The sequence below is a fragment of the Cupriavidus sp. PET2-C1 genome, assembly GCF_054515855.1.
In genome coordinates this window covers 2,612,209-2,727,551 of record NZ_CM137260.1, presented here as the reverse complement: position 1 = coordinate 2,727,551, position 115,343 = coordinate 2,612,209, and the positions used below count along the sequence as shown (strand labels likewise).

The window sequence follows — 115,343 nt, the reverse complement described above, 5'->3', positions numbered from 1 at the left end:
TTTCCGATGTCCCTCCTTAGGTGGCGGCAGCCGCCGGCAATACTGGCACGAACCAGACTTAGCTTCGTTCCTTGCCGTTGCCGGCCCGACCAGTGCGATTGCGCAGTTGATCAAGCTTGAGCAGCGCATCTGCAAGCATACTCTTGAGGCGGGTGTTTTCCTCCTGCAGGTCTCGCAACTTGCGGCTGTCGCGCGCTTCGCTGCCAGCGCCCTGGCCGTACTTGATGCGCCAGCCATAGAAGGAAGCATCGCTAAAACCATAGCGCGCGCATAGCTCGCGGACCGGCACGCCGGTGGCGGCTTCCGCCAGGTAGCCGCGGATCTGCTCCTCCGAAAAACGTCTGTTCACTGACTGCCTCCGCTTGCAAAGGCCGCTCGTGCCAATGCCAGAGCGTGACCACTTCCACCCCTGCCGCAAAGCTACCATCCGCACCGCAAAAGGCAATTCAGTGTGTTCAAGCCACGAGTTAAGCAAATTGGAGGGGCAACCCGCCGCGAGACGACCCCCGCCTGACCAGCGACTTACAGCGGTTCAAGCCAACCTTATAGCATATCACCCATGGCCGAAAAAGCAATTCAACATTTCAACTTTGTGAATTAGAGAATTTTTAAATCTAGTACCATCACATGCCAACCTGGAAAACCAGCATCAAAAAATCAGAACGAATTGCCAATATTTGACATTCCACCCTCTTTATTTACTGATTCGTTTTTTTACGCTCATTCAACCGAAGAAATCCGGTTAAGCGAAAAAAACACACAATTTTTCGGTGCATGACACACACAATCGAGCCAATTCATGAGCCGAATGACAAAAATACTTTCAATGTCTTTATGTACGAACAAAGAGTATTTTTTGAACGAGCTTTATGAAATGGATTTCATAAGAGCACTGGCTAGTTTCAAAGTTCTGTATTAATCTTGTCCGGCATTAACTAAATTTCGATCTCCAGCAACCGGGCCTCGCGTCCCGGCGCAGACTGGCGACGATAAGCGCAACGCGTAGCCGGTCGTCTGGTCATTTTTTCAGCGTTGCTTCTTTCTCCATACCGGTGCGGCATGGGCTTCGGGGTCTTGGCGCAGAGACAGAGAAGAAAACAAAAACAAGTTTCGAATCGGGAGAAGCCACCATGCGGCATGTCAGCACCAAGCTCTTGCACGTTTTCGTTTTGTTGATGGAATATCGTGACCTCAGCGCCGTCGCCGCCTGCACGCAAGGCCGGGTTCCGACCATTGCCTACAGCCTCGCACGTCTGCGCGAAATCACCGGTGACCCACTTTTCATCAAGCGCAATGGCACGCTGGAACCTACCGCGCATGCCTTGCGGCTGGAGCAGACCGCGCGCCAGATCTTGTCAAAATGGGAGCAACTGGTACGCCCGCTCGCCCCCGTCGCCGAGGCGGCAAGCCCGCACCGCCGTATCTCGATCGGGTTTTCGCCGTCGATCGGCGATCCGGTCATCACCGAGATCCTCACGGCCTTGTGCGAGCAGTTTCCCGATGACCGCTTCATGACGCGGCCGGTCTTTGCCGACGCCGCGCTGGCCACCCAGCTTGGCAGCGGCGAACTGGACTGCGCCTTCGTGGTCGATAGCCATTTTGTGCCAGAAGACATAGCGCTGCACAACATCATGGCCACGCCGCGCCGCCTCGTCAGCGTGGTGCGGCCAGGTGGCGTTGAGGATGCGGATGGCCGGCACGAGTGGATACTGCTGCAGGAAGACACCGAGCCCGGCAGCCCGCTGCAGGGTTTCCTGAACCGGCTCGCGCACGATCCCGCCTACCGGGAAACCATCGTGCCGTCCTGGCACACGCAAGTTGCGCTGCTGCTTGCCGCGGGCGGCATCTGTCCGCTGCTGGACTTCAACGTGCCTCTAGTGGCACGCACACACAAAACGCGCCTGTTGGCGCCGCCCGGCAGCTTCCCGGAATGGGCAGCCCTGCATTTCTGGGCGCCTGTGCGCGCCGGCAACGCACTGCGCGGCATCATGGAGATCGGGAGCACCGTGCTGCGTGATCCCGTCACCGCCATCGACCGCCGTCACCAGTCACACGAGACGCGCACCTCTGCCTACGCAGCCTGACCCTGCTGCCCCCTGCTGCCCCCTGCTGTCACTGAAGCACGCCGCGCCGCGCTGCGGCGTGTCGGCCTGCGGCTAGCCACGCCCGCCGGCCCGTGAGAGTTTCCGCGTCCTCCTCTCAAAATTGAGAATAGTCTCAGTCCTGACGCCGAAGCCAACGCTTATGCTTCATGGGCACCTCCTGCTTCCTGTTCGTCCGAGCAAAGCATGCGCCTGGAGGTGCTTTGTTCCTGTGCTGTTCGCGCCGCCGGCGAAAAGCCGTGCGGCGCTTTTTTTTTTCGAGGGCGCGATCCCCTTGCGGCAAGCGCCGCCCAACGCGAATCGAAGCACTCGCTTTTCATGTTCGCGGCATCCGTGCCGCAAGCCCTTCCAGCTCGCGCCAGGCATGTGCGGCCCGGACACCGTGCATGCCTGCGCTTGCGCAGGAGCATTGCCATGCCTTTGAAAATCTTGATTGCCGATGACCATCCCGCCATTACGCTCGCAGTCAGGAGCCAGTTGCGCAACCAGACCGGCTGGGAGGTCTGCGCGGATGTTCACAGCTCCGCAGAGCTGCTGCAGGCCGTGCGCGCATTCCGGCCGGATATCGTCGTCACCGATTACCACATGCCCTGCAGCAACGCGAGCGATGGCATCCGCCTGCTAGCCAGCCTGCGGCGGCACTTTCCGGCGCTAGCCGTGGTGGTGCTCACCATGATCACCAACCCGCTGGTCCTGCGCGCCATCCTGAACGCAGGCGCCCATGGCCTCCTGCTCAAGGACTCGCAGCTGGACGAACTGGTCACCGCCATCATCCGCGTCGAACGCGGGCTGCGCTTTATCGGCGACTCTGCCGCGCGCGTGCTGGAGCAGTCCGGCGCCCACTACGCGCCCGGCAGCGCCGGCGCCCTGTGCCTGTCGGTACGCGAGTCCGAAGTCATGCGGCTCTACCTCAGTGGCAACTCGATCACCGGGATTGCCGGGCAGCTGAGCCGCAGCGTCAAGACCATCAGCCGCCAGAAAAACAGCGCCATGCGTAAGCTGGGGGCCAGCAATGAGCGCGAGCTGTTCGACTTCGCGGCGCAACAGGGCCTGGTGCTGCCGAACCCGGATCGTCCTCACGAGAGCCAGCCGGCCAGCCAGTCCGACTGGCTATAATCGCAGCGCCGCACAGGCAGCCGTTTCTGCCAGCCTCGCTACTTAGCCAGCCAACGTCATCGCCATGTCCAACCTTGCCGCAACCACCGCACCCGCCGTTCCGGGCACCCCATCCGATGCGGCAAGGCCCCTGCGCGTGCCCGCCATGCTGGTGGCGGCGCCGGCCTCGGGCCAGGGCAAGACCACCGTGACGGCCGCGCTGGCATGGCTGCACCGCCGCGCCGGCCGCACCGTCCGCGTCTTCAAAAGCGGCCCCGACTACCTCGACCCCTCCATTCTCGCGGCTGCCAGTGGCGCGCCGGTCCACTCGCTCGACTTGTGGATGACCGGCGCCGAAGACGCCGCGGCACGCCTTGCCCAGGCAGCAGCCGAAGCCGACCTGATCCTGGTGGAGGGCGTCATGGGCCTGCACGACGGCACCCCCAGCAGCGCCGACCTGGCGCGCCATTTCGGCCTGCCGGTGCTTAGCGTGATCCAGGCCGGCGCGATGGCGCAGACGTTCGGCGCGCTGGCCTTGGGCCTGGCTGGCTACGGCCAGCCGCTGGCTTCCATGCAAGTGCTTGCCAACGGGGTGGCCTCCCCGCGGCACGCCGACATGCTGAAAGAGAGCCTGCCGGCGCATATCGCCTGGGCCGGCGCGCTGGCGCACGACAACGCGGCATCGCTGCCCGAGCGGCACCTGGGCCTGCTGGCGGCCGATGAACTGCCCGACCTCAACACGCGGCTGGACCGCCTCGCGGATGCGCTCGCCGGGCAACCCATCGGCGCCCTGCCCGCGGCCGTGGAGATCGCCGCAGCGCCGCCGCTGCCCGTGCCGCCGCCGCTGCTGGCCGGCAAGACCATCGCCATCGCCCGCGACGCCGCGTTCCGCTTTATCTACCCTGCCAACCTGGATACGCTCCAGGCGCTCGGCGCCCGGCTGGCCTTCTTCTCCCCGCTCGACGACGCTGCCTTGCCCGCCTGCGATGCGCTCTGGCTGCCCGGCGGCTACCCCGAGCTGCACGCCGCGCGCCTGTCGGCCAACACAGGCATGCTGGCCGCCCTGCGCCAAGCCCATGCCAATGGCCTGCCGATCCTGGCCGAATGCGGCGGCATGATGGCGTTGTTCGAGACGCTGGTCGACAAGGCCGGGCATAGCCACGCCGTGGCGGGCCTGCTGCCTGGCACGGTGATCATGCAACGCCGCCTTGCCGCGCTCGGCCATCAACAACTGGCGCTGCCCGAAGGCACCTTGCGCGGCCACACCTTCCATTACTCCAGCGCGCAAACCCCGCTGGCGCCCTACTGCCACGCCACCGTGCCGCGCGACGGGTCGCGGGGCGAGGCGGTGTTCCGGCAGGGCGCGCTGACGGCGTCCTACACGCATCTGTATTTCCCGTCCAACCCGTTGTCCATTGCGGCGCTGTTCGGCGGCGCGCGGTAAGCGCAAGCATCACGCAATGCCACAAAACTCGCGCCGGTACTGCTCCGGCGTGACGCCAGCCTCGCGCTGGAACATCGCGATAAACGCGGATGCCGTGCTGTAGCCGAGTGCGAACGCGATCTCCTGCACGCTGCGGCCCGCCTCCAGGGCATCGATGGCACGCAGGAAGCGCAGACGCTGGCGCCAGTCGCCGAAGGACATGGCCAGCTCGTGCTGGCAACGGCGCGCAAGGGTGCGTTCGGTCATGTGCACGCTGGCGGCCCATTCGGCCAGCGTGCGATGGTCGCCGGGATCGGCCTGCAGCGCCTCCAGCACCGCGGCCAGGGCGGGCGTGGTTGCCGCCGGGAGGTAACAGCGCTGCACCGGCGCCACGGCAAGCTGGTCAACCACCACATGCGCCAGCCGAAGATCGGCCGGCGTGCGCGGCACATGCAGGTCGCGCGCGGCAAAATCCGCCAGCACGCTCTTGATGATCGGGCTGATGCGCACCGTGCAGGGCTCGGCCGGCAGTTGCGCGCATAGGCCGGGCTCGATGTAGATCGAGCGGTAAACGATCGCGTGGCGCAACGTGCAGCTGTGCACCACCTTTGGCGGAATCCATATCGCGTACTGCGGCGGGGAAAGCAGCCGCATGCCCACGGTTTCCATCTGCATCGAGCCGTGCGCGGCGTAGTTCAGGTGACCCCAGCTGTGACTGTGCGCCTCCGCCAGGGTATCGGCGCCGAACTCGTCGTAGCGCAGGTAGAAGGGGCCTTCCATCCCTTCGACATCCAGGATCGGCAGGAAACGCCACTTGTCGGCCATGGCCATGCTTTTTGGGTCCGTTGCTACACAGAGTCCGGAATTCCGGTCGATATGTCCTAATTGAGCTATATAGATCAACCCAGACGCGCTCATGATAGCGTTCCAAACACATCAGAGAAAGCGCTCATGTGGCAATACGCCTTTCCGCTCCTGGCCGTCGTGACCTGGTCAGGCAACACCGTCGTCAGCAAAATGGCCGCCGGCACCATCGCGCCGGCCGAGATCAGCTTCTACCGCTGGTTGCTGGCAGCCGTGCTCTTCACGCCGCTGGCACTGCGTCCCGTGCTGCGCAACTGGGCCGCGATCCGGCCCGGATTGGGGCGGATCGCCGTGCTGGGCTTGCTCGGCATGGTGGCCTATCAGTGCCTGGCCTACTATGCCGCCTACCTGACCACGGCGACCCACATGGGCATCATCGGCTCGCTCACGCCGATGATGGTGCTGGCATTGTCGATCTTGCTACTGGGACAGGGCCTGACCGCTGGCGCCGTGGCGGGGTCCGTGCTGTCGATTACCGGCGTGCTGGTGGTCGTATCGTCCGGAAACCTGGGCAGCCTGCTGACCAGCGGCGCCAACCTCGGGGACGCACTGATGCTGCTGGCCATGCTGGCCTACGCGGTCTATGTGATCTTGCTCAAGCGCTGGAAGATGAAGGACGTGCCGGCGCTGCAACTGCTTTACCTGCAGATCGTCGCCGCCGTCATCGCGTTGCTGCCGCTATACCTGCTCACGCCAAAGATGGGCCTCTCGGCCGCCAATCTCCCTCTGGTCGGGTTCGCCGGGCTCATGGCATCGATGGTTGCACCGCTGGTGTGGATGCACGCCGTCGCCCGCATCGGGCCGAGCCGTGCGAGCATGTTCTTCAACCTGATCCCCCTGCTCACCGCGCTGATCGCGGCGGGCTTGCTTGGCGAATCGCTCGCGCCATATCACGCGGTCGGCGGGGTGCTCACGGTGTTGGGCGTGCTGCTGGCCGAGATATGGACGGCGCCGTTGCGGCTGCAACTGGCCCGGCCGTAGGGCCAGCTGGAGTAGTCAGGACGGTTGGGGCAAGGTCATCGTGGATGCCGCGCTCACACGGCGTCCGCCTTGTCCTGCTGCGTGCGCAGCACCGCTTCGGCAATGCCGCCCTCAAGCTCTTCCAGTCCCTTGGACAGATTGCGCATGGTGGTCTCGGAGACGTTTTCCAGCACATCCTGCAGAAACGCCGAGCGCAGCGGCAATGCCTGCTCCACAACGCCATGGCCGAGCGCCGACAGGGTGACGTTGGTCACGCGGTTGTCGCGCTCGCTGGTGTTGCGCTCGACCCAGCCGAGCTCCTGCAGCGCCTTGAGCTGGCGCGTGAGCGCGCCCGGGTCCATGCCGACGCGGTCGGCAAGGGGCTTCTGCGCGATGGGCCCGGCGTGGGTGTACAACGCGGACAGAATACGCCAGCGCGGCAAGGGATGGCCGATGCGCTGCTCGAAAGCCGCGGCATAGGCCCGGTAAGTTCGCCCGAACTGCTGTAGCACAGCCAGGCTTTGACGCTCCAATTCCACTCCAATCTCCTGCTTGGGGCACCGTCACGCGACGGGCAACCTCCCCACATTATCGGCTAGCCCCGCGCCCTACTCCGTCGCCATGACCGGCTTGACGGCGCGCTCCAGCTTGATCGGCGGCACCCGCCGTGAACGCCACAGGCCCAGCACCGCAATCACCGCGGCCAGCGCCAGCCCCATATGAATGGCTCCAACCAGCGACAGCCGGGCCTGCTCCAGCAACAAGGCGCCATTGTGCCCGGCTGCCTCCAGCTGCGACAGCAGGCTAGCCTGCGCCGCGCGGTCGATCAGGATCTGCGGATCCGCCATGCGCGCCTGCCACTGCCCGGCGCCAGCGCTCTGCAGCGCGTCGTGCACGCCACTGAGGTAGCTGCGCGTGACCAGCGTGCCCACCACGGCAGTACCGATCATGCCGCCGACCATGCGCAGCGACTGCAGCATCGCCGTGGCAATGCCCAGATGCTCGCGGCCCGCGGTCTGCTGCGCGAACACCGTCAGGTTGGGCATGATGAAGCCTAGCCCGAAGCCACATAGCAGCATCATGCCCAGCAACAACTGGTGCGACATCCCGCGCGTCGCCTGGGACAGCCCAAGGCAGGCCAGCGCCAGCATGCCGAATCCCGCATACAGCATATTGTTAGGCTGGCGGATGCGGGTGATGATGCGCCCATTGATGATACTGCCCACCGTGATGCACACCACCAGCGGGGTCACCAGCACGCCCGCCTCCTTCGGCGAATAGCCAAAGCCCCCCTGGAACAGCAGCGGCGCGTACAGCAGCAACGAGAACATCGCGAAGCCGACAAACACGGCCAGCAGGAACAACGGCGCCAGCCCGGGATTGCGGAACATCTCCAGCGGCAGGATCGGGTTCGGCGTGCGGCGCTCCCATTGCCATAACCCAACCAGCGCACACACCGACATCACCAGCAAGCCGCCGGTGAGCAGCCCGAACCCACGCTCGGGCATCAGCTCCACGCACAGCTGCAAGCCGCCCAGCCCCACGCCGATCAACGCCGCGCCGAGCCAATCCACCTTGATCGCGCCGGTATTGGTCTGCTGGCGCAAGTGCGGCAGGTAGCGCCAGGCAAACCACAACCCCAGCAAGCCCACGGGCAAGTTCACGTAGAACACCGAGCGCCAGCCATAGGCCTCGGTCAGCACGCCACCAAGCGACGGACCCACCGCGTTGGCAATGCCGAACGCCGCGCTCATCATCACCTGCCAGCGCAAGCGCACATGCGAATCGGGGAACAGGTCAGGGATACAAGCAAAGGCAGTGCCCACCAACATGCCGCCGCCAATGCCCTGCAGGCCGCGCGCAAGCACCAGGAACGGCATGCTCGTTGCCATGCCGCACAACGCGGAAGCCAGCGTGAACACAACGATGGACACCATCACGAAGGGCTTTCGCCCGTAGTAATCGCCCAGCCGCCCGAAGATCGGCACGGTGATCACCGACATCAGCAGATAGGCCGTCGCCACCCAGGCGTAGTACTCGAACCCCTGCAGTTCCGCCACCACGGTCGGCAGCGCGGTGCCAACCACGGTCTGGTCAAGTGCGACCAACATCACCACGAACGCGATACCCAGCATGGCCAGCAGGGACTCGCGGAATGGCAGCACCTGCCCGCTGCTATGCGCCTCGTGAGGCTGCGAAATCATTTTATTGTTCCATCAATGATTGTGTAGTCAACCATTATAGGACAGGGTTTGGGGGGGCAGTGATAGAGATTGCGATCGTCGGCGGCATGGACCGGCAAAACCCATCAAGCCAGAGCCACCCCATACTGCGCAAGAAACATCGCAACCGCTGAATCCACCACCTGCCGCTGCATCGCCGCATCCAGCGGCGGCTGTCCCATGGTGATCTGCGGCCAGAAGGCAAAGGCCTTGATCAGCGCCTGCAGCTGACAGGCGGCAAAGGCGGGATCCGCCGCTTTCAGCTTGCCGTCGGCCTGCGCCGCGCGTATCCAGACATTGATGCCCTCCTCCCGCTCGCCCAGCCTGGCGACCATTTCCCTCGCCCGCTCTGGCGAGTGGATGGTCTCGGCGATGGCAACGCGTGCCAGGTCGATGAAGCTGGCGTTGTTGAGCATGTTCATCTTCAGGCGCACCAGCTCGCGCAACTGCGCATCCACCGGCTGGTCGCTCGCGTAAGCCATGTCAAGGTCGCCTTGGCTGCTCTCCCATAACTGGGAAAGTATCTCGGCAAACAGCTCGTCCTTGCTGGCGAAGTGGTTGTACACCGTGCGCTTGGAAACCGCTGCCCGGGCGGCGACCTTGTCCATGCTGGTGACTTCGAAGCCGTTGTCGCGGAACTCGGCGATGGCGGCCTGAATGATGGCTTCGCGTTTGCGATCCGTCAGGCGTTGGGCTGGGGGCATGGCGTTCCTGGGGGGCCTTGGCGTCGGGGAAAGGGGTAATTTTACACCGACAAGTTTACTTTCCAGAAAATGGAAACTACACTGTGCAGTACAGTTTTGCAAATCGAAGCTGGATGGAACGGCCCCCGCCGCTTGCCCTGCCCCCCACTTTGGATCCTGATTGCCATCATGACCAATCATTCGCCCCGCCCCGTCAACCGCCAGAGCTACACCCAGTCGCCGGAATCGCGTGCGAGCCAGGCACGCGCCCTGGCCGGGCCGCCAAAGGGCGGCTTGCTCAAGACCCTCGGCATCGCCTGGCGCTTTCTCTTCGACAAACCCGCGGACACCCAGCCCGCCGGCCCGGTTCCGGTGCAAACGCTGACACAGGCTGACCTGCTCGCCGCGCCGGACAACACGGTGTTCCGGCTTGGGCATTCCACCGTGCTGCTGAAACTGCGTAACGCTTTCTGGATCACGGATCCGGTCTTTAGCGAGCGCGCTTCGCCGGTGCAATGGGCTGGCCCGCAGCGCTTCCATCAACCGCCGATCGGCATCGACGATTTGCCGCCCATCAAGGCGGTGATCCTCTCGCACGATCACTACGATCACCTGGACCGCGCGGCCATCATGGCACTGGCGGACAAGACCGAGCACTTCCTGACGCCGCTGGGCGTAGGGGATCGCCTGATCGACTGGGGGATCCACGCGGGCAAGGTGAGACAGCTCGACTGGTGGCAAACCACCGAGGTGGAGGGCGTGCGTTTTGTCGCTACACCGGCACAGCATTTTTCCGGGCGAACGCCGTTTGACGGCAACCGTACGCTGTGGGCGTCGTGGGTGATTCTGCACGCCGATCTGCGCGTGTTCTTCAGTGGCGACACGGGCTACTTCGACGGCTTCAAGCGCATTGGCGAGCGCTATGGCCCATTTGATCTCACACTGATGGAAACCGGCGCCTACGACGTGAACTGGCCCGCCGTGCACATGCAGCCTGAGCAGACCCTGCAGGCGCATATCGACCTGAAGGGCAATTGCCTGCTGCCGATTCACAACGGCACCTTCGACCTGGCCATGCACGCCTGGCACGAGCCCTTCGACCGCATCATCGCGCTGGCCGCTGCGCGCGGCGTTCCCGTCAGCACCCCGCGCATGGGCGAGGCCGTCAGCATCCTGCAAGCGCACAACGGGGATCGCTGGTGGCTGGACGTAAAGACGCGCCGCAACCGCAAATCGATGCCGCCCGCAAGCCCACGCATCGTCAACGAACAGCCTTGAGAAAAACAATGACCGCCCGGGCCGCCGAGGAGATTCCCGCGCTGGCGGCCAGACGGCTGGCCTGAGCCACGTCAAACTCACAATCGCATCACGGTGTATCATGGCTGCGTTGCAGGCTTCGCGCCTGCATCAGCGTTCTCAGGGCGGGGTGAAAGTCCCCACCGGCGGTGATGGCGATTTTTTCGCATAAGCCCGCGAGCGCCCGGTTCTCCTCGAAGTCTCCGAGAGCCGGGGTCAGCAGATTCGGTGTCACTCCGAAGCCGACGGTCATAGTCCGGATGAAAGAGAGCGCGATGTTTCTGTTCCCCGCGCCGTCTCCCGGCGCCGGGGGACTAAACTCGTGCGCCCTGATTCTGGTAACCCACTCTTCTGAAGAAGACCATGAATCAGTTAGTTTCTCCTGTCCAGCGCGACCACCGCGACCTCCAGGACACCACTCCCGTCAATCCGGCCTGGCGCTTTGCGTTTATCCATGCGCAATGGCATGCGGATATCGTGCATCAGGCCCGCGACGCCTTCCTCGCTGAAATGGCCGCGCGCGGCGTAGCGCGCGAGGCGGTGGACGTGATTGAAGTGCCTGGCGCGTTCGAGATCCCGCTGCATGCACGCAAGCTGGCGGACACCGGGCGCTATGCGGCGATCATAGCGTCGGGCTTTGTCGTCGATGGCGGCATCTACCGCCACGAGTTTGTCGCGGATGCCGTCATCAGCGGCCTGATGCGCGTGCAGCTCGATACGCAGGTGCCCGTGCTTTCCGCCGTGCTGACGCCGAAAAGCTTCCACGATCATGAAGACCACCGCAAATTCTTCAGCGAGCACTTCGTCGTGAAGGGCCGCGAGGCGGCACAGGCCTGCATCAAGACGGTGGAAAGCCTGAGCAAGCTGGTGGCTTGACCGGATCTGGCCCGCGCTAGGGCTCGGGGGCGCGGCGCGCATCTTCAGGGAATCAGTACGTTTCCAGATGCAGCCGCCCATCCTTCTTGAGCGCGGCGCCCACCGTGTCCCACGACAAACCCGCCTGCTGCGCCACGTCCCGCAAGGCCAGCACCACGCCCTCCTCCATGCTCTTGAGCCCGCAAACGTAGAAGCAGGTGTTCGGGTCCGCCAGCAACGGCCCCAGGTCGGCTGCGCGCTCGCGCATCACGTCCTGCACATAGCGCTTGGGCTGCCCCGGGGTGCGCGAGAACGCGAAGTTGATATCGATGAAGTCCTTGGGCAGGCTTTGCAGCGGGCCGAAGTAAGGCAGCTCCTCCTGCGTGCGCGCGCCGAAAAACAGCATCAGCTTGCCGCCCTCGAACTTGCCGGACTTGCGCAGCCGCCGGCGCCATTCCGTCATCGCGCGCATCGGCGCGCTGCCGGTGCCCGTGCAGATCATCACGATATGGGAGCGCGGATGGTTGGGCATCAGGAAGCTCGCGCCAAACGGCCCGATCACTTCCACCTTGTCACCCACCTGCAGGTCGCACATATAGTTCGAGGCGACGCCGCGCACCGGGTTGCCCTGGTGGTCTTCCAGCACGCGCTTGATGGTGAGCGAGATGTTGTTGTAGCCCGGCCGCTCGCCATTGCGCGGGCTGGCCAGTGAATACTGGCGCGCATGGTGCTGGCGGCCGCTGGCGTCCACGCCCGGCGGCACGATGCCGATCGATTGGCCTTCCAGCACCGGAAACGGCGCGGTGCCGAAGTCCAGCACGATATGGTGCGTATCGTAGTCGCGCCCGACCTCGGTGACGCGCGCATTGCCAACCACGGTGGCCGTGACGGAGCGGGCGGCGGCCTTGGCGCCATAGAGGTTGGTATAGGCGTGGGCGGCCGACCACGGCGGCACGGTGGCGCCGTACTGGGCACTGTTGAAGCCGCCTTCGCCGGTGACGGCCGCCAGCGATGACGCCGGGGCGGATTCGAGAACCGGCTCGGCATCCGCCGCCACGCCTTGCGCGGCAAGCTGCTCGGAGGAGAGTTCGTCAGGCAACGTGTCCCAGCCAAACTGCTCCACGATGCTGTAGGCCTTGGCGCGCGGCATGGTGCGCCAGTTGTCGATCGAGCCGGTCGGGCATGGCGAGATGCAGGCCATGCAGCCGTTGCACTTGTCCGCGTCGACCACGTAGTTGCGCGCATCGTGGGTGATGGCCGCGACCGGGCAGGTGGCCTCGCAGGTATTGCAGCGGATGCAGATCTCGGGGTCGATCAGGTGCTGCCTGATGACCTGGATGTCGGACATGTCCATGGCGAACTCCGGGGGTGATGCGACCCCTGTGGCCGGGGCCTTTTGCCGCAGGAGCCCACCGGGCCCCTGCCTTCTTGCGATTTTCGATTTCGGTTTTCGGTTTCGGCTTTCGACTCGCGGCGCTCAGTTGAAGCGCACGTACTCGAAATCCACCGGCTGGCGGTTGATGCCCATCACCGGCGGCGCGATCCAGCCGGCAAACTTGCCGGGCTCGACCACGCGGCCCATCAGGCTGGCCACATAGGCGCGGTCGGTCTCGCTAGGCAGCCACTGGTCGACATTGGCTTTCCACTCCGCGTCCGAAATCACCCGGCCATCCGGCGAGATCTTCACGCCGGAGAGCGCGCCGATATTGCGGTGGAAGGCTTTGTGCGGGACCTTCAGGCGCAAAGGGATGCCGGCCTTGTCGATCACGCGGTTCCAGCGCTCCACGCCGGCCACGCTGTCCTTGATGTAGTCGTCTCGCAGCACTTCGTTGAGCGCGTTGAGCATCGGCACTTCCTTTTCGATCAGCTGGCCGCCGCTGGCCTGCAGGACCTTGTAGGTCTGGCCCTTGAGCACGTGGTCGTCGGTGCGCTTGCCTTCTTCGTAGCGGCCCTTGAGGCCGGTGCTGTAGAAGGTCGCGGCGTTGCTCGACTCATCCGCGCCGAACAGGTCGATGGTCACGCTGTAGTGGAAGTTCAGGTAGCGCTGGATGGTCGGCAGGTCGATCACGCCGGCGGCGCGCAAGCGGGCCGGGTCGTCGGTCTTGAGCTCGTTCATCACCTGGCAGGTGCGCTGGATCACACGCGAGACGCCGCTCTCGCCCACGAACATGTGGTGCGCTTCCTCCGTCAGCATGAACTTGGTGGTGCGGGCGAGCGGATCGAACGAGCTCTCGGCCAGTGCGCACAACTGGAACTTGCCGTCGCGGTCGGTGAAATAGGTGAACATGAAGAACGACAGCCAGTCCGGCGTCTGCTCGTTGAACGCCTGCAGGATGCGTGGGTTGTCTTGCTGGCCGCTGCGGCGCTCCAGCAGCGCTTCGCCTTCTTCGCGGCCATCGCGGCCGAAATACTTGTGCAGCAGGTAGACCATGGCCCACAGGTGGCGGCCTTCTTCCACGTTGACCTGGAACAGGTTGCGCAGGTCGTACATGCTCGGCGCGGTCAGGCCGAGGTGGCGCTGCTGCTCCACCGATGCGGGTTCGGTATCGCCCTGCGTGACGATGATGCGGCGCAGGTTGGCGCGGTATTCGCCGGGCACGTCCTGCCAGGCGTCTTCACCCTTGTGGTCGCCAAAGTGGATCTTGCGGTTGGCCTCGGCGGGGTTGAGGAAAATGCCCCAGCGATAGTCCGGCATCTTCACGTGGCCAAAGTGCGCCCAGCCTTGCGGGTCGACGCTGATGGCGGTGCGCAGGTAGATATCGAAATCCTGCGAGCCGTCCGGCCCCATGTCGTTCCACCAGCTCAGGTAGTTGGGCTGCCATTGCTCGAGCGCGCGCTGCAGCGTGCGGTCTTCACTGAGGTTGACGTTGTTGGGGATCTTGTCGCTGTAGTTGATGCTGGACATCATGGTCTCCGGGCTGGCTATGCGTTGGATGCGGCGGATTCGGGTTCGGATTCGGCTACTGGTTCGGCTTCAGGTGCGATATCAGAGATCTCAGCAATATCGGCGATGTCAGGTCAGACGCGGTTCCAGTCGAACGCGGCCTTGTCGCCCTTGCCGTAGACCTTGAGCGCACCCTTCTCGCCCACTGCGTTGGGGCGCTGGAAAATCCAGTTCTGCCAGGCGGTGAGCCGCCCGAAGATGCGGGTGAACATGTTCTCCTGGCCGTTGAAGCGCAGGTTGGCCTCCATGCCGGTGAGCGCATCCGGCGACATGGCCGCGCGCTCTTCCAGCGCGATGCGCACTTCATCGGTCCAGTCGATGTCGTCGGGGTTGGCGGTAACCAGGCCCACCGCGAATGCGGCGTCGGCGTCCAGCGGCTGGCCCGCCTTGGCGCGCACCGCGTCCAGCGCCGGTTGCTCGTCGTAGAAGCGCCGTCCCAGACGGCTCTGCCCGGTCGCCATCGGGTACAGCCCGAAGTTGGTCTCGGCCACGGTGATCTTGGGCGCGCGCGCCTCGTCGTCCGGCAGCGCCAGGTGGTAGCTGCGGTCGCACGCCAGCGCCAGCTCCAGGAAGGTGCCGGCAAAGCAGGAACCCGGCTCGATCAGCGCGAACAGGCTGCGCGAGGACACATCCAGGCGGGAGAACGTGCGGCGCAGCAGGCCGATGGTTTCGCGCACCAGCCAGTGATCCTGGTTGGCCAGCAGCGTGGCGTCCATGGCCAGCACGTTGGCGGCGTCGCCGTCGGTCTTGATCAGCCAGGTGCCGATATCCAGCTCGTTGGTGCGCATCGACAGGATGGCGTCTTCGAGTTCGCGCGCCAGCTGCAGCGGGTACCAGGCGGCGCCGGCCTCGGCAATGGCGGCAACGCTGGTCGGCTGCGTGGCGGATGGGCCCTGCACGGTGAAGGTAGCCTTGCGGCCCGCGCGGTCGATCTCTACGGTGACGTGGGTGTAGCGCAGCGCGTCGGCTTCGAGCGTGCGCGCGAGCGGGGTCAGCGCCACGCCGCTGGCGTCGGCCGGGCGGTCGCTCTGCGCGGCCAGGGCCTGGGCGCGCTCCTGCACTTTTTGCGCAAAGACGGCGGGCTTGGCAATGTCGTCCACCAGGCGCCAGTCCTTGGCGCGCTGGCCGCGCACCCCTTCGGTGGTGGTGCAGAAGATATCCGCGAGATCGTGGCGCACGTGGCGCTTGTCGGTCACGCGGGTCAGGCCGCCGGTGCCGGGCAGCACGCCCAGCAGCGGCACTTCGGGCAGGCTCACGGCGGAGGAGCGGTCGTCGACGAGGATGATCTCGTCGCAGGCGAGCGCCAGCTCGTAGCCGCCGCCGGCGCAGGCGCCATTGACCGCGGCAAGGAACTTCAGGCCGCTGTGCTTCGACGAATCCTCCAGCCCGTTGCGCGTCTCGTTGGTGAACTTGCAGAAATTCACTTTCCAGGAATGGCTGGAGACACCCAGCATGAAGATATTGGCGCCGGAGCAGAACACCTTGTCCTTGCCGCTGGTGACCACCACGGTGCGCACCTCGGGATGCTCGAAGCGGATGCGGTTGACCGCATCGTTGAGCTCGATGTCGACGCCGAGGTCGTAGCTGTTGAGCTTGAGCTTGTAGCCGGGACGCAGGCCGGCGTTTTCATCGATGTCTACCGCCAGCGTGGCAATGGGGCCGTCGAAGGTCAGCTTGAGATGCTTGTACTGGGACGGATCAGTCTGGTATTCGACGCGGGGGGCGGTAGTCATGGCTGTGTCTCCTCAGCGATGAAGCACAATAGTGCATGGATTGGGTGTTGGTTAACGAACTATAGTTCATATAACAAAACCCAGTCAAGCAATATTGTGCACCTATACGTCAAGGAGTCAGAGCGGCAGTTGCAGTGCGTAGCGCACGCGCTCCCGCAGCGTCAGGAAGGTGGGTTCGAGCGGCTCGGCGCTGGTGTCGACGCTGAACTCCGCCTTGGAATAGAAGGCCGCGCGGCCGGCCAGGATGTGGCGCAGGTCTTCCATGGCCTCCTTGCTGGCGGCCATCGGGCGGAAGTCGCCCTGGGCGCGCACGCGGTTCATGTGATCTTCCGGGCTTGCCTGCAGCCACACCGTGGTGCAATGGGCCAGCAGCAGGTTGAAGGTGGCAGGGTCGGACACAAGGCCGCCGGGCGTGGCGATCACCGCTTCAGGATAGATCTGGATGGCTTCCTCCAGCGCGCGCCGCTCATAACGGCGGTAGGCGTTCATGCCATACAGGCCTTGGATTTCCGAGATGCTGCAACCGGCGAACTTCTCGATCTCGCGGCTGAGTTCCACAAAGGGAAAGCCCAGGTCCTCGGCCAGCATGCCGCCCAGCGTGGACTTGCCGGCACCGCGCAGCCCGATCAGCGCCACGCGCGGGCTGCGCGCGGCGTTGCCGCCGCCGGTGCCGAGCATCTCGCCCACGGCAATGCGCACGCGGCGCAGCGTGCCTTCGTCGCGGTGTTCCAGCAGTTCCCGGATCAGCAGCCATTCCGGCGACGAGGTGGACACATCGCCAAGCAATTCGGCCAGCGAACAGTGCAGCGCCGAGGCGATCTGCAGCAGCACCAGGATGGAAGCGTTGCCGCTGCCGTATTCCAGGTTGGCCAGGTGCCGCTCCGAAACGCCGGCAGCCTGCGCCGTGGCCTTGCGGGTCAGGCCCCGGCGCGAGCGGAGCTCGCGCACGCGCTCGCCCAGTGCGACGAGAAAGGCGTTTTTCTCCACTCCGGCGGCTTCCGCTGCGCTGCCGTTGCCTTGCGCGGTGTCGGCGTCCTGCTCATCAGGCGCCTCCCGCGTTAACCCGGTAACATGCAATATAGTGCTTGACATGGTTTCTCGGTGGCTCTATGTTTCACACATGCACAATAATGCATGAAGCGCGGGTATGCAACCCGGCTGAGTCCAACGGAGCCCCTTCCATGTCCCCCACCGAACTCCGCGAGCAGATCGCGCGGCTCACGGCCCGCATTGCCGGGCGCCCACTCGATGCCGCCCTGGATACCTGGCTGAATGCCGAGCATGGCGTAGGCAGCACGACCTACAGCGAACTCAAGGCAGCCTGCCTGGCCGGCGTGGCCGAGGGCTGGCTGTGCGACCGCGAAGGCGGCGGCATCCGCTATGGCCGCATCTTCAAGCCGGCCGAGGACCTGCACGGGTTCTCCGTCGACGTGGTCGACATGCAAGACATCGCCGGGCCGCATCACACACACCCCAATGGCGAGATCGACCTGATCGTGCCGATCGACGCCACCGCCGAGTTCGACGGCCGCCCCGCCGGCTGGCTGGTCTGCCCGCCGGGCAGCGCGCACCGGCCCACTGTCAGCCACGGCCGCGCGCTTGTGCTCTACCTGCTGCCCGACGGCCGCATCGACTTTACCCGCTGAGATTCCCTTCATGACCGAACTGCTCCCCAACTATCTTGGCGGCCGCTGGCAAGCCGGCTCCGGTGCCGGCGCGACGCTATCCGACCCTGTACTGGGCGAGGCGCTGGTGCGCGTGGACGCCACCGGGCTCGACCTTGCCGCCGGCTTCGCCTTTGCGCGCGAACAAGGCGGCGCCGCGTTGCGCGCCATGACCTACCGCGAGCGCGCCGCCATGCTGGCCACCATCGTCAAGATCCTGCAGGCCAACCGCGATGCCTATTACGAGATCGCCACCGCCAACAGCGGCACCGTGCACAACGATTCCGCCGTGGATATCGATGGCGGCATCTTCACGCTCGGCACCTACGCCAAGCTCGGCGACGCGCTGGGAGAGCGGCGCTACCTGATCGACGGCGATGCCGCGCGGCTCGGCAAGGATCCGCTATTCCAGTCGCAGCACGTGCTGGTGCCCACGCGCGGCGTGGCGCTATTGATCAACGCCTTCAACTTCCCGAGCTGGGGCTTGTGGGAAAAGGCCGCGCCGGCACTGCTGGCGGGCGTGCCCGTGATCGTGAAGCCCGCGACGGCCACCGCCTGGCTGACCCAGCGCATGGTCAGGGACGTGGTGGACGCTGGCGTGTTGCCGCCCGGCGCGCTGTCGGTGGTGTGCGGCAGCGCGGCCGGACTGCTGGACCAGTTGCAGCCGTTCGATGCGGTCTCCTTCACCGGATCGGCACAGACCGCCGCGCTGATCCGCTCCCATGCGGCGGTGACGCAGCGCTCGGTGCGCGTCAATATCGAGGCCGACAGCGTCAACTCGGCCCTGCTGCTGCCCGGCGAAGCCGCCGGCAGCGAAGCGTTCGATCTGCTGGCCAGGGAAGCCGCGCGGGAGATGACGGTCAAGTCCGGGCAGAAATGCACGGCCATCCGCCGCATCTTTGTGCCCGAGGCGCTGTATGGCGCTGCCGCCGATGCCATCGGCGCGCGGCTGGCCAAGATCACCGTGGGCAATCCCCGCCATGAAACGGTGCGCATGGGCGCGCTGGTCAGCCGGGCGCAACTCGAATCGGTGCGCGAAGGGCTGGGTTACTTGCAAGCGCAGGCCGAGGTATTGCACGACGGCGCGCTGCACGCGCTGGTCGATGCCGATCCGGCCGTGGCCTGCTGCGTCGGGCCCACGCTGCTGGGTACGCGCGATGCGGACGCTGCCGATCGTGTGCACGACACCGAGGTGTTCGGTCCCGTGGCCACGCTGGTGCCCTACCGCGATAGCGCCCACGCACTGGCGCTCGTGCGCCGGGGCCAGGGCTCGCTGGTGGCATCGCTCTACGGCAGCGATGCCGATGCGCTGGCCAAAGCCGCGGTGGAACTGGCCGACAGCCATGGCCGCGTCCACGTGATCTCACCCGAGGTTGCCCAGCAGCATACCGGCCACGGCAACGTCATGCCGCAATCGCTGCACGGCGGCCCGGGCCGCGCGGGCGGTGGCGAAGAGCTGGGCGGCTTGCGCGCGCTGAATTTCTATCACCGGCGCAGTGCCGTGCAGGCAAGCACCAGCGTGCTGGCACAGCTCTAACGCACCGCCAGCTCCGCCAGCACCGCCACGGCAAACCCACCAGAACACCGATCCATCGATCCATCGATCCATCGGTCCATCGATCCATAGAGACGGGGAGACAAGCATGACAGCCGAACCACAAGTCCAGCCACCCGGCACGCCGTTCAACTTCGCCCAGCACCTGATCGCGTGCAACGCGCAGCGCCCTGGCAAGACCGCCTACATCGACGACCACGGCGCGATGCGCTACGGCGAGCTGGCCGAGCGCATCCGCCGTGTTGCCGCCGCGCTGCAGGCCAGCGGCATCCATCGCGAAGAACGCGTGCTGCTGCTGATGCACGATGGCAACGACTGGCCGGTGTGCTTCCTCGGCGCGATGTATGCCGGCATCGTGCCGGTGGCGGTCAACACGCTGCTCACCGCCGACGACTACGCCTATATGCTGCAGCACAGCCGCGCGCAGGCCGTGCTGGTATCGGGCGCGCTGCTGCCCGTGCTGCAGCAGGCCATGGCCCAGGGCGGCCATGAAGCCGGGACCGTGATCGTCTCGCAGCCCGCCGGCCCGCTGCCCGATGGCATGATCGCCCTCGAAGGGTGGATCGGGCGCAACGCGCCGCTAGCCGCGCCGGCCAGCACCGGCCCCGATGATCCCGGCTTCTGGCTCTATTCGTCAGGCTCCACCGGGCGCCCCAAGGGCGTGCTGCACAGCCAGGGCAACCCATACTGGACCGCCGAGCTCTATGCCAAGCCGGTGCTCTCGCTGGGCGAGGCCGACATCTGCTTCTCGGCCGCCAAGCTCTACTTCGCCTATGGGCTCGGCAATGCCCTGACCTTCCCGCTGAGCGTGGGCGCCACAGTCGTGCTGATGGCCGAGCGGCCAACCCCCGAGGCCACGTTCAAGCGCTGGCTGGACCATCAGCCGACCGTGTTCTTCGGCGCACCGACCGGCTATGCGGGCATGCTCGCCGCGCCCGGGCTGCCCGCGCGCGAGCAGGTCTCGCTGCGCTTGTGCTCCTCCGCTGGCGAGGCCTTGCCCGCCGACCTGGGTGAACGTTTCACCGCGCATTTCGGCTGCGAAATCATCGATGGCATCGGGTCCACGGAGATGCTGCATATCTTCCTGTCCAACCGCCCCGGGCAGGTTCGCTACGGCACCACGGGCTGGCCGGTGCCGGGCTATGCGGTGGAACTGCGCGACGAAGACGGCCACGCCGTGCCCGACGGCGATGTGGGCGACCTCTATATCCAGGGGCCGAGCGCAGCGCTGATGTACTGGGGCAACCGGGAAAAATCGCGCGAGACCTTTCGCGGCGGCTGGACCAAGAGCGGCGACAAATACGCGCGCAACGCCGACGGCAGCTACAGCTATGCCGGGCGCAGCGACGACATGCTCAAGGTCAGCGGCATCTATGTCTCCCCGTTCGAGGTGGAGGCCACGCTGGCCCAGCACCCCGCGGTGCTCGAAGCCGCCGTGATCGGCGTGCCAGACCTGGCTGGCCTCACCAAGACCAAGGCGTTCGTGGTCCGCAAGGCCGGCGCGCAGGTCAGCGAAGCGGAGCTGAAAGCCTTCGTCAAGGAACGGCTCGCGCCCTACAAATACCCGCGCGTCATCGAGTTCGTTGCCGCGCTGCCCAAGACGGCCACGGGCAAGATCCAGCGCTTCAGGCTGCGGGAGATGGAAGGCGCACCGGCCTGACAAGCAAAGCAGCAGCACGCCAGCGCCCGACGGTGTAACAAGCGCCCGCCCTCTCCCACAAGCGGGAGAGGGGAGCCAACCATCGGCAAGATCAACCAACTGGTGTAGCCGTGATTCCCGCCCAAGGGCGGGAATCACCCAAACGCGATGCGAAGCGAGCCGTCAAGGTTTACCTAGGCCGTATGGGGCGCCTCGGGATTCGGCGAAAAGAGCGGAAAAGAGGGACCCATGTCTGAGTATCGCCTTAAGGCGATGCGAGTTTGGGTCCCGGCCGCTCTTTTCGTCGAAGCCCGAGGAGGTAGTCGCCCCATCCGGCGCGCCTTCTTTGCCTACTTTCTTGGCAAGACAAGAAAGTAGGTCGCCGCCCCGCAGGGGTGGTGAAACTGCCTTTGACTTTGACGTTCAGCAGTTGCAACCCCACCAAACGAAAACAAAACACCCAAATCCCAAAAGGGCCAAAAGGACCAAAAGGAGACACCCCATGCCCCATATCGACATCCACAAACTAGCCGACGAAGCCCGCTTCAACCGCTTCCACGCCCAAATCCTCCTCTGGTGCGCCCTCATCATCATCTTCGACGGCTATGACCTGGCCGTGGTCGGCATCGCGCTGCCATCGATCATGAAGGGCATGGGCGTGGACGCCACCAGCGCCGGCTTCATGGTCAGCGCCGCGCTGTTCGGCATGATGTTCGGCGCGATCTTCATGGGCACCGTGGCCGACCGTATCGGGCGGCGCCGCGCCATCGCCATCTGCATCCTGTTGTTCAGCGTCTTCACCGCGGCGGCCGGCTTCACCAGCGATCCCGTGACGTTCAGCGTGACGCGTTTCCTGGCTGGCCTGGGCATCGGTGGCGTCATGCCGAACGTGGTGGCGCAGATGACCGAGTACTCGCCGCGCAAGATTCGCGGGACCATGGTCACGCTGATGTTCAGCGGCTACTCGGTGGGCGGCATGCTGGCCGCGCTGCTGGGCAAAGGCCTGATTGAAAGCTACGGCTGGCAATCGGTCTTCCTTGCCGCCGGCCTGCCGGCGCTGCTGATCCCGGTCATCCTGAAGTCCTTGCCGGAGTCCATGCCCTTCCTGATCAAATCGGGCCAGGTCGATGCACTCAAGCACATCGCCTCCCGCCTGGAACCAGGCTACCGGCCCCAGCCCGGCGACCAGTTCGCGCTGCCCGCCGGCGACAAGGCGGGCGACGCGCCCATTGGCAAGCTGTTCCAGGACGGGCGCGGCTTTTCCACGGTGATGTTCTGGGTGGCGTTCTTCATGTGCCTGTTCATGGTCTACGCGCTCAGCTCCTGGCTGGCCAAGATGATGGCCGGCGCAGGCTATAGCCTGGGCTCGGCGCTCACCTTCGTGCTGGTGCTGAACTTTGGCGCCATGATCGGCGCCATCGGCGGCGGCTGGCTGGCGGACCGCTTCAATATCAAGTACGTGCTGGTGGGCATGTACGCCCTGGCCGCGGTATCGATCACGCTGCTGGGCTACCCGGTGCCCACCGCGCTGCTGTTCGTGCTGGTGGCACTGGCCGGCGCATCGACCATCGGCACGCAGATCGTCACCTACGCCTATGCCGGGCAGTTCTATCCGATGGCGGTCCGCGCGACCGGCATTGGCTGGGCGTCGGGCATCGGACGCAGCGGCGCCATCCTGGCGCCGATCGTGATCGGTGCGCTGGTGGGCATGTCGCTGCCGCTGCAGCAAAATTTCGTGGCCATCGCCATTCCGGCGGTGATCGCGATGATGGCGGTCTTGCTGATCGATCATCGGCGTTCGGCTTCGGCGCAGCATGGCGAGGGCAAGACGGAGCATGTAGCTCCCATCGCGCTGGTGGCAGGGTCGCACACTACATCGTAAGGGAACGCGCGGCGCAAGCGCCGTCGCGAATGCACTTACGGGTAAGATCGCGATTCGCTCCGACCTGCCCGGTCGCGGGGCGCATCCCGAAAGTTCATTCAAATCCACAAACAATGACCCCTTTTCGCGGAAAGCTTCGGACGCGCCATCTGGAGATCATTCTCTCCGTCGCGGAACTTGGAAACCTGTCCAAGGCCGCCGAGCAATTGCACATGACGCAGTCCGGGCTCTCGCGGGCGGTTGCCGAGGTCGAGGAGATCGTTGCCGGGAAGCTGTTCGAACGATCCGCGAAGGGCATGATGGCCACCGCGCTCGGGGCCGCGATGTGCCGCCATGCGGCCCTGCTCCTGAGCGACTTCCACAAGGCCGAGGCGGATCTGGGTGCCATCGCCCGGGGCGATCTCGGCAACATGATCCTGGGCTGCTTCTCGATGTTCAGCCGGTGGCCGCTGGCGGAGGCCATTCTCCTGTTCCGGCAGGCGAATCCGCGCGTGGAGATCACGGTGGAAGTCGGATCGCACGAGGCCCTGATCGAGAAACTGGATGCAGGCGCGATCGACCTGCTCATCAGCCGCGCTCCGAGAAGCCAGAGCGCGGAAACCTACCGGACCGCCGCGCTGGTGCATGACGGCATCGTGCTTGCGTGCGCACCGGATCATCCGCTGACCAGACTGACCAGGCAGGATGTCGATATCGCGACGTGCATCCGGTACCCCTGGATCTCCGCGCCACCAGGCAGCATCCTTCGGGAAATGCTGGTGCATGAAATCCGGGAAGCCGGTCTCCCGGCGCCGGAAATCGTGGGCGCGCTCTCGCTGGAACTGGGGCGCGAACTGATGTCGCACGGCCACTTCCTGTGGCAACTCCCGGAAAGCGCTGCACGCTTCATGGCCGCGCGCGGCGAGATCAGCATCCTCCCGCTGTCGTTCAACCTCAGTCTTGGCCCGCTGTCGGCCATCTGGCGGCGCGACCGGACCAGCACGCGGCAGACACGCAGCTTTATCCTCAGTCTGCGGCGCGTCGTCGAATCCTCCTGGGACGCCGGCAGCCACTGAGCCTCCGGCTTGCCCCATGCGCGGGCAATCGGACGCCCCTTGGAAATCATCCGCATCGCACGGGTGCCACGGCGTTTTCCCGTGCCGTGGCCCGCGTCCGCCACGCTTTTTCACCTGCCTCGAAGCGCCGGCACGGGCCATGCGACCTACGCATGATGCTTCTCAAATTCGTCATGCCTTGCCGCTCCACCTTCGCTCTACCATCGGTATCGGTCACAGGCTAAAGACATCGCCCACGCGGCAAGTCCTCGCCGGATATCAGAGAGATCGCCACCTTGTTCTGCTGAGCGCTCCAACCGAAACCACGAAAAGAGGAAGCAATGAGGAAGAACGGCTGCAGGTCTGCCATCACGGGAAGTGCATTTCCACGAGTTCATCTGCGCCAGCTTTTCCTGGCAAGCCTGGCAGCAACCGCGCTGGGCTGCGCGGCCAGTGCATCGGCCGCGCAGCCCGACGGTGTCTCACTCAGCGGCCTGGTAACGGCGGGCCCCACGGTGACGTCGAATGTCGGAGGGGCTTCCCGCTATGGCGTCGACTCCGGCCCATACCGGCCCAACTACATTGCCATGAACGGATCCGAGACGTTGTCGCCGGACATGGCGGCGTACTTCAGGCTGGCCGGCCGGTTCTTTGCGGATAACGGCCAGACGGTCGGGCAGCTCTTCAACACCAATGCGATCGTTGGCCTGCGCGGCTCGCTGGGCGACCTCGCCCTGGGATACACGCGGGACTTCATGTTCGATTTCCTGACGATCCCCGGCTTCAGCGGCTCATGGTTCGGCGGCATCTGGGGCAGCCCGCAGGGGCCGTTCCTGAATTTTGGCGGCATCTATAGCCCGGCTCGCGCGGGTTCGTTCGACGCCGACCGGACCAACGGCGAAGCACTGGCCAACGCGGCCAAGTACACCAGGCAATTCGGGCCGCTCAAGCTCGGCGCGATGTACGCCCTCGGCGAGCGCACCAGTTCGATCAACGACGGAAGCACCTATAGCCTCGGCGCACTCTACGAAACCCCGCGCTATGGCGCCGCCGTCGCCTATACGGATTTCAGGGATAGCAGCACGCCCACCAGCCGCGCGCACTTCCAGACGATGGGGCTGGGGGCGAAGTGGAACATCGGCGAGTCGACGATTGCCGGGTCTTACACCCGCGTGAGAAACGCGCTCACCAATGGCGCGATCGACACGTTCGGCGCCGGCTCGACCGTGCCTGTGGGCGATAGCTACACGATCAACCTCCACTACCAGTACATGAAGGGCAACGCGGCGCTGCAGGGCCGCTACGCGCATCAGGTCCTGCTGAAACTGGACAAAGCGCTGTCGCTGAGAACCCACGTCTACCTGCAAGCCGCGTTCCAGAAGGCGGGGGGCACCGCGGACGCCAAGGCCTTTATCAACGGCGCTGCCGGCCCGTCGGACAGCAACAAGCAAGTCCTGTCCGGGCTCTTTGTCGAACACGCATTCTGAGCGGGACACGCGCCTACCATGAAGAACCCCCCATTGCATGTCGATCCCCTGGACATCTCCCAGGTGATCGACAACATCCCGCCCAATCGACACCGCCGCCGCATCATCGCCATCTGCTTTGCCGTGGTTGCGCTCGAGGGCTTCGATGCAGCCATCATTGGATTCATTGCGCCGCAGATCGCCACGCACTTCGGCGCGCAGCCGGCCGAAATCTCCGCAGCCATCGCAGCGGGCATGTTCGGGCTGCTGTTCGGCTATATCACTGCGGGAAGCGTTGCCGATATGCGCGGCCGAAGGCCTGTGCTCGTGGCCGGCACGCTCGCGTTTGCGCTAGCCACCCTCGCCTCTGCGTTCAGCGCGTCGCTATTCCAGCTGGTGGCATGGCGATGCATGACCGGCGTGGGCGTCGGCGTGGCGATGCCTGCCGTTGCCGCGCTGCTGGCGGAATTGCTGCCCGCCCGCCGGCGCGCATCCGCGCTCTCCGGCGTGTTCTGCGGGTTCCTGTTCGGTTCTGCCGCGGCCGGCTTCCTGACCGGGCATCTGATCGACAGCATCGGCTGGCAGGGGCTGTTTCTCCTCGGGGGCATCGGGCCGCTGCTGCTCGTTCCCGCCATCCTTGCCCTGTTGCCCGAGTCGCCAGCATTCCTGGTCCAGACCGGGGCCGGTTCGGGCCGGGTATGCGCCGCCCTGGCCAAGCTGGGCGCGCCCCAGCCTGGCGCAGCGATGTTCAAGGCCCCCGCGCTGCCGAGCGAGATCACGAAGGGCAGCGTGGCGCAGCTCTTCAGCACGCAGTACCGGTCAACCACGGTGCTGCTCTGGCTGCTGATGTTCCTGATACTGGGCAGCTTCTATGTCATCGCAAGCTGGCTCCCGACCTTGATAAGGAGTACCGGGGAAAGCGTTGCCATGGCCTCCAGGACGGCGTCCCTGTTCCAGTTTGGCGGCCTGGCCGGCGCAATGGTGGGCGCCTTCGCCATCCGGCGCATCGCGCCGCTGCATTTTGTCGGGATCGCCTTGCTGACCGGTGCCGCCAGCCCGCTTCTGATCGCCTCGCCTGATGCCACGGCAGGGTACGCCATCGCCGTGTTCTGCTCGGGCTTCCTGATCAGCGGGCCCATCGTCGTGCTCAACGCCGTCGCGGTTGCGGCCTACCCCACGCAGATACGTTCCGTGGGCGCGGGCTGGGCCAGCGCGCTCGGCCGCGTGGGATCGCTGGCGGGCGCGGGCTCTGTCGGGCTGTTGATCAAGTCCGGCGTGGCACTGCCCGAGATCATCGCCGCTGTCGGCGGCACGGTGCTGGTGTGCGCCGTGATCGTACCGTTCCTTATCCGCAAGTTGCGTGAACCTGGAGTCTGATCCAATGCCTGTCAAAGAGAAATCCGTTGTGGTGTCCTTGTCGATCGGCGCCATCCGTGGCGAGGCGTCCGATGGCATCTTTGCATTTCGCGGAGTGCCTTATGGCGAGCGAGCCCATCCCGGGAGCCGGTTATCCGAGGTGACGCCGCCGTCCGCATGGACTGGCGAACGCGATGCCACCGCGCTCGGCGCGGTCTTCCCGCAAGCGCCTTCGCGCCTGGCTACGGTCATGGGCAACGGCATCGACCGCAACCCGCAATCCGAAGACGCGTTCCTCCTCAATGTGTGGGCGCCGCACGATGCGGAGCGCCGGCCAGTGTTCGTGTTCATTCATGGCGGCGGCTTTCTCACCGGCGGTGGCACCGCTGCCTGGTATGACGGCGAGCGCATAGCCAGGGAAAGCGGCATGGTCGTGGTCACGGTCAACTACCGGCTTGGCGCGCTGGGCCATTTCACCGATGCCAGCGATGCGCGCGGCGCCAATCGCGCCGTTCGCGACCTGATTCGCGCCCTGGAGTGGGTGCAGGAGCATATCAGCCGGTTTGGCGGCGATCCGGCGCGCGTCACGGTTGGCGGCCAGTCGGCCGGGGCCTACTACGCCTGGTTGCTTGGCGTCAGCCCCGCGTCGAAGGGGCTGCTCCATCGGAACGCCATGTTCAGCCTGCCGGCCTTGCCGCCGCTGTCGCCGCACGACGCGTATCGCACGAGCCTCGCGTTGCTCGACGCCGCAGGCGCGCAAGACATCGGCGCGTTGCCGGTCAATGACATCCTTGCCGCGCAAAGCCAGTTGATGCGGGCGCGCGCCGGTTTCGGTGAAATCTCGGTCGGCTTCCGGCCGGTGGCAGAAGAAGGCCTTGTCCCCGACTGGCTCCTCGACCTGCCGCGTGCGGCCAGGCAAGCGCACGTGTCAGCGTCCCTGCTAGGCTTTACGGCTGACGAGAGTACCGCCTTCATGGCGGCCGCGCCCGAGGTGGTGAACGCCTCGGAGCAGCAGGTCATGGCTTGGTTCGAGACCAGGTTCGGGGGGGCCGCGATGAAGCACTACGCGGCCTTTGCCGCCGCGCGTCCTGCCCACACGCCATACACCCAACTGGTCGATGCAAGCGGATACGGCCTGTTCGGCGCCGCGGCGCGCGAGATCTCCAGCGCGCTCGCCAGCGCGGCCAAGCCTGTCTATCCATACCGGTTCAGCGTGCAGAGCCGCGTGCCAAACCTCATGAGCCCACACTGCCTGGAACTGCCCTTCCTGTTCGGGAACCGCGGCGACTGGCTTGATGCGCCCATGATTGCAAATATCCCTGAAGAGACATTCGAGAACGTGGGCGCCGCATTCCGCCTGGCCATATCCAGCTTTGTCACGGCGGGCAAGCCAGCCACGCTGTCTGGCGCTGCGTGGCAGCCCTTCGATGTCGCCGCGCCGGGCATCGCGGACATCGAGGATGCCGGCATCTCCTGGAAGCCGTGGCATCCCTTGCTTGCCACTTAGTGCCAGCCATGCGCCGGCTCGGGCATTGAGAAGGCCTGAAATCAGCGGGCCAGCCGTGCACCCGGCCACATCCGCACCGCCAGCGCCCCGATAGCCGTCGCGGTCGACAACAGCGTCACCGCCATCCAGCCCCAGCGCGCCAGCAGCACGCTGCCCAGCGCGGCGCCGGCCGCCATCCCCACGAACATGCCGACAAACAGCACCGCATTGAGGCGGCTGCGGGCGCCAGGCTCGATGCCGTAGACGATGGTCTGGTGCGCGACCAGCGTAATCTGCACACCGAGGTCAAAGCCCAGCGCGCTGGCGCCAATCAACCACAGCCGTGCGTGCGGTGCGAGCAGCGGCGAGAGCAGCATCCCGGCGAACGAGATCGCGGTCAGCGCAATGCCCAGGCGGGTGACGAGCTCCGGGCCCTTGCGGTCTGCCAGGCGGCCCGCCAGCGGTGCGGCGAGCGCGCCGGCGGCACCGGCCAGGCCGAATGCGCCAGCCGCCGCGCTGCCCAGGTGGAACGGCGCGCCGTGCAGCATCACGGCAAGGGTCGACCAGAATGCGCTGAAGCCAACCGACAGCAGCCCCTGCGACAGCGTCGCCCGGCGCAGCGCGCCGTGCTTCTGCCACAGCTTGCCGAGCGAGCCCAGCAGCGCGCTGTACGCAAGATGGGTGGTGGGCTTGAAGCGCGGCAGGCCGCGCGCGGCCACCACGCCGATCAGCGCAATGCTGGCCGCTGCGATCACGAACATGATGCGCCAGCCGAAGTGCTCGGCCACAAACCCGCTGAGCACGCGCGAGAGCAGGATGCCGAGCAGCAGCCCGGTCATCACGGTGCCGACGACCTTGCCCCGGTGCGACTCGGGCGCCAGCGTGGCGGCGGCCGGCACGATGTCTTGCGCCATCGTCGCGGCCAGCCCGATCGCCAGGCTGGTGGCCAGCAGCAGCCCGATGCCGGAGGCGGCGCCGCTGGCCAGCAGCGCGACGCTGAGCACGGCGGCCTTGGCCAGGATGATGCGCCGGCGGTCGTAGCGGTCGCCCAGCGGGGCCAGCAGCAGGATGCCCAGCGCATAGCCGAGCTGCGTGAGCGTGGGCACCAGGCCGACCGCCGCATCGGAGGCGCCGATGTCCGGGCCCAGCACGCCGAGCATGGGCTGGCTGTAGTACAGCGACGCCACCGCCAGGCCGGCGCCCGCGGCAAGCAGCAGGACCAGCCGAGCGGGCAGGCCGGTGGCAGGGGAATCCGCCGTGTGCGCGGTGCGCGCGGCAGCGGTGGTATGCGCAGCTTGAATGGAAGACATTGCGTTAGCTCTCAGGTGGAAAACATGGCTGGAGTTTGCCGGTGGCCCTCGGCACGTGGTAGTACTACACTTCGCACAATGGCTATACGCCAGACGCATGACCAATGGCCGCCATGCCGGAAACCATGAAAACCCAGCCCTCCGCCCCTGCCGCTCCAGCCCCAGTCGCTCCAGTCACCCCCTCCACGCCTTCCGCCGACCGCGTCGAGCTGATGCAGACCTTCGTGCGGATCGTCGAGGCCGGCAGCCTGTCGGCGGCCGCCGCGCAACTGGGCACCACCCAGCCCACCATCAGCCGCCGCCTGCAAAGCCTGGAGCGCTCGCTTGGCCTGCGCCTGCTGCAGCGCTCGACCCATGCGATGAAGCTCACCGAGGATGGCGAGCGCTGCTTCGGGCGCGCCAAGGAGCTGGTAGCGGGATGGGAGGCTTTCGAAGCAGACCTGCGCGGCGCCGGTGACGAGCCCGAAGGCACGCTGCGGGTCGTGGTGCCGCATGCCTTCGGGCAGCAGCAGCTGGTGGGGCCGCTGGCGGAGTTCCTGCGCCGTCACTCGCGGGTGACGGTGGAGTGGCTGTTGTATGACCGGACACCGGAGTTCATTGCCGACGGCATCGACTGCGCCATCCACGTTGGCGAGGTGAGCGACCCGTCGGTGGTGGCGATCCGGCTTGCCGAGGTGCCCCGCATCGTCGTTGCCGCCCCTGCCGTGCTGCAAGGCTCGGCGATGCCCTCGCACCCGAACGAGCTGGCCATGCTGCCCTGGCTCTCCCTGCGCACCTTCTATCGCAACGAGGTGACGCTGACCCATGCGGTCACGGGCGAGAGCCAGCGGCTGACGTTCCGCCCGCGCATGGGCACCGACAGCCTGTATGCGTTGCGCAGCGCGGCGGCGCTGGGACTGGGCGTGGCCGTGGCGTCGGCCTGGCTGATGGCCGAGGATATTGCGCAGGGCCGGCTGCTGCACCTGGTGCCGCAGTGGCAGGCATCCTCGCTGCCGATGTACCTGATCTATCCCTATGCGAGCTTTTATCCGGCCAAGCTGCGCCGCTTTGTGGAGACGATGCGGCAATGCGTGCCGGCGACCATGGCAGGCTGATTGCGCCACCCGGAACAAGCATTCCCCGTCGGGTGTCGAACCCAGTAGGTTCGTCCCGGAACGGGAGGTTGCAATGCGTAAAAACCTGTGCCTTGCCGCCGTGGCACTGTTTAGCATCCACGCGCTTGCCACGCCGCCCGGCGCTCGCCTCTCCGTCTCCTTCCTCAACCCGGAAAGCTACACCGACGCCGCATACAGCCACGCGTACGCCAGCGAGAAGGATCTCGCCACCGTGGAGCACGATATCAGCCAGCACCTGGAGCGCCTGGCCGGGCGCAAGCTGCCGTCGGGCGACACGCTCAGGATCGAGGTGCTCGACATCGACCTGGCGGGCCGCTTCGAGCCACTGCGTTTCCACGGCCAGGACGTGCGCGTGGTGCGGGACATCACCTGGCCGCGCATGACGCTGCGCTACACCCTGAGCCAGGGCGACCAGGTGCTGGCCAGCGGCGAAGACCGGCTCGTCGACATGAATTTCTTGATGTCGGTCAACACCTACAGCAGCAGCGACCCGCTACGCTACGAGAAGGCCATGCTGGATGACTGGTTCGACAAGCGCATCGTCCAGCGCGTCGTCGAGCATGCCAACTAGCACACCAACGCGCACGTCATCGAGCACGTCATCGAGCACGTCATCGAGCGATAGCCAAAGTCCGGAGCCACCCCGGCGCCATCAAATCTCGTCGGGCACCCGGTCCAGGTCCTTCATCCACACCACGGACTCTGAATCGCTCGGTGCCCGCCAGTCTCCGCGCGGCGACAGCGAGCCGCCCGACCCCACCTTGGGCCCGTTCGGCACGCACGAGCGCTTGAACTGGCTGGTCCGGAAAAAACGGTCGAGGAAGATGCGCAGATTGCGCTTGATGTCGGCCAGCTTGTACACGTTGCGCACCACGTCCAGCCCGTCAGGCCAGTTGCCCTTGTCGCGCTCGCCCCATGCGCTCAGGGCAAGAAAGGCGATCTTGGTCGGCGTAAAGCCGAACCGCAGCGTGTAGTACAGGTTGAAATCCTGCAGCTCATACGGACCGATGAAGTTCTCGGTCTTTTGCTGGGGCGCGTCGGCGGAGTCGCCCGGCACCAGTTCCGGGCTGATCTCCGTGCCAAGCACGTCGAGCAGCACGTCCGAGCCGGCATTGCCGATCTGCCCGGTCTCCGCCACCCAGCGGACCAGGTGCGAGATCAGCGTCTTGGGCACGCTGCCGTTCACGTTGTAATGCGACATGTGGTCGCCCACGCCATACGTGCACCAGCCCAGGGCCAGCTCGCTCAGGTCTCCGGTGCCGATCACGATGGCGTGGCTGTGATTGGCGAAGCGGAACAGATGGTTGGTACGCTCGCCGGCCTGTACGTTCTCGAACGTGACGTCGTACACCGGCTTGCCGGACGCGTAGGGATGGTCGAGGTCCTTGAGCATCTCGACGCAGCTTGGCCGGATGTCGATCTCCTTGGCCACGCAACCCACCACCTCCATCAGCTTGCGCGCCTGGAGCAGCGTGCGGTCACTGGTGGCAAAGCCCGGCATGGTGATGCCGATGATGTTGGTGCGCGGCAGCTTCAGCCGGTCCATGGCCTTGGCGCACACCAGCAGCGCGTGCGTGGAATCCAGCCCGCCGGAGACGCCGATCACCACCTTGGAGATGCCGCTGGACGACAGCCGCTGGACCAGCGCCTGCACCTGGATGTTGTAGACCTCGCTGCAGCGCTCGTCGCGCCGCCGCGCGTCGGACGGCACGTAGGGGAACCGCTCCACCGTCCTGCGCAGCGGCAATGGCTTGTCCAGCGCCAGGTTCATGGCGAAGGGGATCACCTTGAACTTCGCCACCTCCGCGCTATGGCGCCGCACCGAGTGGCCGAACGTGGTCTGGTGCATGCGCTCGCGCGACAGGCGCTCAAGGTCGACATCCGCAAAGGTCAGGTGCGAGCTGTCCGCAAAGCGCTCGGACTCCGCCAGCAGCTCGCCGTTCTCGTAGATCAGCGCCTGCCCGTCCCACGCCAGGTCGGTGGACGACTCGCCCTTGCCCGCCGAGCTGTACAGGTACGCCGCCAGGCAGCGCGCCGACTGCTGGCTGACCAGCTGATGCCGGTAGCCGGACTTGCCGATCACGATGTTGGAAGCCGACAGGTTCACCAGCACGGTCGCGCCCGCCAGCGCCGCGAACGACGACGGCGGAATCGGCACCCACACGTCCTCGCAGATCTCCACATGGAAGCGCAGGAACGGCACGTCTTGCGCCTCGAACAGCAGGCCGGCGCCAAAAGGCACCTTGCTGCCGCATAGCAGCACCTCGGTGGCTACCGCGCTATCGGCGGAACTGAACTGGCGCGCCTCGTAGAACTCCCAGTAGTTTGGCAGGTAAGTCTTGGGAACCACGCCAAGGATGCGCCCGCCGGCTACCACCGCCGCGCAGTTGAACAACTGATGCTCGACCCGCAGCGGCAGCCCCACCACCAGCGTCGCGGCAATCGACTTCGACGCAGCCACGATCGCGGCAAGGGCCGCCTCGCAGGCGTCGAGCAAGGCGCGCTGATGGAACAGGTCGTCGCAGGTATAGGCGGACAAGCCCAGCTCCGGAAAGGCCACCAGCGCCGCGCCCTGGCTGGCGGCATCCCTGGCCAGCGCGATCGTTTCGGCGGCATTGAAGGCCGGATCGGCCACGCGGCACACCGGCACGCCCACGGCCACGCGGGCAAAGCCATGGGCGTAGATATTGAGGAACGGGTTCTTCGTGTCAGACATGTCAAATCATCCTTGCACTGCGCGGTGCAGCGCTTGCGGCGCAAGCCGGGCGGGGAAGTAGGTTGTGCGGTATATGGCGCAATTCTACGACGCGCGCGGCTGGCGGTGCTGGAGTGTGTTCGGATGAGCCGGGCACAGCGATGCAGCGCGCTCGCTAAAGCGGAGACACGAAATGCCGGACCCTGGGCGCCGCCGGCCCCAGGTGCAGCGCATGGACGCGGGCCTGGATTGCCTTGTCGTTCACACTGAAGCGCTCATGCTGGCGCAGATGCTCCAGCCACGACTCGATGACGAACGTCTCCACATAGCGCCCCGGCTCGTCCATGTCCTCGAACAGATTCCATGACAGCGCCCCGCCCCGCCGGCGCACGCGCCGCAACTCGCGGGCGGCGGCATGGAACGCAGCGGCATTGGCCTTGTCGACGTAGTACTCGACGCTGATCATCACGGGGCCGCGGTCGCCCGCGGTCTCGTCAAGCACCGGCGCGCCCGCAAGATGCGGCGACGGGGTGAGATCGAGGTCGGGAGAATCGGCCAGCCGCCAGCGCATGGCCAGCGCGGCGGCAAGCAACATGCCCGCGCCTGCCACCTGCAGGGCCGGCGCCGTGCCTTGTAGCGAGGCAACCTGTCCCCATACCGCGCTGCCGGCCGCCATCGAACCAAAGAAGACAAGCAGGTAGACCGCCAGCGCCCGCGCCTTGACCCACCCGGCGGCGCTGCGCTGCGCACCGCCATTGAGCACGGACAGCACCACAATCCACGCCAGGCCTGCGAACAGCAGCACGATGGCGATCAGGGCGAAGCGCTTGATGCCCGACATGGCGAACAAGGCCAGCGCAAAGATCACACTGGCGCCCAGCACCAGCCAGTCGGGCGAGAGCATCTTGCGCAAGCGCGGCAGCATCAGCGCGCCGCCGATCGCGCCGGCGCCCACGCACGCCAGCAGCAGCCCATACCCGCCGGGGCCCACCGCCAGTTCCTTGCGCGCTACCAGCGGCAACAGCGCCCAACCGGCGCTGCCGAAAGCAAAGAACGCCACCGCGCGAACCAGCACCACCTGCAGCACTGGCGCCGCCTGCACGTAGCGCAGGCCCGCCCGCACGGCCTGGAAGAAATGCTCGGGCGGCAGGCGCCGCGTGGCCTGCGCGGGCTGCCATTGGTAGATCACCCACAGCACGCCCACCACCGATACCGCATTCAGGAGGAACACGGCAGGTGGGCCATACAGGGTCAGCACGACGCCGCCCAGGGCGGGCCCGATCGCCCGGCTGATATTCACCCCGAGCGAGTTGAGCGCCACCGCCGATTGCAGCTCCGGCTTGGGCACCAGGTCCGGCACGATGGCCTGGAATGGCGGCGCGCTCATCGCCGCGCCGGTGCCAAGCAAGAAGGTGGCGACCAGCAAGACCGCCGGCGTTACCAGCCCGGCCAGCGCCAGCAGGCCCAGCACCGTCGCCACCACCAGCATCCAGGCCTGGGCAAACAGCAGGTATTTGCGCCGGTCCACGATATCGGCCAGCACGCCGGACGGCAGCGCAAACAGGAACATCGGCAGCGTGGTGGCGGCCTGCACCAGCGCCACCATCAGCGGCGACGGGCTGACCGACGTCATCATCCAGCCGGCGCCCACATCATGCATCCAGGTGCCGATATTGGAGACCAGCGTGGCTAGCCAGACGGCCCGGAACACCTTGTTGCGCAAGGGGCTCCACGGCCCGCCCGCAGGCTCCCCCAGCGCGGTGCCGGAGAGTTCCTGACTCATTTCAGCTCCAGGTCCGGTGACGCCGGCGGCCCGCCGCGGCGACGCGCCCGGCTAGCCACGATGGCGCCGGTGACGCAGGTCGTACCAGGCCACCAGCACAAAGCCGCCAACCAGGCCGAGGTGTTCGAAGAAGGCATTGGCCGCCATGAAACGCTCCGGCGGCGCCATCAGCCAGAACCGGTTGGCGATAAAGGTGGCAAAGGCGGTGAACACCGCCAGCGCCAGCGCGCCGGCCCAGCGATAGAAGCCGAGCAGGATCATCAGCGAAGCCCCCAGTTCGAGCGCGATGGTGGCCGCCGCCAGGGGCGCCGCTGGCGCCAGGCCGAAGTGCGCCAGTTCCGCCACGGCGCCGGGGAAATCCAGCGCCTTGTTGATGCCGCCCTGCAGATAGGCCGCGCAGAGCCCCAGCAAGCCTATCCACGCAATGACGGACCCGGTGCGCGACAGGCCATTGCCGCTGGAGATCCCGGGGTACGAGCTTCTCGATTCCATCGATGCATCCCCTTGATAGGTGAGTTGCCAACCCGCTTGCCAAACCGCTTGCCAACTCACTTGCCAACTCACTTGCCAAACCGCATAGGCGTGAAACCGGAACAGGCCGCGCCGCCAACCGTCCTGCCGGCCACGAGCCGCGACGGCGTCACACCATGTGATTGTAGGATGCGGCCGGGCCAGGACGAAGGGAACCGAAGCCGCGCGGCGCCCACGGCTGCGGCAATCACCCTGCCGCCATGTGTGCGCGCACGCCGCTCTATCATGTCGGTCATCCGAAGATGGCTTCACTTGACGTCCTCCCCGGCCTAAAGGCAGGGGATTCCCACACCTGGCGATGCACGTCCGCATCGGAGAATGTTCAGCGCAGCATTGGTATCACGGTCATGCACGACACCACAGCGACTACAGGTCCACTCTCTTATTCGCAGTCCTGCGATACCTTTCGGCCGCGTCGTGCTGTCTTTCGAACCGCACGCCGAACAGGACTGGGTAGAACCACTTTCGTTCACTTCCTCAAACGTGGCCCCGTGCGCAATCGCTTTGTAGCGGAGCTTGTCCCGGAAGGACGACCAGGATGCGTCGTAGACGCTCTTCGCCATCTTGGTTTTGGCGAGTTTCGAAGCCGACACGTTGCCAACTGCGATGTAATCGAAGCGCCGGACGAGATCGAGCGCGAGCTTGTGCTGGAAGTCGGCGCGGGCATTCGCCACCTTGGCATGCAGCTTGGCGATATGCCGCTTGTGCTTTCGCGCACGCTGCGCCTTGGCCAGTCTTTCGGCGGCATGCCGGCCAAACCGGTTATTGGAAAGCTTCTCGCCGGTCGAGAGCGTGGCGAAGTCCTTCAGGCCAAGGTCGATGCCGACGCCAGCTTGAATCGGGCGTGCCGGCACATCAGCAACCTCTATCACGATGTTGAGAAACCAGTTCCCGCGCGAATCCTGCGCAAAGTTTGTGCCGTCCTTGATCTTGCCTTCGGGCAACAGGCGGCTGTTGAACACGCGAAAGGTATTTCCGGCAAAGCGAAACGCCTCGCCCTCTCGTTTCACATCGCGGCCTTTCAGGGGCACCCATCCGAGCCACTTCCTGCCGCGGTATCGCAGGTAAGGACGGCGATGCTGGCTGCGCGATTTCGCGTACTGCTCGCACGTCGCGTTGACCGTGCCGGAATGGATGCCGAGCGCCTTGCTGCTGCCGGTGGTCAGCACGTTCAGATCGAACCCGCTCGGCCACTTCTTACCCCATTTGAGCGCGTGCTTCTGCGTGTCATTGCAGAAGTTCCAGACGTAGTTCACCACTCGGCTCTGCTTGTTGAGCAGGCCGTTGAGCGACTTCACCCGGTAGCGGTAGACAAGAATCATGCCGCACATTCTAACGTGGGAATGCCGCCTGGCGGCGGCGCTCCTTTCACTCCTCGCCATGAATGGCGAGGTTTCTCGGAGCTAGTCTGATGAAATTCTCATCCGTCGTACGCTGCCTCGCGGCGATCTCGTTGCTTGGCGCGGCGCTGGCAGGCATGCCGGCCCGGGCCAACGCCAATGCCAACGCCAGCCCCGCCAGTGACTTCCCGCAGCGGCCAATCCGCCTGGTAGTGACCTTTCCGCCGGGCGGCGGCACCGATACCCTGGCGCGGGTGATCGGCACGGAACTTGGGCGCAGCCTCGGGCAGGCCGTGGTGGTGGACAACCGGCCCGGCGCCAGCGGCAATATCGGCGCGGAGCTGGTGGCAAGGAGCCCGGCGGATGGCTATACCCTGCTGGTGGTCAACAGCAGCTTCGCCATCAATCCCGGCGTGTTCCGCAAGCTGCCCTTCGAGCCGGGCAAGGACTTCAGCGCGGTCATCGCGTTTGCGTCGGTGCCGTCCGTGATCGCCGTGCCGGAACATTCCCCGATCCATAGCTTCAAGGACCTGATCGCGGCCGGCCGCTCGGGCAAGCCGCCCAGCTATGCGTCGTGCGGCAACGGCACGCCGCAGCACCTGGCGGGCGAGTTGCTGAAGATCTCGGCAAGGACCGATCTGCTGCACATTCCCTACAAGGGATGTGCCCCGGCCATGACCGACGTGCTGGGCGGCCAGGCGGACGTCAGCATCAACACGCTCACCAACACCCTGCCTTACCTCAAGACCGGCAAGCTGCGCGCGCTGGCGGTAACGTCCCGTGGCCGCTCGCCGTTCCTGCCCGAGGTGCCGGCGGTTAGCGAACTGGGCCTGCCGGGCTACGACGTTGACCAGTGGTTCGGCATCCTGGCGCCAGCGGGCACGTCGCCCGAGGTCGTGCAAAAGCTCAACCTGGAGATCACCAAGGTCATTGCCAAACCAGAAGTCAGGGCCAACCTGGCGAACCTGGGCTTTGCCACCACCCACAGCACGCCGGCGGAGTTCCAGCGGGTGGTGAACGCCGATATCGCGCGATGGACCAAGCTGGCCCTGCGGATCGGCCTCAAGGCGGACTGATGCAAATCGATGCAAGGAAAGGACGACGTCAGCGCATGGGCTCGGCCTGCAGGTAAGCCGCGGCCTGCGGCCACGGACTAAAGCCCACGGCCTTGCGGCCGGTCTGCACAACGCCGAAGTCGCTCGCGTCCAGGCTGGCGGCAAGCAGCTTGCCGAAGGCGTTCAGCAAGACATCGGAAGTCAGCCCGGAGGGGCCGGCCAGCGCCGGGCAGATGATCCAGGTGGTGTCGTCGCGGGTGAACACCCGCAGTGATTTCACCAGGTCGGCGGGCTGCAGTTTCTCGTCCCGCACCGCCGCGTAGTCCAGCGCGAACGCGTTGACGAAATCCTCGGTATGCCGGTGGCCCAGGCACACCACCACCTTGGGCCGCCAGCGCGCGCACATCTCGGCCAGGAAGCGGAAGCGTCCGCCGTGCCGGCACAGATCCAGGTAGCGCTCCTTGGGCACCAGGGCCGGCTGGCCGCGGAACACCGTGGACCACGGGGTCAGGCCATCGAGCTGCATGGGCAGGGGAAACAGGTTGAGCTTGAACTCGGCCCCGCAGGCGGCGTACAGGTGGTGCTCGTAATAGGGCTTCCAGTCGGCATCGGCATCGTCGTCGCGCAAGCCCAGCACCTCAGCGCGGGCGGCGGCCATGATGCGGGCAATGCGCTGGTGGCTGAGCCATTTGCCCATGCTGGCGCGGTGCGCGGCGCGAAACGCCGCGTCCCAGGCCAGCGGCGCCAGGCGCGGCTTGAGTGGCGCGCGCAGGTGCTCGGACCACGGATGCGGGCTCCTGTCGCAAAACCAGACCGAGGCCCGCGGATTGCCCCCCTCCATCCCCACATATGAAGCAAAGTAAGTGTCTAGTTCCTGCCTTGTGAACACCGTGGTGTTGTCCATGCTGCCCCCCTGATTGCCTGGTGGGTCCCCTCTTCAGCTCTTGCCGCAGCGTGCCGGCGCCCCGGGGGGCCGCGCGTGCCGTTGCGATCGTTCGCCGGATATCCCGCGCCGGCCAGGGCTGGCGCCGAATTGTTCCGGGCGTTTGTGGTGCGGGTGCGCCGCGTCTGCTGCATGCTGGATAGCCTGCGCGATCCTAGTGGTCCGCCTTCCCGGTCTTGAGCATCTCGGCAATCTCGGTCGCGGAGGCCGGTGCGAATTGCGCTACGCAGGAGCGCGTCAGCGCCAGCGTGTACGAGAACGCCATGGCGCGGTCCTCGAACGTGCGGTTGAGCATGAAGTGCGCGGCGGGGACCTGGCCGTCGGCCAGCTTTGACAGGCGGACCAGCGCTCCCCAACTGCCTTGCGCCACCTCCAGGATATCCACCTCGATGGCATATCCGGCTTCGATATACGTCCTGGCTGGCCCTGCCAGCCGGCGTTCCGGTTTGTCGAGCACCATCTCGTTCCTCCACGATTCAGGTCGATTTGTGACAACCACGGCCACGCACGGCGTGCCAGGTTCCATCCGTCCATGGCTGCGGGCTTCCACCGCGGCCATGGGCTTGTCATGCGTGCCTCACGCCTTGCATTGGTGCGCTCGCGCCGGCCAGCCGGTTGGCGGCAGGCGGCTTCGCGGTGGACTGGCGCACCACCAGCCCGCTGGGAAAGCACAGGCGGATCGGTGCTTCGTCCGGTTGCGCCAGCCGCAGCATGACCCGCCGCACCATGGCTTGCGCCATCTCGCCAAATGGCATGGCCACCGAGGTCAGCGCGGGATTGGTGTACGAGCACATGCCGATGTCGTCCATGCCGATCACCGAGACATCGCCCGGCACCGACAGGCCCGCCTGGTGCAGGCCGGACATCAGCCCGATCGCCATCATGTCGTTGACCGCGATGAGCCCGGTGGGGCGTGTGCTGGCCTGCGCCAGCTGCCCCGCCAGGACCTGGCCCAGTTCCGCCAGTTCGGCATCGCCGTAATGCGCTGTGGGCGGGCACTCTATCACCGCCGCGTCCCCCAGCCCGGCCTCTTTCACCGCCGCCTGGAAACCGGCGATCTTGCTCGCGCGGCTCACCGTGCGCCCGGCGGGCATGACAAAGGCGATGCGCCGGTGGCCCAGCTCGATCAGGTGCGACGCGGCCAGGTGGCCCGCCTGGAAGTTGTCGGGCGCCACATGATCGATGCACGCCGGCATGTTCGCGTCGGCGCCGCCGTCGTAGCTGACCATGGCCAGCCCCTGCCGGGTCGCCGCCAGGAAATGGTGCTCGTCGGTGAGCGACGACACGATGATCACGCCGTGCACGCCGAACGAGAGCAGGTCGTCGAGCATGCGCGACTCCTGCTCCCGGTCCCGGTTGGTATTGCCCAGAAGCACGCGGTAGCCGATCTGGCGCTGCGCCTCGGCTTCGATCTTCAGTGCGAGCTGGCCGTACATGGGGTTGGCGGTGGACGGCACCAGCAGCCCCAGCATCGGCGTGCGGCCGGTCTTGAGCTGGCGCGCGACCTGGCTGGGCCGGAACCCGAGCGCGCGGATGGCCTCCTGCACCCGCTCGAAGGTGGCGGGATTGAGCCGCTCGGTGCGTCCGTTGAGCACATTGGAAACGGAACTCACGGATACGTTCGCCAATCTGGCGACATCTTGTATGGTTGCCATTATCGGGATCTCATGCCAGCTTCATCGGGCGGGGTAGCCATGGCGTCAGCGATGGCAACAGGATCAACAACAGCAAAAATCAGCAGCAAGGCGAGGAAGTGTAGCGGATGCACGCCGGCCTGCTGCCTAATGGGCATAAGCGGCGGGCATGAGCGGCGGGCATAAGCAGCGGACCGAACAGGATCAACGCCGGCGCGACTTCCAGGCTCGCCCCGGACAGGATGGTGAGCGCTGGCGGCAAGAATCAGGGAGAACGGCACCAGCCTGGGGCGAGACGTGTCGCGCTGCACTTCGTCTGACGCCATGATTGCCGCGGCTCCACACTGGGTACCGGGTACCGGATATTAAGCGCTTATGTAAAACGATTTACTAAACCGATTTACAAATCATAGGCGGTCGCGAGACAAATGCAAGGACGACGGGTTGCCGGGCGTCGCCACCTTCGCGGCGGTGCCCGGCTACGCATTCTGCGGGAAGTGGTTCAGGCCGTGACCGCCTTGGCGCAGGCAACTTTCATGGCGCCAGGGGAACTGGGAAGACGCGCCGGCGATGCCGGCCGCGTTCAGGCAAGCGTTGCGCGCGATCTGTCAGGGCGCGCTGATCTACGCGGGCAACTACAGCAAATTCAGCAACCCACCCACCGCCCTCAATCCCAGGCAGGCGCCAACCCCTCCGGGCTGGTCAAGCGTCCGCCCCGATCCAGCGCACCGTTGGCGGCCACGGCCAGCAGCGGCCGGGGCCTGAATGAATCCGCGCTTCAGGTGCGCGTCAGGCGAGCGGCATCTCGTTCTCGATCCACGCCGTCACCGAAGCATGCCGGGGCTGCCAGCCCAGTTCCGAGCGCGCGCGCCGGGCGCGCACGCGGCTGTTGGAGCCGAAGGAATAGCGCGACTGGCCCTCGCCCCAGATGGGCGTGGCCGCTTCGACTGACCAGGACTGCACGGCCCCGAGACCGAGCCGCCGGGCAATGGCAGCGCCGATCTCCGCGTACGAAGCCTCGCCGTTCTCGACGAAATAAAAGGCGCCCGCGGGCGCGCTGTCGAGCACGCGCGCATAGAGGTCCACCACATCGGCGATATGCACGTTGGACCAGCGGTTCACGCCCGCGCCGACGATGCGCACCACGCCGCTTTGCCTGGCCTGCGCCACCAGCGGCGGAATCTGCACGCTGTCGGCATGCAGCCCGGCGCCAACGCCGTAGATCATGCTGTTGCACAGCACGGCGCTGCGCACGCCTTGCGCAGCAGCCGCCAGCACCATCTGGTCGATGGCATGGCGCGCCGCTTTTCCCGGTTCCACCACGAACGGCGTCTGTTCGTCGAAGATGCGCGGCGACAAGGCATTGCCGCCGGCGTCGTCGCCGATCACGCTCGAGCCGCTGGTATGCAGCAACGGCTTGCCCGAGCCGCGCAATCCGGCCAGCAGCGCTTCTACCGCGGCGCGGTGGTCGCTGCTGGCGGCGTTGATCACGCCATCGGCCTGTGCGGCTTCGCGCGTCAGCAGGGCGGCGTCGTCGAGCGTGCCCTGCACGGGCACGACGCCGCGCATGGCCAACTGTGCGGCCTGCGCCGGGTTGCGGACCAGGCCGCGCACGCTATGCCCGGCGGCGATCAGGTGCGCCGCGACCGAGCCGCCGATAAAGCCGGCCGCGCCGGTGATGAAGATTTGCATGGGATGCTCCTGGAAGCGGGCTTGCGAAGCGCGCCGGATTGGGGCGGGGCCGTGGCCGGATGAACATGACCCGAGTATCCGCGCAACCCATGCAGAGAAAAACCGTGCGGCGTGCAGAACATATTTGATTCCCGCGCAAGAATGGGCGGCGCGCACGCGAGTGTGGTGCGCGCCGCCTGCGCCGCCGTGCTTAGCCCCAGGCCGGGAACGGATCGTCGTAGGTGGCCCAGGCCGCGGGCCCTTGCGCCATCTCCGCATCGCTCAGCAGGCAGTGGTCGAGCCGCGCGCGCAATGCGGATTCGTCCATGCCGATGCCGATCAGGACCAGTTCCTGCCGGGCGTCGCCGGTATCCTCGTGCCAGTGCGAGCGGATCGTCGCCACCGATTCGGGGTCCTCGGGCCAGAGCTCGCGCGGCACGGCGGCCCACCAATGGCCGGCGGGGCCATGGCGGCAAATGGCGCCGGCCTGCGACCACGAGCCCGCGCGGGTGGGACGCGCGGCCAGCCAGAAGAAGCCCTTGGAGCGCACCACGCCGGGCCACTCGCTCTGCACCAGGTCAAAGAAGCGCCGCGGGTGGAATGGCCTGCGCGCGCGGTAGACAAAGCTGGCGATGCCGTACTCGGCCGTCTCCGGCGTATGCTCGCCACGCAGCTCCCTGAGCCAGCCCGGCGCGTTGGCCGCCTGCTCGAAATCGAAGAGGCCGGTGCCAAGCACCTTCTCCAGCGCGATCTTGCCGAACATCGCCGGCTCGATCCGCGCTCGCGGATTGAGCCCGCGCAGGATCGCCATGAGCTGCTCGCGCTCGGCGCCGCTCACCAGGTCGAGCTTGTTGACCAGCAGCACATCGCAAAACTCGACCTGCTCCACCAGCAGGTCCACCACCGTGCGGCCATCTTCCTCGCCCATCGATTCGCCGCGCTGCCGCAGGCTGTCGCGCGAGCTGTAGTCGCGCAGGAAGTTGCAGGCGTCGACCACGGTGACCATGGTGTCCAGCCGTGCCACATCCGACAGGCTCTGGCCGTCTTCGTCCGTGAAGGTAAAGGTCTCGGCCACGGGCAAGGGCTCGGAGATCCCGGTGGATTCGATCACCAGCTGGTCGAACCGGCCCTCCCCGGCCAGCCGGCGCACCTCCACCAGCAAGTCCTCGCGCAGCGTGCAGCAGATGCAGCCGTTGCTCATCTCCACCAGCCGCTCGTCCGTGCGCGACAGCCCGGCGCCGCCATCGCGCACCAGCGCCACGTCGATGTTCACCTCCGACAGATCGTTGACGATGACCGCGACGCGGCGGCCTTCGCGGTTATGGAGGATATGGTTGAGCAAGGTGGTCTTGCCCGCGCCCAGGAAACCTGAGAGGACGGTAACGGGCAGCAGCGTTGGTGATGGCATGGCGGCGAGGAATCGGTCGGGGTCAGTGGAGGCGCCCGTGGCTCGCGGCCGGCATGGGCAACCCAGCTCTTTTGCAACTGGATTGCATTATAGCCACATTTGCAACTTAGTTGCATTAGTGGCGCGGCGACGCTAGATAGGGCTGCACGCTCGCCGCCGGCATGGCGTAGCCGGCATAGCCCATCATGGTGTCCGCCCGCTCCACCCGCATCGCGCCGCTGATCCACACCGTGTCCATGCTGCGCAGCCCCGCCAGCGGCTTGTCCGTGCGCACGTGGATAACCTGGTTGGCGGGCGGCGGCGGCACGTGGATGCACGCGCCAAAGTACGGCACCAGCAGGAACTCGCGGATCGCCTCGCCCTCGCCATCGAGCGAGACGACAAAGCCGGCTATGCGCACCGCCGCGCCATCGAGCGAGGGCTCCACCGGTGCGTGCTTCCAGTACTGACGGGCCTTGTACAGGGCGATCTGCGCGCGCGGATCGGCGTCCTCCAGTTCATCGAGCCGCAGGCCCTTGAATGGCGCCAGCGGATCCCAGCCTTTGGGCAGCAAGGCCTGCCAGCCGATCTCGCGCAAGGCGGGGTCGGGTGCGGCGCCGGGCGCGGGTTGCAGCGCCTCGCCTATCGCATAGGCGGGCGGCTCGGCGGTGGCTGCATCCGCCTTGGCTTGCGGGGGCGGCGGCCGGAAGAAATACGCCGCGCCCGCCACCGCCACCGCCACCGCCACGCCGATGATGGCGAGCGCAAACAAGGCGCGCCGCACACGTGGGGTCATGCCGGGCGTCCGGGGCATCATGTGGTCGGCATCAGCCCGTCGGCCAGGCTGAGGCGGTAAGCGCGCCACCCGGGCAGCAGGCTCACGCAGAAGCCGGCGGCCACCGCGGCGCCAAGCAGCGGCCACTCGCCCGGCGTGGGCCAGGCCGCTTGCAAGGCCACGCCGTACGTGGCTTCCAGATAGGGCCCAAGCCCCGCTGCCAGCGCGCTCAGCAACAGGAGCCCGAGCAGGGCACCGGCGGCCATCACCACCAGCCCCTCCAGCGCCAGCATCGCCAGCAGGTCGCGCGGGCGGGCGCCGACGGCGCGCAAGATGGCCAGCTCGCGCCGCCGCTCGCCCAGCGCGGCAAGGATGGAGGACGCCAGCCCCGCCAGCCCGACCACCACCACCAGCGCCGACACCAGCAGCATGGCGCGCTCGGCCACGCCGATGACGCGCCACAGCTCGTCCAGCGCCACGCCCGGCAGCACCGCCATCAGCGGCTCGTGCGGGTCTTCGGCAATCTCGCGCTGCACGGCAAATACCTGCGACCTCAGCTTCAGGCCGACCAGCACGCCCGTCACGCCTTGGGGCGTCAGGTCGAACTTGCGCACCTGCTCCGGCAAGATCGCCAGGCCCGGCAGCGGTACGCCGCCCTCCCAGCCGAGGTGGATGGCTTGCATGGCTTCCAGGCAAATATGCACGGTGCGGTCCACCGGCGTGCCGGTGCGCGCAAGGATGCCGCTGACCACGAAGGGCTTGTCGGCATGTTCATGATGGCTGGCATGATCGGCTTGTGGGCCATCGTCACCGCTGTCGCCGTGGCTAAGCACGATGCGATCGCCCACGCGGTAGCCCAGCCGGCTCGCCACCTCGGCGCCAAGCACCGCATCGAACAGCGACGGGAAGATCCTGCCCTGCGCCAGTTCCAGCACACGGCGATCCCCGTAGCGGTAGTGGGTGAAGTAGCTGGCCGTGGTCGCCAGCACCGGGAAGCCGCGGTGCGAGTCGCCCAGCGAGAGCGGAATGGTCCACGCCACCGCCGGATGCCGCGCCAGCCGCTCGGCGCTGTCCCAGCGCATGTTGTTGCTGGCCCCGCCAAGGTGGAACACGGTGTAGAGCATCAGCTGGATCGGGCTGGTGCGCGCGCCGACCACCAGGTCGGTGCCGGACACCGACTGCGCAAAACCCTCCCGCACCGCATGCCGGATACGCTCCACGCCCAGCAGCATGGCAACGGACAGGGCAATCGCCAGCAGCATCAGCAGCAAGTTGAAGCGGCGGTTCCACGCGCTGCGCGCCGCCATCGATAGCATCAGCATCATGCCGGCTCCATCGCGTCGATCGCGTCGATGGCGTCCATGGCGTCCATGGCGTCCATCGTGTCGATCACCGGCAGCGACAACCTCTGCGCGAAGCCCGCCGACAAGCGCTCGTCATGGCTGACAAACACCAGGCTGGCGCCGGCGATGCCGCATTCGCGCCGCAGCAACGCCATGAAGGCCTGCTGGCGCGGCGCGTCCAGCGCGGAGGTGGGCTCATCGGCCAGCACCACCTGCGGGCAGCCGATCAGCGCGCGCGCCGCTGCCACGCGCTGCTGCTGGCCAACCGAGAGCTGGGTGACAGGGCGCTGCCACAGGGCCGGCGACAGGTCGAGCTGCTTGAGCAGCGCGTGCGCGGCGGCTTCCGGTGTCGCGCCCTGTGCCGCCGTACGCTCACGCCGGGCGGGCGAGAAGCGGCAGGGCAGCAACACGTTGTCCACGACCGACAGGTACGGCAGCAGGTTGAACTGCTGGAAGACCAGGCCAACATGATCGGCGCGGAAGCGGTCGCGCTGCGAGGCCGACAACGCGCCGAGCGCGGTGCCCAGCACGCGCACCGTGCCTTGCTGTGGCAGCAGCACGCCGGCCAGCATCGACAGCAAGGTGCTCTTGCCGCTGCCGCTGGGCCCGCACACGAACACCTGCTCGCCCGCGCCCAGCCGGAGCCGGTCAAGCCGCAGGCCAGGCGCGGTCTGCGCGGGCCAGGTGAATGCGATGTCCTGCAGATCGATGACGGCGTCGCCGCTCGCCTTGCCGCCCTCGCCACGTTCGCCGATACCAGTCACCATTCAGTCCTCGCCAAGCATAATGCAACAGTGTTGCATTATGCTGTGACCTGGCAAAGGATGGCAAGCGGCCCGGGCCGCATCCACACCGCGACGGGCCTGGCGTCTACCTGGCCGGGCGCGCCGGCACGCGGCTCGCGGTGACCGTGACCTCGACCAGCCATCCCGGCGGCACCAGCCGCAACACTTCGGCGCGCGTGCGCACTGGCACGTTGGGCTGCTTGCCGGTTCCGAAGTACTGGTTATAGACGCCCGAGAAACCGGCGAAATCCGGCTTGCCCGTGGCCGGGTCCGCCACGATCAGCGCCTGCATGGAGACGATGTCGCCCATCTGGTAGCCGCGGTCCTTGAGGATATGCTCGATCTGGCCGAGCACGTTGCGGGTCTGGGTTGCGGTGTCGCCATAGGAGGCCGCGGTATCGGGCGGCGCGGAGGCATTCGCCACCGTGGGCCCCACGCCGCTGAGCACGAGTTGCTCCGCGCTGGCGGGAATCTCGATCGCCTCGGCGAACTCGCGCGCCCAGGGTTCGGTCATATGCGCCGGGTTGCGATGCCGGACGATCTGCTCGGCAGCGTTGGCCGTGGCGATGCAAAGTGCCGGAGCGACGAGGGTGGCAATGGAAATACACGAGAGCAAGCGTGTTGCGCGCATGGGGGGCCTGTCGGTAGATGCAAGCAAGGAGGATCCGGGCAACGCGGCGTTGCCTTGCCGGACCGTGCAAACGCGGGACGCGGGACGCAGAACACGGAACACTGAACACCAAAGACCGAACGCGCTCGCGATTGTCACGACACCATGCTAGTAGCCGCCCCTGTGCGCGGACAAATGACTCCTTGCGCCGCATGCATGCCCTGAGGTCATGCGTGGGTCCAACGACAGCGCCATCGACAGCGCCAACACAGCTCAGATCGACGGCATCGCCGCCACCTCGGCGTGCAGCCAGGTGCGAAACGCCGCGATGGCGTAGTCGTCGGCCCGCTCCTTGCGGTACAGCAAGCAGTAGTCGCCGCCGCTGGTGATGCGCTCGCGCACCGGCACGGCCAGCCTGCCGGAGGCGATCTCCTCGGCCACCAGCACATCGGGCACCAGCGCGATGCCGCGGCCTTCGATGGCAGCCCGCACCGACATGAAGAAATGCCCGAAATGCAGGGCCTGCGCGCCGGCCGCGTAGGGCACGTCCAGCGCGGCAAACCAGTCGGGCCACGCATGCGCGCGGGAGTCGGTGTGAATCAGCGGCAGCCGCGCCAGCGCGGCCGGGCTGGCGGGCAGCCGGCCTTTCACCAGCCCAGGCTTGCATACGGGCACCAGGCTGTCGGGAAACAGCGGCTCCGTGGCCACGCCCTTCCACTCGTCCGTCATCACCAGGTCGATGCGCGGCGCACCCTTGCGTGCCCGCTTGCCAGGCGGCTTGCCCACACGGATTGCCACGTCCACTTTGTCGCGATCGAATGAAACCGGATCGATCGACGTGATCAGCCGGATCTCGATGGCCTGGTGCGCCTGCGTGAAGTTGACCAGCCTCGGCATCAGCCAGGTGGACGCCAGCGTGGGCAGGATGCTGACCAGCAGGCTGCGCGAGTTCCTGGCCCCGGTGAGCTCGCGGGCAACGGTCTCGATCTGGTCGAGCGAGCGCGTCACCACGTCGAACAAGCGCGCGCCCTGCGGGGTAAGTTCGATGGCGCGCGTCAGGCGGTTGAACAGCTTGAGCCCGTAGTGCGTTTCCAGGTTCTTGATGTGCCGGCTGATTGCGCTCTGGGTCACGCACAGCTCGTCCGCGGCCAGCGTAAAACTCATGTGTCGCGCGGCGGCCTCGAAAGCGCGCAGCGAAACCAGCGGAGGAAGCGAACGTTTCATGCGGCACCTGGGGGCGAGGGCGATGGACGCATAAGTATAAGTCATGCGTATGTGCAATCAAGTCGTTTGCTGAAAAGATCCGCGACGCCGAGTATTCCTCTCAGGCAAGAAAAAAAGCATCTGCAAAAAAACAAAGACCCAGACAAAGACAACGCCAAAAAAGGAGCCCGCATGACAACCACGCCCGGCGAGGAGCGCCCCCTGCTCTCGGTATCCGGTCTTTCCAAGCGATTTGGAGCGACCTGCGCATTGCGCGGCGCCGATCTCACCGTGCGCCCCGGCGAGGTGCATGCGTTGATGGGCGAAAATGGTGCAGGCAAGAGCACGCTGGTGAAGATGCTCGTCGGCGCGCTGCGCCCGGATACGGGCACCATCCTGCTGCGCGGCCAGCCGGTTGCCTTTGGCTCGGTGCGCGACGCCATCGCGGCCGGCGTGATTCCCGTGTACCAGCATGCCACCGTGTTCCCGGACCTGACGGTGGAACAAAACCTGCATGCGTTCGACGTGGCCCGGGCCGGCGCGCTGCACGCTGGTGCCCGCCTGCCGCTGCAATGCTATCTGGACACGGCGCGGCGCATCGGGCTGGCGCTCAACCCGCGCCAGCTGGTGTCCGGCCTGTCGATGGCCGAGCGGCAGTTGCTGGAAATCGCGCGCGGCGTGGCGCGCAAGTGCGAAGTGCTGATCCTCGACGAGCCGACCGCCGCGCTTAACGCGCATGAAGCCGACCGTCTGTTCGCCGCTGTCGCGCGCCTCAAGGACGAAGGCAAGGGCATCGTCTTCATCAGCCACAAGCTCGGCGAGATCAAGCAGGTCTGCGACACCATCACCGTGCTGCGCGATGGCGTTACCGTGGTGGACGCGGCGCCGGTGGCCGCCATGACGCCGCACGAGATCGTCGAGGCCATGGTGGGGCCGGTGGCCGAGCGCCCCGCGCGCGAGCTCCCGGCCGTGGGCAACACGCGGCTGCGGGTCGAGGGCATCGCCTGCGGCGATCTGCTGCGTGACGTCACGCTGTCGGTGGGCCGAGGCGAGATCGTCGGGCTGGCTGGCCTGATCGGCTCGGGTGCGATCGAGCTGGGCGAAGTGCTGAGCGGAAGCCGGCCCCCTAGCGCCGGCACCATCCGGATCGACGAGCTGGACCTGACGGCACTATCGCGCCGGCGCTTCAAGCAAGGCGGCGTCGGGCTGATCCCGGCCGACCGCAGCAGCGACGGCATCTTCCCGGGGCTCAATTGCGCCGCCAACGCGGTGGCCTCCACCTACACATCCATCTCGGATCATCTCTTCGTCTCCGATGCGATGGAGGTCGGCGCCAGCGAGCGCTTGTTCGCGTCGCTGCGGGTGCGCCCGGGCGATCCGGCCCTGGACGTCAGCGCGCTGAGCGGCGGCAACCAGCAAAAGCTGCTGGTGATCCGCAACCTGCTGCTGCCCGGGCTGAAGGTGCTGGTGGTGATCGAGCCCACGCGCGGGGTCGACGTGAACGCCCGCGAGGCCATCCACGATGCGCTGGTGGACGCGGCGCGCCGCGGCGTGTGCGTGATCGTGGCGTCCAGCGACATCGACGAGGTGGTGGCCTTGTCGCACCGCATCGTGGTGATGCGCCATGGCCGCATGGCCAGGGTGTTTGCGCGCGGGGTGGCGTTGCAGCAGGTGATTGCGTGCACCACCGGCGCCAGCGATTGCGATGACAGCCCGCAACCCACGCGCGAGGAGGCACATCATGGCCTGGCTTAGGAAGTGGCCGGCATCGGCCTGGGTCTGCCTGGCGCTGTTCGTGGCCTGCGTGATCGCGGTGCCGCGCTTTGGCACCAGCGGCAACATCTTCAATCTGGCGCGCGTGCTGGCGGTGCTGTTGCTGGTGGCCATCGGACAAGGCCTGGTGATCGTGGTGCGCGGGCTGGATTTCTCCGTGGGCTCCGGGGTGGCGCTGTTCAGCGTGGTGGCCGTGCTGAGCATGCCGGCCATCGGCGTGGGTGGCGCGTTTGCCGCCGGCGCGCTGGCGGTGCTGGCCCTGGGCGCGCTCAATGGCACGCTGGTTGGTGTCTTGCGCATCCCCGCCTTTCTCGCCACGCTCGGCACCATGATTGCGGTGCACGGCTTGTGCGGCGTGCTGGTGGGCGGCGTGCCGCTGGATGCCCCGACCAGCGTGGACTTCTCCGCGCTGGGCCGGGGACAGTGGCTGGGCCTGCCGTTGCCGCTGTGGCTGGCCGGCGCCGCGCTGCTGGTTGTGGGCGCGCTCACGCGCTACACAGCGCCGGGCCGCGAATGGTATCTGGTGGGCAGCAACCCGGAGGCCGCGCACCTGGCGGGCATCGCGGTGAAGCCACGCGTGCTGCAGGCCTATCTGGCCAATGCCGTGCTGGTGGCGATAGCCGGCGCGGTGCTGACCTCGCGGCTCGGCTCGGGCCAGCCCAACCTCTATCCCAACCTGCCCTTCGAGGCGATCGCCGCGTGCGCCATCGGCGGCATTCCGCTCACCGGCGGCAAGGGCGGCCCGTTGCACGCGCTGTTTGGCTGCCTGATCCTGGCCATGGTGGGCAATGCGCTCGTGCTGGTCAATTTCCCCAGCTATATCCAGAGCGTCCTGCTTGGCGTGCTGATCCTCGCGGCCGTGCTGCTCCAGCAACTGCGCGGCCGCTCGCTGCGCGCGCGCCCGCTGCCCAGCCTTCCCGCCAACGCCTCTTGAGCGCACGAACATGAACACGCAACGACTGATGTCCCTGCAGGCTCGCACCGGCGCCGCCCTGTCAGCTTTCTCGCCGCGCTCCGTGCCCGCGCTGCGCAAATCCACCGGCCTGTTTGCCTGCGCGGGCTTGTGGCTGGTGATGGGCGTGATCTCGCCCGGCTTCGCCACCTCCGACAACCTGGCCAACATCGTTTCGCAAAGTGCCGTGCTGCTGTTGCTCGCGCTCGGCCAGATGCTGGTGGTGGTCACGCGCGGCTTCGATATCTCGGTGGGCGCCGTGGCGGTGCTGTCGTCCATCGTGATCGCCCAGACCGTCGCGCAGTTCGGCGAAGTGCCCGCCATCCTGCTGGGCACGGGTGCCGGGCTGGCGGTGGGGCTCTGCAATGGCTACCTGATCGCCTGCCGCCGCATGGAGCCGATCGTCGTCACGCTGGGCGCGACGCTGATCGTGCGCGGGATATCGACCATCGTCTCCGGTGGCGTCGATGCGGTGCCGCTGCCGCCCGGCACGGTGATCCAGTCGCTGGCCTACGCGGCATGGCTAGGTGTGCCGGCGATGGTGTGGCTGGCCGCGCCGGTGGCGGCGCTGGCCTGGCTGCTGTGCGCGCGCCTGCCGCTCGGGCGCTGGTTCTACATGATCGGCAGCCATCCCGATGCGGCTTTGCTGGTGGGGGTGCCCGTGCGCACCGCCGGCGTGCTGGCCTATGGACTGTGCGGCGCGCTGGCCGGGCTGGCGGCGGTGTTCCTGCTGGCGCGCAGCGGCGCAGCGGTCGCGGTCGACGGCGCGGGCATGGAGCTGCAAGCCATTGCCGCGTGCGTGATCGGCGGCGTGGCGCTTAGCGGCGGCAAGGGCGCCGTGTGGCAGGTGATGGTGGGCACCCTGTTCATCCAGGCGTTGCTCAACGGGCTGAACCTGCTCGGCACCTCGCCCTTTGCCTCCGAGATCGTGCTGGGCGCGGTCATCGTATCCGCGGGCTTGCTCGAATACCTGATGCGCAGGGTGGGATCGCGCCAGGGCTGAACGCTTACCTTCACTGCAACGACATCGAACAGGAGCTCGAATCATGAAACGAATCAGCATTCCCCGGCTACGGGCCGCCGTCGTCCTGGCAGGCGCCCTGCTGGCATGCGGGCCGGCCATGGCGCAGAAAGCGCTAACGATCGGCTACGCCACGCCGGACTTGTCATCGTCGTTCTGGATCTCCATGACCTATGGCGTGGAAGATGAAGCGAAGAAGCTCGGCGTTGCGCTGGTCAAGCTCAACGCTGGCGGCGATGCCAACGTCAACATCCAGATCTCGCAGCTGCAGGACCTCGTACAGCGCAAGGTCGATGGCATCGTCGTCGGCGCCACCAATGGCGATGCCATCCGCGGCGCGGTGGAGCATGCCATTGGCAAGGGCATCCCGGTGGTGGGGCTCTCCAGCGTGCCCAACAGCGACAAGCTCGCCTCCAGGATCAGCGCGGACCACTACGACATGGGCCGCCTGCAGGCACAGTGCCTTGGCAAGGCGCTCAACGGCAAGGGCGCGGTAGGCATGATCTCCCAGCAGCAAGGGCAGACCTGGGCCGACCTGCGGCGCCAGGGCTTCCTGGAAACCATCAAGGCGGAATACCCCGGCATCAAGGTGGTGGCGGAGTCGCGCAGCGCGATCACGCGCAACGGCGCCATCAACCTGGTGGACGACTGGCTGCAACGCTTTCCGGAGCTCAACGGCATCTACTCCGCGGTGGATGACTCGGCGGCGGGCGCGGCGCTGGCGGTCAAGTCCGTCCACCGCGAGGGCGTCAAGATCAGCGCCTCCAACCTCAGCCCCACCGCGCAGCAGATGCTGCAGAGCGGCGAGCTGGCCTGCTCGTCCGTGCAGCAGATCGTCACGCAGGGCCGCGAGGCGCTCAGGCAGGCGGTGGCCGCCGCCCGCAAGGAGGGCACGACAGCGGTCGTGCGCACGCCGTCCATCCTGGCCACGCGCGACAATCTCGCCACGCTCGATCTTTCCCTGGTGACCGCGCCGAAGGACTATCGTCCGTGACGCGGCGCCGCCATTCGATCCCGCCTTTCCCAAGCTCACGCATCCAGCCAGGTCAATAACGCCATGCTTGCTTCTCACGACAGATTTCCCTATTCGCCCATCGTCGACCGCCCGCAGTTCGACTGGCCCGGCGGCAGGCGCCTCGCGGTGCATCTGTGCCTGAACCTGGAGCACTTCGCCTACAACACCGGTGGCGGCATCTCCTATTCGCCCGGCATCCCGCACCCCAACACCTACAACTGGGGCTGGCGCGAGTACGGCAACCGGGTTGGCGTGTGGCGCATCATCGCGCTGTGCGACAAGCTCGGCATCCCGCTGTCGGTGCTGCTCAACGCCGAATGCTATGCGCACTGCCCGCAGGTGATCGACACGCTGCGCAAGCGCGGCGACGAGATCCTGGGCCACGGCCGCACCAACTCCGAGCAGCAGAACAACTTCTCCGAAGCCGAGGAGCGCGAGCTGATCCGCGAGGTGACCGAGACCATCGCCCACCACGAGGGGAAGCCGCCCGCGGGCTGGCTCAGCCCCGGCGTCAATCCCAGCAATGTCACGCCCGATCTGCTGCAAGAGGCCGGCTACCGCTACATCCTCGACTGGCCGATGGATGACCAGCCGGTGTGGATCAACACGCGCGGCGGCCGCCTGCTGAGCATTCCCTACCCGCACGAGGTCAACGATATCCCCGCCATCGCGCTGCACGATGCCACGGCGAGCGAGTTCGCCGACATCATCATCGACAACTTCGACGAGATGCTGGAGCAAAGCGTGGAGCAGCCGCTCGTCTATGGCATCTCCATCCACGCCTTCCTGGTCGGCCAGCCCTACCGGCTGCGGCAGTTCCGCCGGGCGATGGAGCACATCGTGCGCCATCGCGACCAGATCTGGCTGACCACCACGGGCGCCATCGCGCAGCACTACATCGGCCTGCCGGCGCAAGACGCCTGAGCCAGGCCAAACAACAAGTTCATCAAACAGGAGATCACACAATGTCATTCGACAAAGAACTGCGGGTCGGCATCGCCGGGCTCGGCGCGGTCGGCAAGAAGCTCGTCAAGCAACTCGATGCCGGCGTCTTCGGCCTGCGGCTGACGGCGGTGGCGGTGCGCGACAAGGAAAAGGCGGCGCAAGCGCTGCAAGGCCTGCGCAACGAGGTGGCCATCGTCGGCCTTGGCGAGCTGGCCGGCCTGGCGGACGTGGTGATCGAATGCGCGCCGGCGGAACTCGTCGGCGAGATCGCCGAGCCGGTGCTGCGCGCGGGCAAGACCATGATCGTGCTGAGCTGCGGGGCGCTGCTTGAGCGCATGGACCTGGTGGACCTGGCACGCGAGCACGGTGGCCAGATCATCGTGCCGACCGGCGCGTTGCTGGGCCTGGATGCGGTGACGGCGGCATCGGAGGGCGTCATCCACTCCGTGCGCATGATCACGCGCAAGCCGGTGCGCGGCCTGGTCGGGGCGCCGTTCCTGGTGGAGAACAACATCAACATCGACGACGTGACGGCGCCGATCCAGATCTTCTCCGGCACCGCCCGCGAGGCTGCCAAGGGCTTCCCCGCCAACCTCAACGTGGTGGTTGCGCTGGCGCTGGCCGGCGTCGGCCCGGACAAGACCCACCTGGAAATCTGGGCGGACCCGGCGCTCACCCGCAACACCCACGAGATCGTGGTGGACTCCGATGCCGCGTCGTTCTCCATGAGCATCCAGAACATTCCCACGGAAAACCCCAAGACCGGCCGTATCACGGCGCAGAGCGTGCTGGCCGTATTGCGCAAGCTGCGCAGCCCGCTGCGCGTAGGCACCTGAAAACCATCAAGGAGCGACAAACATGGATCTAGGCATCAAGGGGCGCGTCGCGCTGGTCATGTCGGCGGGCGGCGGGCTGGGCTCGGCCATCGCGCTGGCGCTCGCGGCGGAAGGCGCCGTGGTTGCCGTATCGGACCAGAACCAGGAGGCACTGGACGATACGGTGGCCCGCATCCGCGCAGCCGGCGGGCAAGCCTGCGGCGTGCGCGCCGATCTTGCCGACCTGGCAAGCGTGACGACCATGGTGGAGCAGGTCAGGAGCACGCTGGGCGACCCGGACATCCTGGTCAACAACTCGGGCGGCCCGCCCCCTTCCACGGCCGCGCAAGTCGCGCCGGAGCAGTGGCGCAAGCAGTTCGAATCAATGGTGCTGTCGCTGATGCATCTCACGGACCTGTTGCTGCCCGCCATGAAGCGCAAGGGGTGGGGCCGCATCATCACCAGCACCTCGTCCGGCGTGATCGCGCCCATTCCCAACCTGGGCATGTCCAACACGTTGCGCATGGCGTTGCTGGGCTGGTCGAAGACGCTGGCCAACGAGGTAGCCGCCCACGGCATCTGCGTCAACGTGGTGCTGCCCGGGCGCATCGCCACGGACCGCATCCGCGCGCTGGACGAAGCCCGCGCCGGGCGCGAGGGCAAGACCTATGAAGACATCGTGGCGGCCAGCACCGGGGCGATTCCCGCCGGGCGCTACGGCCGGCCCGAGGAGTACGGCGACGTGGTGGCCTTCCTGGCCAGCGAGCGCGCCGCCTTTGTCACCGGCTCCGTCGTGCGCGTCGACGGCGGCATGATCCCGAGCATCTGAGCACTTATCTCCCGAGGAAGCACAGCATGGAAACCACCCACGTAGCCCGCAGCGCCGCCGAGCGCGAGACGATCCGCCAGCGATTCCTGCTGGTCGATACCTCCAACGTTGCCGACGTGCTCGACACGCTCGGCCTGTTCGACCAGGGCCTCTCGTCCGCCTTTACGCCGTTCCCCGCCAATGGCGGCAAGCTGGCCGGCTGGGCCTACACCATCCGTGGCCAGATGTCGCCGTACGCGCTCGGCGGCGACCCGGACAAGATGAAGGCCTGCGCGGGCGTGTCCGCCGGCGACGTCACGGTCTGGAGCGGCGACGGCGAAGGCGTCTGCTACTTCGGCGAGCTGATCGCCATCGGCATGAAGGAGCGCGGCTGCGTTGGCTCGCTGATCGATGGCGGCATTCGCGATATCCGCTGGATCGCCGCGCAGGCATTCCCGGTATTCGCGCGCTACCGCACGCCGGTGCAGTCGATTGCCCGCTGGAAAGTCAACGGATGGCAAGTGCCGGTGAGCATCCGCGGCGCGACCTCGCAATGGGTGCAGGTGCGCCCGGGCGACTTCGTGCTGGGCGACGAAGACGGCGTGCTGGTGATCCCGCACGAAGTGCTGGACACCGTGCTGCTCGAGGCGGAGCGCCTGACCGAGCAGGAGCGCAGCATCCGCGTGGAACTGCAGCAAGGGCTCAGCCTGGCCGATGCGCTGGCCAAGTACGGGCATGTCTGAGCTGGAGCCATTAGCAGCATTGGCAGCATTGGCGGCGCAGGTGATGCAGCGCGCGGCGGATCTTGGGCTGCGGCTGGATGACCGCCGCTGCGGCGAGATCGCGGCTGCGGCCGCGCCGGTGCTGCAAGCGGTCCGCGCCTTGCCGGTGGGCGACGCGGAGCTCGCAGCGCCGCCACAGCCGTACACGTACTGGCTGCGGCAGTGCGCCACCGCGCGCTAGGAAGACGATGACCGACCCCACCCTCCTGAGCGTTGCCGAATTGCGCATGGCGCTGGCCCACCAGCGCCTGTCGCCCTCCACGCTGGTGCAAGCCTGCCTGCGGCGGGCCGCAGCGGCGCACGCCGCCACGCATTGCTTTGCCGCGCTGGACGAGGCAGGCGCGCTCGCCCGCGCCATCGAGCTGGAGACGCACAGCGCGGCCGGCGCTGCCCGGGCGCCCCTCTGGGGCATCCCCTTCGCGCATAAAGACGTGCTGGCCGACCCCGCCCGGCCGCCGCGCGCGGGCTCCTTGTTCGACGACCTGATTGACGACCTGGTCGACGATCCTGCGGCGGCCCGAAGGCCGGCGGCCGTGCTCGAAGCCCTGCACCTGTCCGGCGCGATCGGCCTGGGCGCCACCGCGCTCGACGAGCTCAGCTACGGTGCCACCGGCCTGAACGATCACTACGGCCACTGCCGCAACCCGTGGGATGCGCGCTGCATCACCGGCGGCTCGTCGGGCGGCGCGGCGGCGGCGGTCGCGGCGCGCGCGGTGCCGTTCGCCATCGCGGCGGACACCGGTGGCTCGATCCGCATTCCGGCATCGATGTGCGGGGTGGTTGGCCTGAAGCCCACTTGGGGCCGCATCGCCACGCGTGGCGCGGTCCCGCTGTCGCCGTCACAGGACACGCTCGGCATCATCGCCCGGACCGCCAGGGATTGCGCGGCGGTGCTCGACGCGCTGGATCCTGCGGCGGTGCGGGCCACCACGTTCGAACGCATCAGCGGCCTCCGCAGCCCGCTGGCAGGCCTGCGCATCGGCGTTGCCCGGCACCCGTTCTTCGAGGTAGCGCATGACGACGGCGCCTCGGTGATTGCCGGCGCCTTGCTCGCGTTCGAATCGCTGGGCGCCAGCCTGCATGACCAGACCGTGCCCGGCGTCGAGGCCTGCGATGCCGCGGCTACCGTGGTGACGTGGCGCGAAGCGATAGCGCTCCACAGCCAGCGCCTGCGTAGCCACGCGGATCGGCTGGCCCGTGCCACGCGGCTGCGGCTGGAGACGGCGCTGGCGGCCAGCCCCGACGATTACGCGCGCGCCCTGGCCTACCGGCCGCTGGCGCTGCGCAGGTTTGTCGATCACGTCTTCTCGGCGTGCGATGTGCTGGTGGCGCCTAGCGTTGCCGTGCCAACGCCGCGCATCGCCTCCGTGACGCACGACGCCGCGCAAGCGGTGCGCGTGACCACCTCGCTACTGCGGGCCAACCGCTGCATCAGCTATCTCGGCCTCCCTGCCGTGTCGCTGCCGGTGGGGTTCACCCCCGACGGCCTTCCCGTGGGCTTGCAGCTGATCGGCAGGCCTTGGGCCGAAGGTACCCTGCTTGACGCCTGCGCCGCATTCCAGCAAGCCACCAGCTGGCACCGTATCGAGCCCGTGTTCAATGGCCTGGAAGCGGGCGGCATCGCGGCGGAGCCGGACAACGGGTAAGCCGCTGAAAAGGCAAAGCGGCGCGATGGTAGACTCGGCACAGCCCCAAAACCGCGCGGGCCGCCTCTATAATCCGCGCTCCCGGCCAACCATCGCAGATATCTCGCCTCATGCTCAAGGAAACAGCGGAAGCCCGCCCGACACGCCGGTACGTGGAGAAACGCGAGGCGATCCTCGATGCCGCTGCCCGGCTGTTCAACCGCAAGGGCTTGCGCGGCGCCACGCTCTCGGACGTGGCGCAGGAAGTCGGCCTGAGCACCAACAGCATCACCTACTACTACCGCAAGAAGGAAGACCTCGTGGTGGCGTGCCTGATGCGCACCATCGACGAAATCGCGGGCATCGCCGACGCTACGGCCGACGAACCGCTGCCGCAGGCCAGGGTGCGCCGCTTCATTGCGCTTTTCTTCCAGCGGCTGGCCCTGACGGCAACGGGCGAGCGCCCCGAGCTGATGAGCTTTCGCGAGATCCGCTCGCTGCCCGACACCCACGCGGACGTCGCCTTCGCGGCCTACACGGACATGTTCCGGCGCATCCGCAAGCTGTTGCGCAGCGACACACCCAAGGACCCCGCGCAACGCAGCGCCCTGAGCGCGGCGGCGCACTTGCTGCTGTCGCTGACCAGCGGCGCGATGACATGGGTGGAGCGCTATGAGCCGGAGGACTATCCGAAGGTGGCGGATACCGTCGTGGATATCCTGCTCAACGGCTTTGCGTCACCGTCATCGCGATGGGACGGCGCCCCTGCCGCGACACCGCCGATCCCGCTGGCCGAGACCACCCAGGAAGCCTTCCTGCGCGCCGCCACGGAACTGCTCAACGAACTGGGCTATCGGGGCGCTTCCGCCGATCGCATCTCCGCGCGGCTGAATCTCACCAAGGGGGCCTTCTATCACCACAACGAGAACAAGGACGACCTGATCTCCGCCTGCTTCGACCGCATGTTCGCGGTGATCCGCGATGCGCAGTCGCAGGTGGAGGACGGCCCGGGCACCGGCTGGGACAAGCTGTGCGCGATCGCGCGCGCGCTGGTCAGCTATCAGTTTTCCAGCCAGGGGCCGTTGCTGCGGCTGACCATCTACGGCGCGCTGCCCGAGGAGATGCGCAAGGAGAAGATGCTGACGATGAACCGTCTATCGGCGCGGTTTGCGCGGTTCCTGGTGCAAGGAATGCAGGACGGGTCGATCCGGGCGCTGGATCAGTCGATTGCTTCGTTGCAGGTGAACGGGATGATCAATGCCGCGGTGGAGTTGCGGCGGTGGGTGCCGGATGCCTCCGGGGAGAATGCGGCGGATCTGTTTATCCGGCCTTTGTTCCTGGGGATATTTTCAGGGCAGTGAGCGCCTTGATGCGCTTTGATGCGCCAACGCCTGGTGCCCCGCTTCCCGTGTCACCCCTCCAGATGGCAAGCCACCATCTGCCCATCCCCCCGCTCCCTGAGCACCGGATCCTCCACCCTGCAGCGCTGCGTTGCCTGCGCGCAGCGCGGGTGAAAGCGGCAGCCGGAAGGCGGGTGCAGCGGACTTGGCACTTCGCCCTTGAGCACGATGCGCTGGCGCTTTTCCTCGGCTTCGACGCTGGCTACCGGCACGGCGGACAGCAGCGCCTTGGTGTAGGGATGCCGGGGATTTGCATATAGCTCGTCGCGCCTGGCGATCTCCACGATGCGCCCGAGGTACATCACGGCGATGCGGTCGCTGATGTGGCGCACCACGGCCAGGTCGTGCGCGATGAAGATATAGGTCAGCCCGAGCCGCCGCTGCAGTTCCATGAACACATTGACCACCTGCGCCTGGATCGATACGTCCAGCGCGGAGACGGGTTCATCGCAAACGATCAGGCTGGGCTCGACCGCCAGCGCGCGGGCAATGCCGATGCGCTGGCGCTGGCCGCCGGAGAACTCGTGCGGGTAGCGGTCCGCCATATAAGGCAGCAGGCCGACCATCTGCAGCAGCTCGGCGATGCGGGCGCGATAGCGCTCGCGGTCGTTGGCCATGCCGTGCACTTCGAGCGGCTCGCCGATGATGTCGCTGACCTTCATGCGCGGGTTCAGCGATCCGAACGGATCCTGGTAGACCATTTGCACACTGCGGCGGAAGTTTTTCTCCTGCGCCTTGCTGAAGGTGGCGAAGTCGTCGCCGTCAAAGGCGATCCGCCCGCCGCTGGCGGCCAGCATCTTGATGATGGCGAGCCCGGTCGTGGACTTGCCGCAGCCGCTTTCGCCGACCAGACCCAATGTCTCGCCGCGCCTGAGCGTGAACGATACGCCGTCCACCGCCTTGACCGAGCCCACCTGCCGCTTGATGAAGACGCCCTGGGTCACAGGGAAATGCACCTTGAGGTTCTCGACGCGCAGGATCTCGTCGCCGATCTTGCCGTGCTGGCGCGCGGCGGGCACTGCCCGCGCTTCAGTGGTGGTCATGGTCATGGAGGAAGCATGCCTTGAAGTGATTCGGGCGCACGGCACGCAGCGCGGGGCGCGACAGGCCGCATTGATCGGTGGCGAGCTGGCACCGCGGCATGAAGGCGCACCCTGGCGGCAGCGCGGTGAGGTCAGGCGGCTGGCCGTCGATCGGCACCAGCGGCTGGCGGGTATCGCCGTCGATGCGCGGCACCGAAGCCATCAGCCCGCGCGTGTATGGGTGCGCGGGATGGCCATAGAGCTCGCGCGCGTTGGCGGTCTCGACCATGCGGCCGCCGTACATCACCGCCACGCGATCGGCATAGCGGGCCACCACGCCCAAGTCGTGCGTGATGAGCACCAGCGCCGTGCCGGACTGGCTGGCCAGGTCCTTGAGCAAGTCGAGGATCTGCGCTTGCACTGTGACGTCGAGCGCGGTGGTGGGTTCGTCCGCAATGATCAGCTGCGGCTTGCAAGCCAGCGCCATGGCGATCATGGCGCGCTGGCGCATGCCGCCCGAGAACTGGTGCGGATAGGCGCCCAGCCGGCTCTGCGGCTCGGGGATCTGCACCTTGCCAAGCAGCTCGCCGGCGATGCCCAGGGCGGTCTTCCACGGCATGCCCTGGTGCAGGTTGATCGGCTCTGCGATCTGCTTGCCCACGGTGAGCGCCGGGTTCATCGACGACATCGGCTCCTGGAAGATCATCGCGATCCGGTTGCCGCGGATCGCACGCATTTTTGCCGGGCTGAGCTTGAGCAGGTCCTGCCCGTCAAAGCGGATCTCGCCCGATTCGATGCGGCCCGCCGGGCTGGGAATCAGGCCAAGGATAGATAGCGCGGTCACGCTCTTTCCGGAGCCGGACTCGCCAACGATGGCCAGTGTCTCGCCGGGGGCGACATCGAACGAGACCTGGTCCACCGCCGTGACCACGCCCCGGTCGGTGCGAAAGCGCGTGGTCAGCTGGTTCACCTGCAAGATGGGCTGCGTCATGCGGGCCTCCTTGAAAGGGACAGGCGTGGGGCAAGGATAGGGCAAGGTTGGCGCATGGATGGCGCATGGACGGATAAGCGGATCAGAACCCCATCTTCTTCTTCATGTCCTGGTCGAGCCACATCCGTGCGTAGATCGGGCCGGGACGGACCGCGCCCGCGCGCAGCTCGGCGTTGTAGTTCTTCACCCAGGGCCACCATGCGGTGTACACGTAGGGGGTCGGCAACCAGATATACGGCGCATCCGCGAGCACATCGCGGGTCAGCGAGCGCAAGGCCTCTTGGCGGCGGCCGAGGTCGCGCATCTGGAAGGCCTCGTTGACGCGCTGCTCATACTTGGCGTCGCCCCACTGCGCGGCGTTCCAGACCTGGCCCTTCACGAAGCTCTTGCGGATCGTGGTGGTGGGGTTGGTATGGCCGTTGCTCATCAGGTAGCCGGGCGCATTGGTCTTGGTGGTCATGGCCGACAGGAACGCGCCGTACTCCATCGGCTGGATCTCGATGCGCACGCCAACCTGTTCCAGGTAGGCGCCGATCAGCGGCAGCAGCTCCAGGTGCTCCGGCTGGCAGGCGCATACCTGCACCTTGAAGGTGAAGCCCTTCGCGTAGCCCGCCTCGGCCAGCAACTTGCGTGCCTTGTCGGGGTTGTAGGTAAACAACTCCTTCACCGAGTCCGGCATGGCGCTCAGCGGCTCGAAGTAGCCGGCGTAGTCCGGATGCTGCGGGTAGGCAAACAGTTCGGCATTGCCGCCATAGAACTGCTTGACGATCTCCTGCTTGTTGACCGCCATGTTCAGCGCGCGCCGCACGCGCAGGTCGTTGAACGGCTTGGTATCGACGCGCAGCGCCACGTACTGGCCGTTGGTCGACAGCCAGCGCGACCACTTGAGCGCCGGTGCGTTCTTCTTGAGCTCATCGACCGCGGTCCAGCGGATAGACTCGAGCACATCCAGCTTGCCGGTGCGCAGCATGGTGTTGCGGGTGGACTCGTCCTTGACCGTGCGCAGCACGACCTTGTCGACGAAGGGCAGCTTGTAATCCTTGCCGGCGATCTTGTCGCTATCCCAATATTGCTCGTTCTTCGTGTAAGTGCTGGCGGTGCCCTGGACGAAGTTGCTCAGCAGGAACGGCCCGCTGCCGTTCACGTTCTTCCAGTTGCCGGCCCCGGCGGCCGCCACTTCCTTGGGCATGATGCCGGAGTAGTAGCCCCAGCCGAAGCGGTAATCCCATTCGGCGTTGAACTCCTTGAAGCGGAAGACCACGGTGTACTTGTCCGTTGCCTCCACCTTGTTGAGGTGGTCGTAATACGTGGGGATCTTCTTGGCGCTGGTGTTCTGGCGGTTGTAGCTGAAGACCACGTCGTCGGCCACCAGTTCGCGCTCTTCCATCACGCCCGCCTTGGCGGGAAATTTCACGCCCTTGCGCAGCTTGACTTCCAGCGTCAGCGGGTCGACCCACTTCCAGCTCTCGGCCAGCTCGCCGCGAATCGCATCCTCCGGCAGCCACGCATCGGCCTGGAACGGATACTTGCCGCCATTGCGCCTGGCCTTGGAAAGGTCGGCGACGAAAAGCTGTTCGTAGACCTGGCCGGTGTCGTAGTTCTGCTTCCAGTTCCAGTCCGCCAGGTCCCACGACAGGGCGGAGATGGTGGGATACATGGAGCCGATCTCGAGATTGCCGCCGTACTTCGGCGCTTCGGCCTGCGCGCAGGCGGCGCCGGCGGCAAGCGCCAGCGCCACGCCTGCCACCACTGAAGACATTATCCGGTTCAAGCCGCGTCCCTCCATCGTCATCCTCCGTTGTTGGTTATCGCGATCCGCGCATGCGCGGGTCGAGCAGGTCACGTAGCGCGTCGCCGTAGACGTTGATGGCATAGACGACGACGGTGAGGCAGATGCCGGGGGCCAAGGCCAGCCAGGGCCCCTGGAACATGAAGGTGCGGCCGTTGCCCGAGAGCATGCCGCCCCAGGTCGGCGCGGGCGGCGGCACGCCCAGCCCGAGGAAGGACAGGCCGGACTCAGCCAGGATCGCAGTGCCCACGCGCGTGGTGAACAGCACGATGATGGGCGGCAGCACGTTGGGCAGGATATGGCGCCAGAGGATGCGGCCGGTCGATGCGCCCATGGACTGCGCCGCATGCACATACATGTTCTCGCGCACCGAGACCACCGCGCTGCGGATGATGCGCGAGCCGCCCACGCCCAGCAGCAGGCCCAGCGTGCCGATGATCTGCCAGCTGCCCGGGCCGAGCACGGACACCACCACGATCAGGATCACCAGGTCGGGAAAGCTCATCCACGCATCCACCATGCGCTGCACGATCAGGTCGAACTTGCCGCCCAGGTAGCCGCTCAGGATGCCGATCAGCACCGAGATGGCGGTGGCCAGCGTGGCGGCCGACAGCCCGATGATGACCGAGAGCTGCGCGCCGTACAGGCAGCGCGAGAGCATGTCGCGCCCGAGGTTGTCGGTGCCGAAGGGGTGCGCCCACGAAGGCGGCTGCAGCCGCTTCATCATGCTGATCTCGTTGACGCCATACGGCGCCAGCCAGTCGGCAAAGATGCCGCAGAACAGGAAGATCATGCAGATCACCGCGCCGGCGGCGCCAAGCGGCTTCTCGCGGAACAGGCGGCCCACCAGTGCGAAGGCTGACCCGAGCCAGCCGGGGCCAGGCTTGGGCTGCGCGGCATGGGCGGCATGAGAGGCTTGCGCCGTCTTGAGCGCCGGGGCGTTTGCGATTGGACGTGCCATCAGCGATGCCTCACTTTCGGGTCGAACAGCCCGTAGCTCAGGTCCACGAGCAGGTTGATGAGCATGACCGCCACCCCGACCACCAGGAAAACGCCGGTGATCACGGGATAGTCCCGCTGGTTCACGGCGTCCAGCAGGAGCAGCCCCATGCCCGGCAGCGCAAAGATCTGCTCGATCACCACGGCCCCGCCGATCAGCAGCGGCGCTTGCAGGCCGATCAACGTCACCACCGGGATCAGCGCGTTGCGCAGCGCATGGCGCAGGATCACCAGGCGCTCGTTCAAGCCCTTGGCCCAGGCCGTGCGGATGTAGTCCTGGCGCAGCACCTCCAGCATCATCGTGCGCGTCATGCGCATGGTGATGGCCGACAGCGCCATGCCAAGGATGATGGCAGGCACCAGCATGTTGCTGATGTGCTGGAGCGGGTCATCCAGGAAGGGAACGTAGCGCACCTCGGGCGACCAGCCCCACCACACGGAAGGAAACACCATGATCATCGTGCCCATCCAGAAGCTGGGCACCGCCAGCATCAGGATGGAAAACGAGCGCGCCACGTAGTCGGCCGCGGTGTCTTGCCGGATCGCCGAGAGCACGCCCACGGGCAGCGCAACCGACAGCGCCACGAACAGGGCAAGCGCGCCCAGCGAGAAGGTGGCGGGCATGCGCGCCAGCACCATCTTCAACACCGGCTCACCCTGCCACAGCGACTGGCCGAGATCCCCGTGCAGCACGATGTTGCCGATCCAGTGGACGTACTGGAACCACATCGGCTGGTCCAGGCCCAGCGCGCGGATCAGGTCCTCGCGGCTCTTGGTGTCGGCGCTGATGTCGTTCTGGCTCAGCATCAGGTCGACCACGTCGCCCGGCACCATGCGCACGATCACGAAGACAATCAGGCTGGCAAACAGCAGCGTGGGCAGCAGCGCCAGCAGGCGGCGCAGGATGTAGGCACTCATGGCGCGCCCGCTTCCGTGACGCCCGGCCGGGCCACGCCGCGCGCCCTGAGAAAAGATACCGTGGATACGATAATGAATGCCGCCCCGACCATGCCGTCTCCTGTTCGGTGCTTCGCGTGATCGCCTAACGCACCGGACAATCATCGCTTGACGCGCAAATCAAGCGATATCTGGCGCGAACCAGGGGTACATCCCTGGGAGACTTCCACCGAGCTGCTGTTTGTGCAGATAGCCCATTCAGCATACCCAGAGTTCTAATCCATGACAACCGAACTGACCCTTGAATGCCTAGTGGATTTACCTAGGTCGGCGCTGCCGTTGCGGGCCGCTTGTGCGGCGCAAACTTGCGGCCCGCAACGCGAGGACGAGCGCAGGCCCCACGCCTGCGCGTGGACGGCCTGCAAAGACGGTTGAGGATGGTGCGTTGCGGCGCGCCGCTCAGTAGCCGCGCAAGGCCGCCCAGCGCTGGGTGTGGAAGTTGGTGTCGCCGAGCAGGATCTGCGCGGCGCAGGCGCGCTTCATGTAGAAGCCGATCTCGAACTCGTCGGTCATGCCGATGCCGCCGTGCATCTGCACGCCCTCTTGCACCGCGAGCATCGCCGTGGCGCCGGCGCGCGCCTTGGCGGCGGATACCAGCGCGACTGGCTGCGCCGGGCCGCCGTCGAGCAGTTGCTGGCTGCGCAGCACCGCCGCGCGCGTGATTTCGATCTCGCTGAACAAGTGGGCGGCGCGATGCTGCAGCGCCTGGAACTCGCCGATGATCTTGCCGAACTGCTTGCGCTCCTTCAGGTATTGCAGCGTGCGCCCGAAGGCTTCGTCGGCGATGCCAACCAGCTCGGACGCCAGCGCCGCGCGGGCGATATCGAGCGCGTGCTCAAGCATGGCCGCGCCGCCACCGGTCTCGCCCAGCACCGCGTCCGCCGCCACGCGCACATCCCGGAACTGCACGCGCGCGGCATTGCGGGCGTCCGCCATCACGGTGCGCTCCACGGCAACGCCATCGGCGCCGCGCGGCACCAGGAAGAGCGTGACGCCATCGCGGTCGCTGGCGTTGCCGCTGGTGCGGCCCACCACGATCAGCGTATCGGCGACATGCCCGTCGATCACGAAGACCTTGGCGCCATTGAGCACGAACCCGCCGTCCTGCTGCACAGCGGCAAGCGCCTGGCGCTCCGGGCGGTGCGCCGCGCCCTCGTCGACCGCCAGCGCGGTCAGGTGCTCGCCGGCCGCGATGGCGGGCAGGAAATGCGCCTTCTGCGCTGCGCTGCCGGCCCGTGAAATTAACGAAGCGCCCAGCAAGGCGGTGGAGAAAAATGGCGTGGGGGCCAGCGTGCGGCCAAGCGCCTCCATCAGGACGCCCGCCTCCACCGCGCCGAGCTCGCTGCCACCGTACTGCTCGGGGATCAGCACGCCGGCAAAGCCCAGCTCGGCAAACTCCCGCCAGAGAGCGGGCGAAAAGCCCGTGTCGTCCCGCGTGTCGCGCAGCTTGCGCAGCATCGGGATGGGTGCGCTTTCGCGCAGGAATGCCAGTGCGCTGTCCCGCAGCATCTCCTGGGTCTGATTCAATACGATTGCCATGGTCGGTCTCTGTCGGTCTCTAAGAGGCTGTTTCAAAATGAAGCGAAGCGGTTCTGGCTAGGCGCGCGGCCGCAGACAGTACAACTGGTACGGCAAGGCCGCGCAACGACGCCAGAATCTTTTTGAAATGGCCTCCAAGCGTTCAAGCGTGGAGTTGGGGCGGTCAGGCGCCGGGCAGGCCGAGCAAGCGCTTGGCAACAATGTTGAGCTGCACTTCGCTCGTGCCGCCCTCGATCGAGTTGGCCTTGCTGCGCAGCCAACCGCGCGCGGTGGCGCCGTCGTTGCTGCGCTCGCTCTCCCACTCCAGGGCCTCGCTGCCACCAATCGACATCAGCAGCTCATAGCGCCGCTTGTTCAGCTCCGACCCGTAGTACTTCAGCACCGACGAGAACGCGGCAATGCCCTCGCCCTGCCGGGCCAGGTCCAGTGCGCGCTCACCCGCCAGGGCGAACGCCGCTTCATCGATCTCGAAGGTGGCGATCTGCGCGCGCAGCATGGGCGCGTCGACTTCGCCGCGTTCGTTCTGGCCGAGCGTGTCGCGCGCCAGCTTGCCCATTGGCGGGCGCTGGCCGCGCCCGCCGATGCCGCTGATCATTTCGCGCTCATGGGTCAGCAGGTACTTGGCGATGGCCCAGCCGCCGTTTTGCTCGCCCACCAGGTTGGCGCGCGGCACCACCACATCATCAAAGAAGGTCTCGCAGAACGGCGACTTGCCGGAGATCAGCACGATGGGCCGCGCCGTCACGCCCGGCGTTTCCATGTCGAACAGCAAGAAGCTGATGCCGGTGTGCTTCTGCGCCGAAAAGTCGGTACGCACCAGGCAGAAGATCCAGTCCGCCTTGTCGGCGTACGAAGTCCACACCTTCTGGCCGTTGACGACAAAGTGATCGTCGCGCTCGTCCGCGCGTGTTTGCAGCGAGGCCAGGTCCGACCCGGCATTGGGCTCCGAATATCCCTGGCACCAGCGGATCTCGCCGCGGGCGATCCTGGGCAGATGCTCGCGCTTCTGCGCCTCCGAGCCAAACCGGAGCAAGGCCGGGCCAAGCATCCAGATGCCAAAGCTTTGCAACGGCACACGGCAGCCGAGCGCTTGCATTTCCTGGCGCAGCACCTTGGCCTGCTCGCGGGAGAGGCCGCCGCCGCCATACTCGCGTGGCCACTCCGGCACCGTCCAGCCCTTCTCCCCCATGCGCGCGAGCCAGAGCCGCTGCGCCTCGGACTGGAAGCGGAACTTGCGCCCGCCCCAGCAGATGTCATCTTCGTTGCGCACGGGCTGCCGCATTTCGGGCGGGCATTGCGCTTCCAGCCAGGCACGTACCTCCTGCCGGAAGGTTTCCAGGTCATCCACGCTTGTCTCCTGTTTTTATGGCTTGTCTTGTTTTGAGGTGCTTCGGACTTTTGTGTGGGGACTGCATGCGGGTACGAGTGGCCGGAAGCCATACGCTGTCTTGCTCCCCTCTCCCATGAAATGGGAGAGGGGCCGGGGGAGAGGGTGGGCGCTCGCTCAAGGTGATGCGCCTCGCTATTGCGCAGGCCCGCCCTCTCCCCCAACCCCTCTCCCGCCATGCGGGAGAGGGGAGCTACGGCAGCGCTGGATTTAGCCCGGCGATGCATCGACCCACACGAAAGTCGGATGAACCAGTTTTGATTTGGATTCGTTATATAAGCCCGACCCCGCAACGTCAATACTCCATTCCCTAAAATTGAGACGCGGCATGCCAAAACACCCCCTCATTGCTGCCAAGCATGCATTTTCTGCCAATGTGATAGCATTCCCGGAAACATACCGTAACCACTAAACCGGCAAGCACACCAAGCCGGTCCGCGCCCGTGTGGCGCAACCAGGAGACAATGTGGAGGCTGAAGCCAGCAGCGCGCCGCGCTGTGCCATCCCTGCCTTTCCCGGTGCCCGGGCGCCGGATCGCTCGCGCACCGTCAGCGCCGACGGCATCCGCATCGCCGTCCATGAGTGGGGCGCAATCGACGCCACGCCGGTCCTGCTGGTGCATGGCGCCATGGATTTCGCGCGGACCTTCGATGTCTTCGCGCCGCTGCTGGCGGATGCCGGCTACCGCGTGGTGTCTTACGACCAGCGTGGCCACGGCGACTCCGAGCATGCCGACCTGTACAGCTGGGTTGCGGACGAGCGGGACCTGCTGGCGGTGGCCGACTCGGTCACGCGCGAGCCGCTGATCGCAATCGGCCATAGCAAGGGCGGCTCGCTGCTGGTGCATGCGATCCAGGCGCTGCCGCACCGGTTCACCCGCTTTGTCGCCATCGATGGCCTGCCCTTTCGCAATCCGCACGCGGACAGCGCCGTGCGCGACAAGAAATCGATGACCGCGCCCATCATCACGCGCTGGCTCGATACGCGCCGGCAAAGCCCGGGCCTCGCACGCAAGCCCGGCACCCTTGAAGAACTCGCCCGGCGGCGCGCCCGGATGAACCCGCGGCTGGCCCATGCGTGGCTGTGCTACCTGGCCGCGCTCGGCGCGCGGCAGGATGCGGACGGCTGGCGCTGGAAGCTCGACCCGGTGATCGGCTCCTCGGGCTTTGGCCCCATGCGCGCGCGCTGGATGACCGACCGCCTGCCGGGTTTTCCCATTCCCATGCTGGCCATCTTCGGCACGGAGCGCGAGCCGATGGGGTGGGATGCCACCGCGGCCGACCTGGCGCCGTACTTCCCGCCCTCGACCCAGGTGCAGGTGATGGCCGACACCGGGCACTTCATCCATATCGAGCGGCCGCACGAGACCGCGCAACGCATCCTGCCCTTCCTCCGTTCATGACCCTCTACCTGCGCCACAACCGCCTGCGCCTTGCCCTGCATCCGCTCAAGACCGGCAGCGGGCCCGCGCTGCTGTTGCTGCACGGGCTGGGCGAGCGATCGCCGGACACATTGCCGGCCGAGTACGCCGGCTGGCCCGGCACGGTGCACGCGCTGGATTTCACCGGGCACGGGCTCTCGGACATTCCGCGCGGCGGCGGCTACAGCTGCGAGTTCTTGATGGCGGATGCGGATATCGCACTGGCGCACTTGGGCCCGTCGACCGTGGCGGGGCGCGGGCTGGGTGGCTATATCGCCTTGCTGCTGGCCGGCGCGCGACCGGAGCAGGTGCGCGGCGCCATCCTGCGCGACGGCCCCGGCCTGGCCGGTGGCGGCACCGCCGCACGCAACCCGTATATCCCGGTGGTGGATACCACGCGCACCGGCCCGCCCGACCCGTACGCCATCGCCGACCTGGCAACTGACGTGCGCCCGCCGAGCTACGCGGCCAACTACGCGATGCTGGCCGCGCAGCACTCCGACACGCCGCAGCCGGTCTCCGTGTGCACGCGCGAGCGCCCGGACTGGCTGAAGGCGGTGACGGAGCTGCTCTCGCTGGAGCAGGCCGAGCTGGACCAGGCGCTGCGACACTACGCGGCGCAAGCGGCGATGCGTGGAGACGCTCAGGCATGAAAGCGGAACTCGCCGCGCAAGCCGCTCCTGGCACAAATGCCGGACATGGCGATGCGCACGCACTGGCGGAGGACAGCTTCCGCGCCCACGTACAGCAGCACCTGCCACGCAACGCGCGCGCCTACCTGATCCACGGCATGCTGGGCATGACCGGCTTCCGGCTGGTGACCGCCCCCACCTTTGTGCCGGCCTATATCTACCTGCTGTCGGGCTCCAAGCTGGTGGTGGGGTGCGTGCTTGGCGCGCAGTACGCGGGCATGGCGATGTCCTCCATCTGGGGCGCCACGCAGATCGAGCATCGCCAGCGCGTGATGCCGCTGATCTACCTGGTGGGCTGGCTGGTGCGCCTGCAGATCCTCGGCCTGGGCTTGTCCGCCTTCCTGCTCTCGGGCGACGGCGCGCTGGCCGCCGCCGCCGGGTTCCTGCTGCTGTTCGGCCTGTTCAACGGCGTGCAGAACGTCACCTTCAACTACCTCACGTCCAAGATCATTCCGCTGGAGCGGCGAGGCGCGCTGAGCGCGTTCCGCAATTTCCTCGGCGGGCTGATCGCGGCGGCGGTAGCCTATCTGGGCGGCCGCTTCCTGGTTGGCGGCAATGTGTTCGGCAACGGCTACGCCACCACCTTCCTCTCCGCCTTCGTCCTTACCAGCCTGGGCATCTCCGCGCTGACCCGCATGCGCGAGCCGGTGCTGCACGATGTGCGCGTGCAGTCGGGCTTTCGCCAGCGCCTGCGCGAAGTGCCGGCGCTGCTGCGTGCGGACAAGCACTACGTGCGCTTCTTCGTGGCCCGCGCGCTGGTGGCGTTCAGCATGATGGCGGTGCCGTTCTATGCCATCTACGTTGGCAGCCATCTGCCGCTCTCGGGCGCCACGCTAGGCTACCTGAGCATTGCCTACCTGCTGGCGCAGACCACCAGCAACCTGATCTGGGGCCGCCTGGCCGACCGCCACGGCTATCGGCTGGTGTTCCTGTGCAGCATCGGGCTGTGGGTGCTGTCCACCGCCGCGCTGCTGCTCTGCGATGGCCTGGGCGCATTCCTGCTGGTGTTCTGCGGGCTGGGCGCCAGCTTTGGCGGCTACTTCCTGTCCGCGGACAATTTTGCGCTGGAGTTCGGCAACCGGCGCGACCGCCCGATGCTGCTGGCCGTGTCCGATACGGCCACCTACACGATGATGGCGTGCGGGCCGATCCTCGGCGGCATGCTGGCGCAGGGGGTGCGCTTCTCGCTGGTGTTCGTCGCGGCCATGGTGGTCATGAGCATCGCCTTTGTGCTCGCCCTGCGGGTGGAGGAGCCGCGCCGCCGCCCGCGGCCGCAGCGCGAGGGCAACACATAGCGCCAACGCCAGGATCAACGGGAACATCGGGAACATCGGGATCACCAGGAGACAAGATGACATTCAGGACCTATCCGGAATTCAGCACGCACTACCCGCTTGTGCTCACCACGATCATGAAGCGCCCGGTGCGGATGTATCCCAACGAGATCGGCGTTGTCTACCGCAACCACGCCACCGGCGAGTATTTCCGCTTTACCTGGATGCAGTGGTACCGGCGCGTGGCCCAGCTGGCCAACGGCCTGCGCGGCGAGCTCAAGGTGCGAGCCGGCATGCCTGGCGAACCTGGCGAGCGCATCGCCACGATGGCGCTCAACACCCATCGCCACCTGGAGCTGTACTACGGCGTGACGGGCATTGGCGCCACGCTGCACCCTATCAATGTCCGCCTGTCCCCGCAGCACATCGTCTACACCATCCGGCACGCGCAGGACAAGATCCTGTTTGTCGACGACACCCTGATGCCCTTGCTGGAAGGCATCTACGACCAGATCAAGGATGTGGTCGAGCTGGTGGTCTATATGTCGGACAAGCCGGGGCTGCCGCAGACCCGCATCCCCAACATCATCGAGTACGAAACGCTGATCGCCCGCCAGGCCGAGACCATCGAGTGGCCCGCCCTGCACGAGGACGTGAACGCCACGCTGTGCTACACCACCGGCACCACCGGCCAGCCGAAGGGCGCCACCTTCACACACCGCCAGCTCTACCTGCTGACCATCCACATGATGGCGCAGCTCGCCATCGGCAACACGCCGGACCACGACATTGCCGATGGCCTGGGCACGCGGCTGGGCGAAGGCGCGGTGCCGCTGCTGAATACGCCGATGTTCCACATCCACGGCTGGGGACAACCCTTCGTCGCGGTCTATAGCGCGCAGAAGATCGTGCTGCACGGGGCCTTTACCGTGCAGGGCTTCTGCGAGCTGGTGGAGCGCGAGAAGGTGACGTCGGTGGGCATCGTGGCGACCATCGCGGCCATGCTGCTCGAATACCCGGACCTGAACAAGTACGACCTCAGCAGCCTGGTGCGCGTCAGCGTGGGCGGCGGCGCGCTGCCGCTCGGGCTCAAGCGCAAGCTGGAAGCCCTGATCCCCACCTTCCGCATGAGTTCGGGCTACGGCATGACCGAGACCGCGCCCACCATCGTTGGCTCGTTCATCAAGAAGACCATGGTCCACCTGGAGCGGGACGAGACCGATGCGGTGCTGGTCAAATCCGGCCTGCCGATTCTTGGCGTGGAGGTGGAGGTCGTCGACGACAAAGGCAAGCCGGTGCCGCAGGACGACCACGCGGTCGGCGAGATCGTGGTGCGCGCGCCCTGGGCGACCGGTCAGTACTACCGCAACCCCGAGAAAAGCGCGGAGCTGTGGCAAGACGGCTGGCTGCACACCGGCGACATCGCCAAGGTGGATGCCGAGGGCTATATCACCATCGCCGACCGCATGAAGGACGTGATCCGCAGCGGCGCGGAGATGGTGCCCACGGTACTGCTGGAGAACCTGATCGCGATGGCCGATTTCGTGCACGAGGCGACAGTGGTCGGCGTGCCCGATCCGGTATGGGGCGAAAAGCCCTTGGCGCTGGTCAGCGTGCGCAACGGCTTTGAGGCCAGCGAGGACAGCGTCATCGATTTCCTGAAGGTGCACGGCGTCGATACCGGCAAGATCACCAGGTGGATGCTGCCCAAGCTCGTCGCCATCACGCGGGACATCCCCAAGACCAGCGTAGGCAAGTACAACAAAAAACAGATCCGCGATGACCTGGAGACATTCCTGGCCATCGCCAAGGACGTTTCGCATCGCCACGGTTAGGCATTCACTCAAAACACAGCAGGAGACTTCCCATGCGTGAAGCAGTCATCGTATCCACCGCACGTACGCCCATCGGCAAGGCCCATCGCGGCGCCTTCAACAACACGCAGGCGCAGGAGCTTGGCGCCCACGCCATCTCGCACGCCGTGCAGCGCGCCGGCATCGACCCGGCGGAGATCGCCGACGTGATCCTGGGCTGCGCGGTGCAGCAAGGCTCCACGGGTGGCAACGTCGCGCGCCAGGCGCTGCTGCGCGCCGGGCTGCCCGTCACGGTGTCGGGCATGTCGATGGACCGCCAGTGCGCCTCGGGCCTGATGGCGATCGCCACGGCCGCCAAGCAGATCATCGTGGACGGCATGCAGGTTGCCGTGGGCGGCGGGCTGGAGTCGATCTCGCTGGTCCAGAACGACAAGATCAACCGCTACCGCGCGCAGGATCCGCAGCTGGTGCAGACACTGCCGCAGATCTACATGACGATGCTGGAGACGGCCGAGATCGTGGCGCAGCGCTATGGCGTGAGCCGAGAAGCCCAGGATGCGTACTCGCTGCAATCGCAGCAGCGCACCGCCGCCGCGCAGCAAGCCGGCCGCTTCGACGCGGAAATCGTGCCAATCACCACCACCATGCTGGTCACCGACAAGGCCAGCGGCGCCGTGAGCGAGAAGCAGGTCACGCTGGCCAAGGACGAAGGCAACCGCCCCAGCACCACGCTGGCCGACCTGCAGGCCCTCAAACCGGTCTTCAAGAACGGGCAACGCGTGGCCGAGGGCAGCTTCATCACCGCCGGCAATGCCTCGCAACTGTCCGATGGCGCATCCGCCATGGTGCTGATGGAAGCCAAGGAAGCCGAACGCCGCGGCCTGCAGCCGCTGGGCGCGTACCGCGGCATGGCCGTTGCCGGCTGCGATCCGGATGAGATGGGCATTGGCCCGGTGTTCGCCATTCCCAAGCTGCTCAAGCAGCACGGCTTGTCGATGAGCGACATCGGCATCTGGGAACTGAACGAGGCGTTTGCCAGCCAGGTCCTGCATATCCGCGATACGCTCGGCATTCCGAACGAGCGCCTGAACGTCTCCGGTGGGGCGATCTCCATTGGCCATCCGTACGGCATGTCCGGCGCGCGCATGAGCGGCCACCTGCTGCTGGAAGGCAAGCGCCGTGGCGCCAGGTTCGGCGTGGTGACGATGTGCATCGGCGGCGGCATGGGCGCGGCAGGGCTGTTCGAGATTTTCTGAGCCGGGCGCCAGCCCTCGCATCAAGCCACCTGAACTGACACACTGACGCAACGACACACCGACACACCGACACACTGGAGTCCACACGCATGACCGCCATCAACGCAGTCGCCGATCTCGCCGTGGAAGGCGATATCGCCATCCTGACGCTCAACTCGCCGCCGGTAAACGCACTGTCCGCCGCAGTCCGCGCGGGCATCCTCGCTGGCATCGAGCTCGCCATCGCCGACAGCAACGTCAAGGGCATCGTCCTGACCTGCGCGGGCAAGACCTTTATCGCCGGCGCCGACATCACCGAATTCGGCAAGCCGCCGGTTGGCCCGTCGCTGGCCGACGTGCAAGCCGCCATCGAAGGCTCGCCCAAACCGGTGGTCGCCGCCATCCACGGCACCGCGCTGGGCGGCGGGCTGGAAGTCGCACTGGTCTGCCACTATCGCGTGGCAGCCAGGTCCGCCAAATGCGGCCTGCCCGAAGTCAACCTCGGCCTGCTGCCCGGCGCTGGCGGCACACAACGCCTGCCCCGCATCGTCGGCCCCGCCAAGGCGCTCGACATGGTGACCTCGGGCGCCCACATCGACGCGGCCGCCGCAGCCGAGATGGGCCTGTTCGACCTGGTGACCGAGAACGCCGCGCTGCGCGCCGGCGCCATTGCCTTCGCCAGGCAGGTCAACGCCGAGCAGCGCCCGCTGCGCAAGGTGCGCGACCTCAACGAAAAAGTGGAAGCCGCGCGCGGCAAGCCGGAGCTGTTCGCCGATTTCCGCCGCGCCAACGCCCGCAAGTTCCGTGGCTTCGACGCGCCCGAGTACAACATCCGCTGCATCGAAGCGGCGGTCAACCTGCCCTTCGACGAAGGCATGAAGGTGGAGCGCAAGCTTTTCCTGGAGCTGATGAACGGCACGCAATCCGCCGCGCAGCGCTACTACTTCTTCGCCTCGCGCCAGGTCTGGAACCTGCCTGCCGTGCCGGCCGACACGCCGGTCATCGACGTGAAGAAGGTTGGCATCATCGGCGCGGGCACCATGGGCGGCGGCATCGCCATGAACATGCTCAACGCCGGCATTCCCGTCGTGATCGTGGAAACCGCGCAGGAAGCCCTGGACCGCGGCGTGCGCACCATCCGCGCCAACTACGACAACACCGCCAAGAAGGGCCGCATCACCGCCGCCGACGTCGACAAGCGCATGGCGCTGCTGACCCCGACGCTGGAACTCGGCCAGCTGGCCGACGCCGACCTGGTCATCGAAGCCGTCTATGAAAACATGGACGTGAAGAAGGATATCTTCGGCAAGCTCGACAAGATCGTGAAGCAAGGCGCCATCCTGGCCACCAACACCTCCGCGCTCGACGTCAACGAGATCGCCGCCGCCACGTCCCGGCCGGAATCCGTGATCGGCCTGCACTTCTTCTCGCCGGCCAACGTCATGAAGCTGCTGGAAGTGGTACGTGGCGACAAGACCTCCAAACCCGTCATCCGCACGTCGATGGAGCTGGCCCGCAAGATCGGCAAGATCGCCGCGCTGGTGGGCGTGTGCCCGGGCTTTGTCGGCAACCGCATGCTCGCCCAGCGCCAGCGCGAGGCACAGAAACTCGTGCTCGAAGGCGCACTGCCGTGGGACATCGACCGCGTGCTGTACAACTTCGGCTTCCCGATGGGCCCGTTCGCCATGAGCGACCTGGCCGGCCTGGACCTGGGCTGGATCCGCGAGAAATCCAGCAGCGCCACGCTGCGCGAGATATTGTGCGAGATGGACCGCCGCGGCCAGAAGACCGGCGCGGGGTACTACGACTACGACGAGAAGCGCAATGCCATCCCCTCGCCCGTGGTCGAGGGGATCATCCGCGACTTTGCCGCCAAGCAGGGCAAGACCAGCCGCGTGGTCTCCGAGCAGGAGATCCTTGAGCGTTGCATCTACCCCATGATCAACGAAGGCGCGAAGATCCTGGAGGAAGGCAAGGCCATCCGCGCCTCCGACATCGATGTGGTGTGGGTCAACGGCTACGGCTGGCCGGTGTACCGTGGCGGCCCGATGTGCTATGCGGACACGATCGGGCTGGACAAGGTGCTGGCAGCCATGAAGAACTTTCAGGCGACGCTCGGCGCGGACTTCAAGCCGGCCAAGCTGCTCGAGGACCTGGTTGCGCAGGGCAAGAAGTTCAGCGACCTGAAGTAGGCAGTTGCGGCGCTGCGTGCCGATGCACCCCTTGGCCGGCCCGGCCGGGGGGCATGCACCGCTACATCGCTACACCGCTACACGGCTGCGCGCCGCCAGCGCCGCAGCTCCACCCACTGCCACGACAGCAGCGCCGGGATGCCGAAGAGCACCTCGCGCGCGCGCTTGACCAGCGCCAGCGACAATGCCACCTGCGGGTCGACGCCAAGCAGGTGGCCCAGCAGCATCATCACCGCCTCTTGCACGCCAAGGCCGGCCGGCACAAAGAAGGCCACATGGCGCACGGCCTGGGTCAGCGACTCGATCGCCAGCGCCTGCCAGAGCGGGACGGGATGGCCCAGCAGCCACAGCGCGAACCAGATCTCCGCCGCGCCCAAGGCCAGGCCGGCGAACTGCCAGCACAGCGCGGCCAGCAATTCGCGGCGGCGCGCGTTCAGCGCACGGATCTGCGCGTCGAGCCGGGCGCCGTCGATCAGCGCGACCACCCGGTGGTCCGTGCCGAACAAGCGCCGCGCGGCGCCCTCCAGCCGCTCGAACAGCGCGCTATGGCGCAGCGAGAGCGCAAACAGCACGGGCACCGGCAAGGACAGCAGCAAGCCCGCCAGGATCACCCAGGCCTGGCCATCGCCGCCACCGAGCGCCAGCAGCAGCAACACCACGCCGAGCGCGGAGAACAGGTACTGCGCGAACAGCGTCACCATGACCTCCACCACGATACTGGCGGTCACTGCCGTGGTATCCGTGATGCGCAGGCGGGTCAGCCGGATGCCAACCAGCTCGCCACCCACACCCACGGTAGGCAACAGCCGGTTGACCGCCTCGCGAACGGTGGCCACCCACCACAGGAAGGCAAGGCCGGCGGACTCATCGGGATCGGCTGAAGTCAGCAACACCCGCCAGCCTTGCGCGTCCAGCAGCAGCGGCAGCGCGTGGAAGGGCACCAGCAGCAGCAGCGGCCAGCCGGCCTGGCCAACGATGCGACCAATGTCGCCCGCGCCTTCGTGCAGCACCAGTGCCGTCAGGGCCAGCATGCCCAACAGCCCGGTCAGGTAGATCAGGCGCTTCATGCGGGAGCCAGGGCACCGGGCGCGCCAAAGATGTCGGTAAAGCCGCCGCGGCGCACACCGGCGCGCTCCAGCGCCTCGCGCACGCGGGGCGAGAGCAGCGCGGCCAGCTCGTCGGCATGGCGATAGCCACGCATGCTGGGTGCGACCTCGGCGCCGGAGACCACGCCGGGATGCAGGTAGAGCTCGCCCACGCCCGCCGGCAGCGCCGCCAGCGCGGCCAGCAAGGTGGCTTCGTCCATGGCGCCGCTATTGGCGATGCCGAGCACGTAGTCGTTGTGGGCAATGCCGGCCAGGTCCAGCCGCCTGCGCAGCAGGGCCAGCCAGGGCCGCAGCAGCAACGGCGCCGCAGGCTCGCTGGGCAGGCGCATGGCGCGCAGGCCGAACTCGCGGCCGATCTGCAAGATCAGGGACAACACGGTGGGATGCAAATGGAAATGCTTGTGGGTGTTTACGTGGTCCAGCGTCAGCCCGGTGGCGGCGAACGCCTCGAACTGGGCGCGGATCTCCGCGGCCAGCTGGCGCCGCACATGCGGCAGGAAGAAAAAGCGGAAGCCGTCGCGCGCCATGGCCGAGCCGAAGCGGCCATGCGTGTCCACCAGCGCCGGAATGGCAGCCGGGGCCAGCACGGCCGGGCCGTCGGCCAGCACCACATGCAGGCCCACGCGCAAGCGCGGCAGGCGCCTGGCGCGCGCCACCGCGTCGGCGGCCGCGCTCGCGCCCACCATCAGGCTGGCGGCGTTCAGCACGCCATCGCGGTGCGCCAGTTCCACCGCTTCGTTGACGCCGCCGTGCAGGCCGAAATCGTCGGCGGTGATGATCAGGGCGCGCCGCGCAGGATCATCGGACGCCACAGGATCGCTTGCCAGGGTCAGGCCTCGTGCGAGCGCAGGAAGCGGAAGAACTCCACCCCTTCGCGCAGGCGGCGCTTCATCATGTCCCAGCTGCCCAGCATCTCGCGCACGATTTCCCAGATCTTGCCCGGACGGAAATAGAAGCGCTTATAGAACGTTTCCACGCCGTGGTAGATCTCTTCCTTGCTCAGGTGCGGATAGCTGATCGCGGCCAGCTGCACGCCCTTGTCGTTGACCAGGTTGATCACCTTGTTGTCTTCCAGCCAGCCGTTTTCCACCGCCTGCCGGTACAGCGTGGTGCCCGGATAGGGTGCTGCCAGCGAGACCTGGATCGTGTGGGGATTGATGTCCTTGGCGTAGGCGATGGTCTTCTCGATCGTCTCGCGCGTTTCACCCGGCAGGCCGAGGATGAAGGTGCCGTGGATGATGATGCCGAGCTTGCGGCAATCCTCGGTGAAGCGGCGCGCGATGTCGGTACGCAGGCCCTTCTTGATATTCAGCAGGATCTGGTCGTCGCCGGACTCGTAGCCCACCAGCAGCAGGCGCAGGCCGTTTTCCTTCATGATCTTGAGCGTGCTGTAGGGCACGTTGGCCTTGGCATTGCAGGACCACGTCACGCCCAGCTTGCCCAGCTCGCGCGCGATCTCCTCCACGCGCGGCTTGAAATCCGTGAAGGTGTCGTCGTCGAACATGATCTCCTTGACCTCAGGCATGTTCTCCTTGATCCATTTGACCTCGGCGACCACGCTCTGCGGGGAGCGCGTGCGGTAGCGGTGCCCGCCCACGGTCTGCGGCCACAGGCAGAAGGTGCACTTGGAGCGGCAGCCACGCCCGGTATAGATCGAGACGTAGGGGTGCTTCAGGTAGCCGATGAAGTAGTTGTCGATCTTCAGGTCGCGCTTGTAGACGGGCGCCACGAAAGGCAGCTCGTCCATGTTCTCGATCATCGGGCGCGGGCCGTTGTGCTCCTGCGAGCCATCGGGCAGTTTGTAGCTCAGGCCGAGCACGTCCTTGAGCGGCTTGCCGGCGGCCACCTCCTGGCAGGTGTAGTCGAATTCCTCGCGGCACACGAAATCGATGGCGGGGCTCGCGCCGAGCGTGCCGCCGGGGTCGACGGCGGGCTTGGCGCCTACCATGCCGATCATCACCCCGGGGTGGCGTGCCTTGAGTTCTTCCGCGAACTTGGCATCGGTGGGAAAGGACGGCGTGCTCGTGTGGATGATGACGAGCTCATAGCCGGCGGCGATATCCAGCGTTTCCTGCACACCCAGGCCGTCGGCGGGCGCATCGAGCACGCGGCTGCCCGGCACCAGGGCGGCGGGCTGCGCCAGCCACGTCGGGTACCAGAACGATTTGATTTCGCGCTTGGCTTGGTAGCGCGAGCCGGCACCGCCGTCAAAGCCATCGAAGGAAGGCACCTGGAGGAACAAGGTTTTCATAGCAGCCTCGGGGGATTCAAGCCGTTTTTCGAACGGGACGACTGGCGTTCCGGCACGCCATTGTCCGTCCCCTCCGTCATCAAGGGAAGGGGGCGAAGCGTTACGCCTGCACCCTGGTAAGGTTCCATGCCCGCACGCGCCGCCGGCGCGCGCGGCTGCAGCGGCGCGTCGGCCGCGGGAGGGTCTCGCACCGGCAATATCCGATCGCGCCAACGCACCTGCGATCCGGCCAGGGCAACCGCCCACTCCACGAGCAGCAAGGTATCACGCAGCGGCGCCATCAGGGTGGCGCCGAGGCCGCCAGCCAGGAAACTGCGTGCGAGCCCGCCCATCACCACCGCGGCCAGCACTAGCGGCTGCGGCGAAATCCAGGCGGCCAGCGCCAGCATTGGCCAGGTGAACGTGATGAAGGTGAAGGCGAAGCCAGCCGGATTGAGCGAGCGGATGGTGCGCATCCACCGCAATTCATGCGCCCAGAGATCGACAAGTCTCGACTCAGTCACATCGGTGGTGACCATTTCATCCGACAGCACCGTCTCCAGCCCCTGGCGCCGAACCAGCTCGCCCAGCCAGAAATCGTCGGCGAGGCGGTTGGAGAGCGCTTCGAACCCGCCAATTGCGGCCAGCGCGTCACGCCGCAGCGCAATGGTGGCGCCAAAGGAAAAACTGCGGGAGCCGCCCGCGTGGGCGATCCGCACCGAAGGCGCGAACCAGTGGTCGATAAATCCCGCCCCCAGGCGCGACCAGAAGCCGCCGACCGGATGGCCGCGATACAAGCAGGTCACCACACCGACCCGGGCATCGGCCAGGGGGGCGGTAACGCGTGCCAGATAATCCGGCGCCACGGCAATGTCGCTATCGGCGACCACCAGCCATGCGTGGCGCGCACTGGCGCAGAGGTTGATCAGGTTGCTGGCCTTGAGGTTGCTGCCATGCACCCGGGGATCGACGACCAGATCGATTTCGCAGGCCGGGAAATCGGCGCGCAAGCGCTCCACGACGCCAATGGCGGGATCGTCGGCAGCGCGCACGCCGAACACGATCTGGTAGGCGGGGTGCTGTTGCCGGCACAGCGTGGCCAGGTTTTCGTAGAGATGCGGCTCGGCGCCGCAGAGCGGCTTGAGCACGCTCACCGGACGGATGCTCGCGCTATCCGCGGCTTCGCAGGCGGGCGCCGGGCCGGGCGAGGCGCGTCGGCTGATCCACGCCGCCGCCACGGCATATCCTGCCGCGAGCCATGCAACTGCCGGACCAGCGAGCCCCTCCAACGTCATTTCGGCCAGCCCTCAAAGTAAGGATTTGACTAAAGTTGTACGGTATAGCGTGAATACTTAAGGAAGTATTAAGTGGAAATATGACGCACAGAAGTTATTTCGTCCACTAGTAAGATCGCTGATGGCATGGGGACAACGTGGGGTACCTAAATTAGACAAGAAAGATATTGATAACAATTCTTGTTAATTTTTTTCATATCGGACGGGCCTGGGCCTGGGACAGACCCAGACTGCCAGCTACGCTCAGAGCCCCTCGCCCGCCTTGAGCACGCCCGCCGCCTGCAAGGATGCGTCGAGCCAGGCCGGGCGCAACGCCTGGCCGGACCGGATGCCGTCGATCCGTTTGCGCTCCGCCACCACCTTCTCGGCCGCCTTCCCGATCAGCTCGGCCACCTTTTCGCGCTCGACCACCACCACGCCATCGGCGTCGCCGATCACAAGATCACCGGCCCTGACCGTGACGCCGCCGCATTGGATCGGATGGTTGACGCGACCGGGCACAAGCTTGGTGGGGCCATTGGGATTCGTGCCCACGGAATACATCGGAAAGCCCAGCTCGCGAATCTCGTCAGCGTCGCGCGATGCCGCGTCCAGCACCACCGCCGCCACGCCGAGCGCCTTGCACTGGTTCGCCATGATGGCCCCCATCAGCGCGCAAGACTGGTCGCCCTTGCCGTCCACCACGATCACATCGCCTGGCTTTGCGAGCGCCATGGCGGCGTGAATCATCAGGTTGTCTCCCGGCCGGACTTCGACCGTGAGCGCGGTCCCGCAAAAGCGGCTGGCGCGATCGAGCGGTGCGATGCGCCCGTGCATGCCGCCCCGGCGCCCCGCCACATCCGCGAAGATCGAGGCGGCGAACCGGGACGCCTGCTCGACCAGGTCCGGGCGAACACGCGCGAAATCCCGGACCATATCCGGCAGGTTGCTCTCGATGTTCATGCCGATGTCGATGTCGATGTCCATGTTCATGCCGTGTCCCTTCAATTCAGCGTGACGTTGGCTTCCTTGATCACGCCCACCCATTTGCGCTTGTCGGAGGCCAGGAACTCGCGGAATTTATCCGACGTGCTGCCAACCACTTCCATGCCGTCCTGGCTCAGGCGCTGTGCCACGTCCGGCTGGCGCAGCACCTGCGCCACGTCGTGCTGCAAGCGCGCCACCACGCTGGCCGGCGTGCCCTTGGCGGCGCAAAGCCCGGTCCACGCCACGGGGTCAAACCCAGGCACGCCCGACTCCGCAAAAGTCGGCACGTCGGGCAGCGACTGCAGGCGCTGCAGCGACGCCACGCCAAGCACGCGCAGCTTGCCGGATTTGGCGTATGGCAGGGAGCTGATGGGCTGGTCGAAGATCAGCGAGACCTGGCCGCCGAGCAGGTCCGTCATGGCCTGGCCCGTGCCCTTGTAAGGCACGTGGACGATGTTGATGCCGGCGCGCAGCTTGAGCATTTCGCCCGCGAGGTGGCCCGCCGTGCCATTGCCGGACGAAGCGAAGTTCAGCTTGCCCGGATTGGCCTTGGCATACGCGATCAGTTCCTTGACGTTGTGGATGGGCAGCGCCGCGTTGACCAGCGCGATGTACGGCGTGTTGGCGATCAGGGACACGGGAATGATGTCGGTCTGCGGATCGTAGCTGACCTTCTGCAAGGACGGCTGGATGGACAGCATCCCCGTGGTGCAGATCATCAGGGTGTGGCCATCGGCGGGCGCTTTCAGCATGGTGTCGGCAGCGATGTTGCCGCCAGCGCCGGGGCGGTTGTCGATGAGCACCTGCTGGCCCAGGGCCTCGGACAGCTTGGGCGCCAGCAGACGGGCGACGATATCGTTCGAGCCCCCAGGAGAAAAGCCCACAAGGATGCGGATCGGCTTCGAGGGATACGCGGGCTCGCCATGGGCAGCCGTGGCAAGCAGCGGCAAGCCCGCCGCGGCGAGTCGAAGACACTTCAGCAGAAAGTTCATGGTGCGCCCTGGTGGATGGAGTGAAGGAAGGTCGTGCGATGCCTAGCGAATCAATGCGGCGGCCGCGGCTTCGATCCGGCGGCAGCCCTCGTCCAGCTGCGCCATGCTGGCGGCAAACGAAAGCCGGAAGTGCGTATCGACGCCGTAGGCGGAACCCTGCAATACCGCGAGATCCTGCGAGTCCAGCAGCCAGTTGACCCAGTCGTCGCTGGACCGGATCACCGAGCCGTGCGGTGTGCGTGCGCCGATCAGCGCTTCGCACGACGCAAAGACATAAAATGCCCCGGCTGGCGCCTGGCAGTGAATGCCGTCGACCTGCCCGAGCGCGGCGACGACCCTGTCCCGGCGCGCCTGGAACACCGCCTTGTTGGCCGCGATGAAATCCTGCGGGCCATCCAGCGCCGCGATTGCCGCGGCCTGCGCCACCGAATTGGCGCCGGACGTGCTTTGCGATTGCAGCTTCACCATTGCCTTGATGAGCGGCGCCGGCGCGCCGGCGTAACCGATGCGCCAGCCCGTCATCGCGTAGGCCTTCGAGACACCGTTGATCGTCAGCGTGCGCGCCTTCAGTGACGGCGCGGCTTGCGCCAGCGTGACAAAGGCGGCGCCGTCGTAGGTAAGGTGCTCGTAGATGTCATCCGTCATCACCCAGACGTGCGGATGACGCTCCAGTACCTCGGCAAGGGCAACCAGCTCCGTACGGGTATAGGCGGCACCACTGGGGTTGTTCGGCGAATTGAGGATCAGCCAGCGGGTCCGCGCGGAGATGGCCCGCTCGAGGTCCTCGGGCGTGAGCTTGAACCCGTTCTCCGGCCTGCATGCCACGAACACCGGCACACCACCGGCAAACAGTGTGATATCCGGGTACGACACCCAGTATGGCGCGGGCACGATGACCTCGTCGCCCTGTTGCACCGTGCACATGAGCGCATTGAAGATGACCTGCTTGGCGCCAGTGCTGACGATGATCTCGCTGGCCGCATAGTCGAGACCGTTCTCCCGCTTGAATTTCTGCGCGGCGGCGTGGCGCAGCTCGGCCGTGCCCCCCACATCGGTGTAGCGCGTCTTGCCGGCTTGCATCGCGCCCCAGGCGGCCTCCCGGATGTGGGCCGGCGTCTCGAAGTCCGGCTCCCCGGCGGTGAGGCCGATCACATCGCGCCCCGCCGCGCGGAGCTCCCGCACGCGTTGCCCCGCCATGGAACTGGGAGAGGGCTTGATTCGGTTGAGTCGGTCGGCAAGCTGAAGCATGAGGCGTGGCCATGGAAGGATGGAAGGGATCGTGGGAGAAAGTATCCGCCGCCGCGACGGCCCGGCAAAACGAGAAATCGGATTGCACCGGTATTCCATTTTTTCGTGATGATGGCGTGGTTGGTGCGAGAATATGTCGCTGCGCAGAATCGGGAAATCAAATGTCTGTCACGTTCAAGCAACTGGAAGCCTTCTACTTCTGTGTGACGCATGCATCCTTCAGCTCGGCGGCCACCAAGCTCCACGCAACGCAATCGGCCATGTCCAAGCGTGTCGGCGAACTGGAGGCGGTCCTGGGCGTGCAACTCGTCCACCGCACGCCAAAGGGCCTCGTGCCCACGCATGCCGGCAGCCGGCTCCTGATCCTCGCCGAAGAAGCCATGCGGCTGCGCGAGCGGATCGATGCGGAGGTCGGGCAGGTCGACAAGCTCACCGGCACCTACCGCATCGGCGTCACCGAACTCATCGCGCTGACCTGGCTGACCAAGCTGCTCAAGGAACTGAAGAACCGGCATCCGGAGCTGCAACTGGAGCCGGTGGTGGATGCGGGCATGAACCTGTTTGAAGGCCTGGAGGCAAACAAGATCGACCTGGCGATCCTGCCGGGCACGTTCTGGGGCGAAGCCTACAAGACAGTGGAGGTGGGCCGCGTGGAAGACCTGTGGATGGCAAGCCCCACCCTCGCGTTACCCGACAGGCCGCTGCAGCCCGAGGAATTTGCCCAGTATCCGGTGCTGGAGCAATCCATCGGGTCCGCGAAGAACACGTTCTACGGCGCCTGGCGCCGGGAGCATGGATTCAAGTTCAAGAAGGTATTTGCCACCAACAGCCTGACCGTATTGAGAGCACTGACCATCGAAGGACTCGGTATCAGCCAGCTTGCCCTGGACTACTTCGCCGCGGATATCGAGCAAGGACTCTTGCGCGTGGTCAAGAGCGACCCCATGCCACCGCCACTGGTCTATTCCGCGGTGTACCGGGACGATGCCTTCAGTGCGGCGCTGGATGTCATTGCTGAAGTCAGCCGGCTTGTGTGCGACTTCTCGCGTGGCCCGCATGATCTCGCGGTTGCGCGGTGAACGCATCGTGTCCGGCAGCGGCCACCCCACCACTTCGATTCGCAGAAACCGATTCGGCATGACCGGGAGTGTCGTAATGCCCACTCGTTATATTCAATGATATATTTCGAAAATCAAGCGGGAGCACCGCAGCCCGCCTCAACTCGGCAGAATCATGACGACATCTGGATTTTTCATGGAAAGCACATCAAGGCTGGATCGGGAAGCCGTTGGGGCCAAATTCTCATTGCCCGCCATGCAATACGCGCGGGACAAGACCTTCGAAGGGGTCCAGCGTATTGCCGCGGGCATTCGTCCAGGCATGACCGAAAAACAGGCCTGTGATTTTGCCCGCATCACGCTCGAAGCGATGGGCATGCAGCGCATCTGGCATCAGATCATCGTGCGCTTTGGCCGGAACACCCTGAAGACGTTCAAGGAGCGCATAGATCCGGATCATGTTCTCGGTGCGCATGACATCTTCTTCATAGACCTCGGCATTGTCTGGGACGATCATGAAGGCGATGCGGGTGATACCTTCGTCGTGGGGGAGGACCCGGAGATGCATGCCTGCGCCGAGGCCGCGCGCGTCCTCTGGCGAGAAGTCAGCGCGCGCTGGCGTGAAGATGGCCTTGGCGGACCGGCGCTATACCAATATGCAGCGCAGAGGGCCGAGGCTGCGGGCTGGAAGCTCAACCTCGAAATCAAGGGGCACCGCGTATCCGATTTTCCTCATGCGATCTATCGGGCGGGGGACTTGGGAGACTATGAACCATGCCCCAAGACTGGGTTGTGGATTCTGGAGATCCAGATCGCCCATCCCACCAGGCCATTCGGCGCCTTCTACGAAGACATCCTGATCGCCAGCTAACCAGCCCAGCGCGTGGAGGGGCGTTTCTCACATGCCACACACGCGCTACCTGCCAACCAGAGGCTGACCACGACAACTGACCGCATTCTTGTTCTGGACATCGATGGCACGCTGACGGACTCAGTGGCGCTTCATCAGCAGGCGTTCCTGGCCGCGATGTCCGCGCTTGCGCTACCGCAACTCAATACCGACTGGGGCAGCTAACCGCAGCATACCGACACCGGCATTCTTGCGCACGCCCTGGCGAAAGGCGGCCGTGCAGCCATGCAGGCCCATGAGCAATCGTTATTCGAAAACGATCTCGATCGACACTTCGCGAAGGCACTTGCCAAACACGGACTCCGCGAGATACCCGGTGCCTGCGGTCCTACGCCGTTAGCCAGGGCACGGCCCACGTCGTACCGATGTAACGGGCGCCCAGGCAATTGATGCATTGCAACGAGCCTTGCGATCTCGATCCCCTCTTTCCGGGGGTAATTTATTTAAATATCTTCTATGTGAAGATTAATTAACTCTGAATTTAAAATATTAAATCTCAGAGTATACAAATTTGATCTAAAGTATCTGATCTGTGGTTTCAAGCCAATCGAGGTTATTTTGGGTGCGAACTCAGAAGGCGCATCTGGATGCATAAACCAATAGCGCTCGACCTCGAACGGCCTGGGCCGGGCTTTCGCCGGCCTCAGCCAACAATCCAGGGCTACGCCTGGCTCAGAGCCTTCAGGCGTGTCCCCCGCAGAGCGGATTTGGCACGTCCCGCCTCACGACAAGGGCGCAGCGCGCCCGTCTGAGATGCCTGCAGGCGCCTGGCATGCACTCGGCTCTTGCGCACCGGAACCTCCGCCGCGGTTACGCCGCCGCTCGATTCACGCGACTCCGCCGCGAACGTGCTGTCATGGGATGGCACGGGGCGTGGGTCACACTAAGGAGCTGCAAGATGATTCAGCTGTCCCCCGAGCAAGTTCTGGCTGCGCAGAAGGCGATGATTGACGCCGCGGCAGGTCTGACGACCAAAGCTGTCGAAGGTTTTGAGAAGCTGCTTGCATTGAATATCGAGACGACGAAAGGCGCGCTATCCGAGACTTGTGAAGGCGCGCGCAAAGCCCTGTCGGTCAAGGACCCCCAGGAATTTTTCGCATTGCAGATCGAGTTGCTCAAGCAAGCGACGGAAAAAGCGCTCTCGTATCGCCTGCAATTTTTTGAAATCGCGTCCGCGACGCGGGTCGAATTCGACAAGGCGGCGGAAACGCACTACGAGGAAAACAAGCGCGGGGTGCAGCGTCTCCTTGACAATGCGGTGAGCGCTGCGCCAGCAGGTTCCAGCGCGGCTGTCGCCGCCTGGCAGTCGGCAATCGATGCAACCCACACGCTATACGAGACCATGCAGTCGACGGCAAAGCAGGCAGCGCACGTTGCGCAGAGCAGCTTTAATACGGCGGCCGAAGCGGCCTCCAGGTCAGTGAAGCAACCGGCTGCCCGAGCCGTCCGGCAGTAGGCCGCGCGATGGCCGCAGCGGCCCCTTCGCTTCGCGGGGCCGCTGCGAACGCAGGCCATGTCCAGCGGCAGGCTGGGCTTCGGCCACCTGCTCCCACGGCCGTGTCAACGACCTGGCCATCAACGCAGTGTATGGAGGATTCAAATCATGACGACGAGGATAGCCCTGGTAACGGGGGGGATGGGGGGATTGGGAGAGGCCATCAGCACCAGGCTGCTGGAAGCGGATTGTGAGGTGGTTGTGACCCACTCCCCGGGGAACGCGGGTGTTGCCAGCTGGCTGTCGCGGATGGGGGAAAGCGGACGCCGATTCCATGCCTTTCCGGTCGACGTGGCCGATTACGATTCATGCCAGCTGGGTGTGGCGAGGATTCGGGCGGAGATTGGTCCTGTCGACATTCTGATCAACAACGCCGGAATCACGCGGGACACGAGCTTCAGGAAGATGGAAAAAGCTGACTGGGACTCGGTCATGCGGACGAATCTCGATTCGGTGTTCAATATGACCAAGCCGGTGTGCGACGAGATGGTCAAGCGCGGCTGGGGGCGGATCGTGAATGTGTCGTCCATCATCGGCTCGAAAGGCGGCTTTGGCCAAACCAACTATGCAGCGGCCAAGGCAGGCATGCACGGCTTCACGAAGTCGCTGGCGCTCGAGGTAGCCAAGAGCGGCGTGACGGTCAACACCGTGTCTCCCGGCTTCATTGCGACCAAGATGGTGACAGCGGTGCCGCAGGAGATCCTGGACACCAGGATCATCCCGCAAATCCCGGTTGGCCGCCTGGGGGAGCCGGAGGAGGTGGCAGCCTTGATTGTCTACCTATGTTCCCGTGAAGCGGCTTTCCTGACTGGCGCAAACATTGCGATCAATGGGGGCCAGCATCTGCAGTGACACTGGTAGAAGCAGACCGAAGCTGCACAGCGGGTCTCGGCCCGCTCCTTCAACTGCGTAGGGGGATGACAGGGGGCCGCGCCGTTGCCGGCCGGGCCAGCCGCAGGTCATTGCTGCCGGCGCATGCCTGCCCCCAGGGATCCTGTCTCGAAGATCACATATTGCGTTCGTTGCTTGTAGATGGCCTCCACCCGATAGTCGGCGGGCGGCACCTTGAAGCGGCGCACAGCAGCCGCAGGGCGAGCTGTATGTGAGATTGCCATGGCGCTCCCCCCCCTGGATTGCCGCGACAAGACTAAACACGCGCAGCATTCGCAGCCATCCGCCATAAGTCCCACCGAAGTCCCACCGGTTTGCGGCGTGGCGCACATTACGCCCTCCTCGTACCGCACCCGGGCCACGGGGCCGGTCTCCCGGTTTAGGTCACCTCCAACTTTCAGCTGGTCCCTCTAGTGCTTTTGGCGACTGTCGCAATAGCACCCAATCACCAAATAATGACGCACAAGCACTAAGAGTGCCGTTTCAACATGAAGCGAAGCGGTTCTGGCTAGGCGCGTGGCCGCTGACTGTACAAGTGGATCGGCCAAGGCCGCGCGACGACGCCAGCATCTTTTTGGAGCGGCCTCCAAGCAGGCATAAAGGCAGGCGCAACGGGTACGCCTGGAGACGTGGTTGGCAGGAAGCCGCCGTTTTTGCGGCAGACGAAAACAGAACGAGAAGATACAGAGGCATAGGCCGCATCGCTGCAGCACAGATCGCTGCCGCGCGCGACAGGCATTGGATGGGAAAAACAGGGCGCAACCGGCGCAGCGCCGGGGTCGCTTTGATTTCTGGTCGGATTCAGCAAGGTCATGTCTCGGTGGACCGGATTGGCGCGTTGCGTTGCAACAGGGCCATCAGGTTGGCCGTGTGATGTCCGTCTCTCCGGTGACACGCATTGGTGCCGGCAAGGATATGCCGCACGCCAAGGGAGACGTTTTGTTTGCAGCAGGGCATTCCGGGGGAACAAGACGTGAACGCATCCCAGCAGTGCCGCAAGCGATTGCGGACCACGCTCAAGACCACGGCCCTGCTGTTAGCGCTGTTCGCCCGCGAGCATTGCGCGGCAGAGACCGCAAAGCCGGCAACGCCGCGCGTGCGGCCGCCGGCCGGGCTGGAGCAACCCGCATCGGCGGGCGAGAACGACAAACTCAGGGAGCGCATTTTCGCCCTGGCCGAAGCCGGTTCCCCAAAACTGGCGCTGGAACAGGCCGCCGCACGCCCGGATGTCTTCGCGCACCGGGATCTGCTGCTGCTGGAGCATCTTGTCGTTGCCCAGCAAATCCGTTGGGCGCGGCAGCAAGCCATCGCTTCCAATGACCAGGATCGCCTGGTTCCCGCCGACACCGCGCTTGCCGCAGCCCAGGCACTGCAAGACAGGATTCCTGCCGACGACGAATACAACGGGGTGCGGCGCGCGGTCCAGTCAGATCTCCTCACGGCGTTGTCCGTGCGCGGGCGCATGAAGGAGGCCACCGCGCTATACGAGCAGCTCTCGCTGGCCAACGAGCCGCTACCGGGCTCGGCTTATGCCGCCGCGGGCGATGCCTATGCCTATCTCGACAAGCCCGACCTTGCCTCGCGCGCCTACGAGCTGGCCTTGCAGGCGGTCATCGAACCGATCCAGGAGACTACCGAGCCCTATGCGCTATCGCGTCCTAGCGTGCAGGAAAGCTTGTTCTTTGCCTACCTGGACCAGGGACATTACGAGGCGGCGCTCAAACTGGTCTCGATGATGGCCCGTAGCACGCCGGCGCAAACCGATCTGTCCGAAGACTTGGACAAGACCAATCCCGAGTACGGCCGCGTCAAGAAGCTGCAGGCGCAATACCTCCTCTATACCAATCACGTCAAAGAGGGCGTCCAGGCACTGGATGCCTTGCGTAAGGATGCCCCCTTCGATCCGTCCCTGCTGACCGCCCGCGCGGACGGTTCGCTGGTGCTGGAACGCCCATACGCCTCGCAAAGCATCTACCGGCAGTCGCAGGCCGACCACCCCGGCGATATCGAAAGCCTGGTGGGGCTCGGCAAGACCGCCCTCCAACTCCATCAGTACGATCAGGCGAAGGCGGTCGCTGCGGCCTTCGACGGCACTTTCCCCGACAACAACAGCGTCAGGAACTTCCAGCGCGAGTACCGCGTCTACGAGCGCCCGCAACTGATCATCGACGCCATTGGCGAGCGCGGCAACGCAGTGCTGGCGGATCATGCCTGGGGTGTTGACACCCGTCTCTATTCGTCGCCGATGGCCGACTACTGGCGTGTCTTCGCGCACCAATACACGGCGCGTGGCGACACCGGCGATGGCCAGAGCGTCAGCCGCATACGCAACGGCATCGGCGGCGACTTCCGGCGCGACGGCTGGGAAGCCGCCGCCGAGCTGCATCAGTCCACCGGAGGCCAGGGCAAGACCGGCGGCACCGGCACGGTCGCCTTCCAGCCCAATGATGACTGGCGCTTTGGCGCGGGTGTCGACTCCAACGACAACGCGTTGCCGTTGAAGGCCTATCAGGCCGGCGTGACAGGCCGCACCGCTACGGCATCGGCGCGTTACTCGCAGGACGATGCGCGCTACTTCAATGTGATGTACGGCGCCTCGCGCTACAGCGACACCAACTTTCACCAGATGTGGCAGGGCACCGCCTACCAGCGGCTGCTGAACCAACCGCGCCACCAGGTGGCGATCTGGCTCGACGTGGGTACCACCAGCAATACGCTGGACGGCACCGCCTACTTCAATCCGCGCCGCGACTACACCGCGCAACTGCGCACCATGTACCAATGGACGCCGTGGCGCTATGCCGAGAAGTCCTTCAGCCAGCGCGTGTATGTCACCGCAGGTGGCTACCGGCAGGACGGCTTTGGCGACAGCATGTTGTGGGAAGCGCGTCTCGAACAATTCTGGCAGCTTGGCCGCAAGGCTTCGCTCACCTACGGCATCGGCATCGGCAGCAGGCGCTTCGACTCCAACCGGGAGACAACCAAGCTGATCTACCTCAACCTCAACGTCCCTCTATAGGTCATCATGCAAAAGCTCAATCGCCGAACATTCATCGGGCTCGCCGGCGCGCTGTCGGTGACCAATAGCGTCCACGCCGGCTATGCGCTGTCCTTGCTGCCGCCGCAGGATCGCGACGACGGGCTGACCTTCCGCGTACTCGCGTTTCACGACATCCGGGACGACCTGCGTGCGGATGTGGGAACGGTGGCAGATACCTGTGCGATCAGCACTGCCACGCTCAACAATGTCTTCGCCTGGCTCAAGGGCAACGACTTCCACCCGGTCAGCGTCGACCAGATCATTGCCTCGCGCAACGGCGGCCCACGCCTGCCGCCGCGCGCTGTGCTGCTGACCTTCGACGATGCCTATGAGAGCCAGTACACCAAGGCCTTTCCGCTCTTGCAGCAGTACAACTACCCGGGCCTGGTCGCCGTGGTGTCGCGCTGGACCGGTACGCCGCGGGACGAGCCGGTGCGCATCAGCCACAAGTCGGTGATGGCGCCGGGCTATTTCATGAGCTGGGACAACCTGCGCGAGATGGCTGAGTCAGGCCTGGTGGAGATCGCCTCGCACACGCACGACATGCACCACGGTGCAGTGGCCAATCCTCAGGGCAACGAACTACCGGCGGCCAGCGCGCACCTCTACCATGCCGACCTGAAACGCTACGAAACCGACCAGGAATACGAGAACCGGGTCGGTGGCGACCTGAAGACGTGTTCAGACATGATCCAGGCGAAAACCGGGGTTCGGGTGCGCTCGATGGTCTGGCCCTACGGCACGTACAACGCGGGGCTGATCGGCGCTTCGCACAAACTGGGCATGAATGTCCACTTCACTCTCGACGACGGGCCCAATACGCCCGACGTGCCGTTGACCAAGATCAGGCGCCTGCTGGTCTCCTACGACTGGGATGCAGGTGTCATGATGGGCCAGTTCCGCCAGCAGTCGGCCTATCGCGGCGATAACCAGCCGGTCGAACGGGTTGTCAACGTCTCTCTCGACGATGTGTACGATCCGAACCCCGATCGCCAGGAGGCCAGGCTGTCGCGGCTGCTAGACCGGATCAAGGATCTTGAGCCCAAGTCGGTCTACCTGCAGGCGTTTCACGATCCCGACGGCAGCGGCACCGCCCAGGCGCTCTACTTTCCCAACCGCCACATGCCGGTGCGCAGCGACCTGTTCTCGCGCACGGCCTGGCAGCTGATCACCCGAGCTGGCGTGCAGGTCTACGCGGCATTGCCGGTGCTTGCCTACAAGCTGCCCGCGAGCCATCCGGCTTCGTCCCGGCTGGTAGCGGTGATGCCGGGCGCGCCGGCCACGCCCCTCGACCCGCGCCAGCGGCAACGGCTCAGCCCCTTCGACCCGCTCGCCCGCAGCGTCATCCGCGATATCTACTACGACCTGGGCAGATATACCAGCCTGAACGGCGTCGTGTTTGGCGATGACGCGAGCCTGAGCGATGTCGAAGACGCGAGCGACGCGGCGCTTGCGGCCTACGCGGACTGGGGGTTGCCGCGCGGACTGGCTGCGATCCGCGCCAACCCCGACCTGCTGCAACGATGGTCGGACGCCAAGCTCCGGCACCTGATCGACTTTACGCGGCAACTGGGCGACCTGGTCAAGGACTATCAGGGCGGCGGCAATGTGCTGACCGTGCGCAGCCTGCCTGCCAATGCGGTGCTGCGTCCCGATGCGAGCATGCGCCTGGCCCAGGACATCGATGCATTCGCCGCGCAATACGACTTCGTCAACCTGATGGCCTACGCCGATGCCGGAGGCGGCCCGCCTTCGACGCCCTGGCTGGAGGGCCTGGTCCGGGCCGTGGCGGCGCATCCGGGCGCGCTGCCGAAAACCATATTCGCGCTGCAGACACTCGACGGCCGTACGCAGGCGCCGGTCGCCAGCACCGCGCTACGCGATCAGATGCAGCGCCTGCGCATGGCTGGCGTGAAGCACCTCGGCTACTGCCCCGACCAGTTCATGGTGAACCAGCCAGACCTGGCGGTGCTGCGGGATGTCATGTCCATGCAGAACCTGCTGCGGCCGCGCAATGGCATGAAGGTTTAGACCAAGAGCCGATAAAAACAAGGTTGGGGAAGATGATGAAGAATACGGCAAGCCTGCTTTCGAATTTTGTCTTCTACTACCCACTGTTCATGTCCTACTTATGGATGACGGGTGGCCTGCTTCACTACTTCCTGATCGAGAGAAAAGAGCACAAGAAAACACGGGCGGAAGTGTTGCTCGATTGCCCGAAGGTGTCGGTGATCGTGCCCTGCTTCAACGAGGAAGCCAATGTGCGCGAGGTCATCGCGAACCTGGCGGAATTGCGCTATCCGAACTACAACATCATCGCCGTCAACGACGGCAGCAGCGACGCCACCGGCGATATCCTGAATGCGCTGATCGATCAGTATCCGCAATTGCTGGTGATCCACCAGGCCAGCAACGAGGGCAAGGCCATTGGCCTGACCACCGCGGCAATGCTGACTGATGCCGAGTACCTGCTGTGCATCGACGGCGACTCGCTGCTCGACCGCGAGGCGATCGGCTGGATGCTGCGTCACTTCCTGCGGGACGCCGGCGTCGGCGCAGTCACCGGCAATCCGCGCATCCGCACCCGGACCTCGCTGTTGGGGCGCATGCAGGTCGGCGAGTTCTCGTCGATCGTGGGCCTGATCAAACGGACCCAGGAACTGTATGGCCGCCTGCTGACCGTGTCTGGCGTGATCTGCATGTTCCGCAAGAGCGCGCTGCGCGGCGTGGGCTACTGGAGCCCCGACATGCTGACCGAAGACATCGATATCAGCTGGAAGCTGCAGGTCAATGGCTGGCGGCTGCATTTCGAGCCACACGCACTCAGCTGGATCCTGATGCCGGAAACGTTCAAAGGCCTGTTCAGGCAACGTCTGCGCTGGGCACGGGGCGGCATCCAGGTGCTGCGGAAGTATGCGGCGCCCATCGTCACCAAGAACAAGCCGATGATGTGGCCGATTTTCCTCGAGTACACGGTCAGCGTGATCTGGGCCTATTGCATGCTGTTCACCCTGGTGATGACGGCCGCGACCGCGTTGTTCGATCTGCCCGAAGCCTGGCGCTTCTCCGGGATGCCGCGCGGGGCAGGCGTCCTTCTCTTTATGACCTGCTGCATGCAGCTCCTGGTCGGCTGCGTCATCGATCGCTGCTACGACACCAAGCTGCTGCGCTACTTCCTTGACACGATCTGGTACCCGATCGCGTTCTGGACCATCAGCATGGTCGCATCGGTGATCGCCCTGCCCAGCGTGCTGTTGCTTCAGCGCCGCACCCGGGCAAGGTGGGTCAGCCCCGACCGCGGCATCCGCGAGGACGCCCCCGCGTCCTCGCCGCCAAGGTCACCTGCGCCCGCATCTCCCGTTGTCGGGCAGCTTGAAGAGCATTCTTGAGGAGGAGTGAGACATGAAAGAACCCGTCATTGACACATCCGGCACGACCTTGCAGCAGTATCTGCAGCACCTTGCGCCGGGAAAGGCCGTCCGACGATATCTCTGGTACCGGCTGGCGCGGCCCCTGCTGGTGGCCAGCATCTGGGTAGCTGCGGCGTTCTACATCTACTGGTGCGTGGCCTCCACGGGAAGCACCGAGTTCTCGCTTGGGGAAATCATCCCCGATGCGTTGACCATTCTCGGGATAGGGCTGGCGTTCACGGCGTGGACATTGGCGCGCCGCTTCGGGACAAGCGTTTCCAACCTGGAACAGCCTGCCCGGGTGGCGCCAATCTCGACGCTCGACCTGGCCAAGGATGTGGTGCTCTCGGTGGGCACGGGCCGTCGCCTGGTGGCATTTCACGACGAAGACGGCCTGATCTCGCACGTTGCACCGCTACAGCAAGAACTGGCCTGAGCAGCGCCGCGGTTTGGCCTCGCGCGACAGCTGGCGGTCGCCCGCTGTCGCGCGAGGTCCTCATTGAATGGCGTTGGCATTGTCACGAGGAACTGTGGAGTCACCATGCGTGCGCTCGCCATGATGTGTGGCGCTGCTCTAGCGCTTGCCGGTGCGCTGCTGTGCGCGCCGGCGGGTGCGCGTAACGAAGCCCGGAACAATAGCCGCGCTGACACCCGGCAGCCCGCCAAGGTCCGCCCGGCGATCGATCAGCGCGCCTTTATGCATGGCATTGGGGCGGCCGCCGGGCCTGGGCAGACCACCTACGTCTTCTTCAGCAGCTCCGGCCTGCCGCCGCGCGGCCCGGATCGCCATCGCAACTGGACGCATGACATCTACGTCGCCAATTGGAACCCGGCCCAGGCCAGTCTTGGCAAACCCCGGCTACTGGTCGCCGAGCAGGAAGCGCAGGAGCCGGTGTCGGTCGCGCAGAATGCCGCAGGCCGCATCATGCTGACCTTTGAGGATGGCTCCAATACCACCAACGGCGTCAGCCAGCGCTATCGTGTGTACGGCACGGGCCTTCAATCGCAAGCGGCAAAATCGACCGACGTCTGGTCTGGCGGACACTCTGGCCACGTGACGGCGGTTGGGGATACTTTCGTGGTGTTTTACTCGGACGACTGGATCGATGGTGGCGGCGTGGACAACCTGGGCACCGGGAACGGCGTCTACCTCAAGACCTATGACGGCAACGGCCGGCTGCTGCAAAGCACCGGGGTGGCGCCGAACAAGCGCGAGTGGTGGCCATTGATTGCAGGCTCGAAGGAGACGGCCTTGCTTGCCTGGCAGGAGTTCGTACCCGGCGAGACGCACGCCAGGCTGAAGACAGCCGTCTATCGGCCCGCCGACGGCGCGCTGACTGGCATGCAAACACTGAATGGCCAGCTGAAGTACTACACCTACAGCGTGGCCTATGTCCCGGTCCTGGACAGCTTCCTGCTGGTCGGCACCACCGACCTGGGCAAGGGCTTCGCGCATCTGCTGGATAAGGCCGGCAGGGTGAGTGCCTCGCTGGCCTGCATGCCGGAAAGCGTGCGCGAGGCCGGCATCACCGTGGTCGGCGACATGGCGTACACGCCTGCGGCGGATGGCCGCCTGCTGCACCTGAAGCTGTCCGCCGGCACCATCGAGTTGCGCGGCAGCCAGCCATCGCCAATTCCATGGACTTATGCGGGCAGCCTTGGGCTGGTGCGCTCGCCATCCATACTGCATTGGGTCTCGCTTACGCCGGCGGGCTTGCGAGAGAGCGATTTCGATTTGAGCCGGGCCACGCCGCCCACGGCCGCGGATCTGTGCCGGTAGGCAGGTATCCGCCCGCGCAATGCGACCAGCTTGGCGGTGAATCGGTCACCGATGCCTGCTACGCAGGGCTACTTGTTGAGCGGCGTGCTTTCTTCCAGTTTTGAGTAGCCATGTGCTTCAATGACGGCGGGATCCATCACAATGTACCCCAGCGATCTGAGCAGCGTCACTGCCTCAATTTCCGCGTCCGTATGAGGCAGGTGTTTTGACGGCGGCACGAAGGACGTGGCGGATCTTGCTGGCGCCTCGTGCGTGAGCGGCCGGGCATGCTCCACCTGGCTGCTCGCGATCAACGCGCAGCGCTGCACGTTGGGTTTCCAGGTAACCTCCACCGCGGTACAGAACTTGCCGGTGAAAATCTTTAGCTGCATGCTGGCTTTCAGCCACGCCGCAAAGGATTCGCGAGACGCAGGCTGGTAGCCTTGCAGCAGAACTTCAAGATTCTTCTGTGGCAAGCCTTCCGTTTGGGAGGAAGGCTCTTCTAGCAGTGACAGCTGCAGTGCCACGCGCTCGCGGTCGGCTTCCTCGTAAATGAGGTATTCGTTGTCAACCACGCCTTCGCGCAGCAGTTCGCACAGCAACGCCCAAGCCCTGGGATTCTTCTCGATGCAACCTTTCAGGCCAGGGTCCAGGCTCGTTAGAATCGCTGGCATCGACTGGTGCCTGCCGGAGGCGACTTCGACTGCGAAGGAGGCGGCATTGCGTGATGGGCTAGCCCGGCGCTGAAGCATTTGCAGGGACTCGTCCTTGTACTCCTGGATCTCGGCAAGGGTCTCGGCAGCTTGGCTCCAGGCGTATTTCTCGATATTCTCGGCAAGTTTTCGCGCAGCCCTGGCCATGTCATAGGCGAGAACGCCAACATAGCTCTTGCACGCAGCGCATTGGCACTGGAGACGCCCGTAATGCAGGAATCCGGCATACACGCGCTCCTGATGCCCGCAGTGATCGCACTCCAGCGCAAAGCCGCCCTGGCGCGCCGGGCGCTGATTGGCAAGTAGCCCATCGACCTGGTATCGCGCTGGATGATCGCAACACGGGCAGCCCCATATGATCTTGTGAGAGCCATCGCGTGCCGCCACCCTGCCGAATTGACGTTCCAGCGCACTGCGCGGAATGCCCTGCGCCCGGCCGAGCACGTCGGCTGAATAGCGCCAGTAGAAATAGGAGTGAGCGGCAGCTGCCACCTCCGGACCGTAATCGCGCAACTCCTGTAGCACCCGTGGTGTATGCCGAATCCGATCGGCAAGGCTATCGACCATGAAGGACCGGCCCGGTACAAGCGCCTCCAGGGCCTGGCGGCTCTGCTCGACGAAGGCCGGAACATGATCGCGGCGGATGGCGTTTTCCTCCTTGAGCCAGCGCGAGTGTCCCGGCAACGTGTTAAGCGCATCGATGGCTTCTTTGAGCTCTGCAATCGGCGGGCAGGCCAGGAAGGTAAACGGCTTGCTGAACAGCAATGAATCCATCATCGCATCGTCTCCGACAGAATGGCACCCCTCCCGGACGTGATCGGGGTGCCGTGAATGCGCCTACGGCCAGTTGGCGTGGCACTTCGCAACACCTCAGTGACGCGGCAGCCCCGCAGGAGAAGGCGCGTCCCGACCACTGGACGTAACGACTCCGGAGGTGATCGCGCAGTACGCCGCTTGCGTCCCATTGGTGATCGCACAGTACGCCGCCTGGACGGCCGCCGGCACGGGGCTCAGCGCGGGCTTCCCCTCGTTCGTGACCGCACAATAAGCCGCCGTCGCCGGTCTCAAGCCGAACTCGCGCGCGCCAAGCCGGGCACTTGCCTCGGCCAGCGCGCGCAGGCGGGCTTCATCCTGTGGGCCATCGATACCGACGTAGGGATCATGATGCAGGACATGGCCAAAGATGTGCTCACAGTCGCTGGCATAGCGCCTGGTATCGACAATATGGGCGTGCCAGAACGCGTCTACCTGTTCGCTGGGCACGACTGGTGTGTCGGGGTACTTTGCCGCGAGCTTGAGAAACCTGCGGTAGCCGGCCTCGGCATCGGCCAGGCTTTCGGGACTCCAATGGGTGGACTTGCCATGTAGAAGCTTGGCTTTGATCCTCGAGAAATCGAGCGCATCGATGGCTTGCCATGACCGTTCAATCGACTGTTTCTGCGCTGTCATGATGTGTTCCCTCCTGTTGTTGACGCTGGGGCGCGCGCCGGAATTCAGAATCAGGCGCGCATCGGCTGCGGTCCCTGTTCAGGCAGCAGACCGTGCACGGTATGGCCGGCGAGAAACGCGGTGACGTCCTCGGCCGGCATAGGGCGGCTAAAGTAGTAGCCCTGGACTTCGTCACAGCCCTCGCGGCGAAGAAAGCCCAGTTGATCCTCGTTCTCGACGCCTTCGGCCACCACCTCCAGCGCCATCTGATGTCCTAGCCCGATGATTGCGCTCGTGATTTGCGCATCGCTCCTGCTATCGGGCAGATACCGTATGAACGAGCGGTCGATCTTCACGGTGTCGATCGGGAAGCGGCTCAGGTAGGCGAGCGAGGAGTAGCCGGTGCCGAAATCGTCAATGGCCAGCCGTACCCCGGTTCGCTTCAGGCGCGACAGCCAGCGCGCCGCTTGCTCGGCATCGCGCATGACCATGCTTTCGGTGAGTTCGAGTTCGAGCAGATACCCTGGCAAGCCGGCTTGCTTCAGCGCATCGAGCACGACCTGCCTCAGGTCCTTGTCGGCGAATTGCCTGGCGGAAAGGTTGACCGAGACGCGTATCGGGGCATTGCCGTCGGCAAGCCATTGCGCATTCTGGCGACAGGCCTCACGCAGTACCCACGCGCCAATCTGCACGATCGCCCCGCACTCCTCCGCAACCGGAATGAAGTCCGCGGGCATCACCATGCCGAGCTTCGGATGGTGCCATCGGATCAGCGCTTCGACGCCGGTACAGGCATTGGTGTCCAGCGAGATGCGCGGCTGGTAGTGCAGCACGAACTCATTGTGTTCGAGTGCGCTGCGCAGATGCGATTCCATGTCGATGCGATTCTGCAGGGTCACGCTCATCTCGCGCACATAGTATTGGAAGCCGTTCTTGCCGAGCTGCTTGGCGGCATACATGGCGAGATCGGCATGCTTGAGCAGCGTCTGCGCGTCATTGCCATCTTCGGGAAAGGAGCTGACGCCGATGCTTGCCGTCACCTGCAGCTCCTTGCCGTTGACGACAAAGCCGGATGCGAGCGCGGCCTGGATACGCTTGATGATGCGGTGCAAAAGGGAAAAGTCGTCGATCGGCTCGACCAGTACGACAAACTCGTCGCCACCGAGCCGGGCAATCAGGTTGGCTTCGCCAAGCGTCGCGCTAAAGCGATCTGCCACGGCGCGTAGCAAGACGTCGCCCGCGTTGTGGCCCATTGTGTCGTTGACCCGCTTGAACTGGTCCAGGTCAACAAAGAGGATATCGAGACGATGTTGACGGGAGCGGGAACGAGCGAGGCTGTTCTCGAGATGATTCTTGAACATCAACCTGTTGGGCAGACCAGTGAGCGCATCGTGATTGGCAAAGAAGCGCAGGGTCTCCTCGGCCTGGCGACGCAGCAGGAAGTGGCCAGTGTGACTAGCTATCGCGCTAGCCATGGCAAGCGCATGTGGATCGCGTGGACGCCTGGTGCGCGAATACATCTCCACCAGTCCGATCGTGCTCGTGCCCTTGCGCAGCGGGAAAGCGAATACGGTTCGCACGCTCGCGTCGGCCAGCCAGCGATGCTGGGGCAAGCGCGCGATGGCACCGCCGCCCGCATACCAATGCGGTTCCGTCAGTACGTCTGCCTGATCTGCCTGATCTGCCTGTGGGTCGGCCGGCCGCCGCTCCAGCCAAGGTTCCAGTTCTTGCGCTCTGGCCCGGCAAACCGGCGCAAGCGCCAAGCCACGTCCTGCTTCCGAAGGCCAGAATGCACCGGCCTCCCATTCCATTCCTGCAACCAAGGTACGGATGATTTTTTCCAGGACCTCGGCTTCGCTAGACACGGTGGCGAGATGCAAGGCAATCAGATGCTCCTGTGCGCGAGCCTGCTCGATGAGCTTTCGCTGGGTGATGTCCTGCGCGGTGCCGCGCAGGACGGCGGTGCCCGTTGGTCCATGCGCATGGCCGATCAGGTGAAGCCAACCCATGCGTCCACGTGACGAGCGGTAGGGGCACTCGAGCTCGAAAGCCACGCGCTCCCGCAAGGCGGTTTGCATCCTCTGCCGCAACACGCCGCGAAAGCGAGGATCGGCTGCGCCTAGCAGCATGTCGGGGGTGGGATCCAGCGCCCGCACACCCAGCAGCCGGGCCATCTCGCGGGAAAAATAGGCTACGTTGCGCCCGAGGTCGAGACGCCAATCCCCCAGGTGCGCGATCCGCTGCGCCTGGGCAAGCCCCTCCTGACTCTCGCGCAGGCTGTGCGTCATGCCATCGGCCACTGCCAGGGCTCGCGACCGGGAACTGGATAGCGCGTAGGCCAGCCCGGCCAGCAGTGCGGTAATGATCAGCCCGGCCCCAAGCACCACACTCTTCAGGTAGCGTTGCGGGCCCGCCATGGCCTGGGCGTCGGCGGAGAAGACAATGAGCCAGCGCCGCCCTCCAAACGGCTGTGTCATCTCCTTGCGCTGGAAGGAATGATCGTCCGACACGCTTGCCCGCTGGCGCGCGGAAGGCTCATCGCCGGCGGCGAGCCGTGCGGCGCTGGGCTGGCTAGCCGCCTTGGCAACGGCGGGGGCGGTTGCCGTCATGCCGCCGGCGCTGTCGTACAGCAGAGTCGCCGGGGACGGCGGCACTGGTTCGCCATCGAGTTTCCCTGCGTCGTACAGTTCGAAACGGGTCCCATACATGCGCTCGTTGCCGGCGATCTCCCCAAGCAGCCCGCTGATTCGTATGCCAGCACCAACGGAGCCGATATAGGCACGGCGGCGCTGCTCCAGTGAATCGAGCGGCTGGCCTTTTCTGTAGACCGGAAGGCGCAAGGCAATGCCGACGTGGGGACCTTTGGCCTCGCTGAAGATCAGGCGCCCGCTGCTCACTGCCTGCCCGCTGTCACGGGCTTTTTCGAGGGCGGCCAGGCGCCCCGGATCAGCCCCCATGTCGATGCCGATCGACGGCAGGTTGTTATGGAACGGCTCGACATAAGTCAATACGAAATAGGCTGGCCGCTTCCCTGCAGGGTGGACGGAGAACGCCACGCCGGCCTCGCGCAGCACTGGGTCCTTGCGCTGGCTGGCGACAAAGCTGGCCAGCTCGGAGGCCGGCACATAGGGCGCGTAGTTGAGCGTCTGGAACCCCGGATAGCGTTGTTCCAGGTTGAGGCCATTGACGAAGTCGCGGAATTCCTCGCGCGAAATATCGTCACTAGCGCCGAAGAGCGCCTGCATGGTTACCAGGACGTCGGTGTAAAGCCGGATACGTGTATCGATCTGCTGGACGATATCGTCGGTATCGCTCTTGAATCGCAAGCGCGCATCCCTCTCCAGCAGCTCTGTGTAAAGCGAATGCACGACGATCGTGCTAAGCAGGCCGAGCAGCAGCGCGCCGAGTGTGATGACGGTCGTACTGACGCGTCCGATCGGACGCAGCAATTGCGTCAGTAGCTTGCGCACACGAATCCCCCAGGAACGTGACGTGTGGACTGCAGACCTAAGCGATCAAGCGGCGATGGTGTCAGCCGGCTGCTGCAGGGCCGCCGCCACCGGGGCGCGCGGACTCGCGCAGCGTTCTTTTACCTGTGTCTACAACGTTATCCCAAATTGGAGCGGGGGCAAGGCCGAATGCAATTGCGGATACCCCACTTAAGTGGGGGCGGCGCCCTATGTGCTTAGTCAAGCATGAGGGGCGCAAAGGCTATCGCCGCTCGGCATGGGCAACGGGCGGCGCCAGCAGAGATAATTGGACAGGTTCTTGGTAGTCAGGCCTGTGACACGTGCCATCCAAGCCTTTAGCTGGGCGTCATAGGCGTTGACACTCTCGATGTGGAAGACCCACTGCTTCGCCCGGGTGCCAACCCGGTGATTGAGCGGCTCGTACGCCAACGCCTGGTCCTACGGCAGCGCTCGAAGGTGAGGAGATGGTTCGGGACTTCCGGTCGATGGGCCTGACCCGAACCGTCGCCTGTGCTCGCACAACGCGCGCCTAGGGGGCTCCTATCCTATTGGATTCACCAGCTCCCCGTCAGTCGTCGTCCCCGTGTCGCCCGTGTCCGTGGTGGCCACGCCCGCGCCACCGCCGCTCACCCTGGTCGTCATCGTCATCATCGCGCCCACGCCAGTAGGGCGCATAGACGGGCGCAGGAGCGACAACAACCGGGCGAGGAACATACACGGGACGGGGCGCTACATAAACCGGTTGGGGCGCGACATACACCGGCTGGGGCGCGACATAGACCGGCGCCGGTTCGGCATAGACGACACCGGGAATTCCGATGCCAATGTCGACATTTACACGCGCGTGGGCAACGGGGGCAATTGTGAGAAGTGCGCTACCGAACGCCGCAATCAATACAAGCTGCTTCATTTCTTCCTCAACTCTGGGCGAGCGTAACTGTACTGGTTCGCGGCAGTCATCTTTACGCGATTTCCGTAAGGATTTGTAACCGCAGTGTCGCAAGTGATCTGCAATCGGTACGGCGTGTGGGTCGCTGTCAAGCTGGTTGCCATGGATTTCTCGGGCCACGGCGAAAGCTCGGCGTGCCCCCGCCCCTGAGTCAGCGCTACGATGAAGCCATTGCAGCGTTGCAATCGATGAAGCCGACCCGCGCGCTGCCATCGGTATCAGCATGAGCGGCGAAATCGCAGTGCGCCTTGCCGCTGACCCTAACAAAACGCATCGGGCGACTGGTCCCATTGGTCGGCGCCGCCCACGATTCAGCCGCTTTCGAGGTTCCCTTCTGGCCGGTCTTCACCAAGATACGCCGCACGCCGCAAAGCTGGCGGCGCTCGGTCGTCTTCGATCAGATGTCTAGGCTGAACGGCTAGCGTTTCGGATGTCACGACGGCGTCAAATTCCGCCTTAGTCGTTTTCTCCATGGTGTCCGTGGTGCCTGTGGCCCCAATATCCGTATGGACCATAGTATCCACCAGAGTACCCGCCATCGTATGGCACCACGACACAACCGCCGAGCAGCGTGGATGCGGCAATCAGCAATGCGAGAAAGGCTCTCATGGCACGTCCCTCATCTTGAACAAGCGCGGAGAGGCCAGGCTGGCCTTCCAGCTGACTGGCACTCTCCAAAAGGCTCCTGCACTCGAGCTTCGTCGCGATGGCCAACGCCTTGGCAACGTACCCCCCCGTCCGCTCGATGGGAGCAACTTACTGCTTCTTCGTCTTGTCTACACTGGCGCTGGCTGCAGCCTTCGCGGCGTCGGCCTGAGCCTCCGGTTTCGCAGCATCCGCCTTCGCCTTACCGGCCTCGGTACTGGCGGCCCCCATCTTGCTCGCCTTGTGGTGGGTGCCCTTGGCGACGGACTTATTGGCGCTAACTTTTACGTCAGCCTTTTCCTTGCCAGTGCTGGCTTGAGCCTTTGCAACATCGCCCTGCGCGCTGACCTCCTTCTTGTCCTTGTCGGCTTTTGCCTGCGTGGCTCTCTTTTCCTTGACGACCTTTACCTGGTTTTTCATCGCCCCTGCTTGCGGCTGAGTCGCGGAAGCTGGCACACCAGTCTGAGCGAAAACAGTACCGACGAGGGCTACAGAGGCGAGAGCAGCGAACAGCTTCTTCATGACGTGAACTCCTGAACAATTTTTAGCAGCTCGGCAAGGCGCCGTGCTTACCGGTAAAAACGGGACTGTCCCGAGCTGAGTTGACTCAGAACTCGTGACAATCCGTAAGTTCTGAAACAGGTGAGCTGAAGTCGCGCGCGTGGATGGATGCGCCGCCGCCCTCAGCTTGGTTCTTGGACTATCTGGTGTACTCCGACCCCGGTCCCACGCGAAAGATGCGCGGCTGTGTCGTAGCCCGTCCAATCCCGGTGGACACCAGGCGCCTCCACATCGCGTTACAGAAAGTCACCGCGTTGCAAGTCCGCTAATACATCATTGAACCAAGCCGGCCTAGACTCTCTGTAAGAGGAAACGGAGTAAGCCATGCGAAGGGTCACAGCACTTTTGATACTGGCCGGGATGACCGGACTTGCCTCGAACGTTGCCCAAGCGCGAGTGGACGTAGGGATCGGCATCGGCATCCCATCGCCAGCGTTTATCACCCCGCCGCCTGTCTACTACGAGCCAGCGCCGGTGGTTATCGAGCCTCCGCCCGTGGTAGTTGCCCCGGGCTACTACTACGACGACTGGCGGGCCCGTGCGTGGCGGGAGCGTGCCTGGCGGGAGCAGCGCTGGCGCGAACGCGAATGGCGCGAGCGCCGACGCGAATGGCGACGCGGGCATGACGACTACGATGACTAAGATGACTAAGATGAGTGAGCGCTATGCTGATGAGTAACAGCCGGAACGCCAAGGCGCTCGTCATCGCTCATTGGATTGACAGGTAACGCTATGAGGCCGCGCCGTGCGACCAAGGCAGACCTTCGTGATGTGGAAGCATTGCTTCGGTCGTGCGCGCTGTCCGTTGGCGGAATATATAGCGAAGCGGTGCAATTTCATGTCAGCCGAGACCGGACTGGCCTTCTTGGGTGCGCCGGTATCGAAGAGCTTGGCGGCAAGGTTGGCCTGTTGCAAGGGGTCGCCGTGGCGGAACGGGCAAGGCGTGCAGGCCTGGCCGCTCTTCTGGTTTCCGCACTGGTGGCCGATTTGCGTTTGCGCGGTATCGAATCCCTGGTGGTCAGAACTGAAACTGCCGCGGGCTATTTCTCTCGACTTGGCTTCACGCCAGTCGACCGTGTGGCCATACCCCTGGAATTGCTGGCTTCTCATGAATTCTCCGATACCAGTGCGAGCACTGCGGCACTCATGAGGGTCACACTCTAGCGTCTGCTTCCACAGGTATCGCCAGCTTTCTCTGTGCCCTCGAGCGCTCGCTCATAGCGCAATGGCGACGGCGCGCCGCCCAAGCCAGGTGCCGCGTCGCCGCCTCAGCCGCTTCGACTTGGTGTTTCCGGGTCCTGGAAGGTATCTCGTTGATGCCCAGCGGAAACGTCGGCGTTCGTTCCGGCAACGAATCTGAGCACGTCTGCTTCTTCTACTTCTATTTGGCGCCTCATTCTCGATTCATATCGGAGGCAAACGCCGCAATCAATTCTGAGCGGACTAATGGCCTCCTCCATCGTGCCCGCCGCCATTTCCGCCACGAACCATACCTCGACCGTCTCCATGGCCCATACCTGGAGTGTTGCCAGCACTCATAGCCGGACCACCCCCGACGGCCATACCCGGACCGCCACCGTGGCCCATACCTCGGCCGTTGCCAGGACTCATAGCCGGACCACCGCCGTGGGCCATACCCGGACTGCCACCGTGGCCCATACCTCGACCGTTGACAGGACTCATAGTCGGACCACCGCCGAGGGCCGCCGTACCCGGACTACCGGCGTGGACCATACCCGGACCGCCGCCATGGACCATGCCCTGGCCACCGCCAGCGCCTGTAGCCTGGCCATTTCCACTGACCATTCCCGGACCGCTGCGATGGACGCTACCCTGACCGCTACCAGTCCCAATACCGGGACCACCGCCCGGGCTCATACCCTGACCGGCGCCATGGTCCATACCTTGAGCACGGTCATGGAATCCGTGATGAAATCGGTGGTGCCGGCCTTGATGGAAGCTCTCGAAGAAGACGGAGCCAAACACTGGAAAGCCGCCATAATAATATCCAGAATAATAGGGGTATTCGTAGTCCGAGTATCCATAATACGGATAATCATGATAGGGGTACCCATAAGCGTAATTATCGCTGATAGGCCCTGAATAGTATCCGGCGGTGTAGGTATCGTCGTAGTAGGCCGCGGTTGGAACTTCGCTGCATCCTGATAGGAAAAACAATGCCGAAGCAGCCATCGCGGCAGCGCGAATCGTGCTCATGGCTTACCCCCTGCCACATCAAATTAATCACGTCGCAAATGTTGCTGATGCTGTACACATTAAATAGGCTCCGACAGGCAGCACTGTGTCCGGCATCACAACTCAGCCCCCCCGTGGTACTGCGCTCACGCCATTCAGCCTGCCATAAGCTAAGAAAGCGTGCAGTTTGGGCTCGTGGCAAATGCTCCCCTGGCAATCTCGGCTTTTCGCGTCCAGATCCATGGCCGAGCGATTGAGCCGGCTTAGCCACTTTCGGTCTAATTTGGGTGGACAGCCTTCTGATTAAGTTTATGCGCTCCAGTGCAGCTACGCGCTTCTTTGCGAAATTTCGACGACGCAAATCTGGATGGCGCAGCATTGAGGGTCGCATGGACATTGAGGCGAGCTCGCAAGTTCGCACGGCGGTGTTCCCTCGGAGTGGTCCGGCATGACTTCGCGAACGCCCTCCACCCTCAGTAGAGCCGTTTCGACCCTGCGTGACTCGGTCGGGCAGCACATATCCGGGACCGACAACAGTGTCGACCGGCTGCTGACCGTAGCTGAGCCGGACTCCGACCCGGATGCGCTGCACCCACATCCTGAAGATGCGCAGGCTTCACTCATTGACCACTCCTGCGGCCGCTGGCTGCAGTCTCACAATCGATTACAAGCTGATCGCGTGTTCGGTGATAGGCTCACCTCCATGACGGCCGACGATGCCGCATGGCCATCGCGCTGCCAAGTGAAGAAGAAGACAAACATATGCCTTCAGTATTACTAGAGCGTGCCGCAGGCTTCTCTGAGCCTAAGGAAACGCAAGTTGGAGTCACTTCATCATGATGACCGAGATTCACCTACGTTCGGCCTCTCACTTAGACTTGCAGGAAATCGTTGCTTTGCTTGAGCGCTGCAGGCTACCTGCAACGGATGTTGTCGAAATCATCGAAGCCTTCCACGTTGCCCTGTGTGATGGCCACATCGTTGGCTGCGCAGCGGCAGAGCGCCATGGAGAGTCCATCCTCATCCGCTCGGTAGCGGTTGAGCCTGAATACCGCGAGAGGGGCATCGCCAGCCGACTGGTTGAGGCGCTCTTGATGAGAGCTCGCGGCACCGAGGCGCGAGACGCTTATCTCCTCTCTACTGTAGCCCCAGCCTATTTCGCGCGCTGGGGGTTCTCCCTTATCCCTGCCGAAGAGGCACCAGCGGAAGTCACGGCTTCAAGAGCATTTCAGCGGGCCGTGCAAGCAGCTGCACTCTGCATGCGATGCGAGTTCCATTAGTGCTGGCGCTGTTCTGGCGCGGGCGACGCGGTCACCTGACTGGCACGGCAGCCCACGGGCGAAGACCGCCGACGACTACGACGCGCTGCTTCCCTGGAAGATACCGGCCGATCTCCGCTGATCACGAATCACGCCGCCTGTTACGCCAGCCACACCGTACCGGATAATCTGCCTGAGACGCTGGCCGTCATTTAAGCGTATAGGTCAACGTCCCATATCCCAGTTGATCGAAGCCGCCGCTGTTGGGGCCATAGTCGCCACCGCCGCCTTCCGGCGCGACCTTGCGGGCAAAAGCCTCGACGTCCGGCGCGGAGAGCCCTTTGAGCACAACGTAGTGGTTGTAGACGAGTGCCCAGATCGGACGCCCGTCGCCGCGCGAATTCGGCGAGATGACGGGCTGCGTGACGTCGCTGTTCGTGTATTGCGTGTAAGGCACGTCCTTCCCGAGGTTGTATCGGGCGGCGTATTCCGCTGCGCGCAGGAACCGGTTGTCGTCATATCCGTAAAGATCGTCCCCCTGGCTCCAGGCCATCTGGCAGAATGCCCCGAGCAGCGCGATATCGAGCATGGTGTGCCCCTGGTCGCGCCCGCTTTCCTGCACCTGACCCAGCCCATCCGGATACAGCTTCCACACCACGTGTTCGATTGAACCGTTGCCGGCGCCATGCCTGAAATAGTCGACCGCTTGGGCATAGATGTCGTGACGGTCGGTCAGGACGCCGATTGCCAGCATGGATGCCATGTTTGCGAGATCCCAGTTGGCCCAGTAGTGGTCGATCTTTGCGCCGTTGTGCCGCGCCAGGAAATCGTTGTTCATGGGATAGAACACGCCTAGCATCATCGACTGGAAGCGCCGGAAATCGTCGGCGCGCCACAGTGGGGACGTGCGCAGGATTTCGCCGGCGTTCGCCAGCTGGTAGCCGTAAATACCGGAAGCCAGGAACTTGTCGGAACTGCCACCGATCATCGTCAGCGTGCGCGACCACGCATTCAGGACTTCTATGGCGTGTTGCGCGTAGGTGTCGTCGCCGGTGATCTTCCACCGAAGTGCAAGCGCGTAGGCCGCAGCGGCATCGTTGAAGAGCGTGGCGTAATTCTCTGCGTGGTCGGGGTTGCGTCCGCGATAGATGGCCGGCTGCGGATTCGGCTTCCAGTCGAGCGACGCATGCCGGTTGGCAACCAGGCGTTGCCAGCCGTCGAGCCACGGTTGCCGCCGCGCGCCGACGTTCTCGCGCATGCGCGTGAAATCGCTCTCCGTATGCAGCAGGCCGGGGTGAACAAAAGGTGCGCCGGGCGCAGGCTTCGGCTGCGCGCCGCTGTGTGACTGATATGAACCGGTCACGTCGGTATGGTGCTGCGTCGCGGCGATGCACCCGCCAAGCATCATGATGCAAAGAACGGGAATCGTGGCTGCTGCTCGCAAGGACAGACGAAATGCCATATGGCTCCGATAATGGTTGCGCCGGTCTTGCTGAGAAAGAACCAGTATGGATTCGAACAGGAGCCCGCGTACGATGAACGGGACGCCGGGAGAAAGCCGCTTTGCCACGTATGAACGGTCCTCGCGACGCTACGGTTGACAGTAAGCATGCCGTAAAGAATCATCCGTCGTCCCGTGAAGAATCATTCCGATTCCGCGCATACCGATCTAACAGGCGTCGCTTACGGACCGCATACGTCTATACGCATAGATTCGGCTTACGTAGTGGGAAAAGCCCAGGCACGCTCGCAGCCTCCTTGAGATCCGTGCACCCTGCCCTTGGGAGTTTGTCGGCTTAGGTTAGCCAGCCCGGCACGAGAAGGTGGGGCCCGGGAGGCTGGTCAATGCCTGAGCGCGCTCCTACTGAATCTTGATACTCGCCTGGCTCACCACCGCTCGCCACTTCACGAGTTCGGCCGCCAGGTGCGCCGACAGTTGCTGCGGCGTGCCGCCCAACGGCGTTGCCCCCATCTCAGTGAACTTGCGGATCACCTCCGGGTCGCGCAGCACTTCGTTCAGTGCCGCATTCATGCGCATCACGATGGGTTCTGGCGTGTTGCGGGGAGCGAGCATTGCGAACCAGGTCGAAGACATCAGATTGGGGTGGCCCAGCTCGGCGGCGGTCGGCACGTCAGGCAAGGCGAGCGAACGCTGATTCGACATGACGGCAAGCGCACGCACCTTACCGCTCTTGACCTGCCCGAGGATGCCGGGCACTAGTTGGAACATGGCCTGGATATCGTCCGCGAGGAGATTGGTGGTAGCCTGACCCGGCGAACTGTACGGCACGTGTATCAGGCGGGTGCCGGTCTCACGCATGAAGAGTTCGCCGGCCACGTGCATGGAACTGCCATTGCCCGTGGAGCCGTAATTCAGCTTGTCGGGGTTGGCCTTGGCAAACGCAATGAACTCGGACAGGTTCTTGACCGGCAGGCTCTTGTTGACCACCAGGATATTGGGGACATCGGCCACCAGCGCGACCGGTGTGAAGCTCTTTTGCGAATCGAACGGCAGCTTGGCATACAAGCTGGGATTTACCGCCAGCGTGCCTGCCCACGAAAACAGGAACTTGTACCCATCCGGTACGGCCCCGGCGGCCATCCCGACACCGATATTGCCGTTGGCACCGCCACGGCTCTCAATGATGACTGTGGCGTGGAGTTGCTTGTGCAATTGCTCGGCTAGCACACGTGCCAGGGTGTCAGCCGTTCCGCCACCGCCCGGCGCGGGCACGATGATCTGCATGGGCTTGGACGGGTCGGGCCAGTCCGCCGCCACGGCGGACGACTGCAGGCATGGAACCAGGGCCGCCGCAGCGGCCAGGCAGGCCAGGATGTGACGCATGTTGTCTCCTTGATCTTTGTAAGCGGCAATTCGGCGCCGCCCTGTTCTTGGTGGGTGCCGGCTCGCGGCGGCGTCAAGCATACAAGGCTTGCTCCTGCGGCGCTCTCGCGGCCCGGACCACGGCGCGTATCGCCGTGTCCGACGTCGCAACTGGCAAAACGCAGCCCGGACCCACCATCAGGCGGCGGCCGTCCGTCTGCGCTATGGCGTTGCGCACCTCATCCGCAATATCCTGCTCGCTTCCGTGAAGCAAGGTGTCGTGCTCGTTCAACCCACCCACCAGCAGGCGCGTGAAGCGCGCCGCCGCCGCCTCTAGCCCTGGCTGGGTCAGGCGGTCGTGCCAATTGAACATGTCGACCGGATACGTCGCCAGGAGATCGAACATGATGTCGTCGCCGTGCGCGTGCAACATGTTGAGTTGTGCGTGGCCACGCAGCGCAGCGAGCACCTCCAGATCGTAGCGGCGCCCGAATCGCTCATACTCTTGGGTCGTCAGCATGCGGCTCGACGCCAGTTGCGTTGCGAAGAACACGCCGTGCGCGCCGGCCTCCAGCGAGTCCAACGCGAACTGAATCGTGGTGTCCGTGATTACCCGCAGCGCCGCCTCAAGCGCATCCGGCTCGCAGCGCAGGTCAGCAAATAGCCTGTCCGTACTCAACTTGCGCGCCGTGGTTAGTGGGCTGAACACGGTTTGCAGAATGGGTACCGCGCCGCGCAAGGACCGCGCCGCTGCGCGTAGCGCCTCGTTCTGGCGGCCATAGGAGCCCTGTTTTACATCCAACGGCCGGATTCGAAGCCAATCCTCCGTTGTTCGCACCGGTGGCGCCACCACCGCGCGCGCGCCGTTGGCACTGCCCTGGTATGCCGTGACAGCGCCCCAGTCTTCGACGCCGTATGTGCCCGGTGGCATGAATTTGACCAGGTCAAAATCCCATTTCCGCTGCCACTCCAGGGTGTGCCGCACAAGTTTGTCCACGTCCAGGTCGTCCTCCGGAAAGTGGCGCCACAACGCAACGGGAGTACGGTCGGTGGCGTCGCCCAACAGGGCGGCTTCAATGCGCTGCCAATGATTCATGGTCTGCATGTCTTTGCTCGCTTCGATGTTTGCGCAATCCAGCGGATTCAGGCGGCCAGCGCGAGGACTCGGTTTACGCCGGTGGCCACGCGCGCGGCCTCCACGCCGTACACGTGGACGGAGATAGCCGTTTCGCCGCCAGCGTTGCCCAGCCGATGGACCTGGTCCAGGCCGTCCGTCCCGCTGCTGCCCGCGCCGACGGCGCGCGGCTGCCAGTGAAGTGGCGTGGCGCGCAGGCTATGGCGGTCGCAGGTGTAGTAGTGCTCTTGCAGTTCTCCCTGAACCACCGTCAGCGCACACCAGGTGTGGTGCGCGTGCACCGGGCTGAACTGCCCGGCCTGCCACACCAGCGCCACGACCGTGTAGCGTCCCTGTGGGTCGGCCTGCAACACGTGGCGCGCATAGCGCTGCGGGTCCGGCTGGCGCTGTGCCGGCGTTAGCCAGTTACCGTCGGCGAAAGATGCCTGCAAGGCGTGTTGCACCGCGCCGGGCAAACGATCCGGCGGCAATGCCATTGCGGCGTCGATCCCGCGGGTCAACGCGGCCAGATTGTCGGTTTCCAGAGTCAAGCACATAGGGGTTTTTCCCAGTAACAGTTCGTTTTTCACAAAATCTATGACACAAGGCATTGCAGGCGCTTAGTCTTTCATTTGATGAAATGCAGAACAAACGAGATGTTTGGAAAACAGCTTTTGTAGAATACGAAACCTTATGCACTACAGCCTGATAGACCTGAAACTGTTCGTGGCAGTGGCCGATGCAGGCAACGTGTCGCGAGGCGGCGCCACCTGCTTCCTGGCGCCCTCGTCGGCCAGCCTGCGCATCAAGCAGTTGGAGCAAGCGCTGGGCACCCGGCTGTTCGTGCGGGAGGCACGCGGCGTTTCGCTGACACGCGCTGGCCAGGTCATGCTGGAGCACTGCCGCCGCTGCCTTGCAGAGCTGGAGCAGATGCACGCCAACCTGGCTCCCTATGCCGAAGGTGTCCGGGCGCAGGTCACGATCTTTGCTAACAGCAGCGCGATCGCTTCGTTCTTGCCGGGGGATCTGCAGACGTTCCTGCGCGACTACCCGGAAGTGCGCATCTCCCTGGACGAGCGTCTCAGCCACAACATCGTGGCCGCCGTGGCCGAAGGGCGCGCCGACGTCGGCGTGGTCACATGGGATGACGAGCATCCCGAACTTGTGTTCCTGCCCTACCGTCAGGATGAAGTCGTCATGGTGGTACCCGAGGGTGATCCGCTGGCCGCGCGCCAGTCGGTAGCATTCCTGGACTGCCTGAGCCGCCCCTTCGTCAGCCTGCAGAGCGGGGCTGCCATTCATACCTTCATGGTGGGCAAGGCCGCAGCCCTGGGACATCACATGGACGTACGCATCCAGGTGTCCGGCTTCGCAGCGGTGGTGGCAATGGTGCGCTCGGGCGCGGGGGTCGGCATGGTGCCGCGCTCGGTGTTGCAGTCGATCAACTGCGACGGCGTGCGGGTGTTGACGCTGTGCGAGAAGTGGGCGGTGCGGCCACTGAAGCTATGCACGCGGCGAGATGCGGCCGCATCCGCAGTTTATGTGAGTGCCCTGCTGCGGCAGTTGGGCCAGCAGGCTGACGCGCCGGCGGGGTAAGCTCGCTGCCGCGCAGCATCTTCGGCAACTTCGGCGTGCGATGGAACGGGTAGCCACCGGCTCCGCGCGCTCAAGTCGAGTTCGGTCCCGGCTTATTCCGCGCTGGCCGCCATCAAGCGATGGGGCATGCTCATCAGCACATCAGGCACGCGTACACACGGTTGCCGACCTGTCGATACGGTGGGTCCATACAGCATCATCGCGGCGCGCCCAAAAACAGAACCGCGCCAGACTTCGAATGGCCCGCATAAGGCCAGCTGCGAGTCGTCTGTTAGTCCAATGAGCGCTCATGGCCGAACTCCGCCGTCGGCTCATCGTTCGAGGACCGACTGCGGTCATCGGCGGCTGCCGACCCATTGCTGCCGGTCATGTCGCTACGGGCTGAACGATAGGTATTGACGTGAAACGATCATCCCAGACGCACCCTTTACCAATCATTGGCTCTCGCTGCCGATGGCTGATACCTACCCTCCGATATCACCGGCAATGCACCTGATGCCCCGTATCTGAAGCTACTTCGGTCATAATTTAACGGTCCCGGCACCGGATCCCTGCGATCGGCATTGGCCGCAGTTGCCTTGCGTTGTAGCCGCCTTACACCTGGAAACTCATCTCGCCGACGCAATCAACATAGACAAACGGCTCCGTGAACAAACATCTAGCTCACCTGATTCGTGATTACCAGGCGAAGGTACATGAGGCCCTAGTACTCATGCAGCGGTCCGGTATCCGCATGCCGAATTCAAACCGGCGGTGGATTGAAGCCGACATTCCACTAAATGGCCTACTTGATGGCGATATTGCGTACGTAAAGCATGGTGCCGGATGCACGGTCTATCTCCCTGATGGAGAGGTCGATTTTGATTTCGGAAATCTTGGAGAGATCAATGGATTTGACCTGTGGCGCCTGTCTCTCTTTGCTAGCGAAAAGTTATCGACATACGGATTCGAGAGCCAGAATGCTCTTGAGATGTGCTTCGAGACGGCAGTCTCTGAAGGGCATCTGGTTCGCTCAGATGATTCTCTTTTCTACGTCGCACACCTTGCACGTGCACTGGCTGTTGACGTTGACAGCAGATTGCCTGACGACAATCTCCCTCCTCGCAATCTGGACATCGTGCTGGTACTTCATAGCCATTATTTTCAGGCTGCTGAGTTGATGCTCGAGAACTACGATAATCTGTACCTGAAATGGAAAAATGACAACTCATTAAGTCACAGAAATGTTGTTGATCTGCGAATCTATATGTCCTCCTGGCTAGGTTTTCTTGCGGTGACATGTGAAGGTTTCGAGGACCTCGG

Annotated in this window: 98 protein-coding genes and 1 riboswitch (1 of these 99 running past the window's edge); of the genes, 50 read left to right on the top strand and 48 right to left on the bottom strand. The window is 65.3% G+C overall.

Going from position 1 to position 115,343, the window contains the following annotated elements:
- Window positions 1–58: 58 nt before the first annotated feature.
- Window positions 59–349, bottom strand: a complete 291-nt coding sequence (locus tag ACX12D_RS32170; RefSeq protein ID WP_459375028.1) for a transposase — start codon at window positions 347–349, stop codon at window positions 59–61.
- A 781-nt stretch (window positions 350–1,130) separates the two neighbouring features.
- Here ACX12D_RS32170 and ACX12D_RS32165 point away from each other — a divergent pair.
- The 3 genes from ACX12D_RS32165 to ACX12D_RS32155 all read left to right on the top strand — a co-directional run bounded on the left by ACX12D_RS32165 (window position 1,131) and on the right by ACX12D_RS32155 (window position 4,641).
- Window positions 1,131–2,084, top strand: a complete 954-nt coding sequence (locus ACX12D_RS32165; protein WP_459375027.1) for a LysR substrate-binding domain-containing protein — start codon at window positions 1,131–1,133, stop codon at window positions 2,082–2,084.
- A gap of 432 nt (window positions 2,085–2,516) precedes the next feature.
- On the top strand, window positions 2,517–3,218 hold the full coding sequence (locus ACX12D_RS32160; protein ID WP_459375026.1) for a response regulator: 702 nt from the start codon (window positions 2,517–2,519) through the stop codon (window positions 3,216–3,218).
- 64 nt (window positions 3,219–3,282) lie between these two features.
- Window positions 3,283–4,641 (top strand): cobyrinate a,c-diamide synthase, encoded by a 1,359-nt coding sequence (locus tag ACX12D_RS32155; RefSeq protein ID WP_459375025.1) that lies wholly within the window; start codon window positions 3,283–3,285, stop codon window positions 4,639–4,641.
- A 9-nt stretch (window positions 4,642–4,650) separates the two neighbouring features.
- Here ACX12D_RS32155 and ACX12D_RS32150 read toward each other — a convergent pair whose 3' ends face one another.
- Window positions 4,651–5,445: an AraC family transcriptional regulator gene (locus tag ACX12D_RS32150; RefSeq protein WP_459376586.1), complete on the bottom strand. Its 795-nt coding sequence runs from the start codon at window positions 5,443–5,445 to the stop codon at window positions 4,651–4,653.
- Between the two features lie 126 nt (window positions 5,446–5,571).
- Between ACX12D_RS32150 and ACX12D_RS32145 the strand changes: the two genes are divergently transcribed.
- Window positions 5,572–6,465, top strand: a complete 894-nt coding sequence (locus ACX12D_RS32145; protein ID WP_459375024.1) for a DMT family transporter — start codon at window positions 5,572–5,574, stop codon at window positions 6,463–6,465.
- Between the two features lie 53 nt (window positions 6,466–6,518).
- Here the strand turns inward: ACX12D_RS32145 and ACX12D_RS32140 are convergent, their stop codons facing one another.
- The 3 genes from ACX12D_RS32140 to ACX12D_RS32130 all read right to left on the bottom strand — a co-directional run bounded on the left by ACX12D_RS32140 (window position 6,519) and on the right by ACX12D_RS32130 (window position 9,370).
- Window positions 6,519–6,983: a MarR family winged helix-turn-helix transcriptional regulator gene (locus tag ACX12D_RS32140; protein WP_441640042.1), complete on the bottom strand. Its 465-nt coding sequence runs from the start codon at window positions 6,981–6,983 to the stop codon at window positions 6,519–6,521.
- Between the two features lie 69 nt (window positions 6,984–7,052).
- On the bottom strand, window positions 7,053–8,648 hold the full coding sequence (locus tag ACX12D_RS32135) for an MFS transporter (RefSeq protein ID WP_459375023.1): 1,596 nt from the start codon (window positions 8,646–8,648) through the stop codon (window positions 7,053–7,055).
- A gap of 104 nt (window positions 8,649–8,752) precedes the next feature.
- Window positions 8,753–9,370 (bottom strand): TetR/AcrR family transcriptional regulator, encoded by a 618-nt coding sequence (locus tag ACX12D_RS32130; RefSeq protein ID WP_459375022.1) that lies wholly within the window; start codon window positions 9,368–9,370, stop codon window positions 8,753–8,755.
- Between the two features lie 168 nt (window positions 9,371–9,538).
- On the opposite strand from ACX12D_RS32130, the gene ACX12D_RS32125 reads away from it, so the two are divergent.
- Window positions 9,539–10,627: an MBL fold metallo-hydrolase gene (locus ACX12D_RS32125; RefSeq protein ID WP_459375021.1), complete on the top strand. Its 1,089-nt coding sequence runs from the start codon at window positions 9,539–9,541 to the stop codon at window positions 10,625–10,627.
- A gap of 130 nt (window positions 10,628–10,757) precedes the next feature.
- Window positions 10,758–10,921, top strand: a riboswitch (FMN riboswitch).
- A gap of 87 nt (window positions 10,922–11,008) precedes the next feature.
- Complete coding sequence (locus tag ACX12D_RS32120) at window positions 11,009–11,521, top strand: 6,7-dimethyl-8-ribityllumazine synthase (RefSeq protein WP_459375020.1); 513 nt, start codon at window positions 11,009–11,011, stop codon at window positions 11,519–11,521.
- Between the two features lie 52 nt (window positions 11,522–11,573).
- Here the strand turns inward: ACX12D_RS32120 and boxA are convergent, their stop codons facing one another.
- The 4 genes from boxA to ACX12D_RS32100 form a co-directional block, all read right to left on the bottom strand.
- Entirely contained in the window at window positions 11,574–12,854 is a 1,281-nt protein-coding gene (gene boxA, locus ACX12D_RS32115; protein ID WP_441640047.1) for a benzoyl-CoA 2,3-epoxidase subunit BoxA, read from the bottom strand.
- A 123-nt stretch (window positions 12,855–12,977) separates the two neighbouring features.
- Complete coding sequence (gene boxB, locus ACX12D_RS32110; RefSeq protein ID WP_183033871.1) at window positions 12,978–14,405, bottom strand: benzoyl-CoA 2,3-epoxidase subunit BoxB; 1,428 nt, start codon at window positions 14,403–14,405, stop codon at window positions 12,978–12,980.
- Window positions 14,406–14,518: 113 nt separating this feature from the next.
- A complete protein-coding gene (gene boxC / locus ACX12D_RS32105; protein ID WP_459375019.1) occupies window positions 14,519–16,177 on the bottom strand; it encodes a 2,3-epoxybenzoyl-CoA dihydrolase in 1,659 nt (552 codons plus the stop codon).
- Window positions 16,178–16,294: 117 nt separating this feature from the next.
- Window positions 16,295–17,269 carry a helix-turn-helix transcriptional regulator gene (locus ACX12D_RS32100; RefSeq protein WP_459375018.1) on the bottom strand — a complete coding sequence of 325 codons (975 nt, stop codon included), beginning with the start codon at window positions 17,267–17,269 and terminating at the stop codon, window positions 16,295–16,297.
- Window positions 17,270–17,358: 89 nt separating this feature from the next.
- Between ACX12D_RS32100 and ACX12D_RS32095 the strand changes: the two genes are divergently transcribed.
- The 8 genes from ACX12D_RS32095 (at window position 17,359) to ACX12D_RS32060 (ending at window position 28,280) form a co-directional block, all read left to right on the top strand.
- Window positions 17,359–17,823, top strand: a complete 465-nt coding sequence (locus ACX12D_RS32095) for a DUF4863 family protein (protein WP_459375017.1) — start codon at window positions 17,359–17,361, stop codon at window positions 17,821–17,823.
- Between the two features lie 10 nt (window positions 17,824–17,833).
- Window positions 17,834–19,378, top strand: coding sequence for a 3,4-dehydroadipyl-CoA semialdehyde dehydrogenase (locus ACX12D_RS32090; protein WP_459375016.1), 1,545 nt, complete (start codon window positions 17,834–17,836; stop codon window positions 19,376–19,378).
- A gap of 106 nt (window positions 19,379–19,484) precedes the next feature.
- Window positions 19,485–21,056 carry a benzoate-CoA ligase family protein gene (locus tag ACX12D_RS32085; RefSeq protein ID WP_459375015.1) on the top strand — a complete coding sequence of 524 codons (1,572 nt, stop codon included), beginning with the start codon at window positions 19,485–19,487 and terminating at the stop codon, window positions 21,054–21,056.
- Between the two features lie 481 nt (window positions 21,057–21,537).
- Complete coding sequence (locus ACX12D_RS32080) at window positions 21,538–22,917, top strand: MFS transporter (RefSeq protein WP_459375014.1); 1,380 nt, start codon at window positions 21,538–21,540, stop codon at window positions 22,915–22,917.
- 113 nt (window positions 22,918–23,030) lie between these two features.
- Window positions 23,031–23,972 carry a LysR family transcriptional regulator gene (locus tag ACX12D_RS32075; protein ID WP_459375013.1) on the top strand — a complete coding sequence of 314 codons (942 nt, stop codon included), beginning with the start codon at window positions 23,031–23,033 and terminating at the stop codon, window positions 23,970–23,972.
- A 320-nt stretch (window positions 23,973–24,292) separates the two neighbouring features.
- Window positions 24,293–25,438 (top strand): porin, encoded by a 1,146-nt coding sequence (locus tag ACX12D_RS32070; RefSeq protein ID WP_459375012.1) that lies wholly within the window; start codon window positions 24,293–24,295, stop codon window positions 25,436–25,438.
- An 18-nt stretch (window positions 25,439–25,456) separates the two neighbouring features.
- A complete protein-coding gene (locus tag ACX12D_RS32065; protein ID WP_459375011.1) occupies window positions 25,457–26,794 on the top strand; it encodes an MFS transporter in 1,338 nt (445 codons plus the stop codon).
- A gap of 4 nt (window positions 26,795–26,798) precedes the next feature.
- A complete protein-coding gene (locus tag ACX12D_RS32060; protein WP_459375010.1) occupies window positions 26,799–28,280 on the top strand; it encodes a carboxylesterase family protein in 1,482 nt (493 codons plus the stop codon).
- Between the two features lie 41 nt (window positions 28,281–28,321).
- Here ACX12D_RS32060 and ACX12D_RS32055 read toward each other — a convergent pair whose 3' ends face one another.
- Complete coding sequence (locus ACX12D_RS32055) at window positions 28,322–29,569, bottom strand: MFS transporter (protein WP_459375009.1); 1,248 nt, start codon at window positions 29,567–29,569, stop codon at window positions 28,322–28,324.
- A gap of 125 nt (window positions 29,570–29,694) precedes the next feature.
- Between ACX12D_RS32055 and ACX12D_RS32050 the strand changes: the two genes are divergently transcribed.
- Both ACX12D_RS32050 and ACX12D_RS32045 read left to right on the top strand, forming a co-directional pair.
- On the top strand, window positions 29,695–30,663 hold the full coding sequence (locus tag ACX12D_RS32050; protein ID WP_459375008.1) for a LysR family transcriptional regulator: 969 nt from the start codon (window positions 29,695–29,697) through the stop codon (window positions 30,661–30,663).
- A gap of 73 nt (window positions 30,664–30,736) precedes the next feature.
- The gene (locus tag ACX12D_RS32045) at window positions 30,737–31,255 is read left to right on the top strand and encodes a DUF3016 domain-containing protein (RefSeq protein WP_459375007.1); all 519 of its coding nucleotides are present in this window, start codon (window positions 30,737–30,739) and stop codon (window positions 31,253–31,255) included.
- Window positions 31,256–31,336: 81 nt separating this feature from the next.
- Here ACX12D_RS32045 and ACX12D_RS32040 read toward each other — a convergent pair whose 3' ends face one another.
- The 4 genes from ACX12D_RS32040 to ACX12D_RS32025 form a co-directional block, all read right to left on the bottom strand.
- Window positions 31,337–33,400 (bottom strand): NAD(+) synthase, encoded by a 2,064-nt coding sequence (locus ACX12D_RS32040; protein ID WP_459375006.1) that lies wholly within the window; start codon window positions 33,398–33,400, stop codon window positions 31,337–31,339.
- Between the two features lie 154 nt (window positions 33,401–33,554).
- Window positions 33,555–35,162 (bottom strand): MFS transporter, encoded by a 1,608-nt coding sequence (locus tag ACX12D_RS32035; protein ID WP_459375005.1) that lies wholly within the window; start codon window positions 35,160–35,162, stop codon window positions 33,555–33,557.
- Between the two features lie 51 nt (window positions 35,163–35,213).
- On the bottom strand, window positions 35,214–35,654 hold the full coding sequence (locus ACX12D_RS32030) for a DoxX family protein (protein ID WP_459375004.1): 441 nt from the start codon (window positions 35,652–35,654) through the stop codon (window positions 35,214–35,216).
- Window positions 35,655–35,962: 308 nt separating this feature from the next.
- Complete coding sequence (locus tag ACX12D_RS32025) at window positions 35,963–37,015, bottom strand: RNA-guided endonuclease InsQ/TnpB family protein (protein ID WP_459375003.1); 1,053 nt, start codon at window positions 37,013–37,015, stop codon at window positions 35,963–35,965.
- 89 nt (window positions 37,016–37,104) lie between these two features.
- On the opposite strand from ACX12D_RS32025, the gene ACX12D_RS32020 reads away from it, so the two are divergent.
- Complete coding sequence (locus tag ACX12D_RS32020; RefSeq protein ID WP_459375002.1) at window positions 37,105–38,109, top strand: tripartite tricarboxylate transporter substrate binding protein; 1,005 nt, start codon at window positions 37,105–37,107, stop codon at window positions 38,107–38,109.
- A gap of 28 nt (window positions 38,110–38,137) precedes the next feature.
- Here ACX12D_RS32020 and ACX12D_RS32015 read toward each other — a convergent pair whose 3' ends face one another.
- The 10 genes from ACX12D_RS32015 to ACX12D_RS31970 all read right to left on the bottom strand — a co-directional run bounded on the left by ACX12D_RS32015 (window position 38,138) and on the right by ACX12D_RS31970 (window position 48,460).
- Window positions 38,138–38,992 carry a transcriptional regulator gene (locus ACX12D_RS32015; RefSeq protein ID WP_459375001.1) on the bottom strand — a complete coding sequence of 285 codons (855 nt, stop codon included), beginning with the start codon at window positions 38,990–38,992 and terminating at the stop codon, window positions 38,138–38,140.
- A 193-nt stretch (window positions 38,993–39,185) separates the two neighbouring features.
- Window positions 39,186–39,491 carry a hypothetical protein gene (locus tag ACX12D_RS32010; protein ID WP_441635516.1) on the bottom strand — a complete coding sequence of 102 codons (306 nt, stop codon included), beginning with the start codon at window positions 39,489–39,491 and terminating at the stop codon, window positions 39,186–39,188.
- A gap of 106 nt (window positions 39,492–39,597) precedes the next feature.
- Window positions 39,598–40,644, bottom strand: a complete 1,047-nt coding sequence (locus ACX12D_RS32005; protein WP_459375000.1) for a LacI family DNA-binding transcriptional regulator — start codon at window positions 40,642–40,644, stop codon at window positions 39,598–39,600.
- Window positions 40,645–41,454: 810 nt separating this feature from the next.
- On the bottom strand, window positions 41,455–42,357 hold the full coding sequence (locus ACX12D_RS32000) for an NAD-dependent epimerase/dehydratase family protein (protein ID WP_459374999.1): 903 nt from the start codon (window positions 42,355–42,357) through the stop codon (window positions 41,455–41,457).
- 190 nt (window positions 42,358–42,547) lie between these two features.
- A complete protein-coding gene (gene zigA, locus ACX12D_RS31995) occupies window positions 42,548–43,744 on the bottom strand; it encodes a zinc metallochaperone GTPase ZigA (protein ID WP_459374998.1) in 1,197 nt (398 codons plus the stop codon).
- Between the two features lie 115 nt (window positions 43,745–43,859).
- A complete protein-coding gene (locus ACX12D_RS31990) occupies window positions 43,860–44,519 on the bottom strand; it encodes a DUF3299 domain-containing protein (protein WP_459374997.1) in 660 nt (219 codons plus the stop codon).
- Window positions 44,520–44,536: 17 nt separating this feature from the next.
- Window positions 44,537–45,823 carry an ABC transporter permease gene (locus tag ACX12D_RS31985; RefSeq protein ID WP_459374996.1) on the bottom strand — a complete coding sequence of 429 codons (1,287 nt, stop codon included), beginning with the start codon at window positions 45,821–45,823 and terminating at the stop codon, window positions 44,537–44,539.
- Complete coding sequence (locus ACX12D_RS31980; protein WP_459374995.1) at window positions 45,820–46,608, bottom strand: ABC transporter ATP-binding protein; 789 nt, start codon at window positions 46,606–46,608, stop codon at window positions 45,820–45,822. Before ACX12D_RS31980 ends, ACX12D_RS31985 begins: the two co-directional genes overlap by 4 nt.
- 103 nt (window positions 46,609–46,711) lie before the next feature.
- Window positions 46,712–47,257 carry a RidA family protein gene (locus ACX12D_RS31975; protein WP_459374994.1) on the bottom strand — a complete coding sequence of 182 codons (546 nt, stop codon included), beginning with the start codon at window positions 47,255–47,257 and terminating at the stop codon, window positions 46,712–46,714.
- A gap of 252 nt (window positions 47,258–47,509) precedes the next feature.
- Window positions 47,510–48,460, bottom strand: coding sequence for a LysR substrate-binding domain-containing protein (locus ACX12D_RS31970; RefSeq protein ID WP_441635529.1), 951 nt, complete (start codon window positions 48,458–48,460; stop codon window positions 47,510–47,512).
- 171 nt (window positions 48,461–48,631) lie between these two features.
- On the opposite strand from ACX12D_RS31970, the gene ACX12D_RS31965 reads away from it, so the two are divergent.
- From ACX12D_RS31965 to ACX12D_RS31915, 11 genes are all read left to right on the top strand, one after another.
- A complete protein-coding gene (locus ACX12D_RS31965; RefSeq protein WP_459374993.1) occupies window positions 48,632–50,194 on the top strand; it encodes a sugar ABC transporter ATP-binding protein in 1,563 nt (520 codons plus the stop codon).
- Window positions 50,181–51,146, top strand: coding sequence for an ABC transporter permease (locus tag ACX12D_RS31960; protein WP_459374992.1), 966 nt, complete (start codon window positions 50,181–50,183; stop codon window positions 51,144–51,146). Before ACX12D_RS31965 ends, ACX12D_RS31960 begins: the two co-directional genes overlap by 14 nt.
- A gap of 10 nt (window positions 51,147–51,156) precedes the next feature.
- On the top strand, window positions 51,157–52,167 hold the full coding sequence (locus ACX12D_RS31955) for an ABC transporter permease (protein WP_459374991.1): 1,011 nt from the start codon (window positions 51,157–51,159) through the stop codon (window positions 52,165–52,167).
- A gap of 43 nt (window positions 52,168–52,210) precedes the next feature.
- Window positions 52,211–53,179 (top strand): TMAO reductase system protein TorT, encoded by a 969-nt coding sequence (locus ACX12D_RS31950; protein WP_459374990.1) that lies wholly within the window; start codon window positions 52,211–52,213, stop codon window positions 53,177–53,179.
- A gap of 63 nt (window positions 53,180–53,242) precedes the next feature.
- A complete protein-coding gene (locus tag ACX12D_RS31945) occupies window positions 53,243–54,124 on the top strand; it encodes a polysaccharide deacetylase family protein (RefSeq protein ID WP_459374989.1) in 882 nt (293 codons plus the stop codon).
- 41 nt (window positions 54,125–54,165) lie between these two features.
- Window positions 54,166–54,981 (top strand): aspartate dehydrogenase, encoded by an 816-nt coding sequence (locus ACX12D_RS31940; RefSeq protein ID WP_441635540.1) that lies wholly within the window; start codon window positions 54,166–54,168, stop codon window positions 54,979–54,981.
- A 22-nt stretch (window positions 54,982–55,003) separates the two neighbouring features.
- Window positions 55,004–55,789 (top strand): SDR family oxidoreductase, encoded by a 786-nt coding sequence (locus tag ACX12D_RS31935; protein WP_459374988.1) that lies wholly within the window; start codon window positions 55,004–55,006, stop codon window positions 55,787–55,789.
- Window positions 55,790–55,815: 26 nt separating this feature from the next.
- A complete protein-coding gene (locus tag ACX12D_RS31930; RefSeq protein WP_459374987.1) occupies window positions 55,816–56,511 on the top strand; it encodes an RraA family protein in 696 nt (231 codons plus the stop codon).
- Complete coding sequence (locus ACX12D_RS31925; protein WP_459374986.1) at window positions 56,504–56,731, top strand: hypothetical protein; 228 nt, start codon at window positions 56,504–56,506, stop codon at window positions 56,729–56,731. The genes ACX12D_RS31930 and ACX12D_RS31925 overlap by 8 nt, the downstream gene beginning before the upstream one ends.
- Window positions 56,732–56,738: 7 nt before the next feature.
- On the top strand, window positions 56,739–58,196 hold the full coding sequence (locus ACX12D_RS31920) for an amidase (RefSeq protein WP_459374985.1): 1,458 nt from the start codon (window positions 56,739–56,741) through the stop codon (window positions 58,194–58,196).
- Window positions 58,197–58,306: 110 nt separating this feature from the next.
- Window positions 58,307–59,536 carry a TetR/AcrR family transcriptional regulator gene (locus ACX12D_RS31915; protein WP_459374984.1) on the top strand — a complete coding sequence of 410 codons (1,230 nt, stop codon included), beginning with the start codon at window positions 58,307–58,309 and terminating at the stop codon, window positions 59,534–59,536.
- A 50-nt stretch (window positions 59,537–59,586) separates the two neighbouring features.
- Here the strand turns inward: ACX12D_RS31915 and ACX12D_RS31910 are convergent, their stop codons facing one another.
- The 7 genes from ACX12D_RS31910 to ACX12D_RS31880 all read right to left on the bottom strand — a co-directional run bounded on the left by ACX12D_RS31910 (window position 59,587) and on the right by ACX12D_RS31880 (window position 68,220).
- Window positions 59,587–60,618, bottom strand: a complete 1,032-nt coding sequence (locus tag ACX12D_RS31910) for an ABC transporter ATP-binding protein (RefSeq protein WP_459376585.1) — start codon at window positions 60,616–60,618, stop codon at window positions 59,587–59,589.
- A complete protein-coding gene (locus ACX12D_RS31905; RefSeq protein WP_459374983.1) occupies window positions 60,605–61,588 on the bottom strand; it encodes an ABC transporter ATP-binding protein in 984 nt (327 codons plus the stop codon). Before ACX12D_RS31905 ends, ACX12D_RS31910 begins: the two co-directional genes overlap by 14 nt.
- Window positions 61,589–61,670: 82 nt before the next feature.
- Entirely contained in the window at window positions 61,671–63,347 is a 1,677-nt protein-coding gene (locus ACX12D_RS31900) for an ABC transporter substrate-binding protein (RefSeq protein WP_459374982.1), read from the bottom strand.
- Between the two features lie 46 nt (window positions 63,348–63,393).
- Window positions 63,394–64,338, bottom strand: a complete 945-nt coding sequence (locus ACX12D_RS31895) for an ABC transporter permease (RefSeq protein ID WP_459374981.1) — start codon at window positions 64,336–64,338, stop codon at window positions 63,394–63,396.
- Window positions 64,338–65,294, bottom strand: a complete 957-nt coding sequence (locus tag ACX12D_RS31890; protein ID WP_459374980.1) for an ABC transporter permease — start codon at window positions 65,292–65,294, stop codon at window positions 64,338–64,340. Before ACX12D_RS31890 ends, ACX12D_RS31895 begins: the two co-directional genes overlap by 1 nt.
- Window positions 65,295–65,732: 438 nt before the next feature.
- Window positions 65,733–66,872 (bottom strand): acyl-CoA dehydrogenase family protein, encoded by a 1,140-nt coding sequence (locus ACX12D_RS31885; protein WP_459374979.1) that lies wholly within the window; start codon window positions 66,870–66,872, stop codon window positions 65,733–65,735.
- 163 nt (window positions 66,873–67,035) lie between these two features.
- Window positions 67,036–68,220, bottom strand: coding sequence for an acyl-CoA dehydrogenase family protein (locus ACX12D_RS31880; protein ID WP_459374978.1), 1,185 nt, complete (start codon window positions 68,218–68,220; stop codon window positions 67,036–67,038).
- A gap of 505 nt (window positions 68,221–68,725) precedes the next feature.
- Between ACX12D_RS31880 and ACX12D_RS31875 the strand changes: the two genes are divergently transcribed.
- The 6 genes from ACX12D_RS31875 (at window position 68,726) to ACX12D_RS31850 (ending at window position 76,886) form a co-directional block, all read left to right on the top strand.
- Complete coding sequence (locus ACX12D_RS31875) at window positions 68,726–69,661, top strand: alpha/beta fold hydrolase (protein ID WP_459374977.1); 936 nt, start codon at window positions 68,726–68,728, stop codon at window positions 69,659–69,661.
- Window positions 69,658–70,332: an alpha/beta fold hydrolase gene (locus ACX12D_RS31870; protein WP_459374976.1), complete on the top strand. Its 675-nt coding sequence runs from the start codon at window positions 69,658–69,660 to the stop codon at window positions 70,330–70,332. The genes ACX12D_RS31875 and ACX12D_RS31870 overlap by 4 nt, the downstream gene beginning before the upstream one ends.
- Window positions 70,329–71,666 (top strand): MFS transporter, encoded by a 1,338-nt coding sequence (locus tag ACX12D_RS31865; RefSeq protein ID WP_459374975.1) that lies wholly within the window; start codon window positions 70,329–70,331, stop codon window positions 71,664–71,666. The genes ACX12D_RS31870 and ACX12D_RS31865 overlap by 4 nt, the downstream gene beginning before the upstream one ends.
- 56 nt (window positions 71,667–71,722) lie before the next feature.
- Window positions 71,723–73,480: a long-chain-fatty-acid--CoA ligase gene (locus ACX12D_RS31860; protein ID WP_459374974.1), complete on the top strand. Its 1,758-nt coding sequence runs from the start codon at window positions 71,723–71,725 to the stop codon at window positions 73,478–73,480.
- Between the two features lie 32 nt (window positions 73,481–73,512).
- Complete coding sequence (locus ACX12D_RS31855; protein WP_459374973.1) at window positions 73,513–74,715, top strand: acetyl-CoA C-acyltransferase; 1,203 nt, start codon at window positions 73,513–73,515, stop codon at window positions 74,713–74,715.
- Window positions 74,716–74,804: 89 nt separating this feature from the next.
- The gene (locus ACX12D_RS31850) at window positions 74,805–76,886 is read left to right on the top strand and encodes a 3-hydroxyacyl-CoA dehydrogenase NAD-binding domain-containing protein (protein ID WP_459374972.1); all 2,082 of its coding nucleotides are present in this window, start codon (window positions 74,805–74,807) and stop codon (window positions 76,884–76,886) included.
- Window positions 76,887–76,963: 77 nt separating this feature from the next.
- Here ACX12D_RS31850 and ACX12D_RS31845 read toward each other — a convergent pair whose 3' ends face one another.
- From ACX12D_RS31845 to ACX12D_RS31815, 7 genes are all read right to left on the bottom strand, one after another.
- Window positions 76,964–77,953, bottom strand: coding sequence for a lysylphosphatidylglycerol synthase domain-containing protein (locus ACX12D_RS31845; protein ID WP_459374971.1), 990 nt, complete (start codon window positions 77,951–77,953; stop codon window positions 76,964–76,966).
- Window positions 77,950–78,804, bottom strand: a complete 855-nt coding sequence (gene hpnK, locus ACX12D_RS31840) for a hopanoid biosynthesis-associated protein HpnK (RefSeq protein ID WP_459374970.1) — start codon at window positions 78,802–78,804, stop codon at window positions 77,950–77,952. The genes ACX12D_RS31845 and hpnK overlap by 4 nt, the downstream gene beginning before the upstream one ends.
- A 17-nt stretch (window positions 78,805–78,821) precedes the next feature.
- Window positions 78,822–80,243 carry a hopanoid biosynthesis associated radical SAM protein HpnJ gene (gene hpnJ / locus ACX12D_RS31835; RefSeq protein WP_459374969.1) on the bottom strand — a complete coding sequence of 474 codons (1,422 nt, stop codon included), beginning with the start codon at window positions 80,241–80,243 and terminating at the stop codon, window positions 78,822–78,824.
- On the bottom strand, window positions 80,240–81,517 hold the full coding sequence (gene hpnI / locus ACX12D_RS31830) for a bacteriohopanetetrol glucosamine biosynthesis glycosyltransferase HpnI (protein ID WP_459374968.1): 1,278 nt from the start codon (window positions 81,515–81,517) through the stop codon (window positions 80,240–80,242). The genes hpnJ and hpnI overlap by 4 nt, the downstream gene beginning before the upstream one ends.
- 243 nt (window positions 81,518–81,760) lie before the next feature.
- Window positions 81,761–82,459 carry an RraA family protein gene (locus ACX12D_RS31825; RefSeq protein ID WP_459376584.1) on the bottom strand — a complete coding sequence of 233 codons (699 nt, stop codon included), beginning with the start codon at window positions 82,457–82,459 and terminating at the stop codon, window positions 81,761–81,763.
- 41 nt (window positions 82,460–82,500) lie between these two features.
- Window positions 82,501–83,475 (bottom strand): Bug family tripartite tricarboxylate transporter substrate binding protein, encoded by a 975-nt coding sequence (locus ACX12D_RS31820; RefSeq protein ID WP_459374967.1) that lies wholly within the window; start codon window positions 83,473–83,475, stop codon window positions 82,501–82,503.
- A 42-nt stretch (window positions 83,476–83,517) separates the two neighbouring features.
- Window positions 83,518–84,723, bottom strand: coding sequence for a pyridoxal phosphate-dependent aminotransferase (locus ACX12D_RS31815; protein ID WP_459376583.1), 1,206 nt, complete (start codon window positions 84,721–84,723; stop codon window positions 83,518–83,520).
- Between the two features lie 161 nt (window positions 84,724–84,884).
- Here ACX12D_RS31815 and ACX12D_RS31810 point away from each other — a divergent pair, with 161 nt between their 5' ends.
- The 4 genes from ACX12D_RS31810 (at window position 84,885) to phbB (ending at window position 89,038) form a co-directional block, all read left to right on the top strand.
- Window positions 84,885–85,802 carry a LysR family transcriptional regulator gene (locus tag ACX12D_RS31810; RefSeq protein WP_459374966.1) on the top strand — a complete coding sequence of 306 codons (918 nt, stop codon included), beginning with the start codon at window positions 84,885–84,887 and terminating at the stop codon, window positions 85,800–85,802.
- Window positions 85,803–85,977: 175 nt separating this feature from the next.
- Window positions 85,978–86,652, top strand: coding sequence for a M24 family metallopeptidase (locus ACX12D_RS31805; protein WP_459374965.1), 675 nt, complete (start codon window positions 85,978–85,980; stop codon window positions 86,650–86,652).
- Window positions 86,653–87,589: 937 nt separating this feature from the next.
- The gene (locus tag ACX12D_RS31800) at window positions 87,590–88,147 is read left to right on the top strand and encodes a phasin family protein (protein ID WP_441635589.1); all 558 of its coding nucleotides are present in this window, start codon (window positions 87,590–87,592) and stop codon (window positions 88,145–88,147) included.
- 147 nt (window positions 88,148–88,294) lie between these two features.
- Window positions 88,295–89,038 (top strand): acetoacetyl-CoA reductase, encoded by a 744-nt coding sequence (gene phbB / locus ACX12D_RS31795; RefSeq protein ID WP_459374964.1) that lies wholly within the window; start codon window positions 88,295–88,297, stop codon window positions 89,036–89,038.
- Window positions 89,039–89,145: 107 nt separating this feature from the next.
- On the opposite strand, the gene ACX12D_RS31790 is transcribed toward phbB, so the two are convergent.
- A complete protein-coding gene (locus ACX12D_RS31790) occupies window positions 89,146–89,301 on the bottom strand; it encodes a hypothetical protein (protein ID WP_459374963.1) in 156 nt (51 codons plus the stop codon).
- A gap of 749 nt (window positions 89,302–90,050) precedes the next feature.
- Between ACX12D_RS31790 and pgaA the strand changes: the two genes are divergently transcribed.
- The 5 genes from pgaA to ACX12D_RS31765 all read left to right on the top strand — a co-directional run bounded on the left by pgaA (window position 90,051) and on the right by ACX12D_RS31765 (window position 97,307).
- Complete coding sequence (pgaA, locus tag ACX12D_RS31785) at window positions 90,051–92,096, top strand: poly-beta-1,6 N-acetyl-D-glucosamine export porin PgaA (protein WP_459374962.1); 2,046 nt, start codon at window positions 90,051–90,053, stop codon at window positions 92,094–92,096.
- Between the two features lie 6 nt (window positions 92,097–92,102).
- Window positions 92,103–94,148 (top strand): poly-beta-1,6-N-acetyl-D-glucosamine N-deacetylase PgaB, encoded by a 2,046-nt coding sequence (gene pgaB, locus ACX12D_RS31780; RefSeq protein WP_459374961.1) that lies wholly within the window; start codon window positions 92,103–92,105, stop codon window positions 94,146–94,148.
- Between the two features lie 35 nt (window positions 94,149–94,183).
- Window positions 94,184–95,506, top strand: a complete 1,323-nt coding sequence (gene pgaC, locus ACX12D_RS31775) for a poly-beta-1,6-N-acetyl-D-glucosamine synthase (protein ID WP_459376582.1) — start codon at window positions 94,184–94,186, stop codon at window positions 95,504–95,506.
- Between the two features lie 13 nt (window positions 95,507–95,519).
- Window positions 95,520–95,963 (top strand): hypothetical protein, encoded by a 444-nt coding sequence (locus ACX12D_RS31770; protein ID WP_459374960.1) that lies wholly within the window; start codon window positions 95,520–95,522, stop codon window positions 95,961–95,963.
- A gap of 105 nt (window positions 95,964–96,068) precedes the next feature.
- A complete protein-coding gene (locus ACX12D_RS31765) occupies window positions 96,069–97,307 on the top strand; it encodes a hypothetical protein (protein WP_459374959.1) in 1,239 nt (412 codons plus the stop codon).
- A 68-nt stretch (window positions 97,308–97,375) separates the two neighbouring features.
- On the opposite strand, the gene ACX12D_RS31760 is transcribed toward ACX12D_RS31765, so the two are convergent.
- From ACX12D_RS31760 to ACX12D_RS31740, 5 genes are all read right to left on the bottom strand, one after another.
- A complete protein-coding gene (locus ACX12D_RS31760; RefSeq protein ID WP_459374958.1) occupies window positions 97,376–98,776 on the bottom strand; it encodes a hypothetical protein in 1,401 nt (466 codons plus the stop codon).
- A gap of 93 nt (window positions 98,777–98,869) precedes the next feature.
- Complete coding sequence (locus ACX12D_RS31755) at window positions 98,870–99,448, bottom strand: glycine-rich domain-containing protein (RefSeq protein ID WP_459374957.1); 579 nt, start codon at window positions 99,446–99,448, stop codon at window positions 98,870–98,872.
- A gap of 50 nt (window positions 99,449–99,498) precedes the next feature.
- The gene (locus tag ACX12D_RS31750) at window positions 99,499–102,897 is read right to left on the bottom strand and encodes a bifunctional diguanylate cyclase/phosphodiesterase (RefSeq protein ID WP_459374956.1); all 3,399 of its coding nucleotides are present in this window, start codon (window positions 102,895–102,897) and stop codon (window positions 99,499–99,501) included.
- A gap of 568 nt (window positions 102,898–103,465) precedes the next feature.
- Window positions 103,466–103,807: a hypothetical protein gene (locus ACX12D_RS31745; RefSeq protein ID WP_459374955.1), complete on the bottom strand. Its 342-nt coding sequence runs from the start codon at window positions 103,805–103,807 to the stop codon at window positions 103,466–103,468.
- Between the two features lie 795 nt (window positions 103,808–104,602).
- The gene (locus tag ACX12D_RS31740) at window positions 104,603–105,013 is read right to left on the bottom strand and encodes a hypothetical protein (RefSeq protein WP_459374953.1); all 411 of its coding nucleotides are present in this window, start codon (window positions 105,011–105,013) and stop codon (window positions 104,603–104,605) included.
- Between the two features lie 363 nt (window positions 105,014–105,376).
- Between ACX12D_RS31740 and ACX12D_RS31735 the strand changes: the two genes are divergently transcribed.
- From ACX12D_RS31735 to ACX12D_RS31715, 5 genes are all read left to right on the top strand, one after another.
- Window positions 105,377–105,694, top strand: a complete 318-nt coding sequence (locus tag ACX12D_RS31735; protein WP_459374952.1) for a hypothetical protein — start codon at window positions 105,377–105,379, stop codon at window positions 105,692–105,694.
- 90 nt (window positions 105,695–105,784) lie between these two features.
- Entirely contained in the window at window positions 105,785–106,216 is a 432-nt protein-coding gene (locus tag ACX12D_RS31730) for a GNAT family N-acetyltransferase (RefSeq protein ID WP_459374951.1), read from the top strand.
- 585 nt (window positions 106,217–106,801) lie between these two features.
- Window positions 106,802–107,155 carry a hypothetical protein gene (locus ACX12D_RS31725; protein ID WP_459374950.1) on the top strand — a complete coding sequence of 118 codons (354 nt, stop codon included), beginning with the start codon at window positions 106,802–106,804 and terminating at the stop codon, window positions 107,153–107,155.
- A 541-nt stretch (window positions 107,156–107,696) separates the two neighbouring features.
- Window positions 107,697–108,029 (top strand): hypothetical protein, encoded by a 333-nt coding sequence (locus tag ACX12D_RS31720; RefSeq protein WP_459374949.1) that lies wholly within the window; start codon window positions 107,697–107,699, stop codon window positions 108,027–108,029.
- 55 nt (window positions 108,030–108,084) lie between these two features.
- Window positions 108,085–108,528 carry a GNAT family N-acetyltransferase gene (locus tag ACX12D_RS31715; protein WP_459374948.1) on the top strand — a complete coding sequence of 148 codons (444 nt, stop codon included), beginning with the start codon at window positions 108,085–108,087 and terminating at the stop codon, window positions 108,526–108,528.
- A gap of 187 nt (window positions 108,529–108,715) precedes the next feature.
- On the opposite strand, the gene ACX12D_RS31710 is transcribed toward ACX12D_RS31715, so the two are convergent.
- The 4 genes from ACX12D_RS31710 to ACX12D_RS31695 form a co-directional block, all read right to left on the bottom strand.
- Complete coding sequence (locus ACX12D_RS31710) at window positions 108,716–109,969, bottom strand: alginate lyase family protein (RefSeq protein ID WP_459374947.1); 1,254 nt, start codon at window positions 109,967–109,969, stop codon at window positions 108,716–108,718.
- A gap of 399 nt (window positions 109,970–110,368) precedes the next feature.
- Window positions 110,369–111,352 carry a Bug family tripartite tricarboxylate transporter substrate binding protein gene (locus tag ACX12D_RS31705; RefSeq protein ID WP_459374946.1) on the bottom strand — a complete coding sequence of 328 codons (984 nt, stop codon included), beginning with the start codon at window positions 111,350–111,352 and terminating at the stop codon, window positions 110,369–110,371.
- A gap of 73 nt (window positions 111,353–111,425) precedes the next feature.
- Window positions 111,426–112,436 carry a uroporphyrinogen decarboxylase family protein gene (locus ACX12D_RS31700; RefSeq protein ID WP_459374945.1) on the bottom strand — a complete coding sequence of 337 codons (1,011 nt, stop codon included), beginning with the start codon at window positions 112,434–112,436 and terminating at the stop codon, window positions 111,426–111,428.
- A 38-nt stretch (window positions 112,437–112,474) separates the two neighbouring features.
- Window positions 112,475–113,002, bottom strand: coding sequence for a cysteine dioxygenase family protein (locus tag ACX12D_RS31695; RefSeq protein ID WP_459374944.1), 528 nt, complete (start codon window positions 113,000–113,002; stop codon window positions 112,475–112,477).
- A 136-nt stretch (window positions 113,003–113,138) separates the two neighbouring features.
- On the opposite strand from ACX12D_RS31695, the gene ACX12D_RS31690 reads away from it, so the two are divergent.
- Both ACX12D_RS31690 and ACX12D_RS31685 read left to right on the top strand, forming a co-directional pair.
- A complete protein-coding gene (locus ACX12D_RS31690; RefSeq protein WP_459374943.1) occupies window positions 113,139–114,041 on the top strand; it encodes a LysR family transcriptional regulator in 903 nt (300 codons plus the stop codon).
- A gap of 646 nt (window positions 114,042–114,687) precedes the next feature.
- On the top strand, window positions 114,688–115,343 hold the 5' portion of the coding sequence (locus ACX12D_RS31685; protein WP_459374942.1) for a DUF6896 domain-containing protein. It continues 322 nt past the right edge of the window; the window shows 656 of its 978 coding nt (coding positions 1–656); it begins with the start codon at window positions 114,688–114,690; its stop codon lies off the right edge, out of view.

Coding starts and splice junctions, on each gene's coding strand:
- ACX12D_RS31925 (WP_459374986.1), top strand. CDS start 56,504: ATGTCTGAGCTGGAGCCATTAGCAGCATTGGCAGCATTGGCGGCGCAG.
- ACX12D_RS32065 (WP_459375011.1), top strand. CDS start 25,457: ATGAAGAACCCCCCATTGCATGTCGATCCCCTGGACATCTCCCAGGTG.
- ACX12D_RS32090 (WP_459375016.1), top strand. CDS start 17,834: ATGACCGAACTGCTCCCCAACTATCTTGGCGGCCGCTGGCAAGCCGGC.
- ACX12D_RS32085 (WP_459375015.1), top strand. CDS start 19,485: ATGACAGCCGAACCACAAGTCCAGCCACCCGGCACGCCGTTCAACTTC.
- pgaC (WP_459376582.1), top strand. CDS start 94,184: ATGAAGAATACGGCAAGCCTGCTTTCGAATTTTGTCTTCTACTACCCA.
- ACX12D_RS31920 (WP_459374985.1), top strand. CDS start 56,739: ATGACCGACCCCACCCTCCTGAGCGTTGCCGAATTGCGCATGGCGCTG.
- ACX12D_RS31955 (WP_459374991.1), top strand. CDS start 51,157: ATGAACACGCAACGACTGATGTCCCTGCAGGCTCGCACCGGCGCCGCC.
- ACX12D_RS31735 (WP_459374952.1), top strand. CDS start 105,377: ATGCGAAGGGTCACAGCACTTTTGATACTGGCCGGGATGACCGGACTT.
- ACX12D_RS31980 (WP_459374995.1), bottom strand. CDS start 46,608: ATGGTGACTGGTATCGGCGAACGTGGCGAGGGCGGCAAGGCGAGCGGC.
- zigA (WP_459374998.1), bottom strand. CDS start 43,744: ATGCCATCACCAACGCTGCTGCCCGTTACCGTCCTCTCAGGTTTCCTG.
- ACX12D_RS31960 (WP_459374992.1), top strand. CDS start 50,181: ATGGCCTGGCTTAGGAAGTGGCCGGCATCGGCCTGGGTCTGCCTGGCG.
- ACX12D_RS31700 (WP_459374945.1), bottom strand. CDS start 112,436: ATGCAGACCATGAATCATTGGCAGCGCATTGAAGCCGCCCTGTTGGGC.
- ACX12D_RS31945 (WP_459374989.1), top strand. CDS start 53,243: ATGCTTGCTTCTCACGACAGATTTCCCTATTCGCCCATCGTCGACCGC.
- ACX12D_RS31810 (WP_459374966.1), top strand. CDS start 84,885: ATGTCTGTCACGTTCAAGCAACTGGAAGCCTTCTACTTCTGTGTGACG.
- ACX12D_RS31855 (WP_459374973.1), top strand. CDS start 73,513: ATGCGTGAAGCAGTCATCGTATCCACCGCACGTACGCCCATCGGCAAG.
- pgaB (WP_459374961.1), top strand. CDS start 92,103: ATGCAAAAGCTCAATCGCCGAACATTCATCGGGCTCGCCGGCGCGCTG.
- ACX12D_RS32080 (WP_459375014.1), top strand. CDS start 21,538: ATGCCCCATATCGACATCCACAAACTAGCCGACGAAGCCCGCTTCAAC.
- boxC (WP_459375019.1), bottom strand. CDS start 16,177: ATGACTACCGCCCCCCGCGTCGAATACCAGACTGATCCGTCCCAGTAC.
- ACX12D_RS32070 (WP_459375012.1), top strand. CDS start 24,293: ATGAGGAAGAACGGCTGCAGGTCTGCCATCACGGGAAGTGCATTTCCA.
- ACX12D_RS32150 (WP_459376586.1), bottom strand. CDS start 5,445: ATGGCCGACAAGTGGCGTTTCCTGCCGATCCTGGATGTCGAAGGGATG.
- ACX12D_RS32120 (WP_459375020.1), top strand. CDS start 11,009: ATGAATCAGTTAGTTTCTCCTGTCCAGCGCGACCACCGCGACCTCCAG.
- ACX12D_RS32000 (WP_459374999.1), bottom strand. CDS start 42,357: ATGCAAATCTTCATCACCGGCGCGGCCGGCTTTATCGGCGGCTCGGTC.
- ACX12D_RS32040 (WP_459375006.1), bottom strand. CDS start 33,400: ATGTCTGACACGAAGAACCCGTTCCTCAATATCTACGCCCATGGCTTT.
- ACX12D_RS31865 (WP_459374975.1), top strand. CDS start 70,329: ATGAAAGCGGAACTCGCCGCGCAAGCCGCTCCTGGCACAAATGCCGGA.
- ACX12D_RS31790 (WP_459374963.1), bottom strand. CDS start 89,301: ATGGCAATCTCACATACAGCTCGCCCTGCGGCTGCTGTGCGCCGCTTC.
- boxB (WP_183033871.1), bottom strand. CDS start 14,405: ATGTCCAGCATCAACTACAGCGACAAGATCCCCAACAACGTCAACCTC.
- ACX12D_RS32100 (WP_459375018.1), bottom strand. CDS start 17,269: ATGTCAAGCACTATATTGCATGTTACCGGGTTAACGCGGGAGGCGCCT.
- ACX12D_RS31730 (WP_459374951.1), top strand. CDS start 105,785: ATGAGGCCGCGCCGTGCGACCAAGGCAGACCTTCGTGATGTGGAAGCA.
- ACX12D_RS32020 (WP_459375002.1), top strand. CDS start 37,105: ATGAAATTCTCATCCGTCGTACGCTGCCTCGCGGCGATCTCGTTGCTT.
- ACX12D_RS31710 (WP_459374947.1), bottom strand. CDS start 109,969: ATGGCATTTCGTCTGTCCTTGCGAGCAGCAGCCACGATTCCCGTTCTT.
- ACX12D_RS31900 (WP_459374982.1), bottom strand. CDS start 63,347: ATGTCTTCAGTGGTGGCAGGCGTGGCGCTGGCGCTTGCCGCCGGCGCC.
- ACX12D_RS31725 (WP_459374950.1), top strand. CDS start 106,802: ATGGACCATGCCCTGGCCACCGCCAGCGCCTGTAGCCTGGCCATTTCC.
- ACX12D_RS32010 (WP_441635516.1), bottom strand. CDS start 39,491: ATGGTGCTCGACAAACCGGAACGCCGGCTGGCAGGGCCAGCCAGGACG.
- ACX12D_RS31970 (WP_441635529.1), bottom strand. CDS start 48,460: ATGAAACGTTCGCTTCCTCCGCTGGTTTCGCTGCGCGCTTTCGAGGCC.
- ACX12D_RS31845 (WP_459374971.1), bottom strand. CDS start 77,953: ATGAAGCGCCTGATCTACCTGACCGGGCTGTTGGGCATGCTGGCCCTG.
- ACX12D_RS31965 (WP_459374993.1), top strand. CDS start 48,632: ATGACAACCACGCCCGGCGAGGAGCGCCCCCTGCTCTCGGTATCCGGT.
- ACX12D_RS31715 (WP_459374948.1), top strand. CDS start 108,085: ATGATGACCGAGATTCACCTACGTTCGGCCTCTCACTTAGACTTGCAG.
- ACX12D_RS32075 (WP_459375013.1), top strand. CDS start 23,031: ATGACCCCTTTTCGCGGAAAGCTTCGGACGCGCCATCTGGAGATCATT.
- ACX12D_RS31930 (WP_459374987.1), top strand. CDS start 55,816: ATGGAAACCACCCACGTAGCCCGCAGCGCCGCCGAGCGCGAGACGATC.
- ACX12D_RS31705 (WP_459374946.1), bottom strand. CDS start 111,352: ATGCGTCACATCCTGGCCTGCCTGGCCGCTGCGGCGGCCCTGGTTCCA.
- ACX12D_RS32035 (WP_459375005.1), bottom strand. CDS start 35,162: ATGAGTCAGGAACTCTCCGGCACCGCGCTGGGGGAGCCTGCGGGCGGG.
- ACX12D_RS32025 (WP_459375003.1), bottom strand. CDS start 37,015: ATGATTCTTGTCTACCGCTACCGGGTGAAGTCGCTCAACGGCCTGCTC.
- ACX12D_RS31975 (WP_459374994.1), bottom strand. CDS start 47,257: ATGCGCGCAACACGCTTGCTCTCGTGTATTTCCATTGCCACCCTCGTC.
- ACX12D_RS31850 (WP_459374972.1), top strand. CDS start 74,805: ATGACCGCCATCAACGCAGTCGCCGATCTCGCCGTGGAAGGCGATATC.
- phbB (WP_459374964.1), top strand. CDS start 88,295: ATGACGACGAGGATAGCCCTGGTAACGGGGGGGATGGGGGGATTGGGA.
- ACX12D_RS31815 (WP_459376583.1), bottom strand. CDS start 84,723: ATGCTTCAGCTTGCCGACCGACTCAACCGAATCAAGCCCTCTCCCAGT.
- ACX12D_RS31695 (WP_459374944.1), bottom strand. CDS start 113,002: ATGTGCTTGACTCTGGAAACCGACAATCTGGCCGCGTTGACCCGCGGG.
- ACX12D_RS31805 (WP_459374965.1), top strand. CDS start 85,978: ATGGAAAGCACATCAAGGCTGGATCGGGAAGCCGTTGGGGCCAAATTC.
- ACX12D_RS32030 (WP_459375004.1), bottom strand. CDS start 35,654: ATGGAATCGAGAAGCTCGTACCCCGGGATCTCCAGCGGCAATGGCCTG.
- ACX12D_RS31770 (WP_459374960.1), top strand. CDS start 95,520: ATGAAAGAACCCGTCATTGACACATCCGGCACGACCTTGCAGCAGTAT.
- ACX12D_RS31800 (WP_441635589.1), top strand. CDS start 87,590: ATGATTCAGCTGTCCCCCGAGCAAGTTCTGGCTGCGCAGAAGGCGATG.
- ACX12D_RS31690 (WP_459374943.1), top strand. CDS start 113,139: ATGCACTACAGCCTGATAGACCTGAAACTGTTCGTGGCAGTGGCCGAT.
- ACX12D_RS32130 (WP_459375022.1), bottom strand. CDS start 9,370: ATGCCCCCAGCCCAACGCCTGACGGATCGCAAACGCGAAGCCATCATT.
- ACX12D_RS31905 (WP_459374983.1), bottom strand. CDS start 61,588: ATGACGCAGCCCATCTTGCAGGTGAACCAGCTGACCACGCGCTTTCGC.
- ACX12D_RS31870 (WP_459374976.1), top strand. CDS start 69,658: ATGACCCTCTACCTGCGCCACAACCGCCTGCGCCTTGCCCTGCATCCG.
- ACX12D_RS31950 (WP_459374990.1), top strand. CDS start 52,211: ATGAAACGAATCAGCATTCCCCGGCTACGGGCCGCCGTCGTCCTGGCA.
- ACX12D_RS31940 (WP_441635540.1), top strand. CDS start 54,166: ATGTCATTCGACAAAGAACTGCGGGTCGGCATCGCCGGGCTCGGCGCG.
- ACX12D_RS32050 (WP_459375008.1), top strand. CDS start 29,695: ATGAAAACCCAGCCCTCCGCCCCTGCCGCTCCAGCCCCAGTCGCTCCA.
- ACX12D_RS31985 (WP_459374996.1), bottom strand. CDS start 45,823: ATGATGCTGATGCTATCGATGGCGGCGCGCAGCGCGTGGAACCGCCGC.
- ACX12D_RS32055 (WP_459375009.1), bottom strand. CDS start 29,569: ATGTCTTCCATTCAAGCTGCGCATACCACCGCTGCCGCGCGCACCGCG.
- ACX12D_RS31860 (WP_459374974.1), top strand. CDS start 71,723: ATGACATTCAGGACCTATCCGGAATTCAGCACGCACTACCCGCTTGTG.
- ACX12D_RS31755 (WP_459374957.1), bottom strand. CDS start 99,448: ATGACAGCGCAGAAACAGTCGATTGAACGGTCATGGCAAGCCATCGAT.
- ACX12D_RS31915 (WP_459374984.1), top strand. CDS start 58,307: ATGCTCAAGGAAACAGCGGAAGCCCGCCCGACACGCCGGTACGTGGAG.
- ACX12D_RS31885 (WP_459374979.1), bottom strand. CDS start 66,872: ATGGCAATCGTATTGAATCAGACCCAGGAGATGCTGCGGGACAGCGCA.
- ACX12D_RS31760 (WP_459374958.1), bottom strand. CDS start 98,776: ATGATGGATTCATTGCTGTTCAGCAAGCCGTTTACCTTCCTGGCCTGC.
- ACX12D_RS31745 (WP_459374955.1), bottom strand. CDS start 103,807: ATGAAGCAGCTTGTATTGATTGCGGCGTTCGGTAGCGCACTTCTCACA.
- ACX12D_RS31935 (WP_459374988.1), top strand. CDS start 55,004: ATGGATCTAGGCATCAAGGGGCGCGTCGCGCTGGTCATGTCGGCGGGC.
- ACX12D_RS31990 (WP_459374997.1), bottom strand. CDS start 44,519: ATGACCCCACGTGTGCGGCGCGCCTTGTTTGCGCTCGCCATCATCGGC.
- ACX12D_RS32060 (WP_459375010.1), top strand. CDS start 26,799: ATGCCTGTCAAAGAGAAATCCGTTGTGGTGTCCTTGTCGATCGGCGCC.
- ACX12D_RS32135 (WP_459375023.1), bottom strand. CDS start 8,648: ATGATTTCGCAGCCTCACGAGGCGCATAGCAGCGGGCAGGTGCTGCCA.
- ACX12D_RS31720 (WP_459374949.1), top strand. CDS start 107,697: ATGACTTCGCGAACGCCCTCCACCCTCAGTAGAGCCGTTTCGACCCTG.
- ACX12D_RS31740 (WP_459374953.1), bottom strand. CDS start 105,013: ATGAAGAAGCTGTTCGCTGCTCTCGCCTCTGTAGCCCTCGTCGGTACT.
- ACX12D_RS31895 (WP_459374981.1), bottom strand. CDS start 64,338: ATGGCACGTCCAATCGCAAACGCCCCGGCGCTCAAGACGGCGCAAGCC.
- ACX12D_RS32165 (WP_459375027.1), top strand. CDS start 1,131: ATGCGGCATGTCAGCACCAAGCTCTTGCACGTTTTCGTTTTGTTGATG.
- ACX12D_RS32095 (WP_459375017.1), top strand. CDS start 17,359: ATGTCCCCCACCGAACTCCGCGAGCAGATCGCGCGGCTCACGGCCCGC.
- ACX12D_RS32145 (WP_459375024.1), top strand. CDS start 5,572: ATGTGGCAATACGCCTTTCCGCTCCTGGCCGTCGTGACCTGGTCAGGC.
- ACX12D_RS32125 (WP_459375021.1), top strand. CDS start 9,539: ATGACCAATCATTCGCCCCGCCCCGTCAACCGCCAGAGCTACACCCAG.
- hpnJ (WP_459374969.1), bottom strand. CDS start 80,243: ATGAAAACCTTGTTCCTCCAGGTGCCTTCCTTCGATGGCTTTGACGGC.
- ACX12D_RS31890 (WP_459374980.1), bottom strand. CDS start 65,294: ATGAGTGCCTACATCCTGCGCCGCCTGCTGGCGCTGCTGCCCACGCTG.
- ACX12D_RS31910 (WP_459376585.1), bottom strand. CDS start 60,618: ATGACCACCACTGAAGCGCGGGCAGTGCCCGCCGCGCGCCAGCACGGC.
- ACX12D_RS32045 (WP_459375007.1), top strand. CDS start 30,737: ATGCGTAAAAACCTGTGCCTTGCCGCCGTGGCACTGTTTAGCATCCAC.
- boxA (WP_441640047.1), bottom strand. CDS start 12,854: ATGGACATGTCCGACATCCAGGTCATCAGGCAGCACCTGATCGACCCC.
- ACX12D_RS32155 (WP_459375025.1), top strand. CDS start 3,283: ATGTCCAACCTTGCCGCAACCACCGCACCCGCCGTTCCGGGCACCCCA.
- ACX12D_RS32160 (WP_459375026.1), top strand. CDS start 2,517: ATGCCTTTGAAAATCTTGATTGCCGATGACCATCCCGCCATTACGCTC.
- ACX12D_RS31820 (WP_459374967.1), bottom strand. CDS start 83,475: ATGAACTTTCTGCTGAAGTGTCTTCGACTCGCCGCGGCGGGCTTGCCG.
- ACX12D_RS32015 (WP_459375001.1), bottom strand. CDS start 38,992: ATGGACAACACCACGGTGTTCACAAGGCAGGAACTAGACACTTACTTT.
- ACX12D_RS31825 (WP_459376584.1), bottom strand. CDS start 82,459: ATGAACATCGAGAGCAACCTGCCGGATATGGTCCGGGATTTCGCGCGT.
- hpnI (WP_459374968.1), bottom strand. CDS start 81,517: ATGACGTTGGAGGGGCTCGCTGGTCCGGCAGTTGCATGGCTCGCGGCA.
- ACX12D_RS31765 (WP_459374959.1), top strand. CDS start 96,069: ATGCGTGCGCTCGCCATGATGTGTGGCGCTGCTCTAGCGCTTGCCGGT.